Annotated in this window: 64 protein-coding genes and 2 pseudogenes; 29 read left to right on the plus strand and 37 right to left on the minus strand. The window is 64.7% G+C overall.

Annotated features, from left to right (window positions below; translation table 11 throughout):
• The 6 genes and pseudogenes from RBT42_RS11685 to RBT42_RS11710 all read left to right on the plus strand — a co-directional run.
• Positions 1 to 632 (plus strand): annotated as a pseudogene (locus RBT42_RS11685) (acetyl-CoA C-acyltransferase); the annotation flags it as partial.
• Between the two features lie 21 nt (positions 633 to 653).
• The gene (locus tag RBT42_RS11690; RefSeq protein WP_320365285.1) at positions 654 to 1,850 is read left to right on the plus strand and encodes an acyl-CoA dehydrogenase family protein; all 1,197 of its coding nucleotides are present in this window, start codon (positions 654 to 656) and stop codon (positions 1,848 to 1,850) included.
• Between the two features lie 25 nt (positions 1,851 to 1,875).
• Positions 1,876 to 3,012 carry an acyl-CoA dehydrogenase family protein gene (locus RBT42_RS11695; RefSeq protein WP_320365287.1) on the plus strand — a complete coding sequence of 379 codons (1,137 nt, stop codon included), beginning with the start codon at positions 1,876 to 1,878 and terminating at the stop codon, positions 3,010 to 3,012.
• A 16-nt stretch (positions 3,013 to 3,028) separates the two neighbouring features.
• Positions 3,029 to 4,732 carry a long-chain fatty acid--CoA ligase gene (locus tag RBT42_RS11700; RefSeq protein ID WP_320365289.1) on the plus strand — a complete coding sequence of 568 codons (1,704 nt, stop codon included), beginning with the start codon at positions 3,029 to 3,031 and terminating at the stop codon, positions 4,730 to 4,732.
• Between the two features lie 37 nt (positions 4,733 to 4,769).
• A complete protein-coding gene (locus RBT42_RS11705) occupies positions 4,770 to 5,963 on the plus strand; it encodes an acyl-CoA dehydrogenase (protein ID WP_320365291.1) in 1,194 nt (397 codons plus the stop codon).
• Positions 5,964 to 6,151: 188 nt separating this feature from the next.
• Complete coding sequence (locus RBT42_RS11710; RefSeq protein ID WP_320365293.1) at positions 6,152 to 7,594, plus strand: diguanylate cyclase; 1,443 nt, start codon at positions 6,152 to 6,154, stop codon at positions 7,592 to 7,594.
• Between the two features lie 15 nt (positions 7,595 to 7,609).
• On the opposite strand, the gene RBT42_RS11715 is transcribed toward RBT42_RS11710, so the two are convergent.
• Complete coding sequence (locus tag RBT42_RS11715; protein ID WP_320365295.1) at positions 7,610 to 8,491, minus strand: acyl-CoA thioesterase II; 882 nt, start codon at positions 8,489 to 8,491, stop codon at positions 7,610 to 7,612.
• A gap of 116 nt (positions 8,492 to 8,607) precedes the next feature.
• Here RBT42_RS11715 and RBT42_RS11720 point away from each other — a divergent pair, with 116 nt between their 5' ends.
• The 4 genes from RBT42_RS11720 to RBT42_RS11735 all read left to right on the plus strand — a co-directional run bounded on the left by RBT42_RS11720 (position 8,608) and on the right by RBT42_RS11735 (position 16,107).
• Entirely contained in the window at positions 8,608 to 9,561 is a 954-nt protein-coding gene (locus RBT42_RS11720) for a histone deacetylase (RefSeq protein WP_320365408.1), read from the plus strand.
• A 54-nt stretch (positions 9,562 to 9,615) separates the two neighbouring features.
• Entirely contained in the window at positions 9,616 to 11,670 is a 2,055-nt protein-coding gene (locus RBT42_RS11725) for a diguanylate cyclase domain-containing protein (RefSeq protein WP_320365297.1), read from the plus strand.
• A 56-nt stretch (positions 11,671 to 11,726) separates the two neighbouring features.
• Positions 11,727 to 12,554 carry a class I SAM-dependent methyltransferase gene (locus tag RBT42_RS11730; RefSeq protein ID WP_320365299.1) on the plus strand — a complete coding sequence of 276 codons (828 nt, stop codon included), beginning with the start codon at positions 11,727 to 11,729 and terminating at the stop codon, positions 12,552 to 12,554.
• A gap of 73 nt (positions 12,555 to 12,627) precedes the next feature.
• Positions 12,628 to 16,107, plus strand: a complete 3,480-nt coding sequence (locus tag RBT42_RS11735) for an MASE3 domain-containing protein (protein WP_320365301.1) — start codon at positions 12,628 to 12,630, stop codon at positions 16,105 to 16,107.
• Here the strand turns inward: RBT42_RS11735 and RBT42_RS11740 are convergent.
• Positions 16,096 to 17,364: a diguanylate cyclase gene (locus tag RBT42_RS11740; protein WP_320365303.1), complete on the minus strand. Its 1,269-nt coding sequence runs from the start codon at positions 17,362 to 17,364 to the stop codon at positions 16,096 to 16,098. The genes RBT42_RS11735 and RBT42_RS11740 overlap by 12 nt on opposite strands.
• Before the next feature lie 238 nt (positions 17,365 to 17,602).
• Between RBT42_RS11740 and RBT42_RS11745 the strand changes: the two genes are divergently transcribed.
• Positions 17,603 to 18,529: a histone deacetylase family protein gene (locus RBT42_RS11745; protein ID WP_320365305.1), complete on the plus strand. Its 927-nt coding sequence runs from the start codon at positions 17,603 to 17,605 to the stop codon at positions 18,527 to 18,529.
• Positions 18,530 to 18,534: 5 nt separating this feature from the next.
• Complete coding sequence (locus tag RBT42_RS11750; protein ID WP_320365307.1) at positions 18,535 to 21,228, plus strand: bifunctional acetate--CoA ligase family protein/GNAT family N-acetyltransferase; 2,694 nt, start codon at positions 18,535 to 18,537, stop codon at positions 21,226 to 21,228.
• Between the two features lie 40 nt (positions 21,229 to 21,268).
• On the opposite strand, the gene RBT42_RS11755 is transcribed toward RBT42_RS11750, so the two are convergent.
• The 4 genes from RBT42_RS11755 to RBT42_RS11770 all read right to left on the minus strand — a co-directional run bounded on the left by RBT42_RS11755 (position 21,269) and on the right by RBT42_RS11770 (position 24,168).
• Positions 21,269 to 21,463 (minus strand): hypothetical protein, encoded by a 195-nt coding sequence (locus RBT42_RS11755; RefSeq protein ID WP_320365309.1) that lies wholly within the window; start codon positions 21,461 to 21,463, stop codon positions 21,269 to 21,271.
• A 139-nt stretch (positions 21,464 to 21,602) separates the two neighbouring features.
• Positions 21,603 to 21,917: a hypothetical protein gene (locus RBT42_RS11760; protein WP_320365311.1), complete on the minus strand. Its 315-nt coding sequence runs from the start codon at positions 21,915 to 21,917 to the stop codon at positions 21,603 to 21,605.
• Positions 21,918 to 21,973: 56 nt separating this feature from the next.
• Positions 21,974 to 23,206: a class I SAM-dependent methyltransferase gene (locus tag RBT42_RS11765; RefSeq protein ID WP_320365313.1), complete on the minus strand. Its 1,233-nt coding sequence runs from the start codon at positions 23,204 to 23,206 to the stop codon at positions 21,974 to 21,976.
• Positions 23,207 to 23,229: 23 nt separating this feature from the next.
• Positions 23,230 to 24,168, minus strand: coding sequence for a 1-phosphofructokinase family hexose kinase (locus tag RBT42_RS11770; RefSeq protein ID WP_320365315.1), 939 nt, complete (start codon positions 24,166 to 24,168; stop codon positions 23,230 to 23,232).
• A 173-nt stretch (positions 24,169 to 24,341) separates the two neighbouring features.
• Here RBT42_RS11770 and RBT42_RS11775 point away from each other — a divergent pair, with 173 nt between their 5' ends.
• The 4 genes from RBT42_RS11775 (at position 24,342) to RBT42_RS11790 (ending at position 32,050) form a co-directional block, all read left to right on the plus strand.
• A complete protein-coding gene (locus tag RBT42_RS11775) occupies positions 24,342 to 26,867 on the plus strand; it encodes a chemotaxis protein CheW (RefSeq protein WP_320365317.1) in 2,526 nt (841 codons plus the stop codon).
• A 112-nt stretch (positions 26,868 to 26,979) separates the two neighbouring features.
• Positions 26,980 to 28,380 (plus strand): hypothetical protein, encoded by a 1,401-nt coding sequence (locus RBT42_RS11780; protein ID WP_320365319.1) that lies wholly within the window; start codon positions 26,980 to 26,982, stop codon positions 28,378 to 28,380.
• The gene (locus RBT42_RS11785) at positions 28,377 to 29,228 is read left to right on the plus strand and encodes a hypothetical protein (protein ID WP_413785892.1); all 852 of its coding nucleotides are present in this window, start codon (positions 28,377 to 28,379) and stop codon (positions 29,226 to 29,228) included. The genes RBT42_RS11780 and RBT42_RS11785 overlap by 4 nt, the downstream gene beginning before the upstream one ends.
• Positions 29,229 to 29,233: 5 nt before the next feature.
• Complete coding sequence (locus RBT42_RS11790; protein WP_320365321.1) at positions 29,234 to 32,050, plus strand: ATP-binding protein; 2,817 nt, start codon at positions 29,234 to 29,236, stop codon at positions 32,048 to 32,050.
• Between the two features lie 3 nt (positions 32,051 to 32,053).
• On the opposite strand, the gene RBT42_RS11795 is transcribed toward RBT42_RS11790, so the two are convergent.
• From RBT42_RS11795 to RBT42_RS11845, 11 genes are all read right to left on the minus strand, one after another.
• Entirely contained in the window at positions 32,054 to 33,634 is a 1,581-nt protein-coding gene (locus RBT42_RS11795; RefSeq protein ID WP_320365409.1) for a GMC family oxidoreductase, read from the minus strand.
• A 1-nt stretch (position 33,635) separates the two neighbouring features.
• Positions 33,636 to 34,124, minus strand: a complete 489-nt coding sequence (locus RBT42_RS11800; RefSeq protein ID WP_320365324.1) for a hypothetical protein — start codon at positions 34,122 to 34,124, stop codon at positions 33,636 to 33,638.
• A gap of 253 nt (positions 34,125 to 34,377) precedes the next feature.
• Positions 34,378 to 34,794 (minus strand): F0F1 ATP synthase subunit epsilon, encoded by a 417-nt coding sequence (locus tag RBT42_RS11805; protein WP_320365325.1) that lies wholly within the window; start codon positions 34,792 to 34,794, stop codon positions 34,378 to 34,380.
• Positions 34,795 to 34,964: 170 nt separating this feature from the next.
• Positions 34,965 to 36,377 (minus strand): F0F1 ATP synthase subunit beta, encoded by a 1,413-nt coding sequence (gene atpD / locus RBT42_RS11810; RefSeq protein WP_320365327.1) that lies wholly within the window; start codon positions 36,375 to 36,377, stop codon positions 34,965 to 34,967.
• 34 nt (positions 36,378 to 36,411) lie between these two features.
• On the minus strand, positions 36,412 to 37,278 hold the full coding sequence (atpG, locus tag RBT42_RS11815) for a F0F1 ATP synthase subunit gamma (protein WP_320365329.1): 867 nt from the start codon (positions 37,276 to 37,278) through the stop codon (positions 36,412 to 36,414).
• Between the two features lie 11 nt (positions 37,279 to 37,289).
• A complete protein-coding gene (gene atpA / locus RBT42_RS11820; protein ID WP_320365331.1) occupies positions 37,290 to 38,843 on the minus strand; it encodes a F0F1 ATP synthase subunit alpha in 1,554 nt (517 codons plus the stop codon).
• A 117-nt stretch (positions 38,844 to 38,960) separates the two neighbouring features.
• On the minus strand, positions 38,961 to 39,494 hold the full coding sequence (locus RBT42_RS11825) for a F0F1 ATP synthase subunit delta (RefSeq protein WP_320365333.1): 534 nt from the start codon (positions 39,492 to 39,494) through the stop codon (positions 38,961 to 38,963).
• Between the two features lie 2 nt (positions 39,495 to 39,496).
• A complete protein-coding gene (locus tag RBT42_RS11830; protein ID WP_320365335.1) occupies positions 39,497 to 39,967 on the minus strand; it encodes a F0F1 ATP synthase subunit B in 471 nt (156 codons plus the stop codon).
• 50 nt (positions 39,968 to 40,017) lie between these two features.
• Positions 40,018 to 40,272: a F0F1 ATP synthase subunit C gene (gene atpE, locus RBT42_RS11835; protein WP_320365337.1), complete on the minus strand. Its 255-nt coding sequence runs from the start codon at positions 40,270 to 40,272 to the stop codon at positions 40,018 to 40,020.
• 81 nt (positions 40,273 to 40,353) lie between these two features.
• Positions 40,354 to 41,268, minus strand: coding sequence for a F0F1 ATP synthase subunit A (gene atpB / locus RBT42_RS11840; RefSeq protein WP_320365338.1), 915 nt, complete (start codon positions 41,266 to 41,268; stop codon positions 40,354 to 40,356).
• A 29-nt stretch (positions 41,269 to 41,297) separates the two neighbouring features.
• The gene (locus tag RBT42_RS11845; protein ID WP_320365339.1) at positions 41,298 to 41,795 is read right to left on the minus strand and encodes an ATP synthase subunit I; all 498 of its coding nucleotides are present in this window, start codon (positions 41,793 to 41,795) and stop codon (positions 41,298 to 41,300) included.
• A gap of 310 nt (positions 41,796 to 42,105) precedes the next feature.
• Between RBT42_RS11845 and RBT42_RS11850 the strand changes: the two genes are divergently transcribed.
• Genes RBT42_RS11850 through RBT42_RS11860 form a run of 3 tightly spaced genes read left to right on the plus strand, consistent with a single transcriptional unit; the run spans position 42,106 to position 45,717 of the window.
• A complete protein-coding gene (locus RBT42_RS11850; protein WP_320365341.1) occupies positions 42,106 to 42,966 on the plus strand; it encodes a hypothetical protein in 861 nt (286 codons plus the stop codon).
• A gap of 2 nt (positions 42,967 to 42,968) precedes the next feature.
• Positions 42,969 to 44,597 (plus strand): GH3 auxin-responsive promoter family protein, encoded by a 1,629-nt coding sequence (locus tag RBT42_RS11855; protein WP_320365343.1) that lies wholly within the window; start codon positions 42,969 to 42,971, stop codon positions 44,595 to 44,597.
• A 22-nt stretch (positions 44,598 to 44,619) separates the two neighbouring features.
• Positions 44,620 to 45,717 (plus strand): hypothetical protein, encoded by a 1,098-nt coding sequence (locus tag RBT42_RS11860; protein ID WP_320365345.1) that lies wholly within the window; start codon positions 44,620 to 44,622, stop codon positions 45,715 to 45,717.
• 18 nt (positions 45,718 to 45,735) lie between these two features.
• Here RBT42_RS11860 and RBT42_RS11865 read toward each other — a convergent pair whose 3' ends face one another.
• On the minus strand, positions 45,736 to 47,106 hold the full coding sequence (locus RBT42_RS11865) for a hypothetical protein (RefSeq protein WP_320365347.1): 1,371 nt from the start codon (positions 47,104 to 47,106) through the stop codon (positions 45,736 to 45,738).
• A 142-nt stretch (positions 47,107 to 47,248) separates the two neighbouring features.
• Here RBT42_RS11865 and hemE point away from each other — a divergent pair, with 142 nt between their 5' ends.
• A complete protein-coding gene (hemE, locus tag RBT42_RS11870; RefSeq protein ID WP_320365349.1) occupies positions 47,249 to 48,364 on the plus strand; it encodes a uroporphyrinogen decarboxylase in 1,116 nt (371 codons plus the stop codon).
• 47 nt (positions 48,365 to 48,411) lie between these two features.
• On the opposite strand, the gene RBT42_RS11875 is transcribed toward hemE, so the two are convergent.
• Together RBT42_RS11875 and RBT42_RS11880 are read right to left on the minus strand one after the other, a co-directional pair.
• Positions 48,412 to 49,266 carry a DMT family transporter gene (locus tag RBT42_RS11875; RefSeq protein WP_320365351.1) on the minus strand — a complete coding sequence of 285 codons (855 nt, stop codon included), beginning with the start codon at positions 49,264 to 49,266 and terminating at the stop codon, positions 48,412 to 48,414.
• 6 nt (positions 49,267 to 49,272) lie between these two features.
• Entirely contained in the window at positions 49,273 to 50,235 is a 963-nt protein-coding gene (locus RBT42_RS11880; protein ID WP_320365353.1) for a septal ring lytic transglycosylase RlpA family protein, read from the minus strand.
• A 107-nt stretch (positions 50,236 to 50,342) separates the two neighbouring features.
• On the opposite strand from RBT42_RS11880, the gene RBT42_RS11885 reads away from it, so the two are divergent.
• Positions 50,343 to 51,617, plus strand: a complete 1,275-nt coding sequence (locus RBT42_RS11885) for an alpha/beta fold hydrolase (RefSeq protein WP_320365355.1) — start codon at positions 50,343 to 50,345, stop codon at positions 51,615 to 51,617.
• 91 nt (positions 51,618 to 51,708) lie between these two features.
• Here the strand turns inward: RBT42_RS11885 and RBT42_RS11890 are convergent, their stop codons facing one another.
• Positions 51,709 to 52,392: a PEP-CTERM sorting domain-containing protein gene (locus RBT42_RS11890; RefSeq protein ID WP_320365357.1), complete on the minus strand. Its 684-nt coding sequence runs from the start codon at positions 52,390 to 52,392 to the stop codon at positions 51,709 to 51,711.
• Between the two features lie 235 nt (positions 52,393 to 52,627).
• Between RBT42_RS11890 and RBT42_RS11895 the strand changes: the two genes are divergently transcribed.
• Positions 52,628 to 54,745 carry an ATP-dependent helicase gene (locus RBT42_RS11895; RefSeq protein WP_320365359.1) on the plus strand — a complete coding sequence of 706 codons (2,118 nt, stop codon included), beginning with the start codon at positions 52,628 to 52,630 and terminating at the stop codon, positions 54,743 to 54,745.
• 257 nt (positions 54,746 to 55,002) lie between these two features.
• Positions 55,003 to 55,425: an OsmC family protein gene (locus tag RBT42_RS11900; protein WP_320365361.1), complete on the plus strand. Its 423-nt coding sequence runs from the start codon at positions 55,003 to 55,005 to the stop codon at positions 55,423 to 55,425.
• 34 nt (positions 55,426 to 55,459) lie between these two features.
• Here RBT42_RS11900 and coq7 read toward each other — a convergent pair whose 3' ends face one another.
• From coq7 to RBT42_RS11930, 6 genes are all read right to left on the minus strand, one after another.
• Positions 55,460 to 56,119, minus strand: a complete 660-nt coding sequence (coq7, locus tag RBT42_RS11905) for a 2-polyprenyl-3-methyl-6-methoxy-1,4-benzoquinone monooxygenase (RefSeq protein WP_320365363.1) — start codon at positions 56,117 to 56,119, stop codon at positions 55,460 to 55,462.
• Positions 56,120 to 56,187: 68 nt separating this feature from the next.
• Positions 56,188 to 57,342 (minus strand): rod shape-determining protein RodA, encoded by a 1,155-nt coding sequence (gene rodA, locus RBT42_RS11910; protein WP_320365365.1) that lies wholly within the window; start codon positions 57,340 to 57,342, stop codon positions 56,188 to 56,190.
• Positions 57,339 to 59,504: a penicillin-binding protein 2 gene (mrdA, locus tag RBT42_RS11915; RefSeq protein ID WP_320365367.1), complete on the minus strand. Its 2,166-nt coding sequence runs from the start codon at positions 59,502 to 59,504 to the stop codon at positions 57,339 to 57,341. Before mrdA ends, rodA begins: the two co-directional genes overlap by 4 nt.
• Before the next feature lie 25 nt (positions 59,505 to 59,529).
• A complete protein-coding gene (gene mreD, locus RBT42_RS11920; RefSeq protein WP_320365369.1) occupies positions 59,530 to 60,045 on the minus strand; it encodes a rod shape-determining protein MreD in 516 nt (171 codons plus the stop codon).
• Entirely contained in the window at positions 60,042 to 60,968 is a 927-nt protein-coding gene (gene mreC, locus RBT42_RS11925; RefSeq protein ID WP_320365372.1) for a rod shape-determining protein MreC, read from the minus strand. Before mreC ends, mreD begins: the two co-directional genes overlap by 4 nt.
• 42 nt (positions 60,969 to 61,010) lie before the next feature.
• A complete protein-coding gene (locus tag RBT42_RS11930; protein ID WP_320365374.1) occupies positions 61,011 to 62,054 on the minus strand; it encodes a rod shape-determining protein in 1,044 nt (347 codons plus the stop codon).
• 294 nt (positions 62,055 to 62,348) lie between these two features.
• On the opposite strand from RBT42_RS11930, the gene gatC reads away from it, so the two are divergent.
• From gatC to gatB, 3 genes are read left to right on the plus strand one after another with little or no spacing between them, the layout of a single operon-like run.
• On the plus strand, positions 62,349 to 62,648 hold the full coding sequence (gatC, locus tag RBT42_RS11935; RefSeq protein ID WP_320365376.1) for an Asp-tRNA(Asn)/Glu-tRNA(Gln) amidotransferase subunit GatC: 300 nt from the start codon (positions 62,349 to 62,351) through the stop codon (positions 62,646 to 62,648).
• Positions 62,645 to 64,135, plus strand: coding sequence for an Asp-tRNA(Asn)/Glu-tRNA(Gln) amidotransferase subunit GatA (gene gatA, locus RBT42_RS11940; RefSeq protein ID WP_320365378.1), 1,491 nt, complete (start codon positions 62,645 to 62,647; stop codon positions 64,133 to 64,135). Before gatC ends, gatA begins: the two co-directional genes overlap by 4 nt.
• Positions 64,136 to 64,158: 23 nt before the next feature.
• Entirely contained in the window at positions 64,159 to 65,637 is a 1,479-nt protein-coding gene (gatB, locus tag RBT42_RS11945; RefSeq protein ID WP_320365380.1) for an Asp-tRNA(Asn)/Glu-tRNA(Gln) amidotransferase subunit GatB, read from the plus strand.
• Here gatB and RBT42_RS11950 read toward each other — a convergent pair.
• Entirely contained in the window at positions 65,603 to 66,349 is a 747-nt protein-coding gene (locus RBT42_RS11950) for a hypothetical protein (RefSeq protein WP_320365382.1), read from the minus strand. The two genes, gatB and RBT42_RS11950, sit on opposite strands and share 35 nt — an antisense overlap.
• 55 nt (positions 66,350 to 66,404) lie before the next feature.
• Positions 66,405 to 67,082: an orotate phosphoribosyltransferase gene (pyrE, locus tag RBT42_RS11955; RefSeq protein WP_320365385.1), complete on the minus strand. Its 678-nt coding sequence runs from the start codon at positions 67,080 to 67,082 to the stop codon at positions 66,405 to 66,407.
• Positions 67,083 to 67,097: 15 nt separating this feature from the next.
• Between pyrE and RBT42_RS11960 the strand changes: the two are divergent.
• Together RBT42_RS11960 and RBT42_RS11965 are read left to right on the plus strand one after the other, a co-directional pair.
• Positions 67,098 to 67,796, plus strand: a pseudogene (locus tag RBT42_RS11960) (exodeoxyribonuclease III); the annotation flags it as partial.
• A gap of 35 nt (positions 67,797 to 67,831) precedes the next feature.
• The gene (locus RBT42_RS11965) at positions 67,832 to 69,418 is read left to right on the plus strand and encodes a recombinase family protein (protein ID WP_320365387.1); all 1,587 of its coding nucleotides are present in this window, start codon (positions 67,832 to 67,834) and stop codon (positions 69,416 to 69,418) included.
• A gap of 425 nt (positions 69,419 to 69,843) precedes the next feature.
• Here RBT42_RS11965 and RBT42_RS11970 read toward each other — a convergent pair whose 3' ends face one another.
• From RBT42_RS11970 to RBT42_RS12005, 8 genes are all read right to left on the minus strand, one after another.
• Positions 69,844 to 70,449 carry a hypothetical protein gene (locus RBT42_RS11970; protein ID WP_320365389.1) on the minus strand — a complete coding sequence of 202 codons (606 nt, stop codon included), beginning with the start codon at positions 70,447 to 70,449 and terminating at the stop codon, positions 69,844 to 69,846.
• Entirely contained in the window at positions 70,450 to 71,328 is an 879-nt protein-coding gene (locus RBT42_RS11975) for a DUF4747 family protein (protein ID WP_320365392.1), read from the minus strand.
• A 184-nt stretch (positions 71,329 to 71,512) separates the two neighbouring features.
• Positions 71,513 to 72,382, minus strand: a complete 870-nt coding sequence (locus RBT42_RS11980; protein WP_320365394.1) for a hypothetical protein — start codon at positions 72,380 to 72,382, stop codon at positions 71,513 to 71,515.
• Positions 72,379 to 74,919 carry a hypothetical protein gene (locus RBT42_RS11985; protein WP_320365396.1) on the minus strand — a complete coding sequence of 847 codons (2,541 nt, stop codon included), beginning with the start codon at positions 74,917 to 74,919 and terminating at the stop codon, positions 72,379 to 72,381. Before RBT42_RS11985 ends, RBT42_RS11980 begins: the two co-directional genes overlap by 4 nt.
• 1,173 nt (positions 74,920 to 76,092) lie before the next feature.
• Positions 76,093 to 77,181, minus strand: coding sequence for a hypothetical protein (locus RBT42_RS11990; protein ID WP_320365398.1), 1,089 nt, complete (start codon positions 77,179 to 77,181; stop codon positions 76,093 to 76,095).
• A 630-nt stretch (positions 77,182 to 77,811) separates the two neighbouring features.
• Positions 77,812 to 78,477 (minus strand): DVUA0089 family protein, encoded by a 666-nt coding sequence (locus RBT42_RS11995; RefSeq protein ID WP_320365400.1) that lies wholly within the window; start codon positions 78,475 to 78,477, stop codon positions 77,812 to 77,814.
• Between the two features lie 423 nt (positions 78,478 to 78,900).
• Positions 78,901 to 80,205 (minus strand): Y-family DNA polymerase, encoded by a 1,305-nt coding sequence (locus RBT42_RS12000; RefSeq protein WP_320365402.1) that lies wholly within the window; start codon positions 80,203 to 80,205, stop codon positions 78,901 to 78,903.
• An 11-nt stretch (positions 80,206 to 80,216) separates the two neighbouring features.
• Positions 80,217 to 80,657: a translesion error-prone DNA polymerase V autoproteolytic subunit gene (locus RBT42_RS12005; protein WP_320365404.1), complete on the minus strand. Its 441-nt coding sequence runs from the start codon at positions 80,655 to 80,657 to the stop codon at positions 80,217 to 80,219.
• Positions 80,658 to 80,690: 33 nt separating this feature from the next.
• Between RBT42_RS12005 and RBT42_RS12010 the strand changes: the two genes are divergently transcribed.
• On the plus strand, positions 80,691 to 81,332 hold the full coding sequence (locus tag RBT42_RS12010; RefSeq protein WP_320365406.1) for an SOS response-associated peptidase: 642 nt from the start codon (positions 80,691 to 80,693) through the stop codon (positions 81,330 to 81,332).
• Positions 81,333 to 81,654 lie beyond the last annotated feature (322 nt).

Genomic DNA, 81,654 nt, shown 5'->3' on the forward strand with positions numbered 1-81,654 from the left:
TACACGACGCTCTTCCGATCTCCATGGGGGTGACCGACAAGGAAACCAAGGAGGTGTCCTACAAAGAGGTCTCGATCGATCACGACACCTGCAACCGCGCCGACACCACCTACGAAGGCCTGGCCAAGCTGGCCCCGGTGCGTGGCCCCGACCAGTTCATCACGGCCGGCAACGCGTCACAGCTGTCGGACGGGGCTTCGGCCTGCGTGCTGATGGACAGCCAGGAAGCCGAACGCCTGGGCCTGCAACCCCTAGGTGCCTTCCGCGGTTTTGCCGTGGCCGGCTGCGAGCCCGATGAAATGGGCATTGGCCCCGTGTTCGCCGTGCCGAAGCTGCTGGCCCGTCATGGCCTGAAGGTCGAAGACATCGACCTGTGGGAAGTCAACGAAGCCTTCGCCTCGCAGTCCATCTACTGCCAGCAACAGCTCGGCATCCCCGAAGAGCGCCTCAACGTCAACGGTGGCGCCATCTCAATCGGCCACCCCTTCGGCATGAGCGGCGCCCGCATGGTCGGCCACGTGCTGCTGGAGGGCCGTCGCCGCAAGGCCCAGGACCCCAAGGTCAAGTGGGCCGTCGTGACCATGTGCATTGCCGGTGGCATGGGCGCCGCCGGTCTGTTCGAAATTTTCTAAAACGCCCCGAGGAGCACCAACATGGACCTGAATTTCACCCCTCAGGAAGAAGCCTTCCGCGCCGAGGTGCAACGCTTCCTGAACGACGACGTGCCCGCCCGCCTGAAGCAAAAGGGCGACGCCGGCAAGCGCTTCACCAAGGCTGACTTTGAAGAGTGGCACGCCCTGCTCAACAGCAAGGGCTGGCTGGCCTCGGGCTGGCCCGTGCAATACGGCGGCACCGGCTGGAACCCCGTGGAGAAGTTCATTTTCGACAACGAATGCGCGCTGGCCCACACGCCCCGCATCCAGCCCTTCGGCGTGGCCATGGTCGCCCCGGTCATCATCAAGTACGGCAGCGAAGAGCAAAAGCAGTACTGGCTGCCCCGCATCCTGAACGGTCAGGATTGGTGGTGCCAGGGCTACTCCGAGCCCGGCGCGGGCTCGGACCTGGCTTCGCTCAAGACCACCGCCGTGCGCGATGGCGACCACTACATCGTCAACGGTCAGAAGACCTGGACGACGCTGGGCCAGCACGCCAACATGATCTTCTGCCTGGTGCGCACCGACCGTGAAGCCAAGCCGCAGCAGGGCATCAGCTTCCTGCTGATCGACATGGCCACCCCCGGCATCGAGATCCGCCCGATCATCATGCTCGACGGCGAGCACGAGATCAACGAAGTCTTCTTCACCGATGTGAAGGTGCCCGTGGCCAATCTGGTCGGCACCGAGAACAAGGGCTGGGACTGCGCCAAGTACCTGCTGACCCACGAGCGCACCAACATCGCGGGTGTCGGTCACTCGGTGGCTGGCCTGGAGCGCCTCAAGGCCCTGGCCTCGCGTGTGCAGAAGAACGGCAAGCCCCTGGATCAGGACCCGCTGTTCGCCGCCCGCATCGCCAAGGTCGAGATCGACCTGGAAAACATGAAGACCACCAACCTGCGCGTGATCGCTGCCGTGGCCGGTGGCGGTGTGCCGGGTGCGGAAAGCTCGATGCTCAAGATCAAGGGCACCGAGATCCGTCAGGAAATCCTGTCGCTGACCCGTCGCGCCCTGGGCGCCTACGCCCTGCCGTACGTCAAGGAGGCGCTGGACGAGGACTACACCGGCGAGCCCATCGGCCCGCAGGAATCGGCCTTCGCGGCATCGCAATACTTCAACTACCGCAAGCTGTCGATCTACGGCGGCTCCAACGAAGTCCAGAAGAACATCATCTCCAAGATGATCCTGGGTCTGTAAGCATCGACTGGCGAGGAACACAACCATGAACTTCAACCAATCCGACGACCGTCGCATGCTGGCCGACTCGCTCGACCGCTACCTGGCCGAGCAGTACCCGATCGAAACCCGTCACGCCATCACCCAGTCCGCCACCGGCTACAGCGCCGAGCAGTGGGCGCAGTTCGCGGAACTCGGCGTGATCGGCGCCCTGTTCACCGAAGAGCAAGGCGGCTTCGGCGGCACCGGCTTTGACATCGCGACCGTGTTCGAATCCATCGGCAAGGGCCTGGCGGTCGAACCGCTGCTGGCCACCGCTGTGCTGGCCGGCTCGGCCCTGGCCCACGCTGGCAACGATGCCCAGAAGGCCCTGATCGAAGAGATCATCGCCGGCGGTCTGATCGCCACCCTGGCCTACGACGAAGCCGATGCGCACTACGCGGTGAACCGCGTCAGCACCCGTGCCACCCGTGACGGCGACCACTATGTGATCGACGGCGCCAAGGCGGTTGTGCCCTTCGCCGACCAGGCGCAGCAGATCATCGTCTCGGCCCGCACCAGCGGCAACGTGGACGACGAAGCCGGCATCTCGCTGTTCGTCGTGCCTGCCGGCACCGCCGGCCTGAGCGTGCGCGCCTACGGCAACGTGGACGGCACCCGCGCCGGTGAAGTCACCTTGAGCCAAGTGCGCGTGCCCACCTCCGCCCTGCTGGGCGCCGAAGGCCAAGGCCACGCCACGCTGGAATACGCCGTGGGCCGTGGCGTGCTGGCCCTGGCTGCCGAATCGCTGGGCGCGATGGAGGTGTGCAAGAAGGCCACCATCGAATACCTGCAGACCCGCAAGCAGTTCGGCAAGGCCATCGGCAGCTTCCAGGCCCTGCAGCACCGCATGGCCACCGTCCTGCTCGAAATCGAACAGGCCCGCTCGGCCGTGATCAACGCTGCTTCGGCCGTCGACGGCAACGACCGCATCGCCCGCGAGCGCGCCCTGTCGGCCGCCAAGTACACGGTGGGCAAGACCGGCACCCTGGTGGCCGAAGAGTCCATCCAGCTGCACGGTGGCATCGGGGTGACCTGGGAGCTGCCCATGCCGCACTACGCCAAGCGCCTGATCCTGATCGACCATGTGCTGGGGGACGAAGACCACCACCTGCAGCGCTTCATCGCGCTGGGCCAGCAGTAAGTTCGCCTGACACAGCATGTCCGATCGCCACCTTGCCCACTGGCCTGCCGAGGTGCCCCGGCACCTCGACGTGCCGGCCACGCACCTGTACGCCAACGTCGAGCGTGCTGCCGCGCAGTACCCCGACAAGCCGTACTTCATCTTCTACGACACGCCCCTGAGCTATGGGCAGTTCCACGTCGAGACCGAGCGGCTGGCCGGCTACCTGCAGCAAGTCTGTGGGGTGCGCAAGGGCGATCGCGTGCTGCTGTACATGCAGAACAGCCCGCAGTACGCGCTGGCGTACTACGCCATCCTGCGGGCCGACGCGGTGGTCGTGCCGGTCAACCCGATGAACCTGACGGACGAGCTCCGTCACTACGTCAGCGACGCCCAGGCCACGACCATCTTCGTGCCGCAGGACCTGTTCCACCACGTGCAGCCCCTGCTCAACGAGGGCACGCACGAGGCCCCCGACAGCGAAGGTCTGCGCCACGCCATCGTCGCCACTTACAGCGACTACCTGACCGAGCCGACCGACCTGCGCGTACCGCCCTTCGTGACGGAGTCGCGTCGCAACTTCAGTGATGCGGGTGCCGTGGCCTGGATGGACGCGCTGGCCGCCAACCTGTCGCCCGGCCCGATGACGGCCGGCCCCGACGACATGGCCGTGATGCCCTACACCTCGGGCACCACCGGCCACCCCAAGGGTTGCGTGCACACGCACCGCAGCGTGATGTACAACACCATCGCGCGCCATGTGTGGCTCAAGTCCACATCGGACACCGTGATGCTCGCGGTGCTGCCCTTCTTCCATGTGACGGGGATGCAGAACGCGCTCAACGGCGCGATCTACCTGGGCGCCACCGCCATCGTGATCCCACGCTGGGACCGTGACGTGGCGCTGCAGTGCATCGGCCGCTACAAGGTCACGGCCGCCCAGCTGATTTCGACCATGGTGGTGGACATGCTCTCCCACCCGAACCTCGATCAGTTCGACCTGTCCAGCCTCCACAGCGTGGGCGGTGGCGGCGCGGCCATGCCCGAAGCGATCGCACAAAAGCTCAAGAACCTGGTCGGGGCCGATTACATCGAGGGTTACGGCATGTCCGAGACCATGGCGGCCACCCACATCAACCCGACCCAGCGCCCGATGAAGCAGTGCCTGGGCATCCCCATTTTTGATGTGGATGCGCGCGTGGTGGACCCATCCACCTTTGCCGAACTGCCCGCGGGCGAGATCGGCGAGATCATCGTGCACGGCCCGCAGGTCATGCGCGAATACTGGCGCGCCCCTGACGCCAACCGCGACAGCTTTGTTGAGATCGACGGCAAGCGCTTCCTGCGCACGGGCGATCTGGCCTATGCCGACGAGCACGGCTACTTCTTCATGGTCGATCGCCTCAAGCGCATGATCAATGCCTCAGGCTTCAAGGTCTGGCCGGCCGAGGTCGAAGCCATGCTCTACCACCATCCGGCCATCCAGGAAGCCTGCGTGATCGCCGCGCAAGACCCGCGCCGCGGGGAAACCGTCAAGGCCGTCGTCGTGCTCAAGCCCGATCACGTCGGCACCGTCACCGAGCAAGAGATCGTCGAGTGGGCCCATGACCACATGGCCGCCTACAAGAGCCCCCGCATCGTCAGCATCGTCGACCACCTGCCCAAGTCCGCTTCAGGCAAGATCCAGTGGCGCGAACTGCAAGAGCGTGAGCTCAAACCTTCTGCGGCCGCACAGGCCTGATCCCTTCGAACCCCGCCACCACCCCAAGGACCCTTTCATGTCTTCACACGCCAAAGCCTCCTTCCAATGGGATGACCCTCTGCTGCTGGACCAGCAGCTGACCGAAGACGAACGCGCCGTGCGCGACGCGGCCCGCGCCTACTGCCAGGACAAGCTGGCCCCGCGCGTGCTGGAAGCCTTCCGCCATGAGAAGACCGACCCGTCCATCTTCCGCGAGATGGGCGAGCTGGGCCTGCTGGGCGTGACCATCCCCACCGAATACGGTGGCTCGGGCCTGAACTACGTGTCTTACGGCCTGGTGGCCCGTGAGGTCGAGCGCGTGGACTCGGGCTACCGCTCGATGATGAGCGTGCAGCACTCGCTGGTGATGGTGCCCATCAACGAATTCGGCACCGAAGCGACCAAGCGCAAGTACCTGCCCAAGCTGTGCACCGGCGAGTACATCGGCTGCTTCGGCCTGACCGAACCCAACCACGGCTCCGACCCTGGCAGCATGATCACCCGCGCCACCAAGGTGGAAGGCGGCTACAAGCTCAGCGGCTCGAAGATGTGGATCAGCAACTCGCCGATCGCCGACGTGTTCGTGGTCTGGGCGCAGTGCAATGAAAACGGCAAGGACGCCATCCGTGGCTTCGTGCTGGAGAAGGGCTGGAAGGGCCTGAGCGCCCCCGCCATCCACGGCAAGGTCGGCCTGCGCGCCTCCATCACCGGTGAAATCGTGATGGACGAGGTGTTCGTGCCCGAAGAAAACGCCTTCCCCGAAGTGCGGGGCCTCAAGGGCCCCTTCACCTGCCTGAACAGCGCCCGCTTCGGCATCTCCTGGGGCGCCCTGGGCGCCGCCGAAGACTGCTACAGCCGCGCCCGCCAGTACGTGATGGACCGCAAGCAGTTTGGCAAGCCTCTGGCCGCCAACCAGCTGATCCAGAAGAAGCTGGCCGACATGCTCACCGAGATCACGCTGGGCCTGCAAGGCAGCCTGGCCCTGGGGCGTCTGAAGGACGCTGGCAAGGCCCCGGTCGAAGTGACCTCGATCATGAAGCGCAACAACTGCGGCAAGGCCCTGGACATCGCCCGCATGGCGCGCGACATGATGGGTGGCAACGGCATCTCCGACGAGTTCGGCGTGGCCCGTCACCTGGTCAACCTCGAAGTGGTCAACACCTACGAAGGCACGCACGACATCCACGCCCTGATCCTGGGCCGTGCGATCACCGGCTCGGCCGCTTTCTGATCCTGACCTGAACCCCTCCCCACAGCCCCTTGCGAGGGGCTGTGTGCATTGGGTGGGTCAAATGCAGGTCATCGGTCAAAGTCTGCCCTTTGTCTGGGGATTTTTCACATACCGGAGGCCCTGGGAGACGGTCACAATGAGCGGTTGTTGTTTCGTCACGAGGCTGCTGCTGCGGCGGCCTGTGCCTCATGCCCGCTCACCCGACCTTGTCCGATCCGCACCCGCCCCTTGCCACGACCAAGCCCGACACCCTCTGGCGCACCGTGTTCGAGCAATCGCGGCTGGGCATCGTGCTGATCGACCCGGCGACCGACCGCATCCTCGACCTCAACCAGCGCTTCGCCGACCTGGCCGGGCGCCCGCGGGAGTCCCTGCGCGGGCAGGACTGGATGCACCTGACCCACCCGGAAGACCTCGCTCACGAGGTCGCGCACAAGACCCAGTTGCGCGAAGGCCGCCTCTCCTGCTTCCTGCGCGACAAGCGCTACGTCCACCCCGACGGCACCGTGCTGTGGGTGCACGTCAATGAAACCCGCGTGACCGTGGCCGAGGGTGAGCCGCCCTGCTTCCTGGCCATGGTGGAAGACATCACCGAACAGCGACAAACACGTCTGGACCTGCATACCGAGCGCGAAGCCTCCGTGCGCCGCAAACAGGATCGCGCCCTGCGCCAGACCCAGGACCTGCTCCACATGGCCGAGCAAGCCGCCGGTGCCGGCGCCTGGGACTGGGACCTGCACACCGACCAACTCAACTGGTCGCCCGCCATGTTCCGCCTGTTCGGGCTGGATCCGCAATGCGATCCGGCCAAGTTCGACACCTGGCGAACCCTGGTCCACCCAGACGATCTGAGCGCGGCCGAACTCGCCCTAGAAGAGTCCATCCGAGATCGCCGTCCGTTCGTCGCCTCTTACCGAATCGTGCAGGCTTCAGGCGAGGTCCGCTGGATCGACGCCTACGGACAAGTCAGCCATGACGCCAACGGGGTGCCCGTTCACTTCTCCGGCCTGTGCATCGACGCCACCTTGCGTCACCACACCGAGTCGCAGATCCGCCAGCTCAACGCCGAGCTGGAATCCAAGGTCGAGGCCCGCACCGCCGAACTGGCGCAGGCCAATGCGGCGCTGCACCGCCTGGCCCGCCACGATGTCCTCACCGGCCTGCCCAACCGCCTGGCGGCGAACGAACGCTTGCGCGAAGAATTGCTGCGCATGAAGCGCAGCAAGCTGCCCTACGCTGTGCTCATGATCGACGTCGACCACTTCAAGCGGGTCAACGACCAGCATGGCCATGCCGTGGGCGACCAGGTACTGCAGCGGGTGTCGCAATGCCTGCGCGGTCCCTTGCGGGAGAGCGACTTCGTCTCACGCTTTGGCGGCGAGGAGTTCCTCATCCTGCTGCCTCACACCGATGAAGCAGGCGCCTGTCTGGTCGCCGAGAAGCTGCGCCAGGCGGTCGAGAGCGCGCCCGATCCCACCGCCGGACTGGTCACCATCAGCGTGGGCCTGGCGATGGCCGCGCCCACACAGGACGACCAGGACGCCCCTGTCCAGATGGCCGACGCACGCCTGTACGCCGCCAAACAGGGTGGTCGCAACCGCGTGGTGCACCGCGTCCCGGCGCACGGGTAAGCCACGCAGGGCGCCTCAGTCCCTCCTGATCTGGCGCATCATGCCTTCTTGCATGACCGAGGCGACCAGGCGACCATCGCGCGAGTAGTAGCGACCCGAGCACAGCCCGCGTGCGCCGCCGGCACTCGGCGAGTCGATCACGTACAGCAGCCAGTCATCCAGGCGGAAATCACGGTGGAACCACATCGCGTGGTCCAAGCTGGCCAGACGGACATCCCCGCGCAGCAGGCTCAAGCCATGCGGCTCGGTGGCCGCCAGCAGCAGGCCGTGGTCGGACACATAGGACAGGATGGCGCGGTGCACCAGTGGATCGCCCGGTAAGCGTGCCTGCGAGCGCACCCACATGGCCGAGCCCCCCGTGCGGGGCTGCGGGTTCATCGGGTGCAGCGGCGAGACGCGGCGCAACTCCAGCCCACGCGGTCCCAGCAGCTTTTCGCGGTAGGGCATCGGCAACAGGTGGCGGATGGCATCACGCCCCACACTCTCGGGCACCAGGCCCTCGGGACCTGGGTGCGTCGGCATCGGCACCTGATGCTCAGGGCCCTCATCGGCCGTCTGGAACGAGGCCGTCAGCTCGAAGATGATCTTGTCGCTCTGGCGCGCCACCACGCTGCGCATGCTGAAGCTGCGGCCATCGCGCACGCGGTCCACCTCGTAGGTCACCGGCGCGTGTTCGCCGGGCAGCAGGAAGTAGGCGTGCAGCGAGTGCACCATGCGATCGGCGGGCACCGTCAGGCTGGCGGCCATCAAGGCCTGGCCCAGTGCCTGCCCCCCAAACAACGCGGGTGTGCCAATGTCGTCGCTCTGCGCCAGGAAATGGTCATTCCCTTGGGGCGCCAGACGCATCAGTTCCACCAAGCGGTCCACATCAGGGTGGTGAGGCAGCAAATCGCTCATGTCAACCTTCATACAACAACAGTTGTGCAAGGTCATGAGTATGTACCCAGGACGAATCTGCTGCAGCCCACCCGCCCGCTGCGCAGAACCCGGACGCCAGCCGCACAATGCAGGTTGTGCAAGCCTTCTACGCCGACCATTTCGTTCTGCCCCCGCCCGACGGGCACCGCTTCCCGATGCGGAAGTACGAGATGCTGCGCGAGCAGATCACGCAACACCTGCCCGAGGTCCAGCTGCAACAGGCCGAGCCGGTCGACGACGCTGCCCTGGCCCTGGTCCACGACCCCGACTACATCGACGCGGTGCGCGAGGGCACACTGAGCCCTGCCCAGCAACGCGAAATCGGCTTTCCCTGGAGCCCCGGCATGAACGAGCGCGCCCGCCGTTCGGTGGGCGCCACCGTGCAGGCCTGCCGCGTGGCGCTGTCGGGCGAAGGCGTGGCAGCCAATCTGGCCGGCGGCACCCACCACGCTTATGCCGACAAGGGCAGCGGCTTTTGCGTGTTCAACGATGCTGCGGTGGCCGCCCGCCTGATGCAGATCGAGCGCCTGCGCGCCGGCATCGATCCGCCCTCACAGCCCCTACAGGTGGCCATCATCGACCTGGACGTGCACCAGGGCAATGGCAGCGCCAAGATCTTCCAAGGCGACCCCAGCGTGTTCACGCTGTCGCTGCACGGTGCCAGGAACTTCCCCTTCCGCAAGGAGCCCAGCGCCTGCGACATCGACCTGCCCGATGGCTGCACCGACGATCCCTACCTGGCCGCTTTGGAGCAAGGCCTGGCCGAGGTCGAGCGCCGTTGTGAGCCCGGCCTGGTGATCTACCTGGCCGGCGCCGACCCGCACGAAGGTGACCGCCTGGGCCGCCTGTGCCTGAGCGATGCTGGCCTGGCCGCGCGGGACCGGCGCGTGTTCGACTGGGCCTGGCAACGCCATCTGCCTGTGGCCATGGCGATGGCCGGTGGCTATGGTCACGACATCCAGACCACAGTGCGGGTGCAGCTCCACACCTACCGCATCGCCCTGGCTGCGTGGACACGCTGGCAAGGCACCCACACCAGCCCAGTGTGACCGCTGTGAGGCGGTTCAGGTTAAGCTGTATGGCCTTCCCTGCAGTACCCGCCCATGCCACGCTGGACCTCGCCGCCGTCTCCCGCGCTCCGTGCCGTCATACCACGCTGGCTGCTGAATGCGGCCCTGTTCTGGCTGCTGTCCGGGTTGGGCTTCACTCTGGCCATTCATGGCCTGCTGTCGCTGCAGGCCGAGCGACAGGTGAACCTGTTGCGCACCCAGGATGCCACGGTCATCGAGGGCGCGAGCCGACTGCTGCAACACCACCTGCAAGGCATTCACACCGACCTGCGCATACTGACGCAAACGCCCATCATCCAACAGCTCGCCAAACACCCTCACGACCCCGCCCTGCGGGCCGAGGCGGGTCACTTCATGCGCACCGTGGTCGACGAAGCCCAAATCTACGACCAGCTGCGCTTCATCGACCAGCAGGGCATGGAGCAGGTCCGGGTAGACCTGCGCAACGTGGGCGCCGTACTCATACCGGCCCCCGAACTGCAAGACAAGAGCGGCCGCTACTTTTTCCAGGAGGCCATGCGCCTGCCTCCCGGTGGCATCTACCTCTCCCCCCTGGACCTGAACATCGAGCACGGGCAGATTGAGGTACCTCACAAACCCATGATCCGGCTGGCCACCCCGCTGTTCAACGCGACTGGGCAACGCCTGGGCATCGTCATCGTCAACGTGTATGGCGACTGGCTGATTCAGCAGTTCAGACAGCTCATGCCGCCGCATCGCGAGGCCGTCTGGCTCAACGCCCAGGGTGACTGGCTCACCGGCCCCGACCCGCAACGCGCCTGGGGCTTCATGTTCGGCCAGCCAGGCGACTTCGCCCAGACACAGCCCGAACTCTGGGCTCAGATGCGCAGCCACCCCCAGGGGCAACGCCTGCAGGCCGATGGCCTCTGGACCTACGCCACCTTGCGCCCCCTTCAGCTCCCTCCCCGCCGCAGGCTGCAAGCCACGACGAGCGCGCCCCCGGTCTCCACGCCCGACCGTGACTACGCCTGGATCCTGGCCAGCCGGATTGCACCGGACCATCTGCCATCGTCGCGCATCGCCGACAACCCACTGGCCACCGGCATTCACCGCGCGGGACTGGCCGTGCTGTTCGGCTTCAGCGTCCTCCTCGCAAGCGTGCTGGACAGCCGCAAACGCTTTCGGCAACAAGCCTCCGACCAGGCTGAGCGCCTGGGCAACATCACCGCGATGATGGCCGAAGGTCTGATGGTCATGGACACCCAGGGCAAGGTCACCTTCGTCAACCCAGAGGCCCAGCGCCTGCTGGGATGGTCGGCCGACGACCTGCTGGGCCAGGATGGGCACACGCGCTTTCACCATCATCACGCAGATGGTCACGAAGCCGCACACGATGCCTGCCCGATTCGGGCGGTCGCCACCACCCGCGCGGTCTACCGCAGCGAGAACGAGGTTTTCTTTCGCCGAGACGGGCAAGCCATCCCGGTGGGTGTCAGTGCCGCCCCCCTGCTGCGTGGCGACACCCTGGAGGGCACCGTGCTGGTGTTCAGCGACCTGAGCCGCGTGAAGGCCTACCAGGCCGAGATCCAGCAACTGGCCTTCCATGACGCCCTGACCGGCCTGCCCAACCGCCGACTGCTGAAAGAGCGCCTTACACAGGCCCTCGGCCTGGCCCAGCGCCACCAGCGCCAGCTCGCCTTGATGTACCTCGACCTGGACCATTTCAAGGCCATCAACGACACATTGGGTCACGACGGCGGCGACGACTTGCTGCAGGCCGTGGCCACCCGCCTGACCCAGAGCGTTCGCGCCACCGACACGGTCGCCCGCATGGGCGGGGACGAGTTCGTCGTGCTGCTGCCCGAGGTGGCCGACCGCGCCGCCGCCGCGCAGGTCGCCCAGCACATTCTGCACACGCTGAAGGCACCCATTCACGTCAAGGGTCAGCCGCTGCACGTGGGCGTCAGCATCGGCGTGGCGCTCTTTCCGGATGGCGCGCGCGACGCCAACGGCCTGCAACAAGCCGCCGACCAGGCCATGTACGCGGCCAAGCAAAATGGCCGCCATCGGTATCATGTTTTCACACCCGAGACCCAGCAGGCAAACCCCGAGCTCACACCCAACTGACGCGCCCCGGCGTCCGATAAACTGAGCTGTCCACCGGAGCGCAAAAGGGGGCAGTGTTGAAATCGGTCGATGGCCTGCAAAACGCCTTGCCCCCGGTGTGCCGCACCCTGCTCATTCCGCTGGTCGCCCGTGCGCGCGGCGGCGAATGCTTCCCTGCGCTGGCCTGTGACGATGCTGCGGCCGAGCAGCTCCTCGGCCAGCTCGATCTGAACCTGCAGCCCTACCTGCAAGACCGCGCCACGGTGCAGAACATCCTGTGGCGCACTCAGGTCATCCGACAGGCCGGCCAGGACTTCTTCCGCGAACACCCTGACAGCCTGGGCGTGAACCTGGGCTGCGGCCTGTCGCAACACTTCCAGTGGTTGGACCAGGGCCACAACCACTGGCTCGACACCGACCTGCCCGAGGTGATGGCCCTGCGCACCCGCTGCCTCGATGCAGGCGCGCCGCGCCAGCACCAGGCCGAGCTCGACCTGCGCACGCCCGGCTGGTGGCAGCGCCTGGGCCTGCCCAGCGGCCCTGCCCACAAGCCGGTGTTCGTGCTGTGCGAAGGCGTGCTGATGTACCTGAGCCCGGCCCAGGTCCAGGCCGTGCTGGCCGAGTTCGCCGAACAGGCCCCGCCCGGCTCGCAGATGGTGCTCGACACCATGTCCCAGGTCGGGCGCGGCATGGCCCGCCTCCACCCCACGGTCGGCCCCACTGGCGCACAGTTTTTGTGGTGCCCCGCCAGCAACGACGAGCTCACCCGCCCCCACCCCCGGCTGCGCCTGCACAGCCGGCGCAGCGTGGCCGAGTGCTATGGCTGGCTGGGCGCGGTCACCGAGGCCTGCTGGATGCCCTGGACCGGCACGCCCCTGTACGCCATGGTCACGCTGTCGGTCTGACGCCCGTCACGCCCGGCGCCCCCACAAACCGCTAGACTGAGATCCATCCCGGTATCTGCTTGCGCGCGCCATCGTGACCGTCCCCTCCCCCTTGCCTGACACCGCCCGGTCGACGTCCACACGCGGGCCGCTGCGCGCCCTGCTGCCCCCCACCCTCATGGCCCTGGGTGTCTGGTGGGCCAGCCAGCACGGCTATCTCCTGGGGCACATGCTGGCCGAGCTGATCTCGGCCGTGGTCGCCTGGACCGCGCTGGCCGTGGCCACCACCTCGGTGCAGTTCACCCGCAACCACTTCGTGGTGTTCATCGCCGTGGGCATCGGCTGGTGTGCGGGGCTCGACCTGCTGCACACCCTGACCTTCAAGGGCATGAACCTGCTGCCGGTGGACAGCGCCAACCCACCCACCCAGTTCTGGGTCGCCGCACGCCTCCTGCAGGCGGCCACCTTGCTGCTCGCGCCCCTGATGCTGCGCCGCATGCTGCCCGTGCTCCCGCTGCACCTGGCGTTCGGCAGCTGGACGGTGCTGTGCGCGCTGCTGATTGCCTCGGGCCACTTTCCCACGGCCTACATCGACGGCCAGGGCCTGACGCCGTTCAAGATCTACGCCGAGTACCTCATCATCGCCCTGATGGGCGTGGCCGCGGCGCTGTTTTGGCGCCAACGGGCGCTGATGCCAGCGCACCTGCTGCACCGTCTGCTGGCCGCCGCCGTGGTCATGATGGCGGCCGAGTTCGCCTTCACGCGCTACGTCAGCGTGTACGCCAACGCCAACCTGGTGGGCCACCTGCTCAAGATCTACGCCTACTGGTTCGTGTACGACGCCCTGGTGCAGCACACCCTGCAGTCACCTTTTGACATGCTGGCCCGCACCGCCAGCCGCTACGACGCCGTCCCCGACCCGACCGTGATCGTGGCCAACGATGGCACCATCGTGCAGGCCAACCAGGCCACGGCGACGTGGTTGGGTCAGCCCACCGAGGCCCTGGTCGGTCAATCGGTCCACGCCCTGCTGCACGCGCCCCACGATGCCAGCGCGGCCTGCCCGGTCTGTCAGCGCATGCAACAGAGCCGCGACGGCTTCCTCATCACGCAGGAGCTCCCCGGGCAGCGCATCGTGGAATACCACGTGACCCCGCTGCAAGGCGACGGGCTGCACGCGGCCTGGGTCCAGGTGCTGCGGGACGTCACTGAGCGCGAGCGCCTGAGCCGCGAGCGCGAAAGCCTGGTGCATGACCTCAACGAGCGCGTCAAGGAGCTGCGCGGCCTGCACGGCGTGACCAACCTGCTCAAGGACACCCACCTCGACCTGCCCGACAAGCTGGCCAAACTGGTGGACCTGCTGCCCCCCTGCTTCGTGCTGCCTCATCAGGTCCGGGCCTGCATCGACAGCAGCTGGGGACATTTCGGCAGCACCCTGCCCAGCCCGCGGCCGCGTCGCCACCTGCAGGCAAGCATCGAGCGCAACGGGGTGCTGGTGGGACACCTGCACACCTGGTACCCCGACGAACTCGACGCCCCCCTGGCCTACTTCCTGCCCGAAGAGCGGGACCTCCTCGTCAGCGTGGCCGCCCAGCTCAACGAAACCCTGCAGCGCATGCAGGCTGCCGAACGCGTCCAGCGCCTGACCTCCCTGTACGAAATGCTCAGCGCCACCAACCGCGAGGTGACGCGGCGCCACACCCGCGAAGACATCCTGGCCGCCCTGCTCGGCGTCCTGCGCCGGCATGGCGCCTTCCCAGCGCTGTTCATGGCCCTGAACGACACCGCCGGGCCCACGCTCTACCTGCATCACGGCCTGGCACCCGAGCAGACCGAGACGCTCGGCGACCTGCTGCCCCAGGCGATGGGTCCCTTCTCGGCGGTGCAGTCCGATCTGCGCCAGCGTGCCGTCGTCACCCAGAGCGTCCCCCTGCCCGCCCCGCGCCCCGCGGGCGCTCTCCTGCCACCCTCGCCCACCGATGTCTGGCACCACAGCCTCATGAACCAGGGCCTGAGCCACCAGGCCTTCGTGGCCCTGCGCTGTGATGGTCTACTCGTGGGCTTTGTGGCCCTGTACGCACGCGGCCTGAGCGACTTCGATGCGGAACAAACCCGCCTGCTCGAAGACATCGCCAACGAAGTCCAGGCCACGCTGGAGCGCGCCGCCTCCCTGGCCCGCAGCGCCAGCGCCGAAGAGACCGCTGAGCAGATGGCGCGGCGCTTCGAGCAGGTGTTCCAGGCCACCCCGGTGCCGATGCAGCTGCACCGCCGATCGGACCTGAAGATCCTCGCGCTGAACGCCGCCCACCAGCGGTGGCTGGGCTACGCCTTGTCCGACATCCGCAACGAAGACCACTGGTTCGAGCTGGTGTTCCCCGACCCGGTGGAACGCAACCACCTGCAACGCCATTGGCATGACAACCTCGCGCGCTGCCAGGATGGCCAGGCCGGCACCTCCCCCGAGCTGACCCTGCACTGCAAGGACGGCAGCGTCCGGATCGCGCGCGGCACCTTTTCGCTGGCCGGCAACGACGTGATCGTGGCCTGGACCGACCTGACCGACATCCGCCGCAGCGAGCAGGCACTGCGCGACAGCGAACAGCGCTTCCGCAGCATGGTGGAGCAGACCATCAGCGGCATCTTCGTGCGCCGCCAGAGCCATTTCATCTACGTCAACCCACGGTTCGCCGAGATCCTGGGCTACCCCCCCGACGAACTCATCGGACAAGACACGCTGCGCTTCGTCGTGCTCGATGAGGGGGCGAACTCCGTGGCCCACCTGCGCGCGCGCCAGGCCCAGGTCGACGATGGCACCTTGCCCAACGACAGCACCAGCGTGCCGGTGCGTCGCAAGGACGGTCGCGTGATCGAACTGGGCCTGCACGCCAAGCGCATCATCTGGGACGACGGACTGCCGGCGACCATCGTGATGGCGCAGGACATCACCGACCGCAAGCAAGCCGATGACCAGATCGCCGGCTATGTGCAGCAGCTCGAAGCGGCCATGCAGGGCACGCTGCAGGCCGTCTCCAACATGGTCGAGATGCGCGACCCCTACACCGCCGGACACGAGCGCCATGTGGGGCTGATCGCCGCGGCCATCGCCCATGAATTGGGCTGGGACGAGGCCCGCTGCAAGGACCTGGAGCTGATCGGCCTGGTGCACGACATCGGCAAGATCGCCGTGCCCTCGGAGATCCTGACCAAGCCCACGCGCCTGACCCAGCTGGAAATGGAGCTGATGAAGGGCCACGCCCAGGCCGGCTACGAAATCCTCAAGGACGTGCCCTTCCGCACGCCGGTGGCCGAGATCATCCGCCAGCACCACGAGCGGCTCGATGGCAGCGGCTACCCGCGCGGCCTGCAAGGCGACGAGATCCTGCCCGAAGCGCGGGTGCTGGCCGTGGCCGACGTGCTGGAGTCCATGTCCTCACACCGGCCCTATCGCCCGGCCGTGGGCCTCGACGCGGCCCTGGCCGAGCTGGAGAGCCACCAGGGCCAGCTGTATGACCCCGAGGTGGTGGCTGCCGCCGTGCGCCTGATCCGCGAGCGCGGCTACCGCTTACCCCAGTGAGATCTGGTTGCGCCCGGCGTGCTTGGCGCTGTAGAGCGCCTGGTCGACGCGCTCGATGAGGCTGGCCAGGGTTTCGTGCGGGCGCAACTCGGCCACGCCCATGGACACCGTCACGCGACCGACCTCCGCGTGGTCGACCTCGGCCAGCCGCGCCCGCAGGCGCTCGGCCTGCAACTGGGCCGCCGCCGCCTCGCAATAGGGCAGCACCAGCAAGAACTCCTCGCCGCCCCAGCGCACCACGCTGTCGGTGGCGCGCACGCCCGCGCGCAGCACCGTGGCCACGCGCTGCAGGACCTGGTCGCCCACCGGGTGCCCCCAGGTGTCATTGATGCGCTTGAAGTGATCGATGTCGGTCAGGATCACGCAAAACCGCTTGTGGCCTTCGCGGGCGGACAGGAAGGCACGCTCCAGCGCCCACTCCCCCGCGCGGCGGTTGAGCAAATCGGTCAGCGCATCGCGCGTGGCCTGCTCCCGCAAGGTCTGCTCGGTGCGAGCGCGGGCGGTCTGGTCACGGATCAGGCTGACAAAGTGCGTGATCGTCCCGTCCGGGCCCCGGATCGGGGAGACGGTCTCCTCGCAGTGGATCAGATGGCCCTGCTTGTGCCGGTTGATGAACACCGCCCGGAAGGTCTGCCCGGACTGGATCGCCTGCCACAGCCGTGCGTAGAAGGCCTCCGTGTGCTCGCCCGACTTCAGAATGGTCGGGCTCTGTCCCAGGGCCTCGACCCGGCTGAAACCGGTGATCTGCTCGAAGCCCTGGTTGACGAATTCGATCTCGCCCTGGGCATTGGCAATCATCACGGCGTCCTGGGCCGCGTCCAGCGCCTTGGCCAGCAGTTCGCTGGTGGCCCACGCGCCCGTCACCGCGCTGATGTCCTGCTGCACCGAGACGTAATGGGTGACCACGCCCTGCTCGTCCTTGACGGGCGAGATGTTCCACTCCACGACGTAGGGGCTGCCATCCTTGCGGTAATTGACCGTGCTCCCCCGAAAGAAGCGCTGCGTCTGCAGGCACTCCCGCAGGGTCTGGATCACCTCGGGGCTGGTCAGAGGACCCTGCAGGATCCGGGGCGTCTGCCCGATCAGTTCGGCCTCGCTGTACCCCGTCATCTGACACAGGGCGGGGTTGGCGTAGACGATGCGCGGCCCCTGCGGCCCGGGCTGCGCATCGGTGATCATCACCGCGTTGAACGCCTGCTCCATGGCCATGCGCAGCAAACCTGCCGCCGGCCCTGTTGCCCCATCTTGAACACCCATCTGCCGCCTTGTCGTCATGGACCCCGCCCGCACTGCCTACGCCCCACGGCGCGCCTTGCCGGCAGCCGAAAGGAAGCAGTCTAGGGCATCCGCGCACCCGGAGAACACGGCACAAACCACAGCGCCCTTGATATCGCGCAAGTCCCTCGACGGGCAGCGGCTTACCGTGGCAACATCACGTTGTCCGATTTCGCGAAGGGCCCACCCGCGCGACGTCCCCTCCTGACAGGAGCCGCCTTTGCTGTCCGCCTACATCACCCACCCCGATTGCGCCCGTCACGAGATGGGCCCGCACCACCCGGAGTGCCCCGAGCGCCTGGGCGCGATCAACGACATGCTGCTGACCAAGGGCCTGCTCGACTACATGGCGCCTTACGACGCCGAACCGGCCACGGTGGACCAGCTGGAGCGTGCCCACACGGCCCTCTACGTGCAGGAGCTGTTCGCCGCCTCGCCCACCGAGGGCTACCACCACGTCGACCCCGACACCAGCATGAACCCCCACACGCTGCAGGCCGCCTTGCGCGCCGCCGGCGCCGTGGTGCAGGCCACCGACCTGGTGCTGGGCGGCAAGGCGCCCTCGGCGTTTTGCAATGTGCGCCCGCCCGGCCACCACGCCGAGCGCGCCTCGGCCCAGGGCTTTTGCTTTTTCAACAACGTGGCCGTGGGCGTGCGCCATGCCCTGGATGTGCACGGCCTGCAGCGCGTGGCCCTGATCGACTTTGACGTGCACCACGGCAACGGCAGCGAAGACATCCTGCGCGGCGACGAGCGCGTGCTGATGTGCTCCATCTACGAGCGCGGCCTGTTCCCCGACTCGGGCGAGGACCACAGCGGCCCCAATATGGTCAACGTGGGCCTGCCCGCCCGCGTGGGCAGCGACGCCTTCCGCGAAGCCGTGCTGACGCACTGGCTGCCCCGGCTGGACGCCTTCCAGCCCGAACTGATCTACATCTCCGCCGGCTTTGACGCCCACCGCGAAGACGACATGGGCAACCTGGCCCTGGTCGAAGCCGACTACGCCTGGGTGACCCAGCAGGTCATGCGCGTGGCCGATCGCCACTGCCGCGGCCGGGCCATCTCCTGTCTGGAAGGCGGCTACGCCCTCAGCGCCCTCGCCCGCAGCACCGCGGCCCACGTTCGCTCTCTCATCGGTGCCGACTGAACCCCATGGACCAGCATTTCCTCACCCCCCTGTTCGCCCCGACCTCGATCGCGATCTTCGCCGGCCCGGCCGACGACCCCGCGCAACTGACCGAGCAGGCCCGCCTGCTGCACCCCGCCTTGCGGGCGCAGCGCTTCACCGGCACCTACCGCTTCATCGACATCCGCGCCACCAGCGGCACCTTGGCCGACCTGGCCTCGGCCAAGTCCGACCTGGCCATCATCGCGCTGCCGTTTGAAGACATCGCCCCGGCCATCGAGCTGGCCAGCCGCATGGACTGCCACGCCGTAATGGTGCTGTCCTCGGGCATCACGGCCGAGCAGGCCGAGGGGCTGCACAAGGTGGCCCGTCAGGCCGACGTGCACCTGCTCGGCCCCAATGGCCTGGGCATCCAACGTCCGCCCTCGCAGCTCAACGCCAGCGTGGCGGGTCCGCTGGCGCGCAGCGGCAGCCTGGCCCTGGTGTCGCAATCGGGCTCGCTGACCTCGTCCATGCTCGACTGGGCGGCCAACAACGCCGTGGGCTTCTCGTCCGTGGTGTCCCTGGGCCCGCACTCGGCCCTCGACATCGCCGACGTGCTCGACTTCCTGGCATCCGATCGCCAGACGCACAGCATCATCATCTACATGGAGGGCATCACCAACGCCCGCCGCTTCATGAGCGCGCTGCGCTCGGCGGCCACCGCCAAGCCGGTGGTCATCCTCAAGGCCGGCCGCAAGCAGGCGGGCAACGAGGCCGCGCAGACGCACAGCAGCGCCATCGTCGGCAGCGACGATGTGTTCGATGCGGCCCTGCGCCGCGCCGGGGCCGTGCGCGTGCAGTCCTTTGTCGCGCTGTTCTCGGCCGCCAAATGCCTGGCCTCGCGCTACAAGCCGGTGGGCCGCCACCTGGCCATCATCACCAACGGCGGCGGCCCTGGCGTGCTCGCGGCCGACTGGGTCACCGAGATTGCGCTGGAACTGGGCCGCCTGGCCCCTGAGGCCGCCGCCGCCCTGTTGCCGCAGCTGCCGCCCGGCGCCTCGCTCACCGACCTGATCGACCTGTCGCAGAACGCCGGCCCCGAACACTACCGCGCCGCGCTGCAGGCTGCCGCGAAGGACCGCCAGATCGACGGCGTGCTGGTGATCTTCTCGCCCAAAACCGGCGTGGACGCCGCCGAGGTGGCCAAGGTGCTGGCCGAGGCCAACCGCACCATCGGCAAGCCGCTGCTGACGTGCTGGATGGGCGACGCCTCGGTGGGCGAAGGCCGCGCCGTGCTCAAGAGCGCCGCCATCCCGACCTTCCGCACGCCCGAAGCCGCCGTGGGCGCCTTTGGCAACATCGCCAACTTCGCGCAAAACCAGTTGCTGCTGCAACAGACCCCGCCACCGGCCTCCACCAGCGCCGAACCCGACATCGAAGGCGCCCGCCTCATCATCGAAAGCGTGCTGACCGAGCGGCGCAAGGTGCTCACCGAGATGGAATCGAAGACGCTGCTGGCGTCCTTCCACATCCCGGTCACCGAGACCATCCTGGCGCGCAGCGCGCCCGAGGCGATGATGATCGCGATGCAGCTGGGCTTCCCGGTGGCGCTCAAGATCGACTCGCCCGACATCACCCACAAGTCCGACGTGCAGGGCGTGGTGCTCAATGTGATGAACGGCACGCAGGCACGCGACACCTTCACCGACATGGTCGAGCGCGTGCGCAGGCTGCAGCCCAATGCGCGCATCAATGGCGTGACGGTGCAGAAGATGGCGCGCAACCGCCGCGGCCGCGAGGTGCACATCGGCGTGGTCACCGACGACCCGTTCGGCCCGGTGATCGTCTTCGGCGCCGGCGGCACCATGATCGAGCTGATCAACGACCGCGCCATGGAGCTGCCGCCGCTCAACCAGTTCCTGGCCCGCCACCTGATCAACCGCGCCCGTGTGGCCGAGACCCTGGGCGACTGGCGCGGCGCCAGTGCCGTGAACATGGAGGCGCTGGAGCAGATGCTGCTGCGCGTGTCCGAGATGGTGTGCGAGCTGCCGCAGCTGCGCCAGATGGACATCAACCCCATCATCATCGACGAGGATGGGGCGGTGGCCGTGGACGCGCGCATCGTCATCGACCATGCGCCGCAGAGCCTCTCGGGCCGGCCCAACAGCTACCAGCACCTGTCCATCCTGCCCTACCCGGCACGCTACGAACAGGTCTGGCCGCTGCGGGGCGGCGGTGAGTACACGATCCGCCCGATCCACCCCGACGACGCGCAGATGCTGCAGACCTTCGCCAAGGGCCTGTCGTCCGAGAGCCGCTACTTCCGCTTCGCCTCGGCGATGACGGAGCTGCCCGCCAACATGCTCTCGCGCTTCACGCTGATCGACTACGACCGCGAGATGGCCCTGGTGGCCGTGGTCAAGGAGCGCCACGCCGACGACGACGGCGAGATCACCGAGACCGAACGCGTGGTGGGGGTGTCGCGCTACATCACCAACCCGGACCAGTCGACCTGCGAGTTTTCGCTGGTGGTGGCCGACGACTTCGCCGGCAAGGGCCTGGGCTCGCGCCTGATGGAAAGCATCATGGACGTGGCGCGCGAAAAGGGCCTGAGCGAGATCATCGGCCTGGTGCTGGTCAACAACGGCAACATGCTCAAGTTGATGCGCAGCCTGGGCTTCACGGTCAAGCCCAATCCGGAGGACCCGGACTTCCGGCTGGTCACGCACAGCCTGTGAGGCATGACAAAGGGGGCCATCGGCCCCCTTCTGCTTTGTGTCAGTGCACGGTGACCGCGGCCCCTTGCGGATCAAAGTCCATCAGCACACTGGCGCCTTCCAGCACCTTCCACAGGTGGGCCGGCATCTGCAGGATGCGATCGGGGGTGCGGGCCTGGCGCACCCAGGCACCGATTTCGGTGTGCTGGTCTGCGGTGAGCAGGTTCAGCGCAAGCATCTCGTCGAGCAACAGCATGGCACCCTCCTTTCCGATGTGAGACCACTATCTCACAGCTGAGGGCGACATGGGGGCAAAACAAGAGGCGCCCCCGCCGAAGCGAGGGGCGGCGTGTGACCGATGCCACAGCGGCACCGGATCACGGGGCAGCGTGGCCTCAGTTCGGGCCGGCGGCGAACAGCGCGGCGGCGCGGGTCTTGATTTCCTGCAGCTCGTTGACGCTGACCGAGTACTGGCCGGTGGTCTTGTTCACGTCCACACGGAACTCGACTTCCTTGCCGCGGTTGCGCAGGATGCCGACGCTGAACTCGTAGTCCTCGCGCTCGCAGGGCAGGCCCTCGATGCCCACGTCGTAGTCTTCGTATTCCACGCGGGTGATGTCACCGCTGGCCATGTCCAGCAGGCCGGTCGCATTGACCTCGTCGTCTTCGCTGAACTCTTCGACGATGGTGATGGGCACTTTCAAGTCCACGGGGATACCTTTGGGGGAGAGAGAAATGAGGGGAAGGGGGCGGATTCTGGCACGGATCAAGCCGCGGGCGAAGCGGTCTCACCCGCCAGGCCCAGTCGCCACAGCGAGGTGACCTCGGCCGCACGGGCGGCGTGCAGCGGGTCGTCCGGGTCGGTGGCCTTGCCATGGCGCGGGCGGATGTCCAGGCGGCCCAGCACCTGCAGGCCGGCGGCCTCGATCCAGCCCAGCAGCTCGGCGCGGCTGCGCAGGCCCAGGTGCTCGGCCAGGTCGGACAGGATCAGCCAGCCCTCCCCGCCCGGGGCGAGGTGCGGCGCCAGCCCTTGCAGGAAACCGCGCAGCATCCGGCTGTCGGGGTCGTAGACAGCCTGCTCCACCGACGAATGCGGGCGGGCCGGCACCCAGGGCGGGTTGCACACCACCAGCGGCGCCTGGCCGTCCGGGAACAGATCGGTCTGCAGCAAGTCGACCTGGGGCAACACGCCCAGGCGCTCCAGGTTCTCGCGGGCGCAGGCCAGGGCGCGCGGGGCCAGATCGGTGGCGCGCACGCGGGCGATGCCGCGGCGGGCCAGCAGGGCCGCCAGCACGCCGGTGCCCGTGCCGATGTCCCAGGCTTCGCTTTGGGCTTGCAGCGCGGCCGGTAAAGGGGCTTGGGCCACCAGATCCAGGTACTCGCCCCGCAGCGGCGAAAACACACCGTAGTGCGGGTGGATGGGGGCCTGCAGCGCCGGGATAGCCACGCCCTTCTTGCGCCACTCGTGGGCACCGATCAGGCCTTGCAACTCGCGCAGCGACAGCACATAAGCCTCGTCGGCCGGGCCATAGGCCTCGGTGCAGGCGGCGACCACGTCGGGCGCCCGGCGCAGGGCGATGCGGTGACCGGCCTCGACCGGGATCAGCACCTGCCCCAGGATGCGTGCGCGCTCGGCCTGGCTTTTGCGGTGCAGGTGGAAGGCCTGCGCCGGATCCGGCGTGGCATGGGCGGCCGCGTGGGGCACGGCGCCTGAGGCCGGCTTCGCCGTGCCGCGCGACGCGGCGGGCGCACGGCCCCGCGTCTCGCGCCTGTCGAGCCGGCGCACCAGCGCCTGCAGCAGTTGTCGGGCATTGTGGAAGTCGCCCTGCCACAGCAGGGCCGTGCCCTCGCAGGCCAGGCGGTAGGCCCGGTCGGCGGGCATCTGGTCGTCGGCCACCACCACGCGACGCGGCGCGTTCACGCCCGATTCGCTGCGCCAGCGGGCGGTGTGGGTCAGGCCGCGCGCGTCGGTCCAGGTCAGGGTCGGGTGGTCGCTCATGAGGGGGCGATGGTAGCCCCTCCTCAGGCGGCGGTCACCACCACGTCGTGGTGCAGGCGCTCCACATCGGCCGGATCGCACAGGTTCGTGCCCGGCGACAGCAGCGCCGCGGCCCCGGCCGCCATCGCGTAGCGGAAGGCCTCGTCCAGGGCCTTGCCTTCGCTGAGCGCCCACACCAGGCCACCCACGAAGCTGTCGCCCGCGCCGATCGTGCTGGCCACGCTCACCTTCAGGCTCTGCGCCCGCCAGGCCTCGCCGGCCGTCACCAGCAAGGCGCCGTCCTCGCCCAGCGACAGGGCCACGATCTGCGCCTGCCCCTTCGCAATCAGCGCGCGGGCGGCATCGCGCCACGAGGCCTCGTCTGACAAGGGCTGTCCGGTCAGCTCACGCAGTTCGCGCAGGCTGGGTTTGACCAGGTAGACGCCGGCAGCCAGGGTTTCGGCCAGGGCGGCGCCGTTGGAGTCCAGCACCAACCAGCCCCCCACCGCGCGCACCCGCTGCGCCAGGCGGGCATAAAAATCGGCGGGTACACCCGGCGGCAAGCCGCCGCTGACCACCACATAGCGCGCCTGCGCCAGACCGGCCACCACGGCGTCCAGGCAGGCCGTCCACTCGGCCTCGGTCAGCGTGGGGCCGGGCAGCACAAAGCGGAAGTCCTGCCCGGAACGACGCTCGAACACCGAAAAGCTCTCGCGGGTGGCGCCCGCAATCGGCACCACCTGGGCCGGCACGCCCTCGGCATCCAGCAGGGCACTCAATTCGCGCCCCAGCGGGCCGCCGGCGGTATAGATCGCCGTCACGCGGCTCCCCAAACGGTGCAGCACACGCGCCACATTGATACCCCCACCCCCCGGATGGGTCTGGTGGGGACCGCAGCGCAGCTTGTGCACCGGCTCCACGCGGTCGATCGCCGTGGAGATGTCCAGGGCCGGGTTCATCGTGAGGGTGAGGATGTCGGACATGCGCGCAGGAATCGTCTTACAGGAGCCCCCATCCTAAGCCGCTTGGCGGCAAAAGTTCACGCCACGCTGTCCGAATGCACAAGATGGGTGCATGGCTGGCCCGTCTCTTGCGTGCACTTGTGGGCATGTCCGACACCAGAACATGGGCGCCGACCCATGAGAAAGAGCTGAGCATGAACCTGGACGACTACCTGCCCTACATGCGCGATGTGGTGCGCTGCGAAGCCTCGCTGCGCGAACTCAACCTGATGTGGCGCGTGATCGAAGCCATGGCCGAGATGAACTGCGGCGACGACGCCAGTGGCCTGCTGCCGATGATCGCCGCCACCCGCCAGGGCTTCGAGCGCCTGGAGCGCGACCTGGTCGACAGCCTGGTGCGTCAGCGCGTGGACAACGTCATGGCCGAGGTCGGCACCCAGGCGCGCGACGTCATCGACATCGTCGTGCGCAACCTCTACGAGCGCACCGCCGACGTCGGTTTCCTCGCCACCGACCGCGAGCTGTGCGAGTACGTCGCCGGCTTGCGCACTGACCGTGACAGCGCCGTCGAGCGCCTGCGCGCCTACCGCGACAAGTACACCGTCTACCAGGAGATCATCCTGCTGGACACCCAGGGCGCCGTGCTCGCCCACATCGACCCGCTCTCGCCCATCGAAGGCAGCCGCGACCCGCTGATCCCCGCCACACTGGCCAGCGAGACCCACGTCGAAACCTTCCGCGCCACCGACCTGCGTCCCGGCGCCGGCCCCGCCTTGGTCTATTCGCAACGCATGCTGCACCCGCAGACCCAGGAGATCGTCGGGGTGCTCTGCCTGGTCTTCGGCTTCGAAGACGAAATGCGCGGCATCTTCGAGGCGCGCCACCGCGACGACGCACGCTACAACATCCTGCTGCTCGACGGCGACAACCGCGTGCTGGCCAGTGCCGATGAGGCCTGGATCCCGCGCGGGGTGCGCGTACCCGTCAACCGCTCCGGCCAGCCCGAGTTGTGCATCCACGGTGGCCGCAAATACCTGACGCAGACCTACGCCACGCAAGGCTACCAAGGCTACCCCGGCCCCCCGGGCTGGCAAGGGCAGGTGATGGTGCCGCTGGACGTGGCCTTCACCCAGATCGGCGCCGGCATCCTCGAGAAGCTCGACGAATCCATCGCCGAAGGCCTGCTGTCGCACGCCGCCTCCTTCTGCCCGCCGCTCTACGAAATCATCCAGACGGCCGACACCGTGCGCCGCGTGGTCTGGAACGGCGAGGTGATGGCCGCCGGCGATCAGCGCGACCTGCGCCAGCTCAAATCGGTGCTGGCCCAGATCAGCGACAACGGCGCACGCAGCAACCAGCTGTTTTCGGGCGCCATCCGCGACCTGTACGACGCGGCCCTCGCCTCCAACCTGGAAGCGGCCGACTTCACCACCCGCCTGATGGTCGACCTGCTCGACCGCAACCTGTACGAGCGCGCCAATGACTGCCGCTGGTGGGCCATGACCCCCGAACTGCGTCGCACCTTGGCCCAAGCCCACCCGACGGCCGCCGACCTGCAGCAGCTCAACGCCATCCTGTCGCACATCAACGGCCTCTACACCGTCTACACCCAGCTGGTCGTTTACGACCGGCACGGCCGCATCGTGGCCTCCTCGCGCCCGAGCACGCCCGACGGCCACGCGGTCATCGGCACCCACATCGACGCCGCGGCCCTGGCCGCCACGCTGTCGCTGAGCCATGCCCAGCAATACCACGTCAGCGGCTTCGAGCCTTCACCGCTTTACCAGGGCCGGCGCACCTACACCTACCACGCCGCCATCCGCGATCTGGACGACCCCAGCCAGGTCGTCGGCGGCATCGGCATCGTGTTCGACTCGGCAGTCGAGTTGCACGCCATGCTCCGAGGCGGCCTGCCGCTCATGGCCAACGCCCAGGCGGTCTATGTGGACCGCAACGGCCTCGTGCTCTCCAGCACCCAGGACGAGGTCGCCACCGGCTCACGCTTTGCCCTGCCCGCCGAGTTCCACCAACTCGGCCGCGGCGAATCCCGCGCCCGCATCGTCGTGCGCGACGGCCAGTACGTCGTGATGGCCGCCTGCGTCTCCAGCGGCTACCGCGAATTCAAGGTCAGCGACGGCTACCAGGACGATGTGCTGGCCGTGTGCTACTGGCCGCTGGGCGAAGTGCGCTCGCTGCAGCGCGACCCGGCCCGCCGCCGCGAAGCCGCCCTGCTCGAGCGCAAGGTGCTGCCGCACTGCGAGCAGTTCGCCACCTTCTTCGTCGACGACAGCCTCTTCGCCCTGCCCGCCACCGCCGTGCTCGAAGCCCTGCCGGCCACCCAGCTCAAACGCGTCTCGGCCGACCCGACCCGGCACCGCGTCGGTCTGCTCGCCCGCCACCGCGACGGCCGCATCGTCAAGTACCTGTGGGTGTTCGACCTGTTCGGCCTGCTCGGCCTGCCCGAAAGCGACCAGCTCGGCAGCCAGGTCATCGTGTTCCAGCACCAGGGCGTCGAAGTGGGTCTGCTGGTGGGCGACCTGCACGCGGTCCCTGCTTTCGAGGCCCAGCAGATCTCCCAGGCCCCGGCCCTACCGGGCAGCGGCAGCCAGGTCATCAGCCACCTGATCCGCGCCAACCAGGGCAAGCTGCTGATCCAGTTGCTGGACCCCAACGCGCTGGCCGCCCGGTTGAAGCCCGAGGCCACGCTGGCCGTGCGCTGAGCCCTGCAGCGCCCTCGACGTCACACCGCGTCCCATCGCGGTGTGACGTCCCCTTACCAAGGGGTGGGCGGGGCCGGATGGCGGGGGCCTTCCCATCCGGCAAAATGGCAGGATGACCGAAGCGCCCCTTCCCGACGTGCTGCGCCCCGAGCGCGCCGGCGGCCCCCCTGCCGAGTCGCCCGACAGCCCCAGCTTCGAGAGCTACTTCCGCGACCCCGACTTTCCTCCCAGCCAGCCCCTGGCCTGGGCTCTGGGCCATCGCACCGAGCTGCTCGACGCCCTGCGCGGCCTCTTCCACGGCCCTGCCGCCATGGTCCAGCTGCGCCTGTGGTGCTTGCTGGAACTGTGCAGCCAGCCCCAGGCCCGCCTCTCGCGCGACGACATCCACCAGCTCTTCCACGCCGTCTGGCCCGACGCGCTGGAAACCGTCCTCAAGCGCCTGCGCGACCTGCACCTGCTGGCCTGGGACGCCACCACGCAGGACTACCAACTGCCGCCCCTGGCCCAGCAGGTCCAGGGCCTGCTCGCCCCGCTGACCACCCCGCCCGCGGTGGACGAGGACGACGAGATGGCCCCCTTGCTGGCCCAGGTCGCCGGCGCCCAGCAGCTCGGTCTGGTCAACGCCAACCAGCTGCGCCACCTGCACGCCTCGCTGGCGCGCCTGCACGACGAGTTCGCCGAAGCCATCGCCAGCGGCTCCGAAGCCCAGCTGCGCACCGCCCAGCCGCGCTTTGACCGCGCCTTGCAACTGGTCGACCGCGCCGGCCAGGCCCTCACCGCCCTGATCCGCGCCGACCACGAAGACCCGCGCCTGGAGCGCGAGGCCCGCGCCATCGGCCAGGAACAGGCCCGCCTGCTGTCCATGGCCAGCCAGTTCACCCGCGCGCTGCAACAGGCCGACCGCCAGCGTGTCACCCTCGGCTCCACCGGGCTGACCACCTCGGATGTGCGTGCCTGGCTGCGTGCCCACCCCGCGCTTTACGAGTTGATGGGCGAAGCCCTGTCCGTGCCCGTGCGCCCAGTCTTCACCAGCCAGCACGACCTCATCGACGTGGCCGAAGGCGAGTTCGAGCGCGACCGCCCCGACCCCGAACGCAGCGTGGGCCTGCCCCCACCTGCCGAGGCCGCCGCCGGCACGCTCGACACCCTGAGCCTGCCGCCCGAGCTCAACGGCCTCATCCACCTGCTCGGACGCTGGTCCGAACAGCTCAGCGAGCTGCCCCCGCAAACCGACCCCACCGACGAGGCCGCGCCCCCACCGGGCACCCGCCCGCTGCACGAAGCCATCCTGGGCGGCCGCTTTGCCCAGGCCGCCTACCGCCTGCAGTTGCTGCCCCTGCTCGGCGACGCCCAGGCCCAGACCCTCAAGGGCGCCACCGGCGACCTCGCCCGTGCCCCCTGGCAGTGGCAACTCAGCCCTCGCCACCTCCCGACCCACGACGAGGCCGTGGCCCTGATCAGCGAAGGTCTGATCAGCCCCCGCCCCGTTGACGACACCCCCACGCCCCCATGAGCTCACACCTGGACGACGCGGCCCTGCTGGCCGCCGAACTGCTGGCCCGCCGCTGGCTGCCCCGCCAGCACCCCAAGGTCAAGCGCGCCCTGATCGACGCCGACCTCTGGGCGGCCACCCAAGACCGCCTGGCCCAGGTTGGCCTGCGCCTGATCGACAACCTCTACGCCGACCACGTCAGCGTCGCCCTGCTGCGCCCCGCTGAAACCGCCGTCTTCGGCGAAGCCGGCCTCAACAGCCACAACAACATCGACCTGCCGCGCGATGCCGTCTCGCTGCTCGTCGTGCTGTGGTCGCTGATCGTGCTGCCCAAGCGCGAGCGCCAGGCCGCCCGCGCCGCCAACGCCCAGGGTGACGACCAGAACGACATGTTCGGCAAGGACCGCCCGCTGCCCACCGCCGCCAGCGTCAGCCCCCTGGTCTCCTACCGCGCCCTGCTCGCCGACTTCGGCGTGCAGCTCGGCAAAAAGACCCGCCTCGACGCCAACCTCAAGCGCCTGGAGAACCACGGTTTCATCGTCCGCAAGGGCGAAGACATCGCCGAAGGTCCCCTGCTCGACCTGCTGCTCGACTACGACGCGCTGGCCCAGCGCATCCTGCAAGGCGCCCTGGGCGATGTGCTGGCGCAAGCCAAACAGCTCGCCGGCAACCTGCCCCTGGCGCTGACCCAGCCGCCGCTGGAAGAGCTGCCCACCGACGACGAGTTGGCCGAAGATGCCGCCCTGCTGGCCGACGAGACCGGCAATGGCAACGAAGGCAACGAGCACCCCACAGCCCCAGCCGCCCCGCGCCCCGCCGCTGGCTCACCTTCTGTGCCCCTGACATCTGCCGCCCCCGACGAGGCCTGATCCGAATGTTTCACCTGCAAAGCCTCGAACTGCTGCACTGGGACTACTGCCAGCGCCTGACCCTGCCGCTCGACGGCAGCATCATCACCGTCGCCGGCCCCAACGGCTCGGGCAAGACCACCCTGCTCGACGCGATGCGCACCCTGCTCGGCCTCGACTGCTCGGGCGGCCGCAACTACAAGACATACGCCCGCCACGCCAACGCCGACAGCGCCTGGCTGCGCGCCACCGTCGACAACCGCCCGCGCAACCGCCAATCCTCCAACCGCCCCTTCGCCCGCTGCCTGCTCTACAGCGACGTCGTCACCCTCGTTTGCCGCATCGACCGCAACGGCGGCGACTGGACGCGCCGCTACCTGATGATCGAAGGCGACGTCAGCATCGAACAGCTCATCGAGCGTCAGGACAAGGACTGGCTGGGCATCGACAACTGGCGCAAGCGCCTCGAAGGCGCCGGCCTGTCACGCGCCATCGCCAAGGTCCTCGCGCTGGAACAAGGCCAGACCGACCGCCTCTGCGAATACAGCCCCAAAGAGCTGCTCAAGCTGGTCTTCGACGTCTTCGGCGACCAGGACGTGCTCGACCGCTACGACGAAGCGCGCAACCACCAGCGCCAACTCACGCAGGAAGTCGAAGCCGCCGAGCGCGAACTCTCGCACGGCAAGGCCCAGCGCGCCGAGCTCGAAATCCGCGTCAACTCCTACCGCCAGTACGAGCTCAAATGCCAGGAGCGCGAAACCCTCGCCACCGAGGTCGTGCCCGTGCTGAGCAACCACGAGACCCGCCGGGTGCTCGCCAACAAGCTGCGTGAACTGCACCGCCAGCGCCTGCAGTCCCAAGAGGATCGCCGCCAGCACGCGCAGGTCAAGGCCGAGCTGCTGCAACGCCTGCAGGACCAGACCGATGCCGCCGCCCGCGTCGAAGAGCTCGAAGCCCAGGTCCGCACCGCCCGCCGCCTGCAGGAAGAGGCCCGCGACGCCGAGCGCCCAGTCGAAGCCCTGGTCAAACGCGCCGACGAGCTGCAAGGCCTGGCCGTGGTCGAAGGCGACGCCGACAAGCTCACCACCCGCATCGCCGAACTGAGCGAGCACAAGCAAAAGCTCGCCACCCAGTGGCAACGCCTCAAGGACCAGCGTGACGACGCCCAGCGCGCCTACGACGCCCTCAAAGGCCAGCGCCAGGCCCCGCCGCCACCCGAAGTCGCCCGCTTCACGCGCACCCTCGCCGAGGCCGGCATCGCCCACCACCTCATCGCCGACATCATCGAGATCAGCGACGAGAAATGGCGCGCCGCCGCCGAAGGCGTGCTGCGCGGCAGCCGCTGGGTCGTGGTGCTGGCCAAGCCCAGCCAAGAAGCCCAGGCCATGGCCCTGGCCGAGAGAGAGCGCTTCCGCCACTACATCGTGGCCGACGCCGAAGACGCCCCCGCCCAGCCCGATCCCGACAGCCTGCTGGCCGTCCTGAAGTTCTCTGCGGCTGCACCGCGCTGGCTGCTGCGCCAGCTGGCCAACATCCGCCGCGTGGCCAGCACCGAAGCCGGCGTCAAGGTCGGCGGCGAATGGATCACCCCCGAGGCCTACCACCGCGACAACCGCGGCGGCCGCTCGGTCTGGGTCGACCCCGGCCAGCACCAGTTCGGCGCTGCCGCCATCGCCGGTCGCCGCCAGTCCATCGAAGCCCGCCTGGCACAGCTCGACGAAGAGATGACCCGCCTGGTGCGCGACCAGGCCTTCTTCGACCGCCAGCTGCAAGACGCCCGCCAGGCCGCCAAAGGCTTCACCGCCGCTGCCGAGCTGGCCGACCGCGCCGCCGAATTCCACGAAGCCCGCGAACAGCTGCCCACGCTCAAGCAGGCCCGTGTGCAAGCCGGTGAGCGTTGGCAGCAAGCCGAGGCCCTGCTCAAGCATGCCGTGGTGGCGCAGACCAACGCCCAGCACGCCTACAAGCAGGCGCAAGAGCGACTGGCTCACCTCGAGAGCCGCAGTGCCCAACACGACCGCGACTGGCAGATCCGCTTCGATGAGCTGATGGCCCAGGCCCTCATGTCGCGCGAGGTCAAGCTGCAACTGGCCCGCCGCTGGCGCGAGCCCGCCCGCATCACCGAGATGCAGGCCAAATACGGCAACGTCACCCAGGCCCGCCTGCGCGCCGACGCCGTCGACCGCGAGCTCAACGAAGGCCAGTGGGAGACCGACCCCACCGTGCTGGAGCAGCTCACGTTGATGAACGCCAACGTGCTGCGCCAGGAAGACGAGCTCAACCAGCGCAAGGCCAGCAACGCCGCCGCGGCCATCGCCGTCGACAATGCCCGCGCGCGCTACACCGACGTGCTCAAGGTCACGGTGCGCCGCTACCGCAAGAACATCATCGAACTTGGCCACCTCGCCGGCGTCGAGGTCAACGCCGAGCTGCCGCATCTGGACGGCGACGACATCGGCCTGCGCCAGGCCGAGCTCAAGGTGCACTTCAACTTCGACGGCAAGGGCAGCATCGGCCTCAACGACGGCGAAGCCTCGGGTGGCCAGCAGGTCATCAAGTCCCTCATCTTGCTCGTGGGCCTGATGAAGGACGACGAGAGCACGGGCGGCTTCGTCTTCATCGACGAACCCTTCGCCCACCTGGACGTGCGCAACATCCAGCTCGTTGGCCACTTCCTGCGCTCGACCCGTGCGCAGTACGTGCTCACCACGCCCATCACGCACAACGTCGAGGTGTTCGAGCCGGCCGACGTCACCCTCGTCACCGCCAAGAAGCCCAAGGGCGCCCGCTGGGCCCCGCCGATTGGTGTGCTGCAACGCCGCCCGCCGGCCGACGTGATCTGAGGTTCAGGGGCGCTCGCGCCCCGGCATCAGGCTCATCGCCCGCTCGGCCAGCGCCGTGATCGTCAAGCTCGGGTTCACGCCCAGGTTGGCCGGCACGGCCGAGCCATCCACGACATACAGCCCTGGATAGCCAAACACCTCATGGCGATGGTCGATCACGCCCCGCGCCGGGCTGTCGGCGACCACGGCGCCCCCCAGGATGTGCGCCGTCACCGCCTTGTTGCCGACGCTTTCCAGCAAGGGGCAGATCGCCTCTCCACCCGTGACCTGCGCCAGATGCTGCGCCGCCTTCAAGGCCTGCGGAATGAAAGCCAGGGAAGACGCCCCCGCCTCCCGCCGCGTTGTCAGGCGCGTGCGCCACGGCATCAAAGGGTGCCGCGTGCGCACCAGCGCCAGTTGCGTGTCCACGTTCTGCATCACCGTCAGCATCACGGCCCGCGCGGGCCAGTCGCGCGCCGCCCAGTTGCGCCAGACCCTGCCAGGCTGCCGCAGCATGGCCCCCAGCGTCTGCCAGCGCCGTGCGGCCGGGCTGGCCGCATCCACCAAGGGCCCACAGGTCCAGCGCATGTAGGCAAAGCTGGCCGGAAAGCGGTTCTGCGTGATGTGCGTGTGCGCATCCGGATAGAAGTGCGAGGTAATCGCCGCCCCATCGGCATTGGCCACCTGCCCCTCAGGCAAGAGTACCCCCACGATCGACTCGCTGTTGGTGCGCACCCGCTGTCCCAGCGCGGACGAGAGCTTCGGCAGAGACTTCGACACATCCCGGCAATGTGTCAGCAAGTCCACCGTCCCGACCACGCCCGCCGCGACGATCACCTTGCGGGCCACATAGGCCGGTCGAGCCGCCTTCTCGCGACCAACCCGCACCATCACCCGATAGCGTCCATCGGCCAGCGGCACGATGTCGGTCACCGTCGTTTCGGGCACGACGCGCGCGCCCTTCTTCTCCGCCAGATACAGGTAGTTCAGGTCCAGACTGTTCTTGCTGCCATGCTGACAGGCCGACAGGCACTCACCGCATTGGCGGCAACCACTCCGCGCCGGCCCCTCACCGCCAAAGAAAGGGTCCACGCCCTCGCCCTGCTGCCCAAAGTAAATCGCCTGCGACGCAATGCCGTCAAAGCTGGCGCCGGCGCCCATGGCCCGGGCAGTGTCAAGCAACCAGCGATCTTGCCGACCGCGCGCCGGATTCGCGGCCGCACCGAGCATCCGCTCCGCGCGCGCGTAATGCGGTGCCAACGCCGCCTGCCAGTCGGCCTCGGCCCGCGGCCAATCGGGGGAGGCAAACGTGGCCCCCCTCGGTCGCAACAGCACCCCGGCAAACACCTGACTGCCACCGCCCACCGCCACACCGCCCACGACCGCCACGTCCGGAAAAATCCACTGACGGAAGTAGCCCCGCAAGCCCAGTGCGGGCTCCCAGATCAGGCGACGCACACTGCGCCCACCCGCCTCAATGTCGGCGCGCCGCAGGCGCCGCCCCTGCTCCAACACCACCACCGAATGGCCCTTCTCGGCCATGCGCAAGGCACTCACGGCCCCGCCAAATCCGGAGCCAACCACCAGGCAGTCGACCTCCTGCATCTCAAGCACGCTCCATCGGCGTCAGCAAGAAGGGGAAATGCAGGCGCCGCAGCAACGGCAGCTCCAGGTGCATCATGCCCAGCCAGCCCCCGTCGCCCAAGGGGCGCAGCTCATCGACCGCCCAGCGCCAGGGCACGCCCGCCTCACGGGGGTACTGCAGGCGCACGACCACACGTCCGTCGATCGTTGACGGTGCCAGCAAGGACTGCATCGGCAGGGTCGCACGGGGCGCCCCCCCACGCCTGTCGCGCACCAGGTTCACCGCCTGCCCCTGCGCAAAACGCTTGCCGCACCAACCGGCCAGGGCCGTCAAGGCCAGCGACGGTCCGGCACTCCACCTCAGCCATGCCGGCCCGACGAACTCGGCGCCGAAGTCCAGTTTGCTCGGCACAGCCTTCGGCGAGGGCAAAGCCCCGAACACTGCCGCGTACCGCCACCACCCCAACCGGCGCACCTGCGCCGACGCGCTGCTCGCTGTCCCTGCTGCCATGCTGGCTCCCATCCCGATTCCTGCGTGAAACCAGCATAGGTGCGCGTGGGCCATTGGCCAAGGTCGCTTGCCCCGAATGGATAACCCTGGTCAGCCCCTTGCCGTGGCGCGCGTGCAGGGGAAGAACATGCCGCCGAGGCAGACTCGCGGCCCCCCGGGCCGAGGCCATGGAAGCCCAAGCGCAAAAAAGCCCGCAGGGGTGAACTGCGGGCTTCGGTACCAAGACAGGCGCAAGCGCCTGTCGGGCACGAGATCACTTCTTGCGCAGGCGGCGGATGGCAGCCAACTGAGCCACCAGTTCGGCCAGTTCGCTTTGCGCGCGGGCCAGGTCCAGTTCGCCCTTGGCGTTCTGTACGGCTTCCTCGGCCAAACGCTTGGCTTCGGTCGCCTTGGCTTCGTCCAGGTCGTGACCGCGGATGGCGGTATCGGCCAGCACGGTCACGCAGTGAGGCTGCACTTCCAGAATGCCGCCAGCCACGAAGACGAACTCTTCTTCGTTGTTGTCAGCGCGCTGGATGCGCACGGCGCCCGGCTTGATGCGGGTGATCAGCGGAGTGTGACGCGGCAGGATGCCAAGCTCACCCACCTCACCCGGCAGGGACACCAGCGTGGCTTCGCCCGAGAAGATCGACTCTTCGGCGGAGACCACATCAACGTGAATGGTGGACATATCGAGCTTTCAAAAGAGGTTCAACGATTTGCACCGTCTGGTGCAGCAGACATTCAACTGAATCAGACGGCACAAGAAGCAAGCGGTTGGTCCTGAATCAAGGCGCCGCGCACAGCCGTAGCCAGGCTACGGCGAGCACGGCAACGCCGAGTCAGGGCCAAACGCGCAGCTTATTGAATCGTCTTGGCCTTTTCGAAGGCTTCGTCGATCGTACCCACCATGTAGAAGGCCTGCTCGGGCAGTGCATCGCACTCGCCGTTGACGATCATCTTGAAGCCACGGATGGTTTCCTTCAGAGGCACATACTTGCCAGGTGCGCCGGTGAACACTTCGGCGACGTGGAAAGGCTGCGACAGGAAACGCTGGATCTTGCGAGCGCGGGCGACCAATTGCTTGTCTTCCGGAGCCAGTTCGTCCATGCCCAGAATGGCGATGATGTCGCGCAGTTCCTTGTAGCGCTGCAGCGTGTTTTGCACGGCGCGGGCCACTTGGTAGTGCTCTTCACCAACCACGTGCGGGTCCAGCTGACGCGAGGTCGAGTCCAGCGGGTCCACAGCGGGGTAGATACCCAGCGAAGCGATGTCACGCGACAGCACCACGGTGGAGTCCAAGTGGGCGAAGGTCGTGGCAGGCGACGGGTCGGTCAAGTCGTCCGCAGGGACGTACACGGCCTGGATCGAGGTGATAGAGCCGACCTTGGTCGAGGTGATGCGCTCTTGCAGACGGCCCATTTCTTCGGCCAGCGTCGGCTGATAGCCCACAGCCGAAGGCATACGACCCAGCAGAGCGGACACTTCGGTACCGGCCAGAGTGTAGCGGTAGATGTTGTCCACGAAGAACAGCACGTCCTTACCTTCGTCACGGAAGGCTTCGGCCATCGTCAGACCGGTCAGGGCCACGCGCAGACGGTTGCCCGGCGGCTCGTTCATCTGGCCGTAGACCATGGCGACCTTGGATTCAGACAGGTTGTCCTGCTTCACCACGCCAGCGTCAGACATTTCATGATAGAAGTCGTTGCCCTCACGGGTACGCTCACCCACACCAGCGAACACCGACAGACCGCCGTGGCCCTTCGCGATGTTGTTGATGAGTTCCATCATGTTCACGGTCTTGCCCACACCGGCGCCACCGAACAGACCCACCTTGCCGCCCTTGGCGAAAGGCGAGATCAGGTCGATCACCTTGATGCCGGTTTCCAGCAGCTCAGTCGAGGGCGACAGTTCGTCGTAAGCGGGAGCCTTGCGGTGGATCGGGGCGGTCAGAGCCTGGTCCACTGGACCACGTTCGTCGATGGGGTTGCCCAGCACGTCCATGATGCGGCCCAGGGTCGCCTGGCCCACGGGCACGGTGATCTGAGCATTGGTGTTGAACACCTGCATGCCGCGGCGCAGGCCGTCGGACGAACCCAGCGCGATGGTACGGACAATGCCGTCACCCAACTGCTGTTGCACTTCGAGGGTCAGCGCGGAGCCGTCCATCTTCAGGGCGTCGTACACCTTGGGCATCTGGTTACGCGGGAACTCCACGTCCACCACGGCGCCGATGCACTGAACGATCTTGCCCACTGTTTGCGTGTCAGCCATTTTTCGTTCCTTCAATCAATTCAAAATCTTCGGATCAGACCGCAGCCGCACCGGCGACGATCTCGGACAGCTCGGTCGTGATCGCTGCCTGGCGGGTCTTGTTGTAGACCAGCTTCAGTTCCTTGATCACATTGCCGGCGTTGTCGGTCGCGGCCTTCATGGCCACCATGCGAGCCGACTGCTCCGAAGCCATGTTCTCTGCCACAGCCTGGTAAACCAGCGCCTCAACGTAACGGGTCATCAGCTCGTCGATCACCAGCTTGGCGTCCGGCTCATAGATGTATTCCCATGAATGAGTCGTCTCGCCTGCGAACTCGTCAGCGGCCAGAGGCAGCAATTGCTGGACCTGCGGCTCCTGCTTCATCGTGTTGATGAAGCGGGTGTAGCACAGGTAGACAGCGCTGAGTTCACCAGCGGTGTAAGCGTCGAGCAGCACCTTGACCGGGCCAATCAGCTTTTCCAGATGCGGGGTGTCGCCCATGCCGACGACTTGCGCGACGACATTGGCACCGATGCGGTTGAAAAAGCCGGTGGCCTTGTTGCCGATGGCGACCACGTCGGCCTTGACGCCTTGACCGTCCAGCTCACGGAGCTGGTTGGTCACGGCACGCAGCACGTTCGTGTTCAGACCACCGCACAGACCCTTGTCCGTGCTCACCACGATGAAGCCCACCTTCTTGCCGTCCACAGAGGGCAGCATGAAGGGGTGGACGTACTCGGGGTTGGCCTTGGCCAAGTTCGCCGTGATGTTGCGCACCTTTTCAGCGTAGGGGCGAGCCGCAAGCATGCGATCTTGCGCCTTGCGCATCTTCGAAGCCGCGACCATTTCCATGGCCTTGGTAATCTTCTTGGTGTTCTCGACGCTCTTGATCTTGTTGCGAATTTCCTTGCCTACGGCCATGGTGCGCTCCTTTAGGCGAAGGTCTTCTTGAACGCGACGATGGCCGATTGCAGTTCGGCTTCAGCGTCCTTGTCCAGGGCCTTCTTCTCTTCGATCTTGGCCAGCAAAGCAGCGTGGCTGGTCTTGAGGAACTGGTGCAGACCAGCTTCAAAAGGCAGCACTTGCTTGACTTCGATGTCGTCCATGTAGCCCTTGTTGACGGCAAACAGCGTTGCGCCCATCAGGGAGATCGACAGAGGTTGGTACTGAGCCTGCTTCAGCAGCTCGGTCACACGGGCACCACGGTCCAGCTGCTTGCGAGTGGCAGCGTCCAGATCGGAAGCGAACTGCGCGAACGCAGCCAATTCACGGTACTGGGCCAGGTCGGTACGGATACCGCCGGACAGGCTCTTGATGACCTTGGTCTGAGCAGCACCACCGACGCGCGACACCGAGATACCGGCGTTGATGGCGGGGCGGATACCAGCGTTGAACAGGTTGGTTTCCAGGAAGATCTGACCGTCGGTGATCGAGATCACGTTGGTCGGAACGAAAGCGGACACGTCGCCGGCTTGCGTTTCAATGATGGGCAGGGCGGTCAGAGAACCGGTCTTGCCCTTCACTTCGCCGTTGGTGAACGCTTCGACGTAGTCGGCGCTCACGCGGGCGGCACGCTCCAGCAGGCGGCTGTGGAGATAGAACACGTCGCCAGGGAAAGCTTCGCGGCCGGGCGGACGACGCAGCAGCAGCGAGACTTGACGGTAGGCAACGGCTTGCTTGGACAGGTCGTCGTACACGATCAGGGCGTCTTGACCGCGGTCGCGGAAGTACTCGCCCATGGCGCAACCGGAGTAGGCCGACACGAACTGCATGGCAGCCGAGTCAGAGGCCGAAGCGGCGACGACGATGGTGTAGTCCATGGCGCCAGCTTGTTCCAGCGAGCGCACGACGTTCTTGATCGACGAAGCCTTCTGACCGATGGCGACGTAGATACAGGTGACGCCTTGGCCCTTCTGGTTGATGATCGCATCGATGGCGACAGCGGTCTTGCCAGTCTGGCGGTCACCAATGATCAGCTCGCGCTGACCACGGCCGACGGGCACCATCGAGTCGATGGACTTGATGCCGGTCTGCAGGGGTTGATCCACGGATTGACGTGCGATCACGCCCGGAGCGATCTTCTCGATGGGAGAAGTCAGCTTGGCGTTGATCGGGCCCTTGCCGTCGATGGGCTGACCCAGGGGGTTCACCACGCGACCGATCAGCTCGGGACCAACGGGCACTTCCAGGATGCGACCGGTCGTCTTGACGACGTCGCCTTCAGAGATGTGCTCGTAGGCACCCAGAATCACGGCGCCGACGGAGTCGCGCTCGAGGTTCAGGGCCAGGCCGTAGGTGGGGACGCCAGAAGCGTCCGCGGGGAACTCCAACATTTCGCCTTGCATCGCGTCGGACAGACCGTGGATGCGAACGATACCGTCGGTCACGGAGATGACGGTACCTTGGTTGCGAATGTCGGCAGCCGCGCCGAGACCCTCGATGCGGCTCTTGATCAGTTCGGAAATTTCTGCGGGATTCAGTTGCATTGCTTTGCTCCCAGGCTGGTCAAGGGCCGCGCGAAGGCGAACCGCGTTGACAACAACCGGTGGCGCAATACCACCGGTAGGGTTGAGCGACTATTCGGATGGAGGCCGGGCTCTGGTTCAGGCCAGAAGTGCCGACTTCATGCGTTCCAGGCGGGCCTTGACGGAGGTGTCGAGCACCTCGTCGCCGACCACCACGCGCACACCGCCGATGAGGTCGGCATCGACCTCCACAACGGCTTCCAGCTTGCGACCAAAGCGCTTTTCCAGCGGCCCCACGATCTCGGCCACTTGGGCGTCAGAAATCGGGAAGGCGCTGTAAACGCGGGCTTCGGCCACGCCCTGGCGGGCATGCACGAGCGTCTGGAACTGCTCGGCCATCAGCGGCAGAGCCGCCAGACGACCGTTGTCCAGAACGGTACGCAGGAAATTGGACACAGCCGGAGCCAAAGCCACCTTGGCGGCCTCGGTCAGCACGCCGAAGACTTGCTCCTGCGTGACGCGAGGGTTGTCGGCGAAGCTTTGCAGGGCGGCATCACCGGCGACTTGCGCCAGCGCGGCCACTTGCGTCACGACCGCAGATTGCTCTGCTTCCGGGACGGCCTTGAACAAGGCTTCGGCATAAGGACGGGCGATGGTGGCGAGCTCGGCCATGATCACAGCTCCGACTTCAGGCGGTTCAGCAGGTCGGCATGGACCTCGGCCGACACCTCGCGACGCAGAATCTGCTCGGCACCCTTGACGGCCAGACCGGCGACCTGCTCACGCAGGACTTCACGGGCTTGCACGGCCAGTTGATCGGCTTCTGCCTTGGCATCAGCAACGATCTTGGCACCTTCGTCGGCAGCACGCTTTTTGGCGTCGTCGACGATGGCGGCTGCACGCTTTTCAGCGTCAGCAATGCGTTGAGCGATCTCGTCGCGGGATTGGGAGAGCTGTTCCTGGACGCTTTTGTTAGCGTTCGCCAGTTCCAGCTTCGCCTTGTCGGCAGCAGCCAGACCGTCCGCGATCTTGGTTGCGCGCTCGTCGAGAGCCTTCGTGATCGGGGGCCACACGAACTTCATCGTGAACCACCAGAGGATCCCGAAGACCACGATCTGCGCGAACAGTGTTGCGTTCAGATTCACGGCTCGGACCTTTCTCGGTTAAATGGAATGTTCAGTCGAGAAGGGACCGATTACTTCAGGGCGGCGATGAAGGGGTTGGCGAATGCGAACAGCATGGCGATACCCACGCCGATCAGGAAGGCGGCGTCGATCAGACCGGCCAGCAGGAACATCTTGGTTTGCAGTTCGTTCATCAGTTCAGGCTGACGAGCGGTTGCTTCGAAATACTTGCCACCCATCAGGGCGATACCGATACAAGCACCGATGGCGCCCAGTGCGATGATCAGACCACAAGCGATAGCGACGTTAGCCAACACCAGTTCCATGATTGCTCCTAAAAGAAAGGTAAGTTAAGAAAGGAAAGGGAAAGGGAAAAGAAAAACTCGTTCAGGTCACACCGATTGAAATCAGTGACCTTGATGTGCCTGACCGATGTACACCAGGGTCAGCATCATGAAGATGAAGGCCTGGAGCGCGATGATCAGGATGTGGAAGATGGCCCAGGCAGAGCCTGCCAGCACGTGGAGGATCCACAAGCCAGCGCCACCCATGGTCAGGGCTGCGCCAACAGCGCCACCCAGCAAGGCGATCAGCATGAAGACCAATTCGCCAGCGTACATGTTGCCCCACAGTCGCATGCCATGAGAGATCGTCTTGGCACCGAACTCCACCAGGTTCAGGAAGAAGTTGGGCAGGGCCAGGGCGATCGTGCCGCCCACGCCATGTGCGTGGAAGGGAGCCGTGAACAGTTCCTTGACGAAGCCGCCCACGCCCTTGATCTTCATGTTGTAGTACAGACAGATCAGCAGGACCGAGATGGACATGCCCAGGGTGATGGACAGGTCGGCGGTGGGCACGACGCGCATGTAGGCGTGGTGCGGGTCGTGACCAGCGGCGGCGTAGACGCCTTCCCAGATGCGGGGCAGCAGGTCGACGGGCAGCAAGTCCATCGCGTTCATGAAGAAGATCCACACGAACACGGTCAGGGCGACGGGGGCGACAGCCTTGCGCGAGGTCGCGTTCGGGATGATGCTCTTGGCTTGCGTGTCGACCAGTTCGACCAGCAGCTCGACGGCAGCCTGGAAGCGGCCCGGCACGCCGGACGTGGCCTTGGCTGCAGCCTTCCACAACACGAACACACCCAGCAGACCGAGCACGATCGACCAGAACATCGAGTCGATGTTGATGTACGACCAGTCGACAATGGCCTGCTCGTCTGCGTAGTTCTGCAGATGGCGCAGGTGGTGCCCAATGTATTCCGGAGCGGTTGGCCCGTGGTGGGCCGCGTGTTCAGCCGTAGCGGCGACAGCGTCAGCAGACATCAGCAACTCTCGTCAAATCAAGATTTTTATTAGCGGCGCTGCCCGACGAGCAGTACCACCCCAACAACTTTCAAGACCAGCACCAGGGTCACCAGCAGCGCCACCCAGTTCAAGGGCTGCACCACCTGGGGCGCCAGCGCCAACAAGGCGCAGATCAAACCCAGCTTGAGCACCTCCCAGACCAGAAGGCGCCCGACCCCGCGTCCCGCATTGCGTCCAAACACCCCGCGCGCCATCAGCAAACCGGGCACCACGACCACGGCCGTCGCATACAGCGCAGACCAGAAGGCGGACACATCGCGCGACAGACCACCCCAGATGAGCGCGACCAACACCCCGAACAGCGCCTGCGCGGCCAGAACCTGCCACACAGACATCGAAGGGTGCCTGGCAAGAAGGGCTTGCGCCTCTTCCCGCGTCAGCGGCTCAACAGGTGGATCGGTGTCTTTGGACCAGTCGGACACATCGAAGTCGGTATCGTGAACCGATTCGCCGCCTCTTGGCTTGGAACGTTGAGGCGTGGACATGTCGCTTGCTCTTTGCTTGGGAGCGTTGGTTGACGGACGCTTTTGGCGCCGATCTGGCACAAACACACCGACCCTGATGTCGGCAAAACCTAAAGATTATACGCAGTAACCCGCACGGATCCAAGCGACCTCTCCGTTTTGAGGCCAGGCGCCCCGCGAATGCGGCGGTCCCGCCAGCCCCCCCCCATCCGAGGGAAGCCCTGGGGCAAGCCCGATGGGCGAGGCCGGGGCGCATCGTCATGCTCAAGCCATTCCTTGTCGACGGCCTCCCCGATGCCTTCGATCACAGCCCCCCTGGTGGAGCCACGACATGCCCGAAACAAGCCGCAAAGAACTCGTCAACACCTTCTACCGTCCGATACAGAACATCACGGTCACGCACATCAAGCAGATGTACGACCTGTACGCATCGTTCTACGAAAACACGGCGCTCGATGTGTTCATGCACGACCTGAGCCAGAAGTCGGGCGTCATCCTGGTGACGCGCAAGTCGGACGAGAAGGTTGTTGGTTTTTCGACACTCACCTGTTTCGACCTGCGGGTCGAGGGGCGGGCGGTCCGGGGCATCTTCAGTGGGGACACCATCATCGAGCCGGCGTACTGGGGCAACAACGCGCTGGCGACCACCTTCCATCGCCGCGTCTTGATCGAGCGCCTGAAAAAGCCGCTCACGCCCTTCTACTGGTTCCTGATCTCCAAGGGCTACAAGACCTATCTGCTGCTGACCAACAATTTCTACAACTACTACCCGAACGTGCGGGGCGGCGACGAGCGCTATCGCCGCGTCACCGAGGCGTATTGCGAGGCCTTGTTCCCGGACGCTTTCGACCGGCAGCGGATGGTGCTGGACTTCGGTCACGATTACGTGTGGCTGAAGGGCGATGTGGCCGAGATCACGCCGGAGTTGAAGGCGGCCAATCCGCACATTGCGTTTTTCGAGCAGGCCAACCCCGAGTGGCGACGTGGCACCGAGCTGCCTTGCGTGGGCTCCCTGGACTATGAAAGCCTGATGCGCTCTTGCGTGGACATGCCGCTGAAGTGGTTCCGCAAGCATGTGCTGCGCTCGCACCGGCCTTCTGGCCTGGATGTGGCGCCGACGTCGGCCCAGGCCACCCCCTGGCAGGACACGGACGTGATGCACGACGCCCTGGATCGCCAGCGAGCGTCCTGAGCATGGGGATCGGGACCACCCTCGGACATCAACTCCTGCGCCAACTCGTTGCGCCGGGTCGTCGGCGTTTCGAGCGCCATCTGCACGATCTGGAGGGCGTGCAGCGCGCCCGGTTGGCACGCTGGCTGGCCGCGGCGGCACGCTCGCCCGAAGGGCAACGGCGGGGCATCCGCGCCGACTGGTCCTGGGAGACGTTCGCGCGCGAGTTGCCGGTGAGCAACTATGCCGACCACGCCGCCGCGATCACGCGCCAGCGTGAGACGCAGCAGGCCCTGCTGATCGACTCGCCGGTGATGCGCTACCAGCCCACGAGCGGCTCGACGTCGGCGGTCAAGTGGGTGCCGTACACCAAGCTGTTCCTGGAAGAGCTCGACGAGGTCATCAGCGCGTGGGTGAGCGACCTGTATCGGCAGTTTCCACGGCAAGGCCGGGGCACGCACTACTGGTCGCTGTCGTGGGTGCCCACCGAGATGCGCGCCCAGACCCAGGGAGATCTGAACGACGACATGCAAATCCTGTCCTGGGGCAAGCGCCTGCTGGCCTACCTGACCCAGGCAGCGCCGCAGGAGATCGCGCTGGCCGAGACGTCCGAGGACTCACTGTTTGCCACGATCGCCTGGCTGGCTTCGGACGCCTCGCTGGGCTTCATCTCGGTGTGGAGCCCGACCTTCGGCCTGGGCTTGCTGGAGCAGATGTCGGCCTGGCGCGAAGAGTTGGCCACCGCCTTGTCGCGCGGCGACTGGGGCGCGCGCACGCCGCGCATGGCCGGCCTGCCCTGCCCGACGTCGGCGCGTGCCGGCGGCCTGCTCCAACGCTGGGACGGGCGGCTGGACCCCGCTTTCTTTCAGCAACTGTGGCCGAATCTGAGCGTGATCAGCGCCTGGGACACCGCGGCCGCGGCCCCGTGGGCGCGGCAGTTGCAAGCGCAATTGCCGCAGGCGGGCTTCCAGGGCAAGGGTCTGTGGGCCACCGAAGGGGTGGTGACCTTCCCTTTCCAGGGGCGCTACCCCTTGGCGTACCTGAGCCATGTCTACGAGTTCATCGACGCGCAGGATGGCCAGGTGTTGCCGCCGTGGGCGCTGCGCGAGGGTCAGGAGGTGATCCCGCTGCTGACCACCGGCAGCGGCCTGGCCCGTTATCAGATGAGCGACTTGTTGCGTGTGGAGGCTCCGCTGGGTCAGGTGCCCTGCTTCACCTTCCTGGGTCGCAACGATGGCGTCGACCTGGTGGGTGAGAAGACCAGTGCGACCACGGCGCAGGCCGTGATCGACGCGTTGAACCTGCAAGGCGCCCTGCCGGTGACCCTGCTGGCCCTGGACGAAGCACGTGGGCGCACACCCGGGTATGCCTTGCTGGTGGAGTGCCAGGCGGATGCCCCCCGCGGCGCCTTGCAGCGCGACCTGGCCGACCAGGTGGAAAAAGCGCTGCAAGCGCACTTCCACTACAAGCTGGCGCGCGACCTGGGCCAACTGCAACCGGCCGCCTGCGTGGCCTTGCCGCGCATGCGCGACTTGTATCTGGCGCAGTGCCGTGAGCGCGGGATGATCGAAGGCAACATCAAGATCGAACCGCTGCGGCACTGGTCGGGCGCTGCCCCTGCGGCCTTGCGCCAAGCCCTGGACATGGTCTGAACCTCTTCACAAGCCCTCCCTCATGAGCATCACCATCCGCCTTGGCAACCCGTCGGACAACCCGCGCATCCACGATCTGATCAGCAAGATCACGATGCCAGGGCCGGCCGAGCTGTGCTTTCAGCGCCAGCCCGACTTCTTTGTCGGCGCGAAGGTGATTGGCGACGAGCAGCTGCTCGCGGTGGCCGAGGACCCGGAACGGCCGGAGGTGCTGGCCGGCCTGACAATGATCTCGGGGCGCACGCTCTACATCAATGGGCAGCCCCGGCGCGTGTACTACTCGGGGGACACGCGGGTGGACCCGGCCTACCGGCGTCGCGGGATTGCAGGGCAGTTGTTCACCGAACAGAAGCGCCACCGCAGCACCGACGACCTGCTGCAGGGCGTGGTCATCAAGGGCAACACGGCACCGCTCGATGCCGCCGCGAACATGGCCGATGGCATCCTGTTTCAGTACTGGGTGACGCACACCATCGAGACCAGTTTCCTCTTCGTGCGCAAGCAGACCCCGCGCATCCCCGCTGGGGTGACGATCCGCGCGGCGACTGCGGCCGATGTGCCGCAGATGCAGGCGTTTCAGGACCGAGAGGCACCGCGGCGCCACGGCTATCCGGTCTACGATTTTCAAAAGCTGATGGCCGGTGACCCGTACTACGCCGGACTGCGCATCAGCGACTATGCGCTGGCCTGGCGCGGTGACACCCTGATCGGCATGCTGGCCGGCTGGGACCAGAAGGCCTACAAGCAGACGCGGGTGATGGGCTTCAAGCCGATGGTGCAGGCCCTGCGCCCGCTCTACAACCTGTATGTGGGGCTGGTAGGCGGCTTCAAGCTGCCGCCGGTGGGGGGCGCGTTGAACTACCTGACGCTGTACAACGTGCTGATCGCGGGCGATGACCCGGCCGTGTACCAGGCGCTGATCGACTGGATGATGGCGCACCAGGGGCAGCGCTATGACGCGCTGGCCACGGCCGTGGTGCATGGCGACCCGCTGGTGGAGGTGCCGCGCGGCTACAAGCGCCAGAAGTTGCTGTCAGAGAACTTCTGGATGAGCTACGGCGAGGACCCGCGCCCCGGCATGGATGGCCGGCCGCTGTACGCGGAGTTGGGGCGGCTGTAAGGACCCCGTTGCAGCGCCTCAAGGCTGCGCGGAGGCGCTCGCTGCGGACACCAGCCACGCCAAGGTCCGGTCGAAGCGCTGCAGGAACTCGCTCATCTCGGCATGGCTGGTTTCCGACAGCTGCCAGGCGGTGGGCACGAACAGGCGGCCGTTCATCTCGGTGAGCACGGGCAGTGGCGAGATGCTATTGACCACCCCGAAAAGCTGCGCGGCACGCAGGCGCGCACCGGGCTCGTTGACCGCGTTGGCATCGCCCAGGCTGGTGGCGTGGCAGCTGATGACCGGAAAGCGCTGTGCGCGCTTGAGTTGCACGCCAATGTGACCAATGAGGGTGCGCCCCAGCCAGGGCACCAACTCATCCCAGAGATAGGTCCAGCACATCTCACGGCGCTCGTAGCGCGCCTGGCCTTCACGGATGCTGGCGTCCACCGAGCGCAGGCGCTCGGGCCAGGGCTTGTGCGCGTCCTGCTCAATGACGAGGAACGCCCCCACATGGTTGCCCCACAGCGGGCCGTGCCCCGCCTCGGCCGGGTAGAAGCGCCGCAGGTTGACCGAGATGCGGATGACGGCGGCAGCCTGAGGGTCGTCGGGCGCCTGTTCGAGGAAGGTCTGTGCCAAGGCCGCGATCAGCAAGGTGTTGAGCGAGACGCCCGCCTGGCGCGCCACCGCACGCAGCTCGGCGGTGCCGGTGGAGGCCTCGTACAGACGCAAGCCGGTGGTGGAATAGTGCAGGCCCAGGCGTGTCGGCACCTGCTGGATGTGCAAGCTGGCGAGCCGGCGCGCTTCGGCCACCTTGTGCTGACGCGCCTTGCGCAACTGGCGCGGCCACTGCCACCAGCGCTGCGGCGCGATCGAACCGATCATGGCCGGCGCTTCCAGCGGCATGGGCTCCAGCGGCTGGCCATTGAGGCCGCGCAGGATCTGGCGCACGAGCTGCACCATGGTCATGCCATCGGCCAGGATGTGGGGCACGCCAAACAGCAGGGCCGGCCGCTGAGGATGGGGGGCGAAGCGCACACGCAGGCCCAGGCCGCGCTCCAGCGGCAGCACCTCGTTGATGAGTTGGCGCTGCCAGGCTTCGACCTGCGCCGGGTCGTCCAGGTCCACCTGGGTGTCGATGCGGAAGGCCCAGTCGAAGAGCTGATCGACGATGTCGTCGTCGGGCAGGATGCGCAGGTGGTAGCGGTGCCAGCCCGGCTCCAGCTTGGCGCGCAGCTTGGGATAGGCGGTGACCAGCTCGCGCATCACGCGGCGCACGGCGGCCACGTCCACGGGGCCATCGAGCCGGATCAGATAGGGCTGAACCATCGTGGCCGCCAGCCCTTCGATGGCGGCGTAGCCATGCTCAGTGCGGTTGAGGGGGACGATGTCACCAGTGAGAAATGCCATGCCCGCGATGCTGGCAGAGGCGGGCGGGCATCGGGCTCATGGCTTGTGCGGAGAGCCCCCCTGAATGAGCAGGGCACCCTGTCGGCCTCCGCGCGAACCACGCCCGGGACTCCCCCATGTGGGGACTGCCTACAATCCGGGGATGACTGCTGCCCACACCCCTGCGATTTCGCTCCCGCCCCTGGCCAACGACCGCTTCCTGCGGGCCTGCCTGCGACTGCCTACCGACTGCACGCCCGTGTGGCTGATGCGCCAGGCCGGCCGCTACCTGCCCGAGTACCGCGCCACGCGCGACCAGGCGGGCAGCTTCATGGGCCTGGCGACGAACCCGGAGCTGGCCTGCGAGGTGACGCTGCAACCGCTGCGCCGCTACGACCTTGACGCCGCCATCCTCTTCAGCGACATCCTGACCGTGCCCGATGCCATGGGCCTGGGCCTGAGCTTTGCCGCCGGAGAGGGCCCGAAGTTCGCCAAGGTCGTGCGTGACGAGGCCGCCGTGGCCGAACTGGCCGTGCCCGACATGGACAAGCTGCGCTATGTGTTCGACGCGGTGGGCACCATCCGCAAGGCCCTGGCCGATGAGAACGGCGTGGGCAAGGTGCCGCTGATCGGTTTCTCGGGCAGCCCCTGGACGCTGGCCTGCTACATGGTCGAGGGCGGCGGCTCGGACGACTACCGTGCCGTCAAGACGCTGATGTACCAGCGCCCCGACCTGATGCACCGCATCCTGGCCGTCAACGCCGATGCCGTGGCCCTGTACCTGAACACCCAGATCGAAGCGGGCGCGCAGGCCGCGATGATTTTTGATTCGTGGGGTGGCGTGCTGGCCGATGGTGCCTTCCAGGCATTCAGCCTGGCGTACACGAAGCGCGTGCTATCGCAGCTGAAGAAGGAACACAACGGCTACCGCATCCCGCACATCGTCTTCACCAAGGGCGGCGGCATCTGGCTGGACGAGATCGCCGACAGCGGCTGTGACGTGGTCGGCCTGGACTGGACGATGAACCTGGGCAAGGCCCGCGCACAGGTCGGCGACCGCGTGGCGCTGCAAGGCAACCTGGACCCGAACGTGCTGTTCGCCCAGCCCGAGCAGGTGCAGGCCGAGGTCATCAAGACGCTGGACAGCTTTGGCAAGCCTTCGGCGACGTCCGGCCACATCTTCAACCTGGGCCACGGCATCAGCCAGTTCACCCCGCCGGACAACGTCAAGGTGCTGGTGGACACGGTGCACGCGCACAGCCGCCAGCTGCGCGGTTGAGCGACCGGACCAACCTGCTGAGCTGACGCCCGACCCGCGTCAGGCCCTCAGGCCTTGTCGCGGCTGGCCATCAAGGCGGCGAGCAGGATCAAGGCCCCGCCGGCCAGCACGGTGGGACGCAGAACCTCACCGCCCAGCCACACGGCCGAGCCGGCCGCGAACATCACCTCGGTGAGCATGACCACCGACGTGATGTGCACGGGCAGGCGCGAGGCACCGTACTGCAGCGCCAGGTTGCCGACGAAGAACAGCGTTCCGAGGGCCAAGGCCGGCAGCAGCCAGATCACTTGCAAGGGAGGCCAGGGCGGGATCACGCCCTGTGAAGCCAGCACCGCCCCCAGCGCCGCCGGCAAGGTGATGCCGCCCAGGAACATCGCCAAGGCGCGTGCCGAGGGTGCTTGCGCAGCCTGACGCCGCAGCACGACATTGGTGATGGCAAAACCGACGCCCCCCAGCAGACCCAACCAGTCTGCGAGCCCATGGAAAGCGGGCCAGCCGCCCTCGGCCGGTCGCAGCACCAGCAAGGCCCCGCCCAGGGCCAAGCCCACGCGCACCAGCGCCATACGGGTGATGCGCTCACCCAGCAGCCACCAGGCCAGGCCCACGGCCCACAGCGGCATGAGGTAGAACAGCAGCACCACGCGCACCACTTCGCCGGTGCTCACGCCCCAGTTGAAAGCGGCATTGGTCGCGCCCGAGGCCAGCGCCAGCGCCCACAGGGCCGGCGTGCGGCGCACCGTGGCCCAGGCCTGCGGCCGCGACATGCCGATCAGCAGCCCGCCGAGCAGGAAAAACAACAGCGTCGCCCACAGGGGATGCAGCCCCTGGGCTTGCAGATGGCGCAAAGGCCACCACGACAGCCCCCACACGAAGGCATTGAACAACAGGGCCAGATACGGCATGCAGGCTCAGCGGCGCTCCACCACCATCGGGCTCAGTTGCAGGGCTTCGCGGGCCTGCGCCGCGGCCACGACCGCGTCCTGACGGGTGGCATACGGCCCCACCTTCAGCTTGTACAGCGAGGCCTCGTGGAACACCGCCAGCATGGGCAACAGGTCGGCCAGCTCGCTGGAAACACGCTGCTGCAAGCGATCCACCCCCTCGCGTTGGCGCATGGCAGCCAGCTGCACATAAAAGCCCCGCTGCGCCGGCGTGTGGGCACGTGAAGGCGGGGGCGAAGACGGCACCGACGCGGCACTCACCCGCTCGGACACGAGGGCCGCTGGCGCCGGCACCGCGGCGACCTCGGCTGTCGCGCTCCCTGCCGCAGCTTCGTCGGCCGACGAAGACTCGCTGCCCCACACGCCGCGGCGGATGTCATCGAAGGTCAGGCGCGTGACCTCGACCTGGGCATTGCCAGCCGAGGCCATGCCCAGCTTGACGGCCGCCGCATAGCTGAGGTCGATCACCCGCGACGCATGGAAGGGGCCGCGGTCGTTGATGCGCACGATGACGGACTTGCCGGTTTTCACATGGCGCACCCGCGCATAACTGGGGATAGGCAAGGTGCGGTGGGCGGCCGTCAGGCCATACATGCTGAACAGCTCGCCACTGGCGGTGCGGCGGCCATGGAATTTCGTGCCATACCAGGAGGCCACACCCTGCTCGCGCCACGGCACGTCTTCGGCGATCGGCTCGTACGACTGGCCCAGCACCGCGTAGGGCTTGTTCGGACCGCCCTTGCGGATCGGCTCGATGCGCGGCACCGGGTCGGGCAGCGAAGCCAGGTCGGCAGGCGCCTGGGCGGGCGCCCCGTCGCGCTGGCTGGGCGTGGCCGTGCGCGTCTCGGGGCCACTGGCGCACCCCGCCAGCAAGGCGGCCACGCACAGCGCGCCCCCCCAGGCCAGGATGTGAGTGCGGGAACGTTGCATGGTTCGCACGATAACCGATCTGGGCGTCACATGCCTCGACGGCCAGCGAGCGACCCAGCCTCAGGCGGCACAATGTTGCCGTCATCGATCTTTCGGGAAACCACGCCATGTCAGAGCCAACGGACCGCCTCGTCGACCACCCATTCGATCATCCTTTCGAGCGCGGCATGCGCAACCGCCGCGCCGCCCTGGGCGATGCCTGGGTGGACAAGTCCGTGGCCAAAGCCAATGCCTTCAACGCCGGCTTCCAGCACTTCATCACCGACTACGCCTGGCATGGCGTGTGGGGCCGCCCCGGTCTGGACTGGAAGACCCGCCGCGTGCTGGTCATGGCCGTGACCTGCGCCCTGGGCCGCTGGGACGAGTTCGAGATCCACATGCGCGGCTCACTCACCCCCGGCAACGCCCACACCCTGACCCCGGCCGAGGTGCGCGAAGCCCTGTTCCAGATCGCGATCTATGCCGGCGTGCCGGCGGCCAACACGGGCTTCTCGAAAGCATTGGGCATCATGCGCGAGCTGGGCATCGAGCCCCCGCCCCACCCGGCCGACCAGTCCTGGCACCCCGGTGTGGGCCGCTCGGTGTTCACGCGCAGCCGCCCGAAGTTGCACGCCACGGTGCGCGATGCCCGCAGCGACACGCCACGCCACACCGTGATCCTCAGCCATGCCCTCGGCCAGGACAGCGCCATGTGGGACCTGGTGGCCAACGAGCTGGCCGCCACCTGCCGCGTGATCTGCCCGGACACGCGCGGACACGGTCGCTCGGCCCTGCCCACGGGCGCCCTGAGCCTGGACGACCTGGCCGATGACGCCGCCCGCCTGATCGACGAGGTGGCCGGTGGCGAGCCGGTGATCTGGGTGGGCCTGTCGATGGGTGGCTTGATCGGCCAGGCCCTGGCGCTGCGCCACCCCGGCAAGCTCAAGGCCCTGGTGCTGGCCAACACCACCAGTGGTTACGACGCGGCCGGCCGCGCCGCCTTGCAGCAACGCATCCAGACCGTGGAACAAGAGGGACTGGAGGCCGTGGCCGAGGGCACGATGGCGCGCTTCTTCAGTGAAGCTTTCCGCGCCAGCCAGACCGCCGCCGTGCAGCGCCACCAGCGCCTGCTGCTGGCCACCGACCCCGAGGGCTACACCGCCTGCGCCGCGGCCTTGGGCGACGCCGACCTGAGCGCCCGCCTGGGCCAGATCCGCATCCCCACCCTGCTGCTGGCCGGCAGCGAGGACGCCAGCACCCCGCCGGCCGGCATGCAGGCCATGGCCGCGGCGATGCCCCATGCGGAATGTGTGACCCTGCCCGGTTGTGCCCACCTGAGCGCCGTGGAGCAACCCTGGGCCTTCACCGACCTGGTCCAGGCCTTCATCGACCAGCAGGGCTGAAGCCCAGGGTGGCGTGCTGCACGCACAAAAAAAACCCGCCGCGGCGGGTTTGTGTAGGTCAGCGCGATGACGCTGGGCGAGCGCCCCAGCCTCAGCCCGCGTGGCGGCGACGGGCGCACACCAGGCCGACCAGCCCCAGGCCCATCAGGGCGTAGGTGGCCGGCTCGGGCACCGCCGTGACCAGCGCCGGCGCGCTGCCGACAAAGTTCACCGCATTGCCCATGGAGGTCAAACCGTAGCTGCCCCCGACATTGCCCAGCGTGAGCAGGATGGGGGTCTGCGCGGCAATGCTGGCCAAGGCGCTGGCACTCAAACCGGCACCAGTCAGCGTCAAAACGGCAGTCTGCCCCTCGGCAAAGGCGTCTCCGCTGAAGTCCACGTTCCAGGTGTAGGCATAGCCCGCTTCCTTGATGAAGGGCGTGGCACGATAGCCCGCACCGTCCGCCAAGGCCGGGCCAGACAGACTGTTCAGCGTGCCTGAGGGGCCCTTGAGCCACAGCGCATCGACAAAATTGCCGGCGTTGGCCACGCTCTCAAACGAGTGGCTGTTCTGCTTCAGCGACAGTTGCACGCCATTGCCACCATCCAGGTCGCTGATGGTCAAGCGGGCCACGCTGAAGTTCAGCGTCTTGGTGTCGATGGGGTTGTCGGCCGTGGCGGTGTTGAAGAAAGTCTTGAAGTCGATGGTGTAACTGTCGGCCCAGGCCGATGACGACACCGAACCGAGCACAGCCAACGCGGCAGCCACCATGGTCTGTCGGCAAAGTTGGTTCATGTGCGCTCCTTCAAAAATATGCCGCATCACCAGAACAGCCGGTGACGCCAAGGGATCCCTACGTCAAGCGATGGTAAGCAAGCGCAACCGAGCTGTGTCACGGGTTCACCCTTGAAACCCTTGATCGGGGGGCGCCTACCTGCCGCCCAATGGAACATCCCGCGACAAACCCGACAGCGCGCCGTGCACTATCCTTGCACCCCTGCCCGCCCGTTCGACTGCCCCGCCCGCCCCGATGTCCTCCCCCGCCGATTCCGCCGCACCCACCATGAACCCGGCCCAGATGGCCGCCGTGCAGCACCTCGACAGCCCCTGTCTGGTGCTGGCGGGCGCCGGCTCGGGCAAGACGCGCGTGATCACGCACAAGATCGCGCGCCTGCTGCAACCGGGCCCGGGCGCCGACCTCAAGCCCGCCGAAATTGGTGCCATCACTTTCACCAACAAGGCCGCGGCGGAAATGCGCGAGCGGGTCAAGGGCCTGATCGGGCCGCGGGCGGCGGGCAAGCTGCTGGTGTGCACCTTCCACTCGCTGGGGGTCAAGCTGCTGCGCGAAGACGGGGAGGCCTTGGGCCTCAAGCCGGCGTTTTCGATCATGGACAGCGACGACGTGACCAGCATCCTGCGCGATGCCGGCGGCACCACCGACGCCAAGCTGGCGCGCAGCTGGCAGTGGACGATCAGCCTGTGGAAGAACATGGGCCTCAACAGCGCCCAGGCGCTGGCCCAGGCGCAAGACGATGACGAGCAGGTGGCCGCGCGGGTGATGAAGCTGTACGAAGAGCGCCTGCTGGCCTACCAGGCCGTGGACTTCGACGACCTGATCGGCCTGCCGATGAAGCTGCTGGCCGAACACGAACACGTGCGCGCCAAGTGGCAGCGCCAGCTGCGCCATGTGCTGATCGACGAATACCAGGACACCAACGCCACGCAGTACGAGCTGCTCAAGCTGCTGCTGGGGCCGGATGGCATCTTCACCGCCGTGGGCGACGACGACCAGTCCATCTACGGCTGGCGTGGCGCCACGCTGGACAACCTCAAGCGCCTGCCGCAGGACTACCCCAACCTCAAGGTCATCCCGCTGGAGCAGAACTACCGCTCCACCTCGGCCATCTTGCGCGCGGCCAACCACGTCATCGCCACCAACCCTAAGCTGTTCCAGAAGACGCTGTGGTCGGACCTGGGCGAGGGTGAGCCCGTCAAGCTGATGATGTGCGACAACGAGGAGCACGAGGCCGAGCGCGCTGTGGCGCACTTTCAGCTGCTGCGCAGCGGCCTGCTCGAGCGTCACCCGGGCGATCCGGGCAAGACGGACTGGTCGAACTTCGCCATCCTCTACCGTGCCAACCACCAGGCCCGCCCCTTCGAGCAGGCGCTGCGCAAGGCCAACATCCCCTACAAGGTGTCGGGCGGACAGAGCTTTTTCGACAAGGCCGAGATCAAGGACCTGTGCGCCTGGCTGCGCCTGCTGCTCAACAACGACGACGACCCGGCGTTTTTGCGCGCGGTGACCACCCCGAAGCGTGGCATCGGCCACCAGACCCTGGGCACCCTGGGCGAGTTTGCCGGCAAGTGGAAGGTCAGCCTGTTCGAGGCGCTGTTTTCCGACTCGCTGCACGCGGCGCTCAACAAGCGGGCGCTGGACGGCCTGCACGAGTTCGGGCGCTATGTGAACGACCTGGAGTACCGCGCCCGCCACGCCTACGGCAGCGAAGAGGCCAAGGCGCTGCTGCTGGAGTGGCTCAAGGACATCGGCTACGAGCAGCACCTCTACGACAACGAAGAAAACGAGAAGGTGGCCGCCGCGCGCTGGACCAATGTGCTCGACTTCATCGACTGGGTGGCCAAGCGCTGCGGTGGCCAGATCGAGAACGATGGCGGCATCTCGGTCGAGGCCGAAAAGAAGAGCGTGCTGGAGATTGCCCAGCTGATCTCGCTGATCACCAGCCTGGCCGAACGCAACGCCGAGCAGAACGTGGTGACGCTGTCGACGCTGCACGCCTCCAAGGGGCTGGAGTGGCCGCACGTGGTGCTGGCCGGGGTCAACGAAGGCTCCCTGCCCTTCTCGCGCGAGGAAGGCGACATCACGCCGCAGCAGGTGGAGGAAGAGCGCCGCCTGATGTACGTGGGCATCACCCGCGCGAGATTGACGCTGGGGGTGAGCGTGCTCAAGCGCCGCAAGAAAGGCCGCGAGTATGTGCAGGCCACGCCCAGCCGCTTCATTGCCGAGATGAAGCTGGACGAAGGCGGCGGACCGAAGGAAGACCCGCGCGAAAAACTCAAGCGCCTGCGCGAGGAGATGGCCGCCAAGGCCAAGGCTTCGCAGGCCGCAGCACGGGCCTTTGACAATCAGTGAGCACTCACTGACTTTTCATGGTCGTGGTGCACGTGGCAGCAAACGGACAAAAAAAACCCGAGATCGCAATCTCGGGTTCGGAATCCGTTTGAACGGTAAAGTGGAGAGACAAAAGAAACAAGCAGTGGTGTGAGCCTTCTCGTTTCGAAAAGTTCCACGCTGCTGCAACATATTGTATCTGGCGTGACATAGTCACGCAATAGCGTGTCAGAACGCAGCACGATCAAACCGGGCTGCATCGCAAAGGACGGATTTCAATGGAATGCACGATCAACTGGCAACCGGCCTCCGGCATGGCCTTCATGGCGGAAACCGGCAGCGGCCACATCATCAACATGGACGGCGCCCCGGAGGGCGGTGGCCGCAATCTGGCGCCGCGCCCGATGGAAACCGTGCTGGCTGGCACGGGCGGCTGCACGGCCTATGACGTGGTGCTGATCCTCAAGCGTGGCCGCCACGATGTGCGCGGCTGCCAGGTCAAGCTCACCGCCGAGCGCGCCGACACCGACCCCAAGGTCTTCACCAAGATCAACATGCACTTTGTGGTGACGGGCGTGAACCTGACAGAAACTGCCGTGGCCCGCGCCATCCAGATGTCGCACGAAAAGTACTGCTCGGCCTCGATCATGATCGGCAAGACCGCCGAGATCACGACCAGCTTCGAGATCGTCGCAGCCTGACCGGACCTGATCCGGCCCGAACGCCCTGCCCGCCTCAGATACGGTGCGACACCGTCGTCATGACCTTGGCGGCCAGGCGCATCAGGCCTTGAACCGGCTTGGGCAAGGGCACGCCGCCAGCGCGTTCGGCGGCATCCGCATGCTGCACCTCGTCATCGCGCATCTGCGCCACGATCGCACGGGAGGACTGGTCGCCCGCTGGCAGACGGTCCATGTGGCTGTTGAGGTGATGCTCCACCTGTCGCTCGGTTTCCACCACGAAACCCAGGCTGATCTTGTCGCCGGCCTTGGCGGCCAGCAGGCCGATGCCAAAGGCGCCGGCGTACCACAGGGGGTTGAGCAAGCTGGTGCGGCTGCCCAGCTGCTTCAGACGCTGCTCGGTCCAGGCCAGGTGGTCGGTTTCTTCGCGGGCGGCTTCATCGAACTGGGCTTTGAGCATCGGATCGTTGGTGCCCCAGGCCTGCGACGCGTAGAGCGCCTGCGCACAGACCTCGCCCACATGGTTCACGCGCATCAGGGCGGCCGACAGCCGCTTGTCTTCGGCGCTCAGCTCGCCATCGGGCTGCGCCGCCTGCGGACAGGGGCGCGCCGCCTGGTGCTCGGCGAACACCGTGCGCAAGGCCGTGTCGAAGGACATGATCAGGCGGTCCATCCCGTCGTGGCGGATGGGCGAAGCAGACGTGGGCGTGTTCATGGCGGTGAATGTTAACCCCGCTCGACCTGTGCCGGCTTGCGTTGCATCAGCGATGCCGCCACCCTGGCTCAACGCTGCATCAGGCCGCGGCTGCGCGAGATCGACAACAACAGGCCCAGCGCCAGCCCCAGCGTGACCATGGCCGTGCCGCCATAGCTGATGAAGGGCAAGGGCACACCCACCACCGGCAGGATGCCGCTGACCATGCCCAGGTTGACGAAGGCGTAGGTGAAGAAGCTCAGTGACAGGCTGCCGGCCAGCAGGCGCGAGAACAGCGTGGGCGCCTGCGAGGCGATGTAGAGCCCCCGGAAAATCAAGGCCAGGAAGCCCCCCATCAGCACCAAGGCACCAACCAGGCCATGTTCCTCGGCGTAACCAGCGAAAGCGAAGTCGGTGGTGCGCTCGGGGATGAACTCCAGGTGGGTCTGCGTGCCCTGCATGAAGCCCTTGCCGGTGATGCCGCCCGAGCCGATCGCGATCATGCCCTGGATGATGTGAAAGCCCTTGCCCAGCGGGTCGGCGGTCGGGTTCAGCAGGGTGCACACCCGCTGCTTCTGATAGCCGTGCAGCACCACCCAGTCGTGCTCGGGCTCGCACAGGGTGTCCTGGTAGCCCACGATGAGGCTGATGCCCACCACACCGGCGATCAGCACGGGCAGGATCAGGCGCCAGCTCAGGCCGGCAAAGAAGATGACGTACAAGCCACCGGACAGCACGAGCAGCGAGGTGCCCAGATCGGGCTGCTTGAGCACCAGGCCCACCGGCAGCATCAGCAAGGCGCCCGCGGCAGCATAGTCCAGCCCACGCAACTGCCCCTCGCGGCGCTGGAACCACCAGGCCAGCATCAAGGGCGTGGCGATCTTGAGCAGCTCAGACGGCTGGATGACGATGCCGATGTTGAGCCAGCGCGTGGCCCCTTTCTTGGTGATGCCGAACAGCGCGGTCGCCACCAGCAACACCACCCCCACGGTGTAGAGCGGCACGGCCAGGGCCATGAGCCGCTGCGGCGGCACCTGCGCCACCACGAACAGGATCATCGCGCCCAACAGCATGTTGCGCCCGTGCTCGATGAAACGGGTGCCGTGGTCAAAGCCCACCGAATACATGTTGACCAGCCCCAGCAGGCACATGAACACGATGATGCCCAAGAAGGGCAGGTCAAAGCCCTGGAAGATGGGGGCCAGGCGCTGCCACCACGACGGTTTGGCAAAGGCGACGTTCATGGTTGCTCCCGTGAAGCAGCGGGGGCCGCGGGCGCCGCGCTCGATGGCGCGGGGGCCGCGGGCCGTGGCGGCTCGGGTTGAGACGGCGCCGAAGGGGGCACCAGCGGCTGCGACGCGCGTCCTGGCTGCGACGAGGGCGCCACAGGGGCGATCGCCACCGCGGGAACCGCGTCCGCCGGCAGGGCCGCCTCCTCTTCGACGTCAAAGGCATTGCGACGCGGCGGCAGCGGCACTTCGGCAGCCGGACGGGACTGCCCGATCGGTGCGGCGGCCCGCCCCTGCTGCACTGCGAGGATGTCTTCCTCGCTCGGATAGATGCCCAGCAGCAGGTAGTCGAGCACACGGCGGGCGATGGGCGCCGCCGCAGCCGAGCCAAAGCCGGCGTTCTCCACGATGATGGCCAACGCCACGCGCGGGTTCTCCACGGGCGCGAAGGCCTCGTAAAGCGAATGGTCGCGGCGCGACTCTTCCACCCGCGAGGCCACGTACTTCTCGTTCTGGCGCAAGCCCACGGCCTGCGCCGTCCCGGTCTTGCCTCCGCTGGTGTAGCCCGCCCCCGCGAACACCCGGGTCGACGTGCCCTCCTGGGTCACCCCATACATGGCTTCACGGATCAGAGCCGTGTGCCCCGGCTGAAAGACCAGGGGGGACTGGGGCTCACGCTCAGGGACGCGGCGCTCGCGGGTCACGACGTTCTCGATCTGGCGCACCAGGCGCGGCTCGAAGCGCTGCCCGTCGCTCACCACGGTCGACAGGGCCGTGGCCACCTGCAGCATGGTGAAGGTGTTGTAGCCCTGACCAATGCCCAGGGAGATGGTCTCGCCGGCGTACCAGCGCTTTTGCTCAGGGCGGCGATAGGCCTTGCGCTTCCAGTCGGTCGAGGGCAGGATGCCCGTCACCTCACCACGCAGGTCGATGCCGGTGAGCCGACCAAAGCCCAACGCCGACATCTCCTGATGGATCAGGTCGACGCCCATCTCGTTGGCCAGCGAGTAGAAGTAGACGTTGCTGGACTCGACGATGGCGCGGCGCATGTTCATCGGCCCGCCCTTCTCGCCGGCCGGGCTGCGGAAGCGGTTGCCGCCGAACACGAACACGCCGTTGTCCATGATCACGGTGTTGGCCGCGCGCTTGCCGGTGTGCAGCGCCGCCAGCGCCATGAAGGGCTTGTACGTCGACCCCGGCGGGTAGGTGCCGCGCAGGGCCCGGTTCAGCAGCGGCTTGTCGGGCGACTCGTTGAGCGCCTTCCAGCTTTCGGTGTCGATGCCATCGACGAACAGATTGGGGTCAAAGGTCGGCTTGGACACAAAGGCCAGCACTTCCCCGTTGCGTGGGTCGATCGCCACCAGGGCGCCACGGCGACTGCCGAACAGGCGCTCGATCAGGCCCTGCAGCTTGATGTCGATGGCCAGGTGCACGGTGTTGCCCGGCGTGGCGGGGTGAGAGCGCAGCAGCCGCACGGCCCGGCCGCCGGCACTGGTCTCCACCTCTTCAAAGCCGGTGATGCCGTGCAGCTCACGCTCGTAGCTCTGCTCGATGCCCAGCTTGCCGATGCGCTCGGTGCCGCGGTAGTTGGCCTGCTCTTCATCGGGCCAGTCAAGCATGGCCTCGGCCTCGCGCTGGTTGATGCGGCCGATGTAGCCCAGCGCATGGCTGGCCAGCTCGCCATAGGGGTAGTGGCGAAACAGGCGGGCCTGGATGTCGACGCCGGGAAAGCGGAAGCGCTGGGCGGTGAAGCGCGCCACCTCCTCGTCGCTCAGGCGGGTGCGGATCGGGATGGACTCGAAGCGCTTGGACTCCTCGCGCAGGCGCTTGAAGCGGCGCCGGTCGCGCGGCTGGATCTCGACAATCTCGGCCAGGGCATCAATGGTCGCTTCGACGTCGTCGACCTGGGACGGGGTGATCTCGAGCGTGTAGGCCGAGTAGTTGTTGGCCAGCACCACGCCATTGCGGTCCACGATGAGACCGCGGTTGGGCACCACCGGCACCACGGCGATGCGGTTGTTCTCGGCACGACTGGCCAGGTCATCGTGGCGCTCGATCTGCAGCACCGTGAGGCGGTAGACCAGCAGGCCGAAGCAGCACAGCACGAAGGCCGCCGCCGCCCACAGACGGCCGCGAAACAGACTCAGCTCGGCATCGATGTTCTTGAGTTCGGTCATGCGCGCTCAGCTCGGGCCAGACCGGTCACAGCGGACGGTTCTTGTCACGGTCGGGCGCACGCCGTTGCGGCGCCAGCAGCGCGATGGACGCCAGCGGCCACAAGGCCGACTCCAGCACCGGCGCGATGAACAGCGTCCAGCCGGGGAAGGCCGCGCCCGCCATCAAGCGCACCAGCAGGGACACGGCGTGCGCGGCCGCAAACAGCGGCAGGATCTGCGCGGCCTGCGAAGGCACCGTGAACCACAGCAGACGGCGGTGCACCGTGATGGCAAAAAAGCTCAGCAGCGTGTAGGCCAGCGCGTGCTGACCCAGCAAGGCACCCTGGTGCACGTCCATGAACAGGCCGGACACGAAGGCCGCCCCCACGCCCACGCGCCGGGGCTGGTGCACGTTCCAGAACACCAGGACCACGGCCAGCAGGTCGGGCATGCCGGCCCAACGCCCCCAGGGCAGCAGATTGAGCAAGAAGGCCACCATCAAGGAGAACCAGATGAAGACCGGGTTGACCGGGAGCAGCAAGGTGCTGCCGCGGGGCATCATGGCTGACTCCTGGAAACGCTGACCGCCTCGGCGGCGGCATCGGCGGCCTGGGCCTCGGGGCGCGGCGGCAGGCTCGCCGACGTGGGCTGCAGCAGCAACACATGGCGGGAACTGTCGGGCTGGGCCAGCGGACTCAGGACGATGCGGGCAAAGGCCGAATCGGCCCGGCGGTCGACGCTCACCACCTTGGCCACCGGCACGCCGGCCGGGTAGATGCCATCGAGCCCGGAGGTCTGGAGCTCATCGCCGGCCTGCACATCGGCGTTGCCGGCCATGAAACGCAACTCCATGCCGGCGGTCTGGGGCAGGCCATAGGCCACGCCACGGTGCTGGGTGCGCACATTGACCACGGGCACGGCCGCGTCCTTGTCGGTGACCAGGGTCACCTCGGCGGTGACCGGATAGACCCGCGTGACCTGCCCCACCACCCCGCGCTCGTCGATCACCGGGGCGCCCAGGCTCACGCCGTGGCGGCTGCCCTGGTCGATCACGACCTTGCGGGTGTAGGGATCAGGCGCGTCGTAGAGCACCTCGGCGGCCAGGGTGCCCACCTCGATACGGGGGCGCAGCGCCAGCAGCTCGCGCAGGCGGCTGTTCTCACGCTCCAGTTGGACCATGCGGGTCACCCGTTCAGCCTGCGTGGCCAGTTGCTGCTGGGCGCGGGCCTGCAGCGCGCGCGCCTCTTCGACCCCGGCGACGTAATGCCCTGCCATCTCCCAGGCCCGCACCGGTGCCAACAACACGCTTTGCACCGGCTGCAGCAGCGTGGCGGCCGCGGCCCTCAGAGGCTGCGTCATCTTCCAGCGGGCATCCGCCACCATCAGCAAGATGGCCAGGGCCGAGAAAAACAGCAGACGTGTGAAGGCCGAAGGACCCTGCTTGAAAAAAGCAGGCGGGGTGCGATCCAGCGTGGCCAGCGGCATGAAAGCAAACGGACCCGCAGGTCCGTACAACAGGGTGAGGGGTTACTCGGAGGTGAAGATGCTGCCCAGGCGGTCCATGCGCTCGAGCGCCAGGCCGCAACCACGCACCACGCAGGTCAGCGGGTCTTCGGCCACGTGCACCGGCAGGCCGGTTTCCTCGGCCAGCAGGCGGTCGAGGTCACGCAGCAGCGCGCCGCCACCGGTCAGCATCATGCCGCGCTCGGCGATGTCGGCGCCCAGCTCGGGCGGGGTCTGCTCCAGCGCGTTCTTGACGGCCGAGACGATCTGGTTGAGCGGATCGGTCAGGGCTTCGAGGATCTCGTTGGACGAGATGGTGAAGCTGCGCGGCACGCCTTCGGACAGGTTGCGGCCCTTGACTTCCATCTCCTTGACTTCGGAGCCGGGGAAGGCGCTGCCAATGTGCTTCTTGATGGCTTCGGCGGTGGGCTCGCCAATCAGCATGCCGTAGTTGCGGCGGATGTAGCTGATGATGTGCTCGTCGAAACGGTCGCCGCCGACGCGCACGCTGCCCTTGTAGACCATGCCGCCCAGCGAAATGACGCCCACTTCGGTGGTGCCGCCGCCGATGTCGACGACCATGGAGCCCGACGCTTCGGAGACCGGCAGGCCGGCACCGATGGCCGCGGCCATGGGCTCTTCGATCAGGTAGACCTCGGAGGCGCCGGCGCCCAGCGCCGACTCACGGATGGCGCGACGCTCGACCTGGGTGGAGCCGCAGGGCACGCAGATGATGATGCGCGGGCTGGGCTTCAAGACCGAGCGCGGGTGCACCATCTTGATGAACTGCTTGAGCATCTGCTCGGTGACGGTGAAGTCGGCGATCACGCCGTCCTTCATCGGGCGGATGGCCTCGATGTTGCCGGGCACCTTGCCCAGCATGGCCTTGGCCTCGGCGCCGACGGCCTGGATGGTCTTCTTGCCGTTGGGGCCACCTTCGTGGCGGATCGAGACGACCGACGGCTCGTCCAGGACGATGCCCTTGTCACGCACGTAAATCAGCGTGTTGGCCGTGCCCAGGTCGATGGCCAGGTCGGTGGAAAAATACTTGCGAAACATACCGTACATGCGGTGAACTCCGATAGGGCCTCACGCATACAGCCCGACCCTCCTGCGGATGACTCACGCACGAGGCAGCTCGGACGGTTTGCGGTGGCCCGCTGATGGATGAGACGGGCAACCCGGTGGCGACCTGTGCAAGGTTCGCAACACACCCGATCACCTGTCCGAAAATCTGGCGAACATCCCGTCAAACCACCTTGACCAACCCTGGACAAATGTGGTTTGTGGATAACCTAAGATAATACTCCATGGCCTGCCCTTTCACGGGCAGTGCAACCGTCTGTTACCCCTGGAAAAACCATGGCCCTGACCTCTCAAGACGTCAGCCGCATTGCCCAACTCGCCCGCCTTGAACTGAGCGACGACGAACAGGCTGCGATGCTGACCCAGCTCAACGAGTTTTTCGACATCGTCGAGAAAATGCGTGCGGTCGACACCTCGGGCGTCGAGCCGCTGTACACCCCGCTGTCCGCGATCGAAGACGTGACCCTGCGCCTGCGCGCGGACGCCGTCACCGAACCCAACAACCGTGAGGCCAACATGGCCAACGCCCCCGCCCAGGATGGCGGCCTGTTCCTGGTGCCCAAGGTGATCGAATGAGTGCGCTGCATGATCTGACCCTGGCCCAGCAGAGCCAGGCCCTGGCCTCGGGCCAGACCACCTCCGTCGCACTGACGCAGCATGTGCTGGACCGCATCGCGACCCACACCACACTGGGCGCCTTCCTGCATGTCGACACCGAGGGGGCTTTGGCCGCCGCGGCGGCTGCGGACGCTCGCCGCGCCGCCGGCCAGCCCCTGGGCGCGCTCGATGGCGTGCCGATTGCCCACAAGGACATCTTCGTCACGCAAGGCCAGCCGACCACGGCCGCCTCGAAGATGCTGCGGGGCTACCAGAGCCCGTTTGACGCCACCGTGGTGGCCAAGCTGAAGGCCGCGGGCGTGGTCTCGGTGGGCAAGCTCAACTGCGACGAGTTCGCCATGGGTGGCGCCAACGAGAACTCCGCCTATGGCGTGGCCCGCAACCCCTGGGACACCAACCGCATTCCGGGCGGCTCGTCCGGCGCCTCGGCCGTGGCCGTGGCCGCCCGCCTGGTGGCCGCGACCACCGGCACCGACACCGGCGGCTCGATCCGTCAACCGGCGGCGCTCACCGGCATCACCGGCATCAAGCCGACCTATGGCCGCTGCTCGCGCTTCGGCATGATCGCGTTTGCCTCGTCGCTGGACCAGGCCGGCCCGATGGCCCGCACCGCCGAAGACTGCGCCCTGCTGCTGCAGACGATGAGCGGCTTTGACGAGCGCGATGCCACCAGCGCCCAGCAGCCCGTGCCCGACTTCGTGGCCGCGCTGACGACGCCGCGTGCCGGCGCCACCGCCGACAAGCCTTTGACCGGCTTGCGCGTGGGCGTCCCCAAGGAATTCTTTGGCGAAGGTGTCAGCGCCGACGTGCTGGCCGCCAACCGCGCCGCACTGGCGCAACTGGAAAGCCTGGGCGCCACGCTGGTGGACATCAGCCTGCCGCGCACCGAGCTGTCGATCCCGGTGTACTACATCATCGCGCCGGCCGAGGCCTCGTCCAACCTGAGCCGCTATGACGGCGTCAAGTTCGGCCATCGTGCGGCCAAGTACGGCGATCTGAACGACATGTACCGCAAAACGCGCGCCGAAGGCTTCGGCGCCGAGGTCAAGCGCCGCATCATGATCGGCACCTATGTGCTGTCGCACGGCTATTACGACGCCTACTACCTGCAGGCACAAAAGCTGCGCCGCATGATCGCCGACGACTTCCAGGCGGCTTTCCAGGCCTGCGACGTGATCGCCGGCCCGGTCTCGCCCACGGTGGCGCGCCCGATCGGCTCCTCGACCGACCCAGTGCAGGAGTACCTGGCCGACATCTTCACCCTGCCCGCCTCGCTGGCCGGCCTGCCGGGCATGAGCGTGCCCTGCGGCTTTGGTGAACACGGTCTGCCCGTGGGCCTGCAGCTGATCGGCAACTACTGGCAAGAGGCGCAGTTGCTGCACACGGCGCACGCCTTCCAGCAGGCCACCGACTGGCACCAGCGCGCCCCGGCGGCCCTGGCTTGATCCACCGAGACGAGACACACACCATGAGTTCCCCCCTGATCCGTGGCTACGAGGTCGTCATCGGCCTGGAAACCCACGTGCAACTGTCCACCGCGTCGAAGATCTTCTCGGGCGCGTCCACCCAGTTTGGCGCCGCGCCCAACACGCAATCGTGCCCGGTGGACCTGGCCCTGCCTGGGACCCTGCCGGTGATGAACGAAGGCGCCGTGGAGCGCGCCATCGAGTTCGGTCTGGCCGTGGGTGCCCACGTGGCCCCGCGCTCGATCTTCGCGCGCAAGAACTACTTCTACCCCGACCTGCCCAAGGGCTACCAGATCAGCCAGTACGAGATCCCCGTCGTGCAAGGCGGCTCGGTGAGCTTCTTCGTGGACGACCAGCCCTTCACGGTGCGCCTGGTGCGCGCCCACCTGGAAGAAGATGCCGGCAAGTCGCTGCACGACGATTTCAGCGGCTTCAACGGCGAAAAGTCGTCGGGCATCGACCTGAACCGCGCCGGCACCCCGCTGCTGGAGATCGTGACCGAGCCGGACATCCGCTCCAGCAAGGAAGCAGCCGAGTACGCGCGCGCGCTGCACACCCTGGTGGTGTGGCTGGGCATCTGCGACGGCAACATGCAGGAAGGCTCCTTCCGCTGCGACGTCAACGTCTCGGTGCGCAAGCCCGGCGCACCGCTGGGCACGCGCCGCGAGATCAAGAACCTCAACAGCTTCAAGCACATCGTGCAGGCGGCGGACTACGAGATCAACTGGCAGATCGACGAGCTGGAAGACGGCCGCGCCATCGAGCAGGCCACCATCTTGTTCAACCCGGACACGGGCGAGACACGGGCGATGCGCACCAAGGAAGACGCGCACGATTACCGCTACTTCCCGGACCCCGACCTGCCGCCGCTGGTGATCGCACCCGAGTGGATCGAGCGCGTGAAGGGCCGCATGCCCGAGCTGCCGCGCGTGATGGCGGAGCGCTTCGTGAGCGGCTACGGCCTGCCCGAGTACGACGCGACGATGATGACGCAGTCGAAGGCGTTTGCCGCTTTCTTCGAAACGGCCGCCCAGGCGTGCCAGCAACCCAAGCTGGTGTCGAACTGGCTGATGGGCGAGGTCTCACGCCGCCTGAACGCGGCCGAGCAAACCATCGAAGCCTCGCCGATCAGCGCCACGCTGCTGGCCGCGATGATCACGCGCATCGCCGACGGCACCATCTCGAACAGTGGCGCCCGTCAGGTGTTCGAGGCGCTGTGGAGCGGTGAAGGCGCTGGCGACGATCAGGTCCGCGTGGACGCCGTGATCGAGGCCAAGGGGCTCAAGCAGATGAGCGACACCGGCGAGCTGGAGAAGATCCTCGACGACATCCTGGCGGCCAACGCCAAGTCGGTCGAAGAGTTCCGCGCTGGCAAGGAGAAGGCCTTCAACGCCCTCGTCGGTCAGGCCATGAAGGCCACCAAGGGCAAGGCCAACCCGGCCGCCGTCAATGAGCTGCTGAAGAAGAAGCTGGCCGGCTGACGCCGTTCGGGGCGCTCGGGGCCACGGTCCCGGGTGCTGCGCCGGCCCACATCTTGCGCAGCCGCGACAGCTCGGCGTCGTACAGGCCGTTGAGGCGCACCATCTCGGCACGCTGCTGCTGGATGATGTCTTGCTGGGCCTGCTGCTGCGCGTCGTTGGCCTGGATCTGGCTGTGCAGCTTGCCCGGCAGGCGCTTGCCCTTGTAGAACTCGGTTTCGGCATCGAGCGGCTGCCGCTCGGCGCGCAGCTCCTGCAGGCGTTTGTCAGACAGGGCGATGCCCTTGTGCAAGTCGTCCATCACCGCCTGGCGCGCCTTGTTGTGCGCGGCCTCGTCCGGGTAGCGCATCAAGAGGTTGCGGTCGCGGCGGATCGCATCCTTTTGCGCGGCCTCGGCCAGCGCCTTCTCACGCTTGCGCGCTTCGGCCGCAGCGCGCTCTTCGGCGCTCATGCGCGGCGGAATCACGCTGCGCAAGGAGCCATCGCGGTTGAGCACGCGCTGTTCGCGGTCCAGGCACTCGGAGATCAGGCGATCGGAGGTCAGCCGCTTGCCAGTGCCGTCGGTGCAGGTATAGATGGCCCCGGTGCGCGATGCCGTCTGGGCGTGCGCACCGCCGATGCCGCCGGCCCACACCACCAACCCGGCCAGCGCCAGCATCGACCCGATGATCGAACGGCGTGGGGAACAGGTGGCAATCGAGGGGCACTTCAGCATGGGCAACTCCGGCAATGGCGGCGACACGGCACCACCTTCTCCATCATAGAACGTGTCAAACGCCGTACCGTTGACGGTAGGCGAGCACCGCAGGGTGAAACGCCGTCAGGGCCGGATCGGACTGGGTTTCGAGGTAGCGCAGCAGGTCGCCCAGGGTGGCGATGGCCACGACCGGCAGGCCGTAATGCTGCTCGACCTGCTGGACGGCGCTCTCGGCCGCATCCTGGCCGTTCGCGGTGGCCTTTTCCTGGCGGTCGAGCGCGATGGTGACGCCACAGGGGGTGGCACCGGCCGCCTTGATCAGTTCGATGGACTCGCGCACCGAGGTGCCCGCCGAGATGACGTCGTCGATGATGAGCACGCGGCCCTGTACGGGCGCCCCCACCAGGGTGCCGCCTTCGCCGTGGTCCTTGGCTTCCTTGCGGTTGTAGGCGAAGGGCTTGTTGTGGCCCAGGCGGGCCAGCTCGATCGACACGGCAGCAGCCAGCGTGATGCCTTTGTAGGCCGGGCCGAACAGCATGTCGAACTGCAAACCGGACTCGATCAGGCGACGTGCATAGAATTCAGCCAGGCGGCCCAGTTTGGCGCCGTCGTCGAACAAGCCGGCATTGAAGAAATAGGGCGACAGGCGCCCGGCCTTGGTCTTGAACTCTCCAAACCGCAGCACCTGGGATTGCACCGCAAAGGCCACGAAGTCCTGAGCGAGTGTGTCGTTGGCAGGGGTGTTGCTCATGATGAATGGTGTCTCGTGTTTCGTCTGGTCTCTCTCAACCTCAACGGCGTCCGCTCGGCGGCAACCAAAGGGCTGGTGCCCTGGGCTGAAAGTGTTTCAGCCGATTGTATGGGTGTGCAGGAACTGAAGGTGCATGTCGACGACATGCCGGCACCGCTGAAGGCCTTTGCCGGTATGAATGGACATTTTCATCACGCGCAGAAGAAGGGCTATTCCGGAGTCGGGATGTACACCAAGCATGAGCCCTCGGATGTGATCATTGGCCTGGGTGAGGCCGACCCGAGTGGTGAGTTCGACCCCGAGGGCCGCTATGTGGAGCTGCGCTTTGACAAGCCGGGGCGCAAGCTGTCGCTGATCAGCTGCTACTTCCCCAGTGGTTCCAGCAGCGACGAGCGCCAGCAGGCCAAGTTCCGCTTCCTCGACATGATCGAGCCGCACCTGGCGCGCCTGAGCGAGGATCGCGAATTCATCCTGATCGGTGATGTGAACATCGCGCACCAGGAAGCCGACCTGAAGAACTGGAAGGGCAACCTGAAAAACAGCGGCTTCCTGCCCGAGGAGCGCGCCTGGATGACGAAGCTGCTGGACCCGACCGGCCGCACGCGACTGGTGGACGTGTACCGGCACCTGCACCCTGACACCACCGATGCGTGCTACACATGGTGGAGCAACCGCGGCCAGGCGCGTGCGAAGAACGTGGGTTGGCGCATTGACTAGTCAATTGCTCAAAAAACCTACAAAATGGCGTGATGGAAAACGCCACCAACGCAGCAGTCAAGGTCTACTCGTATCGCCGATTTTCATCCGGTCGACAGGCTTCTGGGCATAGTCTCCAACGACAGACCGAATCGGCGCGCCGATGGTGCCTGGAGAAGGGGTACGAACTCGACGAGAGTTTGGCTCTCGCTGACCTCGGAGTGTCAGCATACTCCGGCGATAACGCCTCACGGGGAGCGCTCGCGGGCTTCTTGAGAGCGGCAGAAACCGGACGCATCCCGACAGGTTCGATCCTACTTGTCGAAAGCCTCGACCGCCTGAGTCGTGCGGCCATCCCGGAGGCCGTTGGTCTGCTGACAGCCATCGTTCGTGCCGGTGTTCGCGTGATCTCGCTTATCGACGGTCACGAATGGAACGAAAAGACAATCGAGGATTCGACGTCGTTCCTGCTCTCGGTGCTGCTGTTCTCGAGAGCGCACGAGGAAAGCTCGACTAAGGCCCGCAGAGTAAGCGAGCAATTTCAAAAGAAGCGCACCTCAGGCATGGCCGTTGTGTCCTCCGGTCATGGCCCAGGTTGGGCATCGCCCAAAGCCGACCGATCAGGCTGGGAGCTCGACACGTCAAAGGCGGAGGTCGTCGTCCGTGTTTTCGAGCATGCTGCGGCTGGGCAAGGTGGCATCTCTATCGCGCGCACAGCAAACCAAGAGGGCTGGCCCCTACCGTGGCGAGTCCGAAAAAACACAGCGAGCCGGTGGGAGCATACGGGCGTAAGTCGCCTTCTCCGCGACCGTCGCACTTTGGGCGAGTGGCAACCCAAGCGAATGGTTGCTGGGCAGTTGACCAACGACGGTGACCCGGTCACCGACTACTTCCCACGAGTCATTTCAGATGAACTGTGGTTTCGCGTCCAAGCAGCATTGGGCGTCCGAACTGGCCCACTGCGCACCCACGGGGTACGGTCGGATGTCTTCTCTGGATTGTTTTTCTGCGAGTGCGGAGAGCGAATGGATCGAAAGGCCCCCGCAGGACGAGGCTACCCTCGCTACTACTGCCTTGGTCGCAAGAATGGCGCTTCGAAATGTCCCGGCGTATCCGAGGCTGTGCTGCTTGGACCGGTTCTCTCAATGATCGCTCAACACAACCAGTCTACCTTCAACCCTGATAAGTCGATCGAACTGGCACGCGAAGAGTTGGCTGCAAATGAAGCCAGACTTGCCGATATCGAGGTTAGGGCGACCCGACTTCTCGACGCCATGGAGGAGACTGGGCACAGTCCGTTACTTTTAGGACGGCTCAAGGCACTTGAAAAGGAGCGGTCTGACACCGAATCCGCAATTGCTCGGATCAGGGGACCCCTGGAGGCTGCCCCACTGCTGGGCGCAGAGTTCGGTAAAGAACTTGCCAAGGCGGCGGCGACAGTCGTCGCAGACAAGACCAACGTCAAGGGGAGACACAAGTTGGCCCAAGCCTTACACCAGGTAGTATCCCGCATTATTTGGCATGGCAAGTTCTTCATGGTTCAAATGCGCAACGGAGATAGCTACGGGGTCAACCCTGGGCCGCTCTGGCTCGAGAGAGCGAAGAACAGCAATGCTGGAAAGGCTCGAAACCCTGTTTGATGACCGCCTAGGCGGCCCCCGCGAGCGGCGATGCATTCATTACGTCGCCTACAGTGTGTGCCACCACTCCAGTATGTGAAGCGATGATCCATACCTGACCGAAGAGGGCATTTCATTTCCAGGGCGGGCGCTACTGAGGATGCAACGGCCTCGCGTACTACTCAATGCCGCAGCGTCTCGTGCGGAATCCGTTTCCGCCGAGTCAGGTCAGCGTGGTCCGCGACTGCTTGATGCTCATTCGTGTGATTACACAAAAATGAGGACTAGAGCAGCAAACGCTGCAGGACTACCACTCCTGGTAAGCACGTGTCAGGCTAGCTGCAGCCATTAAGCCGTTGCTCAACGAGTGACAGTTTCTACCCAAAGCAAACACTGATTTGTTGAGGTCAGTGCATCAAGGGGCACCTCAACTCACCTGATAGGCGTCACTTTGGTTCGTCTGGCGCATTTACGTTAGTGGCCTTTTGGCTTTGAGCTTGGAAAAGGGCATACATCTTCGCAATTCTGAAGATATGCATCGTGGCGGCGAGTACTGAAGTTATAGCGTAAAGAAACAAGCCATATCCAAAAGCGCCACCCACTCCATTAAGAAAAGGCAGCCAACTACGAATCGAGTCCAACAGGGGTGTGTAAAACCACCAAGACTTCGCTACGATAGCGACAATCAATGCCAGTGCTTGGATCAGGATGAAGTGAACAAATGTTGAGCACAGTGCAACATAAGCATTGACACTACTGTGCTCATCGTCCTCAGCCAGTAGGGCTCTAAATTTTTCGTCCCCAAAGCCAATAAAAATGGCAAATCCGCCTAGCGTAAAACCCAAAAGGTTGGGTAGTACGCTGATGGACTGCTCCCACCATTGAGTGCACTCGAGACCATCGCACCCCCAACCGGTCCATGCTCTTGGCGTGAGCGCCAAGAGCAAGACAGCAAAGTGCAGATAGGGGGAGCACAGCAAGGCGGACAGACCTCCATAGGTGGTCCAGTACGCCTTGAAAATGCTTGCAACACCTTTGTACTGTGTGAACATTTAGCGTGTGCGTCCCTTGACCGGTGAGCTGATGCGATTCAAAACATTCCAGATGGACTCAATGCTCTCATTCAGAAGACTCGTGTATTTGGCCGGCTTGTTTTTTGTTGATTCTGCAGCAGGCAAACCTGCCGCATCGTAGCCGTACGATTCGACGTGCCCATTGTGAGCTGCCACCTCCGCTTCAGCCTTCAATTGTTCGTCGGGCTCAATGCCATCAGGATCAGTAGAGGTCATTACCTCATTGATTCTATTGATTCGCTGCCTTTCCATGCGCTCCATAATGCGAGTCTCTATCTCACCTGCATCATCAATGTTGGGTCGCTTGAACTCGAAGATAATTCTAGTGATTCGATGGATATTGAGCACCTCCTCTACTGCCGCCCTATCTGGGGTGACAGTAACTTCAACGGGCGGCAGGCCTTTCCGCAAGGAGACTTCGTCGAAAATTTTCTGCAGAAAGCTTTCGGAGACACTTGGACCTAGGCTTGATTTTCGATCCTTGCTGACGTACCAAAATCGGTGCTCTTTAGGTCTAAATACAAATGGGAAGCGTTCGAGATTTGGTTGGAGGTTTTCTGGTAGAACAATTTTCTCAGTATCGAGTTCGTCAGCAGGTTTCCCGGTCTGCGTATTGAACCAAGGGGTGTCTGGGTCAATATGGGTGAAGCGATAGATCTCCCCGTGCAGTTCATTGCTGTCCAACGCGTTCTTCACGTTATATAGGGATCCGAGTAGGTAGCCATCGGCCTTTCCTCGCGTAACGATGCGCCGAAGGTGAAATGCGTCCTGAAACAGCGTCACATATCCCTTGGGACTATGCGGCGCATGCATGGCGATGTTGATCTGTCGTATCTCAATTCTTCGACCAATTTCCACTTGGCGACCCTCTCTTAGTTAGATTCTGTATTATTTTTACACCTTACGCGGCCATGTCTGGTTTCGCGTCCGTGCATCGCGTGCCAAATATATAAATGTATATTATCAACGACCTCCAAACTTGAGCTGCACCCCGCAAAAATTGACTTACCCCTCGATCAAGGACAACTTGCCTTAGATTAACTTACCCCCTTACCCCAATGGCTACACTCTTTTTATCTTCGACCTCCATCTTTCCGTGTTTGATCAAAATCATGTCATAAACGATGTCTTTCAATGATTTTATAAAATTATTTCTTTCCATATTCGGGTCGCGCCCCTCAAGCAGTTGGAGTGCAGCACCAAAATTCTCGACATCATGCCCCAAAGATGCTGTCGCCGTCCCCAATGGATCAATATAAACAGGTGAATCCAGCAACTTGCCATTGACTCTAAAGGTCAAGCGCGCCAACTTATCGGGGTGCGTATTTCGTATTTTAGCTAAAACACCCCCTCTTCCCGATTTTGACTTTAATGACATGTACAAAACCTCCACGCCATCATACTTCTTCAATATCTCATCCGCGTGCTCTTCTTGAGGCCATACTCTAACCACCTCTGGATCGGTTGCAAAATATATTCTATATTGATTAACGTGGGCGATTAAGTTTTCTCTAGCAGCAGCCTCACTTGAACCCGAAATGCTTGAATACTTTTTAAAGCTGCAATCGCCAAATAACGCTGGAGCCCGACTAATGTATTCGTACACTAGGCCGACCTTTCCAGGCTTAAGTACATCAACATGTACATCCACATAGCCCCTATTCGCCAAGAATTCCTTTTTCCTCGCCCTGGCTTCACTTTCTGTATCAAACGCTTCAAGCTTTAGCGAGAACTTGGGGCATGTTCTTGGTGAATCTAGTGGAGGCCGATGCACGCCGACAAAGAGATAACCCTCCGCTTTGGCGCAATGGATTGATGCGATTAAAATCCAAAAAAACCTCAGTACAGTGAACCTGACCAATCCATCAAGATGAAAATATCGTCGCATCACTTTTCCTCTCAGTGCAATCATGGTTCTGTCCGTCGGCAGCCTGTTTGCCTTTCAAGGCAATAGTAGAACTTCCGATCTCTTACGTCGACACCCGCACTCCGATCCATGCTATTTGAATTATTGGTCGCGGCAAATCCACACCCCCAAACAAGGTGAGTGGTGGATGGAAGTCGACGGGGTGCCGGGCATCCTCCGCTCATACTGGAAACCATTTTCTCTGGGGTTTCCCACTGGGTGAGTGTGCCGGGCCCTCCTTTTATATTCGTGTCAACCGGTGAGTCGCACTCGAAGTGACCAGAATGATTGGGGCGAGTGCAAACCATGATCGCCTCGACTGTTCGCAACATAGCGCTCTCCCGTTGAGATGCCGATGATTTGATGCTGTTCATCGGCTTCATAGATGCCGAAGACTCTGGTGCCTGTATCCGCCCATCAGATTGAAGTTCGCGGTCTGGTCTCATCTCACTCTGCCGCATTCTCGAGTTGCCAATAATCGATTCAAAGTTACTTTCGGGATGAGACTCGACAGTCGGTTTGGCTCGCGAATGTTTGGCGGTCTCACGCATTCGGTCTTGCAACTGCGCGACAAAACGGGCTTGTGATGCTTCACGTGCGCGACTGGCCAGTAGATCGCGCTGGAGTGACTCCATGAACGACATAGGTGCCGGCATTGGCACAACATCCGGTCCGCGGTCTACACGTCCGTTTTCGTCCAATTTAGGCATTTGACTATCGGTTTGACGTGTAATGCGTTCACGCTCGGCTTCCACTTCCAGTATCTTTTGCTGGCGAGCCCGTTCTAACCTTGCTTGGTAATCTGCAAACAGACGTTCCGCAGCGTCCGCCGATGCGGGACGGTAGCGCGGATCGATGTCGAGCATCATGCAGCAGGGGTCTTTCATGGTGGCGAAATTAGAGAACTGAGCATGCCGATATTCGAAATCGCGCACCAACACTGGGTCGAAGGTCAGAAACACTTGCTCTTTGTCCATGTAGTCGCCGTTGTGCCGCTTGAGTTGATCTACCCGTTTGTGCACCTTCCCATACTCGTCCACAAGAGCCAGGACAACTTGGTCAAAATTGCCATTGACCAACGCGCCAGTCAGTGCAAGCACCTTCCATGTATACCGCCCGCAGCTTTCCGCATTGCACCAACCCAGGCGAACCTGCAGCTCTTTGGCAGGCTTTAACCACTGTAGGTCGATCATCCGGACTTCACGATCACCACTGAGGGTCCAGTAACGGGATCGATCTGCTGCCTCTCCAAGTGGGCCCCAGATTTCTAAGCTCGCGACGTCAGGCTTCAGAGGATTCTTGCCGGAAGAAAAGAGACGACTATACAGAGCGCGGCCCTTCGCTGCGGCATCACCCAAAACGGATGACAGAGGCAGCGATGCAATGATTGGGGAGCCATCTTGTCCAACCAGCACCAGGGTCAACTCCGCCCCCGAGGCCATCTCCTTAAATTCCGATTCTGATAATCGAAACTCCACCGTCGTACTGCGGCCTGACAAATCGATAGAGGTAAAAATTAGCTCTGAAGGAGGGATGCTCCGAACGCTGCGACCATCTATCTTCAGTTCAAATCGGTCTGTAAGTTGTTTTTGAAATCCTTGGATCTGAACGTGCCTCGCTAATGCCTTAGTAGTCATTTGCAGCGTAGCGAAGAAGTCGGTTGTTGCCCATATAGTCACCCTGGCTGAATCAGTGTCACTGTCAGCCCGCGTCACGCAGCGTATTGCAGGACGGCCGCCGTAGCCGGCGTCAGAGCAGCTTGGTGCACTCCAATTCAACTTTGATGCATATCTTCTTCTTGAAGGAGGATTGGATGGAGAGGGGCTTCCATTGGATAAATTTCCAGCCGCCTCAACGCCAGATTTCTGAATCTTCTCAGGTGCAATTGGCTTCTTCACCGAAACCGAGCCATCACGGCCTTCGACTCCATTCGGCTCATTAATTATTATTGCTCGCGAATCTTTCGTCGCCTCTCTCACCATCATGAGTGTTTTGACAGTATTTAATAAGCCAGCATCGCTCACCTCTTTGTATTCATATAAAGAATTCAGCCCGCGGTTGAGCGTGAATGTGTTGCCAGAAGGATCGTACTTCCATGTTTCACTGCCGGACCACCAACTTTTGTAGCTTGTTTTAATTGATCCGTCGGCTTGAACTTTGCCAATTTTCTCAGTTTCGTTAGATTTTGAAATGAATTCAATTCTCTTATTATCTTGGTTGTAGCGCACCGTCCATACGGTCAGGCATTCTGGTTTGTCACACCAAGCGAAAGCAATTCTCATTTCCGAATTCGGCTTAACCCACTGAAAGTCCAAAGCGTAGTGATCTTTCGTAAAGGCGGCCCTATGCAGCCATGATTTGCCAGCAAGATGCATGAAATCGCCCCAACGCTCCCTCATTTGCTGAGGGTTGGTAGAGGCCGAAAGGCCCGGCTGATATACATCCCCAACATCATGTGACACCGATGAAGTCGATGCCGCATTGGCGAAGCATGAAAACAGGGCAAAAGGAATTGCAGTCGATAAAAAAAACAGGATTTGCATAGTATATTCTCACTGAAGCCAAATGATTTAAATTGATGCTTCATTAATACCCAGTTCGGCGGACTTGATCGGCCTCCAATTATAGCAATGCCCTCATTCACACTTAAATAAAGCCGCTGGGCACATCATTGACTGATGCTTTGGCCGCATGAATAATTTAGACGGGAGTTGTTCACGCGAGTCTTGAGAGATCTTTTGTATCATTCCTTCTAAGCAATTCATGTTCCCTCTCAAGGCGCTATTGGAAATCCTGTCAGATCAAAGGCTTACGTGAAACTCTACGAGATCGCGCCTTAAGTTGTGTAAGATATTTCGACGCACCCCACTCTGCGAGTCACGTAAAGGCGCGAGTTCAGCCATCTGCTGCAACTTTGCTAGCCAGATCTGTGCCCGGCGTTTCGGAGAGCGTTTCACTGTCTGTGAGAAAGGTTTGGATAGGGATAATCCTGTGCAAGAGGCGCCTGATGCTCCACGACTGGCACCCACCGGCGCCCGTATAAGCATTCGAGGAAATGAGATGTCCGATGCAGAATGAATTCTTTGAAGCGACTTCAGTATGTCGCGAGCCGCAGTGCTTTAGGAAGGAGGTTCCAAATGTCATTGCTAGATGGGGCTCCAGGCATTCACAAGATGCGTGTAATATCTTATGCGAATAAGATTTGTCATACGGTCGCCCCATGTTTGGCAATCAGTCAATACTGAAGGGCCCCGGGTTTTACGGTGGCCTGTTGAGCTTGGTGTCTTCTCCCGGGCGGGCTGTATTGCATCGGTGATCGGCAGTGCAAGGGCGGCAGCGCTAATTGGGTAAGGGGATGAGAGGTTGGCGGCTCAGCGCTTAGAGCCTCTCCCCGCAAGGTCTACGGAAGATGAACTTCGTCAGCTGACCTTAATCTTGAAGTCAGCTCACATTTAACTGGCCCAACGACTGTTCGTTGTCTTTCAACTGTCATTTGGAACTTTGGAACGAGCGACCGCAGCCGCTGAGAAGCCGCAAGCCGGATTGGCGGCATTAGGCTGATTGCAGTCGGTCAGGTGTATCAACCCGTGTATAGCCGCCACGGAGACCTTCGATTCGGGATCCTGAGTCGCGACCGACCGCCGCACTTTTAGCAGCGGCCATTCAGCAAGGGTGCGTTGCACGCCACGCCTTTGCGCAGCATACCCATTTTCGGCTCATCGGCTATGACTTGACTCCTGGTTACGTTTGGAGCAAAGCTCCTCCAACTTGCCGAATAAGATCATTTTGTCGGAATCGTTCTTGAGTGCGTTGGCAACCGCCAAGGCGCTGGTCACGCACTTTGATCGCGCCTCCAGCATCACAGCCTCTGTTAGATTCTGAGAGGCTAAACCGGTGGAAAAAACCTTGCCAACCAGAACAGACCCGTTCGCGCTGGCTCCAGATTGATTACCCAAAGACGTGGCAGACGATCCATTTGAATCAAATCGACCATATACAGAAAGCGCATCACGCTTCTTTGTGTTAATCAGATTCGCTGCCTGAGCTGCAGCTGCAAAACGCTCGTCGGCAAGGCTCTTGGCTAAGTCAATTTTTTGCTGCGCTGCATCAAGGGCGTTCATGTGGCTGCTCATATCTGCCTCTATGCTGGCAATCAGAGAGTCCAACTTGAGCAACCCGGCATCGAAATCAATGCTCCCGTCTGTTATTGAAAACTGCGGGAGATCGGCACCTATACTCTTGGCGCGTTTGTTTAATGAATCGACAATGGCATTGCTACTCGTCTCTGCCGGCGCGCTCGCAGAAGCGGCAGCCAGCCCCTCCGAAACAATTCCTTGCGCTTCAGTTACGGCAATGCGAAATGATTTGAATTGATTGAGTTTTGCAATAGCTTGGTCCTGCTGCCCCTTGATTCTATTATATTGAGTTTGCGCCTCGTTGAGGTTTTTCCATGCATCCAGATAGGCCACGATTTTACCTTTGTTGGCATCCGTCCCGGCCCGCGAGAACCGGTCTGAATCCTCTGCACCGTATTCTGCATAGATCGCTTGAATTGTCACCGTGGCCTCATCTGTACGTTTCCCTATAGGGTCAAGTGCTTTAGATACGGCAATTGGCACATATGCTGAATCGACCGATTTGACACCGATGTTGATTGACGCCCCGGGACTCTCGCTACCATTCGCGGAGACATCCAGGCCGACAATGAGTTTCGACGAGTACACCAGAGGTGCTTGCTGCAGCGGCGCACAAGCTACGCACAAAATAGCGCCTGAAATCGCTGACCATCGCATCCATTGCTTCATTGAGCTCCTCCAATAAGAACCGTGCAATGCGAATCTCGAAAGGAATCGAGGCCCCCTAGTGATCTCAAAGCCAAATCGATCTGAGCCACATTGTTTGCAAACATTACCACTCGGCATCCAGAAGTGTCAGGGGCGATGAAGACCAACTCGTTAAGGTATCCTAGCGTTGTTGAATTTTGACCAAATGTAAACCCGAGCCCCTTTGTTAAGGTAAGAGCACCTCCCGGGAGGGGGGAGACATTGAGAGACAATAAACCCGGATAAATTTTTTCTGTGACTGATGCGTTATAGATCTTCACAGTAGTGCAGCCACCCATTAAAAAAATGAGCTGCACCAATAGAAAGCGTGATTTCGCGCTCAAGCGAACCCCTGTCAATTGTGAGATTCAGTGCTTGGCGCGCTTACGTTGGCATAGTCCATCCTCGGAAGGCTATTCCCACAGTCATTTTGGATTACGCGCATTTCCCGAAAATGAATTGAGGTCAATTTATATGCAGTGTTGATGCCCTGCGAAATAGCAGAACAATTTCAAGCCGCCGACTTATGGCTCCAATGCTACTGCAAACCACTCACCGATGAGATTTGGCGAGCGAACATCGCACGGATAAAACCATTTGCCAACACAGTTATTAGAGCCTGCGGCGAGCGATGCCAAGACCAACGAATGCAAGTCCTACGAGTGCAAGGATCGACGGTTCAGAAATTTCCCCCTGCGGGTCGTCAAGGGCAATCACGTTGCTCACTGCACCATTGGTGGCAGTCATGGTCAAACGCCACGCACCAAAGGATGGAACTGACCCCCAATTCACGTGATCTAAATTATAGAAAGGTGTATCCGCCTGATAGCCTTGCAATGCAGAGGATGCATCATGGATTAGTTGCCCAAGTGTAACCACATAGGTGCCGGAGTTGGCAAATATATAGTAAAAGGCCGCGTCATGCGACGTCATTGAGCCATCACCGAAAGTGTCCATTGAATCATCAACATTCATCAACGCCACGCCACCTGAAAAGAGCAACATTTGATTATCAAAGCGTGTGATATACCCATCGCCATTGAGGTCGGCCTTGTCAGTCAGCTCGGGCGAACCTGACCAGTCTGGCTCAAACACCAAGGAATCAAAAAAAACAGTAGTACCAGCGGTAACATCAAACTTGATTCGAGATATCTTTACGTCGTCGACCAGAGAGTCACCGTCACCGTCGATTTGATAAACCCTGCCATTCAGCACAATTGCGTTTGCAGTGGTCATGGCCAGAAGGCAAGTGAGGATAAGAATAATGCGCGTCAACATGGCAGTCCGTGGTTGGTGGCGTTCATAGTGCGTTAGCACAGTTCATGCCAGGGGTGTTATCCCTTTAAGTTCAATGACTTGCACATCAACGCTCTGTTTGTTGTAAATAAATTCGACAGTAGGAAGTCGGGGATTAGCCCTTTCCCTAAGGGAGGCTGACATAGATCGTTTGATCGCTTGCTCGTTAACTGCCTGATTGCCTAAGTCCACATTGAGTGCGGTCTCCTCTCGGTGCCCTAGGCGGTCGCTAATGACCGCAGGCCCTTTTACCCAGACCTGCACTTGACGGCCGTTTCGGCGTGTCAATGGCTGTTTAGGTGTTTTCAGCATGCGTCCTGCAGCATAGGACGAAGGGCCGAGAACGCTTCCAAGCGAGCACTCGGCCTGACGCAGACAATGCCCGGAACGGGTGGAAACTGCCTCTCAAGCCCTCACTGTCGGCACGTCGCTCCACTGCGTCGTGTAGCTGGGTGTTCTTCGGACCTGTCGCATGCCCCATGTGTCGACGCCTTGGCTCAGACCTGAGCTACCCAGCAACACCGTTCGTTTGCCAAACCGGTCGTTGACCCGATCCATGGCATGCATCAACTTGGAGCGGTCTCGCTGTTCGGTCGTCTGCTCGCCCGAATCCAACTCTCCTTGCACGAAGGTGCCCGGCACGAGGTCCAGCAGCATCACGCCGGCCTTGGCCAGCTGGAATCCGGGCGCATAGATGCTCCGCAGCCCCTTCGCCGCTGCGTTGGCCAACTCAGTGGTGTCGGCGCTGGGCCGCACCAATGGCACGACCACGCTCTTGGAGAACCGTGGCCCATCCCTGAACGGTGAAGTCCTTGCAAACACCAGCACCTGCCCTGCCAGGTGGCGTTGCTTGCGCAGCTTCTCGGCTGCCCGTGACGTGAACTCACTGATTGCCTCCCGCAACTCGTTCAGCCCTGTGACGGGCTGGCCAAAGCTGCGGGTACAGGCGATCTGCTTCTTGGGTGCGGGCATGTCCGCAAACTCAATGCAGGCCTCGCCCTTGAGCTCGCGCCATGTGCGCTCCAGCACCACGCCCCAGGTGCCCCGCACCACCGAGCAGGGAATGTCAACGAAGTCCTGTACGGACTTCACCCCACGCTCCTTGAGTTGGGCGCTGATCTGGCGGCCGATGCCCCACACCTCGCCAACGTCGGTGGAAGTCATGACCTCCCGCAGTTGATCTGCTCCGAGTCGGGACAGGTCGCACACTGTGGCGAGTTCATCCGGGTAGGTGCCCGGCATGCGCTCGACTGTCTTGGCGATGTGGTTGGCCAGCTTTGCCAATGTCTTGGTCTGGGCGATCCCGATGCCGCAGGGGATGCCGATCCACTGGTTGATGCGGGCGCGAATCTTCCAGGCTCGCTCGACCAGCTCACCCCGCACGCCATGCAATCCGATGAAGCTCTCGTCAATGCTGTAGATCTCCTGGGTTGGGCCAAGCCCCGCCGCCAGGCTCATCATCCGGTCGCTCATGTCGCCGTAGAGCGTGAAGTTGGCCGACAAGGCGACCAGCCCGGCCTGTTCCTCCAGTTGGCGGATCTTGAACCAGGGCTCGCCCATCTTGATGCCGAGGGCCTTGGCCTCGTTGGAGCGCGCGATGGCGCACCCGTCGTTGTTCGACAGCACGACCACCGGCCTGTCATTCAGGCTGGGCCGAAACACTCGTTCGCAACTCACATAGAAGTTGTTGCCGTCCACCAGCGCATACATGGCGCACCTCCTCAGGTGGGGAAGCGCTTGATGCTGGCAGTGACAACGCCCCACACCTCCAGCGTCTGGCCATCCTTGGGCGTGATGTCCGGGTAGGTGGCGTTGGCCGCCTTCAGCTTCACGTGCCCGGCGCGTTGGTACAGGTACTTGACGGTGAACTCGCCGTCCACCACGGCCACGACCACCTGACCGTGACGAGGCTTGAGCGCCTTGTTAACCACCAGCATGTCGCCATCGAAGATGCCTGCCTCGCGCATGGATTCGCCGCTGACACGCAGCAAGAAGGTCGCCTGGGGGTGGGTGACCAGTTCTTGCGTCAGGTCGATGCGTTTGACGGCAAAGTCCTCAGCCGGCGACGGAAAGCCCGCACACACCTTGTCGCCCGCCAAGGGCAGCGTCAGTCCAGAGTCTGCAAGCGGAACGGGTTGGCTGAAATCACGAAGACTGTACATACATACAGTATAAGGTGACCTACCATTTTGTCTATGTGCGCCCACTACGAAGCCGTGTACAAACCCGAACGTCTGAAGCAGGCGTTCCAGGTGTCGATGCCCGAGGGCGCGAAGGCAGATGTCTGGCCGGGCTACACGGGGCTGTTCATCCGGCACCCGAAAGATGCCATGCAAGAGGAAGGTGTAGCGCCGTGGCGTGAGGCGATGGTCGGCTCGTTCGGCTTGATTCCGCACTGGTCCAAAGACACCACGATTGCCAAGCGCACCTACAACGCACGCAGTGAGACGGTGGCGACCAAGCCCAGCTACCGTGATGCTTGGCGCTTGGGGCGGCGCTGCATCATTCCGGCAGAGGCTTTCTACGAGCCTGACTGGCGGTCAGGACATGCGGTACCCACACGGATCTCTCGAAGTGACGGTCAGCCCATGGGGATCGCCGGCATCTGGACAGGTTGGCGTGCACCTGATGGCACGATCATCCGCAGCATGAGCATGTTGACGGTCAATGCTGACGACCATCCGCTGATGCGCAACTTTCACCGACCGGAGGATGAGAAGCGGATGGTGGTGATCTTGGATGAGGCGGAGTACGACGCCTGGCTCGACGAGCGAAATGGTGAGCCACATGAACTGCTGAGGCAGATCGACCCCGCCAAATTGGCAGCTTCGTTTTGATATGCCGTCGGCCACGAGCAGCCGACGGCCCATCCACGGTGATGGGCAGGTACAGGCTGATCTGAGACATTCGCATGCGCTGCCCGAGCGCCGGCGATCGCGAACAGCGGACATTGGGGGCTGGGGGCTGGTGGCGCCCATCGTCTCCTTTTGCCTTTATCGGACGTTGGTCGGGATTCGATACAGGCCCGGTCATGGCCGATAGTGACAGTGTCGGCCCGTGCAGGACAGCAGCCGTTCCGCGTGGCTGGGCAGCACGAGGGCGTCTTGACCTAGAGCAAGCGCCTTTGTTGCCGGGAGGCGCATCTTGGTCGGCCGTCAA

The sequence above is a fragment of the Aquabacterium sp. genome (assembly GCF_034003525.1).
Lineage (GTDB): Bacteria > Pseudomonadota > Gammaproteobacteria > Burkholderiales > Burkholderiaceae_C > Aquabacterium.

Coding starts and splice junctions, on each gene's coding strand:
- RBT42_RS11690 (WP_320365285.1), top strand. CDS start 654: ATGGACCTGAATTTCACCCCTCAGGAAGAAGCCTTCCGCGCCGAGGTG.
- RBT42_RS11695 (WP_320365287.1), top strand. CDS start 1,876: ATGAACTTCAACCAATCCGACGACCGTCGCATGCTGGCCGACTCGCTC.
- RBT42_RS11700 (WP_320365289.1), top strand. CDS start 3,029: ATGTCCGATCGCCACCTTGCCCACTGGCCTGCCGAGGTGCCCCGGCAC.
- RBT42_RS11705 (WP_320365291.1), top strand. CDS start 4,770: ATGTCTTCACACGCCAAAGCCTCCTTCCAATGGGATGACCCTCTGCTG.
- RBT42_RS11710 (WP_320365293.1), top strand. CDS start 6,152: ATGCCCGCTCACCCGACCTTGTCCGATCCGCACCCGCCCCTTGCCACG.
- RBT42_RS11715 (WP_320365295.1), bottom strand. CDS start 8,491: ATGAGCGATTTGCTGCCTCACCACCCTGATGTGGACCGCTTGGTGGAA.
- RBT42_RS11725 (WP_320365297.1), top strand. CDS start 9,616: ATGCCACGCTGGACCTCGCCGCCGTCTCCCGCGCTCCGTGCCGTCATA.
- RBT42_RS11740 (WP_320365303.1), bottom strand. CDS start 17,364: ATGGGTGTTCAAGATGGGGCAACAGGGCCGGCGGCAGGTTTGCTGCGC.
- RBT42_RS11750 (WP_320365307.1), top strand. CDS start 18,535: ATGGACCAGCATTTCCTCACCCCCCTGTTCGCCCCGACCTCGATCGCG.
- RBT42_RS11755 (WP_320365309.1), bottom strand. CDS start 21,463: ATGCTGTTGCTCGACGAGATGCTTGCGCTGAACCTGCTCACCGCAGAC.
- RBT42_RS11765 (WP_320365313.1), bottom strand. CDS start 23,206: ATGAGCGACCACCCGACCCTGACCTGGACCGACGCGCGCGGCCTGACC.
- RBT42_RS11770 (WP_320365315.1), bottom strand. CDS start 24,168: ATGTCCGACATCCTCACCCTCACGATGAACCCGGCCCTGGACATCTCC.
- RBT42_RS11775 (WP_320365317.1), top strand. CDS start 24,342: ATGAACCTGGACGACTACCTGCCCTACATGCGCGATGTGGTGCGCTGC.
- RBT42_RS11780 (WP_320365319.1), top strand. CDS start 26,980: ATGACCGAAGCGCCCCTTCCCGACGTGCTGCGCCCCGAGCGCGCCGGC.
- RBT42_RS11785 (WP_413785892.1), top strand. CDS start 28,377: ATGAGCTCACACCTGGACGACGCGGCCCTGCTGGCCGCCGAACTGCTG.
- RBT42_RS11790 (WP_320365321.1), top strand. CDS start 29,234: ATGTTTCACCTGCAAAGCCTCGAACTGCTGCACTGGGACTACTGCCAG.
- RBT42_RS11795 (WP_320365409.1), bottom strand. CDS start 33,634: ATGCAGGAGGTCGACTGCCTGGTGGTTGGCTCCGGATTTGGCGGGGCC.
- RBT42_RS11800 (WP_320365324.1), bottom strand. CDS start 34,124: ATGGCAGCAGGGACAGCGAGCAGCGCGTCGGCGCAGGTGCGCCGGTTG.
- RBT42_RS11805 (WP_320365325.1), bottom strand. CDS start 34,794: ATGTCCACCATTCACGTTGATGTGGTCTCCGCCGAAGAGTCGATCTTC.
- atpD (WP_320365327.1), bottom strand. CDS start 36,377: ATGGCTGACACGCAAACAGTGGGCAAGATCGTTCAGTGCATCGGCGCC.
- atpG (WP_320365329.1), bottom strand. CDS start 37,278: ATGGCCGTAGGCAAGGAAATTCGCAACAAGATCAAGAGCGTCGAGAAC.
- atpA (WP_320365331.1), bottom strand. CDS start 38,843: ATGCAACTGAATCCCGCAGAAATTTCCGAACTGATCAAGAGCCGCATC.
- RBT42_RS11825 (WP_320365333.1), bottom strand. CDS start 39,494: ATGGCCGAGCTCGCCACCATCGCCCGTCCTTATGCCGAAGCCTTGTTC.
- atpE (WP_320365337.1), bottom strand. CDS start 40,272: ATGGAACTGGTGTTGGCTAACGTCGCTATCGCTTGTGGTCTGATCATC.
- atpB (WP_320365338.1), bottom strand. CDS start 41,268: ATGTCTGCTGACGCTGTCGCCGCTACGGCTGAACACGCGGCCCACCAC.
- RBT42_RS11845 (WP_320365339.1), bottom strand. CDS start 41,795: ATGTCCACGCCTCAACGTTCCAAGCCAAGAGGCGGCGAATCGGTTCAC.
- RBT42_RS11850 (WP_320365341.1), top strand. CDS start 42,106: ATGCCCGAAACAAGCCGCAAAGAACTCGTCAACACCTTCTACCGTCCG.
- RBT42_RS11855 (WP_320365343.1), top strand. CDS start 42,969: ATGGGGATCGGGACCACCCTCGGACATCAACTCCTGCGCCAACTCGTT.
- RBT42_RS11860 (WP_320365345.1), top strand. CDS start 44,620: ATGAGCATCACCATCCGCCTTGGCAACCCGTCGGACAACCCGCGCATC.
- RBT42_RS11865 (WP_320365347.1), bottom strand. CDS start 47,106: ATGGCATTTCTCACTGGTGACATCGTCCCCCTCAACCGCACTGAGCAT.
- hemE (WP_320365349.1), top strand. CDS start 47,249: ATGACTGCTGCCCACACCCCTGCGATTTCGCTCCCGCCCCTGGCCAAC.
- RBT42_RS11875 (WP_320365351.1), bottom strand. CDS start 49,266: ATGCCGTATCTGGCCCTGTTGTTCAATGCCTTCGTGTGGGGGCTGTCG.
- RBT42_RS11880 (WP_320365353.1), bottom strand. CDS start 50,235: ATGCAACGTTCCCGCACTCACATCCTGGCCTGGGGGGGCGCGCTGTGC.
- RBT42_RS11885 (WP_320365355.1), top strand. CDS start 50,343: ATGTCAGAGCCAACGGACCGCCTCGTCGACCACCCATTCGATCATCCT.
- RBT42_RS11890 (WP_320365357.1), bottom strand. CDS start 52,392: ATGAACCAACTTTGCCGACAGACCATGGTGGCTGCCGCGTTGGCTGTG.
- RBT42_RS11895 (WP_320365359.1), top strand. CDS start 52,628: ATGTCCTCCCCCGCCGATTCCGCCGCACCCACCATGAACCCGGCCCAG.
- RBT42_RS11900 (WP_320365361.1), top strand. CDS start 55,003: ATGGAATGCACGATCAACTGGCAACCGGCCTCCGGCATGGCCTTCATG.
- coq7 (WP_320365363.1), bottom strand. CDS start 56,119: ATGAACACGCCCACGTCTGCTTCGCCCATCCGCCACGACGGGATGGAC.
- rodA (WP_320365365.1), bottom strand. CDS start 57,342: ATGAACGTCGCCTTTGCCAAACCGTCGTGGTGGCAGCGCCTGGCCCCC.
- mrdA (WP_320365367.1), bottom strand. CDS start 59,504: ATGACCGAACTCAAGAACATCGATGCCGAGCTGAGTCTGTTTCGCGGC.
- mreD (WP_320365369.1), bottom strand. CDS start 60,045: ATGATGCCCCGCGGCAGCACCTTGCTGCTCCCGGTCAACCCGGTCTTC.
- mreC (WP_320365372.1), bottom strand. CDS start 60,968: ATGCCGCTGGCCACGCTGGATCGCACCCCGCCTGCTTTTTTCAAGCAG.
- RBT42_RS11930 (WP_320365374.1), bottom strand. CDS start 62,054: ATGTACGGTATGTTTCGCAAGTATTTTTCCACCGACCTGGCCATCGAC.
- gatC (WP_320365376.1), top strand. CDS start 62,349: ATGGCCCTGACCTCTCAAGACGTCAGCCGCATTGCCCAACTCGCCCGC.
- gatA (WP_320365378.1), top strand. CDS start 62,645: ATGAGTGCGCTGCATGATCTGACCCTGGCCCAGCAGAGCCAGGCCCTG.
- gatB (WP_320365380.1), top strand. CDS start 64,159: ATGAGTTCCCCCCTGATCCGTGGCTACGAGGTCGTCATCGGCCTGGAA.
- RBT42_RS11950 (WP_320365382.1), bottom strand. CDS start 66,349: ATGCTGAAGTGCCCCTCGATTGCCACCTGTTCCCCACGCCGTTCGATC.
- pyrE (WP_320365385.1), bottom strand. CDS start 67,082: ATGAGCAACACCCCTGCCAACGACACACTCGCTCAGGACTTCGTGGCC.
- RBT42_RS11965 (WP_320365387.1), top strand. CDS start 67,832: ATGGAAAACGCCACCAACGCAGCAGTCAAGGTCTACTCGTATCGCCGA.
- RBT42_RS11970 (WP_320365389.1), bottom strand. CDS start 70,449: ATGTTCACACAGTACAAAGGTGTTGCAAGCATTTTCAAGGCGTACTGG.
- RBT42_RS11980 (WP_320365394.1), bottom strand. CDS start 72,382: ATGATTGCACTGAGAGGAAAAGTGATGCGACGATATTTTCATCTTGAT.
- RBT42_RS11985 (WP_320365396.1), bottom strand. CDS start 74,919: ATGCAAATCCTGTTTTTTTTATCGACTGCAATTCCTTTTGCCCTGTTT.
- RBT42_RS11990 (WP_320365398.1), bottom strand. CDS start 77,181: ATGAAGCAATGGATGCGATGGTCAGCGATTTCAGGCGCTATTTTGTGC.
- RBT42_RS11995 (WP_320365400.1), bottom strand. CDS start 78,477: ATGTTGACGCGCATTATTCTTATCCTCACTTGCCTTCTGGCCATGACC.
- RBT42_RS12000 (WP_320365402.1), bottom strand. CDS start 80,205: ATGTATGCGCTGGTGGACGGCAACAACTTCTATGTGAGTTGCGAACGA.
- RBT42_RS12005 (WP_320365404.1), bottom strand. CDS start 80,657: ATGTACAGTCTTCGTGATTTCAGCCAACCCGTTCCGCTTGCAGACTCT.
- RBT42_RS12010 (WP_320365406.1), top strand. CDS start 80,691: ATGTGCGCCCACTACGAAGCCGTGTACAAACCCGAACGTCTGAAGCAG.